This is a genomic window from Streptomyces sp. NPDC040589 (assembly GCF_055594445.1).
The window spans coordinates 57391-171168 of record NZ_JBVIWP010000007.1; the positions used below are offsets into that span (position 1 = coordinate 57391).

98 protein-coding genes and 4 pseudogenes (2 of these 102 cut by a window edge) are annotated in these 113778 nt (G+C 71.9%); 51 read left to right on the forward strand and 51 right to left on the reverse strand.

Going from position 1 to position 113778, the window contains the following annotated elements; all coding sequences use genetic code 11:
- Positions 1-466, reverse strand: partial view of a hypothetical protein gene (locus tag ACZ58V_RS28405; RefSeq protein ID WP_468199127.1) — the 5' end (the start) only. The gene continues 593 nt to the left of window position 1, outside the view; only the first 466 of its 1059 coding nucleotides appear in the window; it begins with the start codon at positions 464-466; its stop codon lies beyond the left edge, outside the window.
- Positions 467-573: 107 nt separating this feature from the next.
- Between ACZ58V_RS28405 and ACZ58V_RS28410 the strand changes: the two genes are divergently transcribed.
- Positions 574-2682 carry an autotransporter-associated beta strand repeat-containing protein gene (locus ACZ58V_RS28410; protein WP_471293383.1) on the forward strand — a complete coding sequence of 703 codons (2109 nt, stop codon included), beginning with the start codon at positions 574-576 and terminating at the stop codon, positions 2680-2682.
- A 3-nt stretch (positions 2683-2685) separates the two neighbouring features.
- Here ACZ58V_RS28410 and ACZ58V_RS28415 read toward each other — a convergent pair whose 3' ends face one another.
- From ACZ58V_RS28415 to ACZ58V_RS28425, 3 genes are read right to left on the reverse strand one after another with little or no spacing between them, the layout of a single operon-like run.
- Entirely contained in the window at positions 2686-3513 is an 828-nt protein-coding gene (locus ACZ58V_RS28415) for an MOSC domain-containing protein (protein WP_468199132.1), read from the reverse strand.
- A gap of 24 nt (positions 3514-3537) precedes the next feature.
- Positions 3538-4653 (reverse strand): aminoglycoside phosphotransferase, encoded by a 1116-nt coding sequence (locus ACZ58V_RS28420; RefSeq protein ID WP_468199134.1) that lies wholly within the window; start codon positions 4651-4653, stop codon positions 3538-3540.
- Positions 4654-4662: 9 nt separating this feature from the next.
- Positions 4663-6036, reverse strand: coding sequence for an amino acid permease (locus ACZ58V_RS28425; protein WP_468199136.1), 1374 nt, complete (start codon positions 6034-6036; stop codon positions 4663-4665).
- A 128-nt stretch (positions 6037-6164) separates the two neighbouring features.
- Here ACZ58V_RS28425 and mmuM point away from each other — a divergent pair, with 128 nt between their 5' ends.
- A complete protein-coding gene (gene mmuM / locus ACZ58V_RS28430; RefSeq protein ID WP_468199139.1) occupies positions 6165-7076 on the forward strand; it encodes a homocysteine S-methyltransferase in 912 nt (303 codons plus the stop codon).
- 170 nt (positions 7077-7246) lie between these two features.
- A complete protein-coding gene (locus ACZ58V_RS28435) occupies positions 7247-8305 on the forward strand; it encodes a LacI family DNA-binding transcriptional regulator (RefSeq protein ID WP_382825760.1) in 1059 nt (352 codons plus the stop codon).
- Positions 8306-8310: 5 nt separating this feature from the next.
- Here the strand turns inward: ACZ58V_RS28435 and ACZ58V_RS28440 are convergent, their stop codons facing one another.
- A complete protein-coding gene (locus ACZ58V_RS28440; protein WP_471293386.1) occupies positions 8311-9816 on the reverse strand; it encodes a hypothetical protein in 1506 nt (501 codons plus the stop codon).
- Positions 9817-10105: 289 nt separating this feature from the next.
- Here ACZ58V_RS28440 and ACZ58V_RS28445 point away from each other — a divergent pair, with 289 nt between their 5' ends.
- The 5 genes from ACZ58V_RS28445 to ACZ58V_RS28465 are packed head-to-tail and all read left to right on the forward strand — an operon-like array spanning position 10106 to position 18306.
- The gene (locus tag ACZ58V_RS28445) at positions 10106-13513 is read left to right on the forward strand and encodes a WD40 repeat domain-containing protein (protein ID WP_471293389.1); all 3408 of its coding nucleotides are present in this window, start codon (positions 10106-10108) and stop codon (positions 13511-13513) included.
- On the forward strand, positions 13510-15138 hold the full coding sequence (locus tag ACZ58V_RS28450) for a TolB-like translocation protein (protein WP_471293392.1): 1629 nt from the start codon (positions 13510-13512) through the stop codon (positions 15136-15138). Before ACZ58V_RS28445 ends, ACZ58V_RS28450 begins: the two co-directional genes overlap by 4 nt.
- On the forward strand, positions 15135-16349 hold the full coding sequence (locus tag ACZ58V_RS28455) for a nucleotidyltransferase family protein (RefSeq protein WP_468199147.1): 1215 nt from the start codon (positions 15135-15137) through the stop codon (positions 16347-16349). The genes ACZ58V_RS28450 and ACZ58V_RS28455 overlap by 4 nt, the downstream gene beginning before the upstream one ends.
- Entirely contained in the window at positions 16346-17698 is a 1353-nt protein-coding gene (locus tag ACZ58V_RS28460; protein WP_468199149.1) for a hypothetical protein, read from the forward strand. Before ACZ58V_RS28455 ends, ACZ58V_RS28460 begins: the two co-directional genes overlap by 4 nt.
- Before the next feature lie 20 nt (positions 17699-17718).
- On the forward strand, positions 17719-18306 hold the full coding sequence (locus ACZ58V_RS28465; protein WP_382825751.1) for an SLATT domain-containing protein: 588 nt from the start codon (positions 17719-17721) through the stop codon (positions 18304-18306).
- On the opposite strand, the gene ACZ58V_RS28470 is transcribed toward ACZ58V_RS28465, so the two are convergent.
- The 7 genes from ACZ58V_RS28470 to ACZ58V_RS28500 all read right to left on the reverse strand — a co-directional run bounded on the left by ACZ58V_RS28470 (position 18259) and on the right by ACZ58V_RS28500 (position 29341).
- Complete coding sequence (locus ACZ58V_RS28470; protein ID WP_471293395.1) at positions 18259-19863, reverse strand: carboxylesterase/lipase family protein; 1605 nt, start codon at positions 19861-19863, stop codon at positions 18259-18261. The genes ACZ58V_RS28465 and ACZ58V_RS28470 overlap by 48 nt on opposite strands.
- 92 nt (positions 19864-19955) lie before the next feature.
- Positions 19956-21203 carry an alginate lyase family protein gene (locus ACZ58V_RS28475; RefSeq protein ID WP_471293398.1) on the reverse strand — a complete coding sequence of 416 codons (1248 nt, stop codon included), beginning with the start codon at positions 21201-21203 and terminating at the stop codon, positions 19956-19958.
- A gap of 27 nt (positions 21204-21230) precedes the next feature.
- Positions 21231-24581 carry an alginate lyase family protein gene (locus tag ACZ58V_RS28480; protein WP_471293401.1) on the reverse strand — a complete coding sequence of 1117 codons (3351 nt, stop codon included), beginning with the start codon at positions 24579-24581 and terminating at the stop codon, positions 21231-21233.
- Positions 24578-26098: a glycosyl hydrolase family 28 protein gene (locus tag ACZ58V_RS28485; RefSeq protein WP_471293404.1), complete on the reverse strand. Its 1521-nt coding sequence runs from the start codon at positions 26096-26098 to the stop codon at positions 24578-24580. The genes ACZ58V_RS28480 and ACZ58V_RS28485 overlap by 4 nt, the downstream gene beginning before the upstream one ends.
- A gap of 41 nt (positions 26099-26139) precedes the next feature.
- The gene (locus tag ACZ58V_RS28490) at positions 26140-27003 is read right to left on the reverse strand and encodes a carbohydrate ABC transporter permease (protein ID WP_468199162.1); all 864 of its coding nucleotides are present in this window, start codon (positions 27001-27003) and stop codon (positions 26140-26142) included.
- Positions 27000-27995 carry a carbohydrate ABC transporter permease gene (locus tag ACZ58V_RS28495; protein WP_468199164.1) on the reverse strand — a complete coding sequence of 332 codons (996 nt, stop codon included), beginning with the start codon at positions 27993-27995 and terminating at the stop codon, positions 27000-27002. Before ACZ58V_RS28495 ends, ACZ58V_RS28490 begins: the two co-directional genes overlap by 4 nt.
- Positions 27992-29341, reverse strand: coding sequence for an extracellular solute-binding protein (locus ACZ58V_RS28500; protein WP_468199166.1), 1350 nt, complete (start codon positions 29339-29341; stop codon positions 27992-27994). The genes ACZ58V_RS28495 and ACZ58V_RS28500 overlap by 4 nt, the downstream gene beginning before the upstream one ends.
- Before the next feature lie 608 nt (positions 29342-29949).
- On the opposite strand from ACZ58V_RS28500, the gene ACZ58V_RS28505 reads away from it, so the two are divergent.
- From ACZ58V_RS28505 to ACZ58V_RS28545, 9 genes and pseudogenes are all read left to right on the forward strand, one after another.
- The gene (locus tag ACZ58V_RS28505) at positions 29950-30963 is read left to right on the forward strand and encodes a hydroxyacid dehydrogenase (protein ID WP_471293407.1); all 1014 of its coding nucleotides are present in this window, start codon (positions 29950-29952) and stop codon (positions 30961-30963) included.
- Positions 30964-31547: 584 nt separating this feature from the next.
- Positions 31548-32636, forward strand: coding sequence for a LacI family DNA-binding transcriptional regulator (locus ACZ58V_RS28510; protein WP_468199171.1), 1089 nt, complete (start codon positions 31548-31550; stop codon positions 32634-32636).
- 385 nt (positions 32637-33021) lie between these two features.
- Complete coding sequence (locus tag ACZ58V_RS28515) at positions 33022-34359, forward strand: ABC transporter substrate-binding protein (RefSeq protein WP_468199173.1); 1338 nt, start codon at positions 33022-33024, stop codon at positions 34357-34359.
- Between the two features lie 8 nt (positions 34360-34367).
- The gene (locus ACZ58V_RS28520) at positions 34368-35252 is read left to right on the forward strand and encodes a carbohydrate ABC transporter permease (protein WP_468199175.1); all 885 of its coding nucleotides are present in this window, start codon (positions 34368-34370) and stop codon (positions 35250-35252) included.
- Positions 35252-36169 (forward strand): carbohydrate ABC transporter permease, encoded by a 918-nt coding sequence (locus ACZ58V_RS28525; protein WP_468199177.1) that lies wholly within the window; start codon positions 35252-35254, stop codon positions 36167-36169. Before ACZ58V_RS28520 ends, ACZ58V_RS28525 begins: the two co-directional genes overlap by 1 nt.
- 95 nt (positions 36170-36264) lie before the next feature.
- Positions 36265-37854: a glycoside hydrolase family 43 protein gene (locus tag ACZ58V_RS28530; RefSeq protein WP_471293411.1), complete on the forward strand. Its 1590-nt coding sequence runs from the start codon at positions 36265-36267 to the stop codon at positions 37852-37854.
- A gap of 172 nt (positions 37855-38026) precedes the next feature.
- Positions 38027-39444, forward strand: a pseudogene (locus ACZ58V_RS28535) (Gfo/Idh/MocA family protein).
- 143 nt (positions 39445-39587) lie between these two features.
- On the forward strand, positions 39588-40631 hold the full coding sequence (locus ACZ58V_RS28540; protein ID WP_468199183.1) for a LacI family DNA-binding transcriptional regulator: 1044 nt from the start codon (positions 39588-39590) through the stop codon (positions 40629-40631).
- A gap of 183 nt (positions 40632-40814) precedes the next feature.
- Positions 40815-41237 (forward strand): helix-turn-helix domain-containing protein, encoded by a 423-nt coding sequence (locus ACZ58V_RS28545; RefSeq protein WP_468199184.1) that lies wholly within the window; start codon positions 40815-40817, stop codon positions 41235-41237.
- 28 nt (positions 41238-41265) lie between these two features.
- Here ACZ58V_RS28545 and ACZ58V_RS28550 read toward each other — a convergent pair whose 3' ends face one another.
- Complete coding sequence (locus tag ACZ58V_RS28550; RefSeq protein ID WP_471293414.1) at positions 41266-41802, reverse strand: peptidoglycan-binding domain-containing protein; 537 nt, start codon at positions 41800-41802, stop codon at positions 41266-41268.
- A 324-nt stretch (positions 41803-42126) separates the two neighbouring features.
- On the opposite strand from ACZ58V_RS28550, the gene ACZ58V_RS28555 reads away from it, so the two are divergent.
- Entirely contained in the window at positions 42127-43158 is a 1032-nt protein-coding gene (locus ACZ58V_RS28555) for a DUF5954 family protein (protein WP_468199189.1), read from the forward strand.
- Here the strand turns inward: ACZ58V_RS28555 and ACZ58V_RS28560 are convergent.
- Positions 43155-43562 (reverse strand): SRPBCC family protein, encoded by a 408-nt coding sequence (locus ACZ58V_RS28560; protein ID WP_471293417.1) that lies wholly within the window; start codon positions 43560-43562, stop codon positions 43155-43157. The genes ACZ58V_RS28555 and ACZ58V_RS28560 overlap by 4 nt on opposite strands.
- A 136-nt stretch (positions 43563-43698) precedes the next feature.
- Between ACZ58V_RS28560 and ACZ58V_RS28565 the strand changes: the two genes are divergently transcribed.
- Positions 43699-44097: a VOC family protein gene (locus ACZ58V_RS28565; RefSeq protein ID WP_471293420.1), complete on the forward strand. Its 399-nt coding sequence runs from the start codon at positions 43699-43701 to the stop codon at positions 44095-44097.
- Here the strand turns inward: ACZ58V_RS28565 and ACZ58V_RS28570 are convergent.
- Positions 44083-44766 (reverse strand): helix-turn-helix domain-containing protein, encoded by a 684-nt coding sequence (locus tag ACZ58V_RS28570; RefSeq protein ID WP_468199196.1) that lies wholly within the window; start codon positions 44764-44766, stop codon positions 44083-44085. The two genes, ACZ58V_RS28565 and ACZ58V_RS28570, sit on opposite strands and share 15 nt — an antisense overlap.
- Positions 44767-44795: 29 nt before the next feature.
- The gene (locus ACZ58V_RS28575) at positions 44796-45731 is read right to left on the reverse strand and encodes an AraC family transcriptional regulator (RefSeq protein WP_471293423.1); all 936 of its coding nucleotides are present in this window, start codon (positions 45729-45731) and stop codon (positions 44796-44798) included.
- An 81-nt stretch (positions 45732-45812) separates the two neighbouring features.
- On the opposite strand from ACZ58V_RS28575, the gene ACZ58V_RS28580 reads away from it, so the two are divergent.
- Positions 45813-46658 carry an NmrA family NAD(P)-binding protein gene (locus ACZ58V_RS28580; RefSeq protein WP_471293426.1) on the forward strand — a complete coding sequence of 282 codons (846 nt, stop codon included), beginning with the start codon at positions 45813-45815 and terminating at the stop codon, positions 46656-46658.
- Between the two features lie 33 nt (positions 46659-46691).
- Here ACZ58V_RS28580 and ACZ58V_RS28585 read toward each other — a convergent pair whose 3' ends face one another.
- Positions 46692-47873 carry a YihY/virulence factor BrkB family protein gene (locus ACZ58V_RS28585; RefSeq protein ID WP_468199202.1) on the reverse strand — a complete coding sequence of 394 codons (1182 nt, stop codon included), beginning with the start codon at positions 47871-47873 and terminating at the stop codon, positions 46692-46694.
- A gap of 52 nt (positions 47874-47925) precedes the next feature.
- Between ACZ58V_RS28585 and ACZ58V_RS28590 the strand changes: the two genes are divergently transcribed.
- The 15 genes from ACZ58V_RS28590 to ACZ58V_RS28660 all read left to right on the forward strand — a co-directional run bounded on the left by ACZ58V_RS28590 (position 47926) and on the right by ACZ58V_RS28660 (position 62799).
- Entirely contained in the window at positions 47926-49560 is a 1635-nt protein-coding gene (locus tag ACZ58V_RS28590; RefSeq protein ID WP_468199204.1) for an acyl-CoA dehydrogenase family protein, read from the forward strand.
- A 270-nt stretch (positions 49561-49830) separates the two neighbouring features.
- Complete coding sequence (locus tag ACZ58V_RS28595; protein ID WP_468199207.1) at positions 49831-51108, forward strand: GAF domain-containing protein; 1278 nt, start codon at positions 49831-49833, stop codon at positions 51106-51108.
- A 174-nt stretch (positions 51109-51282) separates the two neighbouring features.
- Complete coding sequence (locus tag ACZ58V_RS28600) at positions 51283-52593, forward strand: hypothetical protein (RefSeq protein WP_468199209.1); 1311 nt, start codon at positions 51283-51285, stop codon at positions 52591-52593.
- Between the two features lie 81 nt (positions 52594-52674).
- The gene (locus tag ACZ58V_RS28605) at positions 52675-53247 is read left to right on the forward strand and encodes a GNAT family N-acetyltransferase (protein ID WP_468199210.1); all 573 of its coding nucleotides are present in this window, start codon (positions 52675-52677) and stop codon (positions 53245-53247) included.
- Positions 53248-53373: 126 nt separating this feature from the next.
- A complete protein-coding gene (locus ACZ58V_RS28610; protein WP_310591794.1) occupies positions 53374-53457 on the forward strand; it encodes a putative leader peptide in 84 nt (27 codons plus the stop codon).
- 140 nt (positions 53458-53597) lie between these two features.
- The gene (locus tag ACZ58V_RS28615; protein WP_468191788.1) at positions 53598-55295 is read left to right on the forward strand and encodes a nitrite/sulfite reductase; all 1698 of its coding nucleotides are present in this window, start codon (positions 53598-53600) and stop codon (positions 55293-55295) included.
- Positions 55292-55471: a hypothetical protein gene (locus tag ACZ58V_RS28620; RefSeq protein ID WP_468191790.1), complete on the forward strand. Its 180-nt coding sequence runs from the start codon at positions 55292-55294 to the stop codon at positions 55469-55471. The genes ACZ58V_RS28615 and ACZ58V_RS28620 overlap by 4 nt, the downstream gene beginning before the upstream one ends.
- Positions 55468-56178, forward strand: coding sequence for a phosphoadenylyl-sulfate reductase (locus ACZ58V_RS28625; protein WP_468191792.1), 711 nt, complete (start codon positions 55468-55470; stop codon positions 56176-56178). Before ACZ58V_RS28620 ends, ACZ58V_RS28625 begins: the two co-directional genes overlap by 4 nt.
- 23 nt (positions 56179-56201) lie before the next feature.
- Positions 56202-56738: an adenylyl-sulfate kinase gene (gene cysC, locus ACZ58V_RS28630; RefSeq protein WP_189721908.1), complete on the forward strand. Its 537-nt coding sequence runs from the start codon at positions 56202-56204 to the stop codon at positions 56736-56738.
- Positions 56735-57670, forward strand: coding sequence for a sulfate adenylyltransferase subunit CysD (gene cysD / locus ACZ58V_RS28635; protein ID WP_468191794.1), 936 nt, complete (start codon positions 56735-56737; stop codon positions 57668-57670). The genes cysC and cysD overlap by 4 nt, the downstream gene beginning before the upstream one ends.
- A gap of 2 nt (positions 57671-57672) precedes the next feature.
- Positions 57673-59007, forward strand: coding sequence for a sulfate adenylyltransferase subunit 1 (locus ACZ58V_RS28640; RefSeq protein WP_468191797.1), 1335 nt, complete (start codon positions 57673-57675; stop codon positions 59005-59007).
- 222 nt (positions 59008-59229) lie between these two features.
- Complete coding sequence (locus ACZ58V_RS28645) at positions 59230-60333, forward strand: ABC transporter substrate-binding protein (protein WP_471293433.1); 1104 nt, start codon at positions 59230-59232, stop codon at positions 60331-60333.
- A 35-nt stretch (positions 60334-60368) separates the two neighbouring features.
- Positions 60369-61157 carry an ABC transporter ATP-binding protein gene (locus ACZ58V_RS28650; RefSeq protein WP_215117810.1) on the forward strand — a complete coding sequence of 263 codons (789 nt, stop codon included), beginning with the start codon at positions 60369-60371 and terminating at the stop codon, positions 61155-61157.
- Positions 61144-62040, forward strand: coding sequence for an ABC transporter permease (locus ACZ58V_RS28655; protein ID WP_468191803.1), 897 nt, complete (start codon positions 61144-61146; stop codon positions 62038-62040). Before ACZ58V_RS28650 ends, ACZ58V_RS28655 begins: the two co-directional genes overlap by 14 nt.
- 6 nt (positions 62041-62046) lie before the next feature.
- Positions 62047-62799 (forward strand): sirohydrochlorin chelatase, encoded by a 753-nt coding sequence (locus ACZ58V_RS28660; protein WP_471293437.1) that lies wholly within the window; start codon positions 62047-62049, stop codon positions 62797-62799.
- 13 nt (positions 62800-62812) lie between these two features.
- Here ACZ58V_RS28660 and ACZ58V_RS28665 read toward each other — a convergent pair whose 3' ends face one another.
- The 8 genes from ACZ58V_RS28665 to ACZ58V_RS28700 form a co-directional block, all read right to left on the reverse strand.
- Complete coding sequence (locus ACZ58V_RS28665) at positions 62813-63097, reverse strand: gas vesicle protein K (RefSeq protein ID WP_468191809.1); 285 nt, start codon at positions 63095-63097, stop codon at positions 62813-62815.
- Complete coding sequence (locus ACZ58V_RS28670; protein ID WP_468191812.1) at positions 63073-63288, reverse strand: gas vesicle protein; 216 nt, start codon at positions 63286-63288, stop codon at positions 63073-63075. Before ACZ58V_RS28670 ends, ACZ58V_RS28665 begins: the two co-directional genes overlap by 25 nt.
- Positions 63285-64106, reverse strand: a complete 822-nt coding sequence (locus tag ACZ58V_RS28675; protein WP_471293440.1) for a GvpL/GvpF family gas vesicle protein — start codon at positions 64104-64106, stop codon at positions 63285-63287. Before ACZ58V_RS28675 ends, ACZ58V_RS28670 begins: the two co-directional genes overlap by 4 nt.
- On the reverse strand, positions 64103-64465 hold the full coding sequence (locus ACZ58V_RS28680; RefSeq protein ID WP_471293443.1) for a gas vesicle protein: 363 nt from the start codon (positions 64463-64465) through the stop codon (positions 64103-64105). The genes ACZ58V_RS28675 and ACZ58V_RS28680 overlap by 4 nt, the downstream gene beginning before the upstream one ends.
- On the reverse strand, positions 64462-64713 hold the full coding sequence (locus ACZ58V_RS28685) for a gas vesicle protein GvpG (protein ID WP_193476680.1): 252 nt from the start codon (positions 64711-64713) through the stop codon (positions 64462-64464). The genes ACZ58V_RS28680 and ACZ58V_RS28685 overlap by 4 nt, the downstream gene beginning before the upstream one ends.
- 3 nt (positions 64714-64716) lie before the next feature.
- A complete protein-coding gene (locus ACZ58V_RS28690; RefSeq protein WP_471293446.1) occupies positions 64717-65436 on the reverse strand; it encodes a GvpL/GvpF family gas vesicle protein in 720 nt (239 codons plus the stop codon).
- Complete coding sequence (gvpJ, locus tag ACZ58V_RS28695) at positions 65433-65819, reverse strand: gas vesicle protein GvpJ (protein WP_468192441.1); 387 nt, start codon at positions 65817-65819, stop codon at positions 65433-65435. The genes ACZ58V_RS28690 and gvpJ overlap by 4 nt, the downstream gene beginning before the upstream one ends.
- A 135-nt stretch (positions 65820-65954) precedes the next feature.
- Entirely contained in the window at positions 65955-66251 is a 297-nt protein-coding gene (locus tag ACZ58V_RS28700) for a gas vesicle protein GvpO (protein WP_471293449.1), read from the reverse strand.
- A 98-nt stretch (positions 66252-66349) separates the two neighbouring features.
- Between ACZ58V_RS28700 and ACZ58V_RS28705 the strand changes: the two genes are divergently transcribed.
- On the forward strand, positions 66350-67204 hold the full coding sequence (locus ACZ58V_RS28705) for a transglutaminase-like domain-containing protein (RefSeq protein WP_471293452.1): 855 nt from the start codon (positions 66350-66352) through the stop codon (positions 67202-67204).
- Here ACZ58V_RS28705 and ACZ58V_RS28710 read toward each other — a convergent pair.
- Together ACZ58V_RS28710 and ACZ58V_RS28715 are read right to left on the reverse strand one after the other, a co-directional pair.
- Positions 67185-67559 carry a nuclear transport factor 2 family protein gene (locus tag ACZ58V_RS28710; RefSeq protein ID WP_468191826.1) on the reverse strand — a complete coding sequence of 125 codons (375 nt, stop codon included), beginning with the start codon at positions 67557-67559 and terminating at the stop codon, positions 67185-67187. The two genes, ACZ58V_RS28705 and ACZ58V_RS28710, sit on opposite strands and share 20 nt — an antisense overlap.
- Entirely contained in the window at positions 67552-68100 is a 549-nt protein-coding gene (locus ACZ58V_RS28715; RefSeq protein ID WP_468191829.1) for a DUF1697 domain-containing protein, read from the reverse strand. The genes ACZ58V_RS28710 and ACZ58V_RS28715 overlap by 8 nt, the downstream gene beginning before the upstream one ends.
- A gap of 316 nt (positions 68101-68416) precedes the next feature.
- Between ACZ58V_RS28715 and ACZ58V_RS28720 the strand changes: the two genes are divergently transcribed.
- On the forward strand, positions 68417-70669 hold the full coding sequence (locus ACZ58V_RS28720; protein WP_471293455.1) for an MMPL family transporter: 2253 nt from the start codon (positions 68417-68419) through the stop codon (positions 70667-70669).
- 54 nt (positions 70670-70723) lie between these two features.
- Here ACZ58V_RS28720 and ACZ58V_RS28725 read toward each other — a convergent pair whose 3' ends face one another.
- Complete coding sequence (locus tag ACZ58V_RS28725; protein ID WP_468191835.1) at positions 70724-71044, reverse strand: hypothetical protein; 321 nt, start codon at positions 71042-71044, stop codon at positions 70724-70726.
- A gap of 199 nt (positions 71045-71243) precedes the next feature.
- Between ACZ58V_RS28725 and ACZ58V_RS28730 the strand changes: the two genes are divergently transcribed.
- Positions 71244-72194 (forward strand): zinc metalloprotease, encoded by a 951-nt coding sequence (locus ACZ58V_RS28730; protein ID WP_468191838.1) that lies wholly within the window; start codon positions 71244-71246, stop codon positions 72192-72194.
- Between the two features lie 26 nt (positions 72195-72220).
- Here ACZ58V_RS28730 and mgt read toward each other — a convergent pair.
- From mgt to ACZ58V_RS28750, 4 genes and pseudogenes are all read right to left on the reverse strand, one after another.
- Positions 72221-73469: pseudogene (gene mgt, locus ACZ58V_RS28735) on the reverse strand (macrolide-inactivating glycosyltransferase).
- Positions 73470-73498: 29 nt separating this feature from the next.
- Positions 73499-74098 (reverse strand): hypothetical protein, encoded by a 600-nt coding sequence (locus ACZ58V_RS28740; RefSeq protein ID WP_471293459.1) that lies wholly within the window; start codon positions 74096-74098, stop codon positions 73499-73501.
- A complete protein-coding gene (locus ACZ58V_RS28745; RefSeq protein WP_471293805.1) occupies positions 74095-75519 on the reverse strand; it encodes a sensor histidine kinase in 1425 nt (474 codons plus the stop codon). The genes ACZ58V_RS28740 and ACZ58V_RS28745 overlap by 4 nt, the downstream gene beginning before the upstream one ends.
- A gap of 101 nt (positions 75520-75620) precedes the next feature.
- On the reverse strand, positions 75621-76316 hold the full coding sequence (locus ACZ58V_RS28750; RefSeq protein WP_382584846.1) for a response regulator transcription factor: 696 nt from the start codon (positions 76314-76316) through the stop codon (positions 75621-75623).
- A 139-nt stretch (positions 76317-76455) separates the two neighbouring features.
- On the opposite strand from ACZ58V_RS28750, the gene ACZ58V_RS28755 reads away from it, so the two are divergent.
- The gene (locus tag ACZ58V_RS28755) at positions 76456-77340 is read left to right on the forward strand and encodes a DUF3152 domain-containing protein (protein WP_471293462.1); all 885 of its coding nucleotides are present in this window, start codon (positions 76456-76458) and stop codon (positions 77338-77340) included.
- Between the two features lie 23 nt (positions 77341-77363).
- Here the strand turns inward: ACZ58V_RS28755 and ACZ58V_RS28760 are convergent, their stop codons facing one another.
- The 3 genes from ACZ58V_RS28760 to ACZ58V_RS28770 are packed head-to-tail and all read right to left on the reverse strand — an operon-like array spanning position 77364 to position 80403.
- Positions 77364-78638, reverse strand: coding sequence for an ABC transporter substrate-binding protein (locus tag ACZ58V_RS28760; protein ID WP_468191847.1), 1275 nt, complete (start codon positions 78636-78638; stop codon positions 77364-77366).
- The gene (locus tag ACZ58V_RS28765) at positions 78638-79471 is read right to left on the reverse strand and encodes a carbohydrate ABC transporter permease (RefSeq protein WP_468191850.1); all 834 of its coding nucleotides are present in this window, start codon (positions 79469-79471) and stop codon (positions 78638-78640) included. The genes ACZ58V_RS28760 and ACZ58V_RS28765 overlap by 1 nt, the downstream gene beginning before the upstream one ends.
- Positions 79468-80403, reverse strand: a complete 936-nt coding sequence (locus ACZ58V_RS28770) for a carbohydrate ABC transporter permease (RefSeq protein ID WP_471293465.1) — start codon at positions 80401-80403, stop codon at positions 79468-79470. Before ACZ58V_RS28770 ends, ACZ58V_RS28765 begins: the two co-directional genes overlap by 4 nt.
- A gap of 168 nt (positions 80404-80571) precedes the next feature.
- On the opposite strand from ACZ58V_RS28770, the gene ACZ58V_RS28775 reads away from it, so the two are divergent.
- A complete protein-coding gene (locus ACZ58V_RS28775; protein ID WP_471293467.1) occupies positions 80572-81435 on the forward strand; it encodes a phosphotransferase enzyme family protein in 864 nt (287 codons plus the stop codon).
- A 16-nt stretch (positions 81436-81451) separates the two neighbouring features.
- On the opposite strand, the gene ACZ58V_RS28780 is transcribed toward ACZ58V_RS28775, so the two are convergent.
- From ACZ58V_RS28780 to ACZ58V_RS28795, 4 genes are all read right to left on the reverse strand, one after another.
- Positions 81452-82174: an exonuclease domain-containing protein gene (locus ACZ58V_RS28780; protein ID WP_468191857.1), complete on the reverse strand. Its 723-nt coding sequence runs from the start codon at positions 82172-82174 to the stop codon at positions 81452-81454.
- A 106-nt stretch (positions 82175-82280) separates the two neighbouring features.
- Positions 82281-83522 (reverse strand): SAV2148 family HEPN domain-containing protein, encoded by a 1242-nt coding sequence (locus ACZ58V_RS28785; RefSeq protein ID WP_468191859.1) that lies wholly within the window; start codon positions 83520-83522, stop codon positions 82281-82283.
- Between the two features lie 114 nt (positions 83523-83636).
- Positions 83637-84959, reverse strand: a complete 1323-nt coding sequence (locus tag ACZ58V_RS28790; RefSeq protein ID WP_468191862.1) for a copper amine oxidase — start codon at positions 84957-84959, stop codon at positions 83637-83639.
- A gap of 46 nt (positions 84960-85005) precedes the next feature.
- Positions 85006-85827 (reverse strand): Tat pathway signal sequence domain protein, encoded by an 822-nt coding sequence (locus ACZ58V_RS28795; protein WP_471293470.1) that lies wholly within the window; start codon positions 85825-85827, stop codon positions 85006-85008.
- 182 nt (positions 85828-86009) lie between these two features.
- On the opposite strand from ACZ58V_RS28795, the gene glgX reads away from it, so the two are divergent.
- From glgX to ACZ58V_RS28815, 4 genes and pseudogenes are all read left to right on the forward strand, one after another.
- Positions 86010-88181 carry a glycogen debranching protein GlgX gene (gene glgX / locus ACZ58V_RS28800; RefSeq protein WP_471293473.1) on the forward strand — a complete coding sequence of 724 codons (2172 nt, stop codon included), beginning with the start codon at positions 86010-86012 and terminating at the stop codon, positions 88179-88181.
- Between the two features lie 135 nt (positions 88182-88316).
- Positions 88317-90686, forward strand: coding sequence for a malto-oligosyltrehalose synthase (treY, locus tag ACZ58V_RS28805; protein ID WP_471293475.1), 2370 nt, complete (start codon positions 88317-88319; stop codon positions 90684-90686).
- A 61-nt stretch (positions 90687-90747) separates the two neighbouring features.
- Positions 90748-91203, forward strand: a pseudogene (locus ACZ58V_RS28810) (dihydrolipoyl dehydrogenase); the annotation flags it as partial.
- A gap of 174 nt (positions 91204-91377) precedes the next feature.
- A complete protein-coding gene (locus tag ACZ58V_RS28815; protein ID WP_468191871.1) occupies positions 91378-92628 on the forward strand; it encodes a M14 family zinc carboxypeptidase in 1251 nt (416 codons plus the stop codon).
- A 13-nt stretch (positions 92629-92641) separates the two neighbouring features.
- Here the strand turns inward: ACZ58V_RS28815 and ACZ58V_RS28820 are convergent, their stop codons facing one another.
- Together ACZ58V_RS28820 and ACZ58V_RS28825 are read right to left on the reverse strand one after the other, a co-directional pair.
- A complete protein-coding gene (locus ACZ58V_RS28820; RefSeq protein WP_471293477.1) occupies positions 92642-93985 on the reverse strand; it encodes a M14 family zinc carboxypeptidase in 1344 nt (447 codons plus the stop codon).
- 161 nt (positions 93986-94146) lie between these two features.
- Positions 94147-94713, reverse strand: coding sequence for an FHA domain-containing protein (locus ACZ58V_RS28825; protein WP_471293480.1), 567 nt, complete (start codon positions 94711-94713; stop codon positions 94147-94149).
- A gap of 173 nt (positions 94714-94886) precedes the next feature.
- On the opposite strand from ACZ58V_RS28825, the gene treZ reads away from it, so the two are divergent.
- Positions 94887-96632 (forward strand): malto-oligosyltrehalose trehalohydrolase, encoded by a 1746-nt coding sequence (gene treZ, locus ACZ58V_RS28830; protein WP_471293483.1) that lies wholly within the window; start codon positions 94887-94889, stop codon positions 96630-96632.
- A 21-nt stretch (positions 96633-96653) separates the two neighbouring features.
- On the opposite strand, the gene ACZ58V_RS28835 is transcribed toward treZ, so the two are convergent.
- Both ACZ58V_RS28835 and ACZ58V_RS28840 read right to left on the reverse strand, forming a co-directional pair.
- On the reverse strand, positions 96654-97610 hold the full coding sequence (locus ACZ58V_RS28835) for an aminoglycoside phosphotransferase family protein (protein ID WP_471293808.1): 957 nt from the start codon (positions 97608-97610) through the stop codon (positions 96654-96656).
- A gap of 46 nt (positions 97611-97656) precedes the next feature.
- Positions 97657-98784 (reverse strand): aminopeptidase P family protein, encoded by a 1128-nt coding sequence (locus ACZ58V_RS28840; RefSeq protein WP_468191881.1) that lies wholly within the window; start codon positions 98782-98784, stop codon positions 97657-97659.
- A 199-nt stretch (positions 98785-98983) separates the two neighbouring features.
- Between ACZ58V_RS28840 and ACZ58V_RS28845 the strand changes: the two genes are divergently transcribed.
- Positions 98984-99739, forward strand: a complete 756-nt coding sequence (locus ACZ58V_RS28845) for a phosphodiesterase (RefSeq protein WP_471293486.1) — start codon at positions 98984-98986, stop codon at positions 99737-99739.
- On the opposite strand, the gene ACZ58V_RS28850 is transcribed toward ACZ58V_RS28845, so the two are convergent.
- The 5 genes from ACZ58V_RS28850 to ACZ58V_RS28870 form a co-directional block, all read right to left on the reverse strand.
- On the reverse strand, positions 99732-100292 hold the full coding sequence (locus ACZ58V_RS28850) for a PDZ domain-containing protein (protein ID WP_471293488.1): 561 nt from the start codon (positions 100290-100292) through the stop codon (positions 99732-99734). The genes ACZ58V_RS28845 and ACZ58V_RS28850 overlap by 8 nt on opposite strands.
- Positions 100293-100535: 243 nt before the next feature.
- Positions 100536-102701 (reverse strand): germacradienol/geosmin synthase Cyc2, encoded by a 2166-nt coding sequence (cyc2, locus tag ACZ58V_RS28855; protein WP_471293490.1) that lies wholly within the window; start codon positions 102699-102701, stop codon positions 100536-100538.
- A 105-nt stretch (positions 102702-102806) separates the two neighbouring features.
- On the reverse strand, positions 102807-103991 hold the full coding sequence (locus tag ACZ58V_RS28860; protein WP_468191892.1) for a damage-control phosphatase ARMT1 family protein: 1185 nt from the start codon (positions 103989-103991) through the stop codon (positions 102807-102809).
- 44 nt (positions 103992-104035) lie between these two features.
- A complete protein-coding gene (locus ACZ58V_RS28865) occupies positions 104036-104683 on the reverse strand; it encodes a ScbR family autoregulator-binding transcription factor (protein WP_468191894.1) in 648 nt (215 codons plus the stop codon).
- Positions 104684-104940: 257 nt separating this feature from the next.
- Complete coding sequence (locus tag ACZ58V_RS28870; protein WP_471293493.1) at positions 104941-106740, reverse strand: S8 family peptidase; 1800 nt, start codon at positions 106738-106740, stop codon at positions 104941-104943.
- A 364-nt stretch (positions 106741-107104) separates the two neighbouring features.
- Between ACZ58V_RS28870 and ACZ58V_RS28875 the strand changes: the two genes are divergently transcribed.
- The gene (locus tag ACZ58V_RS28875) at positions 107105-107998 is read left to right on the forward strand and encodes a lytic polysaccharide monooxygenase (RefSeq protein ID WP_471293495.1); all 894 of its coding nucleotides are present in this window, start codon (positions 107105-107107) and stop codon (positions 107996-107998) included.
- 18 nt (positions 107999-108016) lie between these two features.
- Here ACZ58V_RS28875 and ACZ58V_RS28880 read toward each other — a convergent pair whose 3' ends face one another.
- The gene (locus tag ACZ58V_RS28880) at positions 108017-108658 is read right to left on the reverse strand and encodes a Tat pathway signal sequence domain protein (RefSeq protein WP_468191900.1); all 642 of its coding nucleotides are present in this window, start codon (positions 108656-108658) and stop codon (positions 108017-108019) included.
- A 628-nt stretch (positions 108659-109286) separates the two neighbouring features.
- Here ACZ58V_RS28880 and ACZ58V_RS28885 point away from each other — a divergent pair.
- The 3 genes from ACZ58V_RS28885 (at position 109287) to ACZ58V_RS28895 (ending at position 111810) form a co-directional block, all read left to right on the forward strand.
- Complete coding sequence (locus ACZ58V_RS28885) at positions 109287-109958, forward strand: DUF6230 family protein (protein ID WP_468191903.1); 672 nt, start codon at positions 109287-109289, stop codon at positions 109956-109958.
- Positions 109958-110413, forward strand: a complete 456-nt coding sequence (locus ACZ58V_RS28890) for a DUF6114 domain-containing protein (protein WP_468191905.1) — start codon at positions 109958-109960, stop codon at positions 110411-110413. Before ACZ58V_RS28885 ends, ACZ58V_RS28890 begins: the two co-directional genes overlap by 1 nt.
- Positions 110414-110553: 140 nt before the next feature.
- Complete coding sequence (locus ACZ58V_RS28895) at positions 110554-111810, forward strand: cytochrome P450 family protein (protein WP_471293498.1); 1257 nt, start codon at positions 110554-110556, stop codon at positions 111808-111810.
- Here the strand turns inward: ACZ58V_RS28895 and tatA are convergent.
- On the reverse strand, positions 111767-112027 hold the full coding sequence (gene tatA, locus ACZ58V_RS28900) for a Sec-independent protein translocase subunit TatA (protein WP_423568546.1): 261 nt from the start codon (positions 112025-112027) through the stop codon (positions 111767-111769). The genes ACZ58V_RS28895 and tatA overlap by 44 nt on opposite strands.
- A gap of 77 nt (positions 112028-112104) precedes the next feature.
- On the opposite strand from tatA, the gene ACZ58V_RS28905 reads away from it, so the two are divergent.
- Entirely contained in the window at positions 112105-113649 is a 1545-nt protein-coding gene (locus tag ACZ58V_RS28905; protein ID WP_471293502.1) for an LCP family protein, read from the forward strand.
- On the opposite strand, the pseudogene mgtA reads toward ACZ58V_RS28905, so the two are convergent.
- Positions 113640-113778, reverse strand: a pseudogene (mgtA, locus tag ACZ58V_RS28910) (magnesium-translocating P-type ATPase) (it continues 2353 nt past the right edge of the window). The gene ACZ58V_RS28905 and the pseudogene mgtA overlap by 10 nt on opposite strands.

A 113778-nucleotide genomic window follows, 5' to 3' on the forward strand; every position in this document is an offset into this window, starting at 1 on the left:
CGGGTGCGTCGGCGGTGAGGGGGTGAACCGCGTCCGGGTCGAGCCACACCGCCTGCCAGAGCGTGCAGTCGTCGACGCGTGTCGCGACGGCCTGTCCGCACCGGGCGCAGGCCAGGTTGGGGCCACTGCTCCCGTCCAGCCCCAGGCAGTAGCCCTCGCATCGCTCAGGGATGAGAACGGTGCCGCGCACATCGCCGGGCGCGACGACGACCGCGCCCGGCGGCCCGAAGGACAGCGCGGGTAGGGGCGCGAACACGCCCCGGGCCACCGCCTCCTGTGTCCCGACCTCGCTCCACTGCCGCCAGGGCGGTCCGGAGGGTTCGGGTTCGACGGCGTAGGTGCCCGATTCCATCAGGGCGGGGAGCAGCTCATGGCCGAAGGTCTGACGGGCGTGGTCGGGAAGCGCCACACGCGACACGGGCGCGGTCAGCTCCACGCCGCACCGCGCGCACCCGAACACGGCCACGCGGCCTCCCCCTTGTTCTCCCCCTGATCAGGGGAGTATCGCGGCGCGGCAGCGGGTCGCCAACCCATTTTCTGTTATCGGCGCCCGCCACCCCCGTCTCCGATCACGTGCGCAGCCTCACCACCCACACCACAGCAGCGGCCGTCGGCGTCCTCGCGGCGGTCGCGTCACTCGTCACCGCTCCCCCGGCGGCGGCCGCCGGTCCCCGGGACGTCACGGCCGCCGTGCTCGCCGGCCGGGACGTGACGCTCACCGGCGACACGGCCGTCACCGTGCCGCCCGGGACGACGACGTACGACGGCGTGTTCCGGGGTGAGGGCACGCTCACGGTGCGCGGCGGCGGGACGCTGATCCTCACCAGGGACAGCGACTTCACGCTGCCCCGCTCCCGGCAGCGGCAGACGGTGCGGACACTCGGCGGCAACCACCCGTATGTGACCGTGACCCGCCCCGACCCGCCCGCGATCACCGTCGAGCGCGGGGCGACCCTCCAGTACGGCGACGGCGGCACGACCGGGCTCATCGGCCACTTCCCGTACGACACCCCGGCGTTCCGGCTCAACCAGGACAACATCCGGGTCGACGGCACCCTGCGGCTCGCCCTGAAGAGCGCCTACAACCTCGGCACGCTCAGCGGGTCCGGGCTGATCACCCAGCCGCGCTTCCTCTGGGGCACCTGGGACCTCTCGGGGACCCACTCCTTCTCCGGGGTGATCGACAACGGCACGCAGGCGAACGCCGGCCGGCCGGAGTACGCGACCTCGCTGCCGCGTGTGCGCAAGGTCCTCAACCAGGGCACCTGGACGGTCGACACCCCGCTGGGCAGGACCGTCACCATGGGCATGGACTTCTACCAGCGCGAGTACGGCAGCGACATCAACGTCCAGTCGCGGCCGGGCGGCACGGTCGTCCTGGCCGGGCAGTACAGCTGGTCGGACCAGGGCGGCGACACCGACCCCTCGCTCAGCGACCCCGCCCTGAACTGGACGCCGGCCCGCAAGAACGTCAACAAGCGCGGCACCAACATCAAGGGCGCGAACGTCCGGTGGGGCGACGGCACCACGCACAAGATCTTCATGCCGGGCACCGCGGAAACCGTGTACATCAACCTCCTCGCGGCCCGTGAGCGTTCGAAGCTCACCTTCGACTACAACGGCCCGGTGACGCTCGGCGCCCCCATCGGTGGCGGCCGGTTCCACGACACGCTCTCCGCCCCCGGCGCCGGCGACATCGTCATCGCCGGAACCCCCGGCAACGACGTGACCTTCGCGGCCGTCCAGTACTACGACGGCTCCACGACGGTCGAGAAGGGCGCGGTGCTCCGCCTGGGCAGCGGAAAGCGGGGCGGCGACGGCGGCCTGTACACGCGGGGCGCCCTCGCCAAGGTCGTCAACAACGGCTCGCTCGTCCTGCGCAACACGGACAGGCCCCTCACCCTGTCCCGCATCGGCGGCAGCGGCTCGCTCACACAGTCGGGCGCGGCCACGACGACACTGACGGGCGGCGCGGTGACGTACACCGGGACGACCACGGTCTCCAGGGGAACACTGGCCCTGCGCCGAGGCGCCACCCTCACACACAGCAAGGCGATCCGGCTCCCCTCGGCCGGTGCCCGGCTGGACACGGGCCGGGCGGGCCTGCACATGACGACCACCCTCACCGGCAAGGGCACGGTCACCGGCGCGGTCACCAACGAAGGCACCGTCACGAGCGGCCTCACCGTCAACGGCCCCTACACACAGGGCGCGAAAGGCTCCCTGCTCCTGCGGGACAAGCCGCTGAGGGTGACGGGCGCGGTACGCCTGTCCGGAGATCTCGACGTGTCGGCCACCGGGAGCCGGCCCGCCCGCGTCATCCCCGTGCTCGACAACAAGGGCCGCTCCAAGCCCTCGGGAACCTTCACCGGCCTGAAGGAGGGCGCCCGCCTGAGACTGGCCGGCACCACCTACCGCATCAGCTACCGCGCCGGCGACGGCAACGACATCGCCCTGACAGCGGCCGCCGCCACCCCGAGCCCGTCCCCCACCGCGTCCGGCTCGCCCGCATCCGGCACGGTGACGCCCCGCGGCGCCGGCGCGTCGGAGAACATCGGCTTCGGCTGGTGGCCCTACGCACTCGGCCTGGCCCTCGTGGTCAGCCTCGCCGTACCCATGGCGGCGCGACGGGGCCGGGGCCGCAGGGGCGGCGGGCGTCATGCGGGCCGCGCGCGGCAGTGAGGCTCACACCTCGGACTCGCCCCACGACGTGACGGCCGCTTCGTCGCCGACCGAGACCTTGCCCGGCCGGAGCACCGCGTACTTGGTGCCGAAGGCGATGCCGCCCTGGGACGCGCGTCGGTAGGCGGCGAGGGTGCGCAGGGGTTCCGGGCCCGCCCTGGTTCCGGAGTGCTGGTCGACCATGGTGACAGCGCAGCGGATGGCGAGTTTCGCGTAGCCCAGTTCGGTGTCGGCGATGCGGATGCGGTGGGCGCGGTCCTCGGTGTGGGGGGCGTCCCAGCCGTCGATGACGAGGTTGGGGCGGAAGCGGTCCATGGGCAGTGGGCGGGTGCCGCGCTCGGTCAGTTTCCGGTTGAGCAGGTCGAGGGTGGAGCGGGAGATGACGTGCAGGGCGCAGCTGTCGGCGTAGCCGGAGGTGCCCGGTGTCATGCCGTCGGTCATCCGGTCGTGCTCCGGCGGTACGCGCACGAGCCGGCTCCGGGCGCCGAGCACGTCCGAGAGCCAGGCGGCTGCCGCGTCGCCCTGGTCGATGCCCTGGAAGGCGTCCCCGAACAGGTCCACCTTCTGCCGGGTGCCGGAGGTGTCCACGCTCAGGTGCAGGGCTTCCCATCCCGGTGCCCGGAGTGTGAGTCGCCCGCCGCCGGCGGTGAGGGCGGGCCGGATGAGGGCAAGGCGGGGGTCCCGGCGCTGCGTTCGGTACACGCCCTCCTCGCTGACGACCATGAAGCTGCGGTCGTGTGCCAGTCCCGCGGGGGTCAGCAGCGCCTCGCGTGCCGATATCCCGGCGCATCCCTTGACGGGGTAGTACGACAACTCGACGACTCGGGCCATGGTCTTCCGTTTCCGTTCCGCGGTTCAGCGTCCGCTGGGCGCCTCGGGAAAGCCGAGCAGGGGAGCGAGCAGCCGTGCCTCGGCCGCCCAGTCGGCGAGGAAGGCGAGGGTCAGGCCGCGTTCGCGGTAGCGGAGTGCGGCGGGGACGGTGCCCGCACCGCCGTAGTCCGTCTGCTCGTCGTCGGCCCGGGCCAGCATCAGCGCGGTGAGCCAGTCGTACTTCACCGCTGAGGCGCACACGCCGAGCCGTACGAGGCGTTCGTCGCCGTGCCAGCCGCTCTCGCGCAGGCCGTGCACATAGGCGTCGTAGGCCGCCTTGGCCAGGCCGGGGAGGTCGGCGGCGGGGACGAACAGGTCGAAGACGGAGTCGGGGAGGTAGTTGCCGAGGTCCTCGCCGAGCGCGCCGTCGCCGGCGAACGCCCAGTCGAACAGGACGCTGTCGCGGCCGTCGGAGCGGACGTTGGCAGGCCACTGGTCGAGGTGGGAGAAGGCGCGGGGCAGAGACTCCATGACCGTGAGGAACCACTCGCGGTCGTGGTGGAGACGGACCATGTCCGCGCGCAGACCCGCCGGGAAGTGCTCCCGGACCAGGGGGTGTCGCCAGGCCTCGTCGTCGTCGAGCAGCTCCTGGCCCGTCGTCCGGTCGGCCGTGTAGTCGCGCAGGAAGTGCCGCGACAGCCACGGGTGGTCCTCCCCCGCTCCCACCGCACCCTGCCCGGCGCCGAGCCGGTGGGCGTGTTCGACGTGCCGGTCGAGCGGCCAGGCCGTCGCGGGTGCGCCGGGTACGTCCTCCAGCCACAGCGCCACATCGCCGTCGGGGCGTTCCACGCACGCCAGCGATCGGGGCGCGCGGATGCCGTGCCGCTGCCAGACCTGGGCGAGCCCGGACCGGTAGACGTACTCCTCGCGGCGCCAGAAGTTCCAGTGGCGCGGGTCGTTCGACGCCGCCCAGGCGACGCTGGTCTCCTTCGTCCGCGTCAGCACCTTCAGAACGGCCGAACGGTCGCCGCCGGTGACCCGCCACACTCCGGCCGTGACGCCGTTGTGCGGGTTGTGCGCGAGCGGTTCGAACACCGCCCTCCCGGCCGGGACTCCCAGGACCTCACGAACTTCGGCATCAGCGACAGCGACCTCGGGCATCCCCCGATGCTATGCCGACGCCTCCGCCGTGTCCTTGCGTCCGCGCAGCCACACGTACACCGGAATCCCGGCGAACAGGAACAGCACGCCCTGGTAGACGGCCGCGTACCCGGCGCCCGCGATCAGCCAGAAGGAGAAGCCGAAGGAGAGGGCCGCGACGATCAGGTCGCGGGTGAGGCCTGCGGGGCGGACGCGGTCCCGGGAGCCCTGGGCCAGCCAGTACAGCTGGGCCGCCGCCGAGAGCAGATACGGCACGCAGCCGGTGAACGTGGTGATCAGGACGAGGACACGGAAGGTGGTGTCCGGGCCGGCCGTGTAGTTGAGAGCGATGAGGAGCGTGCCGAGGACCGCGCAGGCCCACACCCCGAAGCCGGGGACGCCGCCCTTGCCGAGCTTCGCGAACGGCGCCGGGAAGAGACCGTCGCGGGCGGCGGCGTACGGCATCTGCGCGGCCATGAGGATCCAGCCGTTGAGGCAGCCGGTGATCGAGGCGACGGCGACCAGGGCGATGGCGGTGCCGCCCCAGGAGCTGCCGGTGATGGCGTTGACGGCGTCGGCGAACGGGGCGCCGGAGTCCACGAGCCGGTCGTGCGGGACCAGGCCGAAGACGGCGATCGTGCCGAGGATGTAGACCAGGGCCGAGGCCAGTGTGCCCAGGACGCTCGCCCGGCCGACCGTGCGCTCCGGGTCGCGGACCTCGCCCGCGCTGACGGCGGCCGACTCGACCCCGAGGAAGCTGTACAGCAGCAGCGCGGCGGATGCGGCCAGCGCCCCCGAGACGCTCTGGCCGGAGGCGTTGAACGGGCCGAAGTTGTCCGCGTCGACGAAGAACAGGCCGATCGTGGCGAGCAGGAGCAGCGGTACGAACTTCAGGATCGTCGAGACGACCTGCACCGTGCCGACCCACCGCGTGCCCGCGAAGTTCGCGGCGGCGGGCAGCCACAGGGCGGCCATGGCGACGGCGGCCTGCAGGGCGTGGTTGCCGTGCAGGGGTATGAGGACGTCGACGTAGCCGACGACCGCGACGGCCAGGGCGGCGATGCTGACCCAGCACATCGTCCAGTACGACCAGGCCGACAGGAACCCGGCGAACTCGCCGAACGCGTCGCGCGGATAGACGTAGAGACCGCCGGTGACCGGGCTGCGCCGGGCCAGCTTGCCGAAGAGCAGCGCGAGCAGCACGGCTCCGACCGAGAGCACGAGGAAGGCGAGCAGGCTGACCGTGCCGTAGGGGGCGACGGTGGCCGGCAGCGCGAAGATTCCGCCGCCGATGATGTTGCCCATGACGAGGGCCGTGGCGGCGGCGAGGCCGAAGGTGCGGCGGGGAGCGGGGGCCGCCGCGGCGGCCGGCTCGGCGGCCTCGGTGGGGCTGGGGACGGTCATGAGGGTTCCTGACAAGCGGAGGGGGAGGGTCCTGATCGTAACCGCCATCCCATATGGTGGTCGACCTGTTCATGTACTGGACACAATCGGCTGGGGTCCGCCGCCGGATCTCGACTACCGTCGTGCCTATGACGAGCACCATCACCCTCGCCGAAGCCCTCGCCGCCGGAACGGTCGTCCTCGACGGCGGCATGTCCAACCAACTCGAATCGGCCGGGCACGACCTGAGCGACGAGCTGTGGTCGGCGCGGCTGCTCGCCGAACAGCCGGAGGCGATCACCGAGGCGCACCTGGCCTACTTCCGGGCGGGCGCGGACGTGGCGATCACCTCCAGCTACCAGGCCACGTTCGAGGGCTTCGAGAAGCGCGGGATCGACCACGACCGGGCGGCCGAACTCATGACGCTCAGCGTGGAGCTGGCGCGGGAGGCGGCCCGCCGTGCACGCGCCTCCCGGCCCCTGTGGGTGGCGGCCTCGGCGGGCCCCTACGGGGCGATGCTCGCGGACGGCTCGGAGTACCGGGGCCGCTACGGGCTCACGGTCGACGAACTGGAGCGTTTCCACCGCCCGCGTCTGGAGGTGCTGGCGGCGGCCCGCCCGGACGTCCTCGCCCTGGAGACGGTCCCCGACGCCGACGAGGCCGCGGCGCTGCTGCGGGCGGTGCGCGGGCTCGGAGTGCCGGCCTGGCTGACCTATTCCGTCGCCGGTGGCCGCACGCATGCCGGGCAGTCGCTGGAGGAGGCCTTCGCCCTGGCCGCCGACGTGGACGAGGTCATCGCGGTCGGCGTGAACTGCTGCGCGCCCGAGGACGTGGACGCCGCCGCCTCGACCGCGGCACGGGTCACCGGCAAGCCGGTCGTCGTCTACCCCAACAGCGGTGAGACCTGGGACGCCGAGGCCCGCGCCTGGACCGGACGCTCCAGGTTCACCGCCGGCCAGGTGACGGGCTGGCAGCAGGCAGGGGCCCGGCTGATCGGCGGGTGCTGCCGGGTGGGGCCGGAGGCGATCTCGGGGATCGCGGGGACGCTCGGGGCGGCGTAGCGCACGACGGCACCGGGCTTGGGGCGAACACCCGCCGCCGGTCCGTGCACGACCCTCCTCCCCTCTCCCGGCCACTGCTAGCCTCCGTCCATGGGAACCGGTTGCCATGGCGTTGCCGCAGCTCCCGAGGGGGCGGGTGCGGGCCGGTGCCCGGGAGAGACGAGGCAGGCATGACGAGGAAGAGCGGGGACGCGAGCCGCAGCACCATCCGGGACGTGGCGCTGCGCGCGGGCGTCTCGGCGTCGACGGTGTCCCGGGTGCTGGGCGGCGTGTACCCGGTGAGCGCGGCGACGCGCGGAAGCGTGATGCGGGCGGTCCGTGACCTGGACTATGTGGCCGACGCGCGGGCGAAGGCGATCGCGGGTGTCGGCACGCCCACCCTCGCCTTCGTGCTGGAGGACATCACCGGCCCGTCGTTCGCGCACATGGCCCACGGCGTGGAACGCGAGGCGACCCGGCTCGGCCATCTCTGCCTGGTGTGCAGTACGGAGGGCGATGTCCGGCACGAGCTGGAGTTCGTCGAGATGATGCGCGCCCAGCGGGCCGCCGCGGTGATCCTGGTCGGCGGCAGCGCCGACACCCCCGAGTACCGCGAACGCACCCATCGCATGGCGGACTCCCTCGCCTCGGCCGGTTCCCGCCTGGTCCTGTGCGGCCGGCCACCGCTGGACCCCGGTGCCCCGGTGACGGTCATCGAGTACGACAACGAGGGCGGCGCCTACACCCTGGTCGCCCATGTGCTCGCCCAGGGGCACCGCCGGGTGCTGTTCCTCGGCGGCCGGGCGGACCACACCACGGCCCTGGGCCGCGAACGCGGCTACCTCGCCGCCCACCGGGCCCGCGGCCTCACCCCCGACGAGTCCCTCGTCCTGCACGGCGACTTCACGCGCGACGCGGGCCACCGCCTCATGCGGCAGGCGCTCGAGGACGACCTCGGCTTCACGGCCGTCGTGGCCGCCACCGACATGGTCGCGGCGGGCGCCCTCACCGCCCTGCACGAGGCGGGCCTGTCCGTCCCGGGCGATGTCTCCCTCGCCGGCTACGACGACATTCCCTTCGCCCGCGATCTGCACCCCGCCCTGACGACGGTCCACGTCCCCTACGAGGAACTGGGCCGTCTCGCCGTCCGCACGGCCCTCGAACACACCCCGGGCGCCGCGGACGAGCACCTGTTGCTGGGCACGCACGTGGTGGTACGGGACTCGGTGGGCCCGCCCCCGGCCCGGTGACTCCCTCAGCCGTGCACGTCGCGGCAGCGGTTGTCGTAGGAGCCGGGTGTGCAGAAGATGCCCACCACCGAGTCCGAGATGGTGAGGCCGACCGCGCCGTAGGGGACGCGGGTGACGGTGACCGCGTCGCCCGGGGTGTGGCCCCGCTCGCGCGTGTTGGAGCTGAGGACCTTGCCGCGCAGGGCTCCGCGGGATCCTTCCTTCAGGGTGCCGGTGACGACTCCGCCCCAGGTGGAGGTGGCCTGGTCGTCGCAGGGCGGGGCCTCGGTGGCACAGTCGCGCAGGAGCCGGTAGCGGTAGGTGAACCCGCCCTGCGCGGTGATCTTCAGCGAGCCCTGGGCCCAGGTCCAGGTGCCGGTGACGGCCTTCAGCCCTTCGCCCTTGGTGGGGATCGGCTTCGGGGTGCGGCCCGCCGGGGTGCCGATCCAGACCCGGGTGCGGGCGGGCGGGTGGCCGTCCGGTTCCGGGTCGGTGCCGAAGGCGAGGAGGGTGCCGTCGTACTCGGCGGCGGCGTCCACCCGTACCGACTGCCGGAACCCGTCCTTGCCGCCCGTCGACCTGGTCCAGTTCCGGCCGTCCGCCGAGGACCACAGGGCGCCGGTGCTGCTGGTGGACGTCTCGGCCGACCCAAGGGCCAGGAAGCCGCCGCGCACCGCGACGACGTGGCTGACCGTCCTGCCCTCGCCCCGGGCCCCGACCGACGGGCCGGCCGTGCCCGCGCGCAGGGCCAGGGACCGGGGCGGGTCGGCCTTTCTGCGCCACGTCGCGCCGTCGGAGCTGCGCAGGGTGAAGGAGGCCGAAGTGCCCCAGGGATCCGTGCACTTCGCCCACACCGTGAACCCTTCCTCGTCGGCGAGGGCGGCGACCTCGGGTGCCTGGTCGGGCCACTGGGGACAGCCGACGTCGTGCGGAGTGGCGAACGAGCCCGTGTCCGTGGCGGTCCAGACGCGCAGGCTGCGGCCCCGCTTCTGGCCGGTGTCCTCCTCGAACGGCCCGCCGTCGTGCCCGACCACGACGGTGCCGTGCGGTCCCCGGGCCGCGGCCAGCACGACGTCGGAAGAGTCCGCCTTCGGCAGTTGCTCGGCCTTTTCCCACCTGCCCTTTCCGCGGTGGCGCATGACCGCGGGGGAAGTCTCCCCGTCCCGGAAGAGCGGCCCGGCGGCGATGACCTCGCCCTCGTGCTCGGCCAGGACGCTCACCGACATCTGCTGGTCCGAGGGGCGGGATTGCCGCCATGCGATTCCGTCCGTGGAGCGGTATATCCGCGCGTTGCCGCCCTGGGGGCGGGCCGCGAGAAGGAATCCGTCCTTCGCCGCCACGAGCGCGGTGTCCGACAGCCCGAAGAAGGCGGGCGGCAGGTCGGCGAGGGGAATCTGACGCCATTGCGCGGTGGCCATGTCGGGGCCGGGCCGCTCGTCGCCGCGTCCGCCCTGACAGGACGAGAGCAGGAGCACGGCGCTGAACAGGCACAGAAGCTGCCGGGAACGCCGGGTCGGGGGCGTGGTGGCCACTGCTCTCCTTCGGTCGGGGTGCCGTTCCGGGAAAGGAAGGATGACAGAGCTTCGGAGTTCCTGCGCCGTCTCCGCATTCACGACAGGGAGTTCGATTCCTCTCGCACATGAGGGCGAATCAATACGCCCGTGAAACTCCTGTTTCTCGTGCTTCTGATGATGCGTTTGCGATCTCGCGCACGCGGCCGAGAATCCAACTTCCCTTCGAATTCAGGATTTCTGGCTGCTTTCCGCCCTTGTTTGCTGCCAAGATGACCTCCCACAAATCGTGCAGTCATGAAAGGCAGTCGTGGCCGAAGACCCCATGCACCCCTCCGCGGTCCGCGACCTGCTGCACCGCCTGCCGCCCGGGATCGACACCTGGGATCTCATCGACCCCCTCACCGGCAAGGGACAGCCGCTGTGGGGCTTCCTCACCGACTGTGTCGCCAGGGACGACGAGGCGACGCTGCGTCAGGTCCTGGCCGACCGGACGCCGTTGCACGACGTACTCGACGAGGCACCCGCCTACACCCGAATAGAAGAACCCGCCGAGGCTCCCCTCGTCATGGGCGAACCGGCCGCGGCACGCGCGTTACGTGCCTACGCCGCTCTCGGGCTCGCCCTGGTCGGGGACGCCGATGCCGCCGGGCACCATCTGCGCACCGGAACACCTTGGCTGGCACGCAGCTCCGCCGCCGCGCGGGCGCACGGGCCGGAGGCGGCGGGATGGACCGCGCCGGACGGCTCGCGCCACGGTGAGCGGCTGGCCGCGCTGCTCGCCTCCGACAGCGTGGACGACTCGGTCCGGGGTCATCTCGCCCTCGTGCTGCTCGCTCTCGACGGGGCGCTGCCCAAACCGCTGCGCGGGCCGCGCCTGACGGTGCTCGCCGAACGGGGCAGTGTCGGTGCGCGCTTCCATCTCCGGCTGGACCTGGTCCGCGGGCTGCCCTCCGGGCTTCTGCCGGATCCCCGCGTCATGTCGGGGTTCCTCGGCGACGAGGGGTTTCGCAGTGCGCTGGACGACGCCTGGCGGATCGCGCGCCCCGCGAAATTGAAGGGTGCCGTGCTCTGGTCGCTGCGGAGCGGGGACGGCCCCGTGGACCACGTCGGCGACTCCTCCTTCGGCGCGGCCTTCGCCGTCCTGCTGTCGGAACTCGGCAGGACCCGGGGCAACCCGCTCGGGCCGCTGCGGTTGAGCAGGGTCAATCCCCGTACGTCCGTCGTCGGCGCCATGTCCGGCGAGAACACCCGCGTCATCCAGTCCGTGACCGGGTACCGGGCCAAGCTCAGCGCGGTGAAGGACGGCGAACGCGTCGTCGTACCGGAACGGGACGTGCGGCAGGCCCGTGACCTCGGCGGCGGCGCGAGTGTCGTCGGCGTGGCCACCGTCGAGGAGGCCGCCAAGGCGGCCCGGCGTCTCGACGTGCGCGCCGCCTCGCGGCTCGTGGCCGGGGTACTGGCGACCGGCCTCGTCGCCTCCCTAGTGGCGTGGGGCTTCGCCAGCGGGGAGAGCGAGAGGAACAACCGCCGGGCGGTGGCGGCCGGACTCGCCGCGCAGGCGGTCCGCATGCGGAGCAGCGAACCGCGCACGGCCGGTCTGCTGGCCCTCGCGGGGTACCGGATCGACCCCGGGAACAAGGACGCCGAGAACGCGATCCAGGAGGTCCTGGAGACCAACCGCAACACCGTGCGCAGCTGGAAGGCCGACCGAACCGTCAGCGTCCTCGCCGTCGACGACACCGGGCACCGGGCCTACACCTCGGGCATCGCCGACGCGATCCAAGTGTGGGACATCGGGTCGGGGCGGAAACTGGGCGAGGTGAAGGGGCGGGCGGCCGGTCTCGTCCGAGGCGTGGAATCGGGCATCCTCGCGGCCCATGACGGCAGGGACCTGCGGCTGTTCGACGCCTCCGGCGACAAGCCCGAGGAGCTGGGGACGGTGAAGGCGCCGTCCTGTACCGGGCCCTTCAGCGAGATCGTGGGGATGGGCTTCACCGACAACGGGTCCGGTCTCACCACCGTCTATGACGACGGCGCCGTCACCGAGATCGAACCCTCCAGCCGCACCGTGACCGGCTGTGTGCGGCTCAGGGAGATCGCGGGAAAGAAGCTGCTCGGCCGGCTGCCGTCGTCGAACCGGCTGGCGATGAGCGCGGATGTCGTGCCCGCCTATGCCGGCCCCGGGGGCGGCGCGGACCAGGCCGTCCTGCTGCTCACCACGAACGAGGTGGTGTCGGTGAACCTCCGCACGAAGAAGGTGTCCCAGCTGCTCCCGGCCGAGGACGTCCCCGGCGGCGCCTCACTGGTCCAGGCGTCACAGGACGTGGTGACGGTGGCCACCAACGGCGGGGTCCTGGCCTGGGACCGCGCCCGCAAGCGCAGCACCTATCCGCTGGGCGGTCTGTCCACCCGGCCCACGGCGATGGAACAGGACGGCAACGACGTCGTGATCGCCGGGCCGGGAGGCACGGCCGTGATTCCCGTACAGTCCTCCCCCGACGGCGCCTCCGCGCCGCTGTCCGTGCCGAGCGGCGGGCGAACCGTCGCCGCCGTACGGGCCGGTGACGGAACCGTCGTGACGGCGGGAGAGGGCCGCGTCACCGTGCTCGGCAACACTCCGGTGCACCGGGCCCTGCCCCCGGCGCAGCCGTCCACGGGCTCCGTCTTCGGCCCCGGAAACACCCTGCTGCTCACCGACTTCATGACCAACACCTCCTACGGCGCCTACTCGATCGACCTCGACTCCGTGCCCGAGACGATCAGCGCCGCGGGAGCCTCCTACGAGCACGTGACCGAGTACCCCGCCTCGGGCTCGTACATCAACGCCCTCGCTCTGTCGGACCAGTTCGTGGCCGCCGTCGGCCAGAGCCGGGGCATCGGGACCATGACGGTGTGGAAGCGGGACGGCACCTATCTCCAGCAACTCGACATGTCCCCCGAGGAGGACCGCAAGCGCACGCTTCCCGAACGCATCGTCTCCCAGGTCGACTTCGTGCCGGAGCACCGTCTGCTGGTGGCGCGGCACGTCAGCGGAGACGTGGGGATCTGGCAGACCGGAACCTGGCGGCGCCTGGGCACGATCGACCTCGCGGCCGGGACCTCGGACATGGCGATCCACGGCAGGACCGGTGTCTTCACCGAGGGCGAGGGCGACGAGACCCGGCTCGTCATGGTGGACCTGGTCACCCGCCGGAAGCTGCGCACGGTCGCCGCTCCCGGCGTCACGCGGGTGTCGTACTCGCGGGACGGCTCGCGGCTCGTCACCCTTGACATGACCAGCGGCACCGTGCGGCTGCTGGACGGCGGGAAACTGACCGCGCTGGGCGACCCCCTTCGTATGCCCGAGGGTGAAGACACCGCCGACAGCGCGATCTCGCCGGACGGCCGGCTGGTGGCGACGGCGCTGGGAGACCGCGTCTTCGTCCACAACCTCGACTCCGGGCAGCAGTCGATGCCGCCGCTGCGTGACGTCAACGGCACCGACGTGGTGCAGGTGAAGTGGTCACCGGACGGTACGTATCTCGCCGGGGCCTCCCTGCCTCAGCAGCGCGAGCACAAGCAGCCGGGCGCGGTCAACATCTGGAAGATGACCGAGGGTTCCCTCGAAAAGCGCATGTGCGACTGGACCGACGGCGGTCTTTCGCGCGACGAGTGGGAGAAGCACGTGGACGAGTCCGTGTCGTACATCGAGCTGTGCGAGGACGTGAAGGGGTGAAGCGGCTCGGCGCGGGGGTGAGACGGGTGGCGGCCCTGGTGGTGGCGGCGGCGCTGCTGGTCGCGGGCTGTGACACCCCGGGCGGCGGGGACGACGCGTCGGACGGGAACAGGCCGAACGCCGCGCACGGTGCGCCGGTGCTCGCCTTCGTCCGGCCGGTGGCCCGGGAGATCGTCCTGGCGGACGCGGCCGGCCGGACCTGGCGCGGCGCGAAACTGAGCGCCCGGGCGGACGATGTCCGGTGGTCCCCCGACGGCTCGGCCCTGGCGTGGATCGACGACGAGAACGACAGCCCCGACGGACGGCGCCTGCACCGCCTCGACATCGCCTCGGGAGACGAGCGGACAACGCCCTGTGCCTGCCGGGGAGTCGGCTTTCTCGGTGACGCCGCGGCCACGGTGACCACCAGCGGCGACGCGCTGCTGCTGTACACCGCCGACGGGCAGGTCAGGCGCGCACAGCTCAGCACCCCGGTGTCGCCCTACGCCCGGGTCGCCGCCGGCGGACGGGACGCCGTGACGATCGCCGACCTGCTGCCCGAGGAGAAGGCGGGCCGCGGCCAGTTCCAGATGCTGGCGGTCGACCGGTCCGGAACGGTCCGCCCGTTCCGGCCGGCCGGGGCGCCCACGGCGTTCAGCGAGGGCGTGCAGTCCCCCGACGGGCGGCGCATCGGCTGGGCCTCCCACGACTCGGGCGGAGCCTGCTGGAACGTCGGGAACGTGCGGGTCGCGACCTACGGGCAGGAGGGCCGCCAGGCTCCGGAGCGTCCCGCCGACGCCGCGATGGCCCGCGCCCTGCTGGAGGACCGGCTGCACGTGACCGGTCTCGCCTGGGCGGGCGGGGGCCTCACCGCGACGTTCGGGCCGATGGAGGGATGCCAGGCCGTGCCGCCCGAGCGCTTCGTGTCGTACTACCTGCGCGACGGCGCGTGGCGCTACATCGGCTCGGGCATGCTCGCGGTCGGCTACGGCGCGAAGGGCCGTACCGCGCGGCTCCTGGCGTCCGAGCGGCCCCGGCCCGAGAATCCCGACGAGACGTATCATCCGCCCCTCGGCGATTTGGAGTTCACCGACGGGGACGGTGAGCGCCAGGTCATCGGCACCCGGGTGTCGTCGTTCGTCTTCACCCCGGCGGAGAGCGCCGGGGCGGCCGTACCCGCGGCGGCGCCCCAGCCCGCACGGACCGGTGTGGCGAGGACGACCGACCGCGGGGAGCGGGTTCCGGCCCATCTGCGGGCGCTCGCGCAGCGCATCAGGGACGCGGCCGAGGACGACGACGTCGAGGCGCTGCGGGCGCTGTGCGACCACTGCGACGACGAGACCCGGGCCGCCCTGCGGACCGCCGAGGGCCGCCGCGAACTGGTGCGGCTGCTGAGCAGCCACCCGGGCCTGAAGGAGGACGGCATCGTGTTCCCGGGGCTCGCGGCCCACCGCTGCGTCGACCACCCCGCGCAGGACATCACCTGCACCGCCGCGCAGATCCACGACATCGCGCTGCTGGACATTCCCGAGGCGGACGAGGACGACTACGAGGGCACCGTGTACGAGCCGGAGTTCGAGCAGCGGCTGCAACTGCGGACGGGTTCGGGCGGCAAGGCGCTGTGGGTGGGGAGGTGGGCGCCGTGACGTGCGCCGACGAGATCGAGGGCCCGGAGCCGGAAGGCGCGGATGCGGCAGCGGCGGAGGCGACGGTCTGCCTCTGCGGCCGCGGCTGTCCGCCGTACGCACCGGGCCCCGAGGCGGTGGAGTCACGCGCCTCGAACGGGCCGGTGATGGCGGGGGACGTGCTGCGCGGGGAACGCGTCGTCGGCTTCGCCTACACGCAGCCGCCCGACGGCCGCCTGCCCGAGGCGCGGGACGACCGGCTCCTGACCGAGGCCGACCACCAGCCGGACGCGCCTCCGCAACGGCCCGTGCCCACGGTCAGGCCACCGGGTCCGGCCGACGAACGGCTCCCCCACGACCGGCTGCCGGAGCGGGCCGTGGTGCCCGCCGCCCGGCGGTCCCGGTGTCTGCCGGCGGCGGTGGACGACCTGCTGGCCGACGCTCCCTGGGCGCGGGTCCTCGACCCCATCGCCAGGACGGTGCGGGAGGCCGGGCACGAACTCTGGCTGAGCGGCGGTGCGCCCCGGGAACTGCTGGCGGGCAACGGCCGTGAGGCGGTCCGGGATCTGGACCTGACGGGCACCGCGCCGGCGGGCCGCTTCGCGGAGCTGGCACGCCGGACCCTGGAGGAGGACGGCGAGACGTACGAGCTGAGGACCAAGGTGAGCCCCGACACCCTCGTCTGCACCGTTTACCGCGACGACCGGCCCACCCCGCTCATCGAGTACCGGGGCCTTGGGCTCGGCGGCTTCCGCTTCCCGGCCACCGGCACCGACCTCGTCGCCGACAGCCTGCAACGGGACTTCACCGTCAACAGCGTCCTCTACGACTTCGAGCGTCATCTCGTCCTCGACCCGAGCGAGCGCGGCCTGCCGCATCTGTCGGTACCGGGTCCCGATCCGTCGGTACCCGGGCGCGCCCTCGTTCCCGTCCACCCCTCCGGTGACCCGCTGGTGCAGGCCGCTCTGGCGCTGCGCGCGGTGAAGTTCCTCGTGCGCTGGCAGGCCGACGGGCCGGTGGACACAAGCGAACTGCGCGCGTGGACCGACGCGTTCCCCGAGGACCTGGCCGACCACGTCCGGGAGCGAGGAGACCAGGCATGGGACCAGTTGCTGGCCCTGCACCACGAATGCCTGGGCGGCGTCCCCGCACAGCGGCAGACGGCGGTGGCGAGCACACTGGGGCCGGGCGTGGAGCGGCTGCTGAAGACGCTGCTGGGGAGCCCTCGATGAACGGTCCCGCGACGAGCGACACCGCTCCCCTCCCGCACCGGCCCCTCTCCGGCTGGGTCGCACGCCTCGGCGCCCCCGGCTCCGCCGCGGGGTCGCACCGCGTCACCGGCCCGGTGAACGACGGAGCCGAACGGACCGACGCGCGCACGCTCCCCCTGTTCCAGGACCCGGCGTGGCGCAGGACGGGCCTGGTGGCGCGGCGGGACGGCGGCCCGGCCGTGCACGCCCTGGCGCTCAGCCACCCCGGCCGCGGCATCTCCTACGTGGAGCTGGACGATCTCGGCCGGCCCCTGCCCGCGAGCGCGGAGGGCACGGAACTGGTCGCCCGTATCGAGGAACGCTGGGAGGCCCCGCCCTCGGAGCCGGACGTCCTGCGGGTCCTCGCCGGGGAGAGCCTCGACCTCAGACATGCCCTGCTGTACCGGCTCGCCTCCGAGACCGCCCCGCCCCCGGTGCTCTTCCACGCGCTGCCCTGGAGCGACCTGGACACCGTCACGGGCAACGTGCTGGCCGTGCTCGACGGGGCCACGTCCGTCGAGCCGCCCGGGCTCGAACTCCGCCACTGGTTCACGCCCGCGGCGACCCGGCTGGCGGGGCCCCTGGCGGTCCTGGAACGCGGTATGCGGGAGGGGCGGGAGCGGGCCGCGCTGCGGCATGAGGCCGTCTCCCTGCTGACGGGACTGCTGTCCGCCCCTGCGGAGAGGATCCCCGGTCACACCTCCCAGCGGCTCGCCTTGCTGGCCGACCGGCTCGGCAGACAGGACCCGCTGCTCCGGCACACGGCCCGGGTGGTCTCCTCCCGGCTGCGCCGCGGGCCCCGGGCCGGGCGCCCGCCGTCCTTGTCCCTCCGCCTGGAGTCCGTGCTGCCCGCGGCGGCCAGGCGGACCGAGCGTGCCTACCGTACGGCCGCCGAGGACGAGCTGTTCGAGGCCTCCGCGGAACACACCCCCGGGGGCCGGGTCCGCGTGACGCTGACGCTGCCGAAACCCCTCCGCACGGCCGAGGAGAGCTGGATCGACGCCTCGGACGGCATCGTGGCGCCGTTCGTGCTCCGCCCGGCCGACACGGCACCCCAGCGGTACTGGGTCGCCCTGCGCGGCCGGGGGAGCGCCCTGCTCGGCGTCATCGAGCTGTTCGCCCCGCAGGACCGGTTCGAACTGGTCGCGGACGAGCCCCCCGTGCCGTTCGCCGCGCTGCGCACCGTGCCCGCGATCGAGCTGGTGCCCTCGCTGCACGCGTCCTCGAACGCCACCCTGCGCCTGTGGGAGGCGGCGGCGAGCGCCCTGCCGTCCGACCACGCCGTGCCCGTGGCCCTCCGGCTCCGCCGGGAGGACATCGCCCGCCGGTGACCGACGACGAGGAGGCACACGTGGCAGAGAACCCTGAGCCGGACACGCAGGCCCGGCGGGCGGCGATCGCGGACGAGCTGCGCAGGCTCGAGGAGAGCGCGATGTACAGCGCCCAGACGCAGTTCGAGACGGCGAAGCACTGGCGGGGCGTGCACCTGATGATGGGCATCCCCACCAGTCTGCTGGCCGCGGTGGCCGGCACGACCGCGCTGGTGGAGTCGACGGGGCGGATCGCCGCCGGCATTCTCGCGCTCGTGTCGGCCGGGATCAGCGCCGTCATGACCACGGTGAACGCGCCGCTGCGCATGTCCCACGCCACAGGCTGCGCCAACGCCTATCTCGAGGTGCAGACGGCCGCCCGGCAGGCCCGGACCGTGGACCTGCCCGTGATGCCGGTCGACGAAGCCCGGGTCGTGCTGGCGGAGTTGACGGCCCGCCGGGACGAACAGAACCGGGCCGCGGATCCCCCGGGCCGACGCGCCTACCGGCGCGCCCAGGCCAATATCGGGCGCGGTGGCCAGACGTACGCGGTGGACGACGAACGTCCGGTGGCGGGACGGTCAGTGCCGGCGGAGCGCCCCGGAGCGGCGGAGTCGTCGTACGGCTGAGCGCAGTTCCGTACCGCGTGTGGGCGAACCGTCGGCAGGGACCGATGCGAGTGCGGGTTCCTCGGGCGTGACGGCGTCGGTCGCCCAGAGGGCGAGTTCACGGTCCCGGGGGCCGTACGCCGTATAGGCCACACCGTCCTCGGCGTCCGGTGCGCGGTCTCCGAAGACGCGCACCGGATGGGCCGCGTCCCAGCGCTCCCAGCCCGGGTCGCCGTCCGTGGCGAAGCGCGCCCACGCGGAGTGCATCGCGTCGGCCAGGTCCTGTGGTCCGCCCTCACCGGCCAGTTTGCGGGACTCGGGTACCTCCCCGGTGTCGAAGACGAAACCGAGCTCCAGTGCGTGGCAGGCGCCGAGGTCGGGGAGGTTCGAGGGCCAGGCGAATTCGTAGACGTACGAGGGTTCCGTCCGGGTGTCGGCCAGGTGGTGCAGAGGGATGCGGAGGAGGTGGTCGGTGACGAGCTGGCCGACGAGGTCCGCCGTGCTCGCCTCGGGGTGCAGGGCGCGGTAGCCGCGCGGAACCTCGCTGCCGCAGTGGCAGCGGGCCATGGCACCTGCCAGGGCGACGGCTCCGAGGCGGTCGACGCGCTCCAGGAGGCCGCCCGGGACCAGCCACAGCCGGTACTCGTCGCGGGTCCAGCCCGTCAGCAGCTCGACCCCGGGGGCCGCGCCGCCCTCGGTGAGGGCCTCCAGGGGGTCGCGCGGGACGGTGTCGCCGTCGATGACGATGCCGAAGGCGGGGCCGCCGACGACCGGGCTGCTCAGCCTGCCCACCTCGGCCTGGGTACTCAGCAGCAGGTCGCGGTCGACGGCGGCGAAGGCCTCGGCGGTGGCGGGGATCTTCAGCCGGGTGGCCATACGGCGCACCATCCGCCGTACCTTGGCCCGCTCGGACGCCTCGGGCGGGCCGCTCTGCAGGACCGCCCGCCGGACCAGCCCCTGTGTCTGCGGGGCGGCGACGAGGGCTCCGATGCTGATCGCCCCGGCGGACTGGCCGGCGAGGGTGATGCGGCCGGGGTCGCCGCCGAAGGCCTCGATGGCCTCGTACACCCAGGTCAGGGCGGCTATCTGGTCGCGCAGGCCGGGGTTCGGGGGTGTGTCCGGGAACAGTCCGTAGCCCTCGACACCCAGCCGGTAGTTGACCGATACACAGACCACGCCGTCACGGGCGAAGGCATGGCCGTCGTAGACGGGTACGGCGGAGGAACCCCTGGTCAGGGCGCCGCCGTGCAGCCAGACGAGGACCGGGAGGCGGGCTCCGTGGGCCGGCTCAGGGGTCCAGACGTTGAGGTTGAGGCAGTCGTCGCCGGGCACGACCGGGTCGGACAGATAGTGCGCGAAGGCGCCGGAGTACGGGGGCTTCGGCGGGGTGGGGCCGAAGGCGCCGGCGTCCCGGACGCCGTCCCAGGGCGGGAGGGGGACGGGCGGGCGGAAGCGGCGGGGGCCGAAGGGGGGCGCCGCGTACGGGATGCCGCGGAAGACCGCGACTCCCCGCTCGTACCTGCCGCGTACGGCCCCGTACGGGCTCCTGACCACGGGATCCGTCTGGTCTGCCGTCATGCGCCCACCAGCCCTTCGCCGCGCTCGTGCACCGGTATCACCAGAGCACCACATCGCTCACCGGTATTCCGGTGCACGAGCCGGCTCGACGGCTATTTGGCGTACATCAGGGTGCCGAAGCCGAGCTGGTCGTAGCCGCCGCTGTCGCTGCCGTAGTCACCCCCTCCGCCTTCGGGGGCCACGGAGAAGCACATCTGGGAGATGTACTTGTCGTCGAGGAGCAGGCGCCGCCCGTAGTGGTAGTGGAGCATCGCCCACACGGGGCGGGCCTGGCCGCGCGACCCGGCGCCGGGCACGGTCTGCGACTGCGGGGAGCAGTTCTGGCCGCTGCCCCAGTTGTAGGTGGTGAAGGGCACGTCCATGTTGAGGTTGTACTTGGCGACGTACTGGGCGGCCTTCATGAAGCGGCGGCCGTCGTACGAGTAGAGGTCCTCGCCCTGGTTCCAGGCCATCTCGCAGATCGCGCCCATCTGGCCCATGCCCATGACGGTGTGGCCCTGGTCGCGGCCGGACTCCTGCCACTGGCCGAGGTCGTAGCCCTCGACGTTGCTGTACAGGAACGGGACGGCGTTCTTGATGGAGCCGTTTCCGGCGCCGTTCTTGAAGTAGGTGACGGCCTGGTCGTACTTGGCGCCGTCGTTGTTGAGGATGCCGATGGCCAGGACGGAGGCCATGTTGCACAGGTCCCAGTTGGCCCAGTAGTTGGTGATGCAGGCGTCGTTGTGGCCGGTCAGGAACTGGTTGTTGAGCGGATAGAAGACCCTGACCATCATCTCCTGGAAGGCGCCGAGGTCGAACGCGCTGTAGTCCCGCATGAGTTCGGCCGCGTTGGCGAACTGCCAGCCGTAGAGGCCGGCGGCGAGGAACCGGTCGGCGTTTCCGGTGACCGTCGTCAGGGTCGTCGCCCAGGCGTTGAGGATCCGCGTGGCGCACTGGGCGTTGGCCTCGGTGCCGCCGACCCTCCAGCGCAGCGCGTTCTGGTAGGCGGCCGCGATGTCGTTGTAGAGGAGGCCGTAGTTCTGTCCGGTGCCGCCGCGGATGATCGTCGCGGTGGCCCGGGGGCTCCAGGTGGACTGGGCGTGGGAGTTGGCGACGAGTTTGTTCCAGCCGGACAGCCAGGGGTCGGTGCCCGCGGCGACCCTGACCTTGGCGCGGTTGATGTCGCCGGCGTTGTGGAGCATGCCGGGGTGGGTGAAGGTGCCGGGGGCGGCGTCCGCCGTGGTGGCGGTGGCTCCGGCGCCCAGGGCGAGGGCCGCGGTGAGGCCGCCGGCGGTCTTGAGCAGACCGCGGCGGCTCACCTGGCCGCCCTCGTGGTGCGTGTGGGGGGAAGTGCGGCTCATGTGGGGGCTTCTCCGTTCGGTGGAGGCCTACAGGGGGGTGATGCTCACCTCGTCGAACTCGGTGGTGCTGCGGGTCAGGGGGTCGCGGGAGCAGACCACGAGGCCCACGTAGTAGGGGGCGTCACCGAAGCCGGGGAGGTCTCCCTCGGCGAGGGGGGTGAAGGTGGCGCCGCCGTCGGTCGAGGCGGATGCGGTGAAGTGCGTCCCGGTGCGCTTCAGCCGCAGCAGGCAGGGGGCGGCGACGGCCGCGTTGCCCGTGAAGGTGGACTTTCCGGCGACGGTCGGGCGCAGCATCAGCTGGGCGCTGGTGCCGCCGGTGACGATCGCCCCGGCAGCCTGGTCGAACGGCGACAGGGACTTGGTCATGAGCAGGCCGACCCGGTCGCCGCCGGCTCCGGAACGGGAGAGCAGCCGGACGGTGACCTCGCAGTCACCGCTGACGGGCCGTCGTACGAACTGGCCCGTCATGCCCTGGTTGTTGACCGTGAGGTCGGTCCCGGCGCCCCGCACCACGAAGGTCCCGTCCTCGTGGGCGGTGGAACCGGGGGTCTGGACGGCGACCACGCCGAGGGTGCCGTAGGCGCGGTCGTCGAGGATGACATCGCCCAGGTCGCCGTAGCTCCAGGGCTCGGGCGGCGGGGTGCCGACCGTGAGGGTGAGGGTGCCGGTGGTGTCTCCGGTGGCGTTGCCCGCGGTGGTGGTGACCGTGAACGCGCCGGTCCGGGTGGGGGTTCCGGAGATCAGGCCGGTGCGCTTGTCGACGCGCAGGCCGTCGGGGAGTCCCTTCGCCGTGAACCGGATCGGCTGGTGCGAGGCGCGCAGGAGGTGCTGGAAGGGGACGCCCTTGTTCGCGAATGCCGCTGTGGGTGAGGTGAGCCGGGGCGCGGACGGCGTCGGCATCACGGCCTTCGCCGCGTCCGACAGGGGGCCGCGCCCTGAGCTGTTCGTCTTCGCGACGGCGTAGTGGTACGTCGTGCCGGGCTTGCCCGTGGCGTCGGCGTATCGGACGCGGGTGCCGAAGCCGACGGGGCCGATGCCGGTCGCGATCGTCTCGAACGGGCCCTTGGCGGAGGTGGAGCGCAGCACCTTGTAGCGGGCCGAGAGGTCCGGGTCGGTCCAGGCCAGCTCGACCGCGTCGACGCCCGCGACGGCCCGGAGGTCACCGGCGGCCCTGGCCGGGCGTGGCACGGACCAGATGTCACCGCCCGTGCGGGAGGTGACGCTGACGTTGTCGAAGGCGCCGGTGCCGGTGCCGGTGTCGGCGTAGTCGGCGTCGACGCCGAGGCAGGAGGTGAGGGTCAGACCGACATGGGCCGTCTTCCCCAACTGGACCTCGCCGGCGCCGACTTCGGTCCAGTGGACGCCGTCCGGGGAGATGGCGCCGGTGCAGCGGTCGCCCCGGCGGGTCACGCGGACCCAGTACGGCATGCGCAGCCGGTAGCCGTCGCCCGCGCCCTCGACGTACGGGGCCTGAAGCGGGGTCGCCGACTCGGGCAGCTCGCCGAGGGAGGAGATCGGGAAGGCGGCGCCGGTCGTGATCGTCTGCTGCTGGGACGGCGGCACGGGCGTACTGCCGGTGCCCTTGGTCCCGGCCCCCGCCTTCGGCCGTACGCTCCACACGCCACTCCAGGTGTGCAGCGGCAGGCCCTGGATCAGCATGGCGGCGTGGGCCGCGTCCGCGTCCAGGCCGGCCCGTACGGTGACGCCGATCCTGGAGTACTGGGAGCTGAGCGGCCACACGATCCGCGCGGTGATCGTGCCGTCACCGCGCAGCGGCAGATGGGTCAGGCGGTGGGTGTCGGCGGTGCCGGAGGCCTCCAGCACGAACCGCTCGCCGTCGAAGACCGCCGAGCCGGCGATCCTGACGTCGCCGATGTCCCGGGTGGACCAGGGGGCGGGGAGGCCGGGGGACGCTGAGGCCCAGGCGGAACTTCCGCTCCTTCCTTGGGCGTTGGAGGCGACGACCGTGTAGTACGAGGTGCGCCCCGGGCGGGCGCGGCGGTCGGTGTACGTCGCCTGGTCGACCCCGGTGGCGATCTTCTCGTACGGTCCGTCGGCGCTGCTCGCCCGCAGGACGGTGTACGACTCGGCCCACGCCGCGGGCAGCCACGCCAGGGTGACGGACCGGTCGCCACCGATCGCCGTGACACCGGCCGGGGCGGTGGGCACGGACGGGGCCGGGGCCTTCGTACCCGCGAAGGTGAGGGTGCCCCAGCTGGGCAGGTCGTCATTGCCGCCCTCGACGACGCGGGCGCCATCGGTGCCCCGGAAGACGGCCGCCTTGGTGTACGGGGTGTCGAGGCCGCGGACGCCGGCATAGTGCGCGTACGCCATCTCGTAGATGGGGGGCAGGGTGCCGCGCCCGACGGCCGAGACCGACGTCTTGACGTACTTGCCGGTGCGGTCCAGGTCGGGGACGAACGGGACGTCGCCGCCGAGGTTGTAGCGGGCGGCGTACTCGACGTTCTTCAGCAGGCGGTTGTCGTCGAAGGCGTACAGGTCGACGCCCTGGTTCCAGGCGACCTGCGCGGCGTCGGCGTGCAGGCCGACGGCGAGTTGCTCGTGGCCCTGGTCGCGGCCGGACTCCTGGCCCTGTCCCGCGTCGGTGACGATGCGGTGCGGGACGCTGCCGTTGCCCGCGCCTGCGGCGGCGAAGCGCAGGGCGTCCTCGAAGAGGGTCGGCTCCTCGCAGAACACGCCGATGGCCAGGATCGACTGGACGGAGGTGAGGTCCCAGTTGCCGTTGGCGTAGAGCATGTAGCCGGAGATCGCCGGATACCAGACGCGCAGAAAGGACTCCTCGCAGCGCGCGATGTCCTCCTTCGCCCAGCCGTCGTAGCCGCTGTGCCGCAGCAGTTCGGCCGCGTTGACGAACTTGAAGACCTGGAGTCCCGCGCCGAGCGGCCCGTCGGCTCCGGTGACGGCGGTGAGGGACGCCGACCAGGCGTTGAGGATGTCCCGCGACTTGTCGGCGTAGGCGCGCTCGCCCGTGAGGCACCACATCAGCGCGGTCTGGTAGGCGGCGGCCGAGTCGGCGACGGCCTGGTTCTGGAAGTTGGTGGGGCCCCGGCCCCAGGAGGTGATCTGGCCGGTGTTCTGGACGGTGTACGTCGACTTGGAGCGCGCGTGTGCGGAAAAGGCGAGGTAACCGTCGTAGACCGGTGTTTCCTTCGCGGCGACCGCCGCCTTCATCCGGGCCAGGTCGTCGGCGCTGTGCAGCAGTCCGGGGTGTGTGAACGCCCGGAAGCCGGCCGTGGCGGCCCGGGCGGTGCCGGGGGCGAGCAGTCCGCTCGCGCCCGACACCAGCAGCAGGGCGGCCGCACCGCCGAGGAAGCCCCGGCGGCTCGGTGCGATCGGTCTCAGGGGACTGGTGCTCATGACGCGGCGGCCGCCTCGGCGGTGGTGAGGAACTTCAGGTTCAGCACGTGCTCGTTGGCGTGCATCGGGATGGTGTCGGTGGTGAGGTACCAGCCCGGCTTCTTCATCGAGTCGGCGATGACCGTGCCGTTGACGACGAGGTTCTCGAAGGTGACGTCCTTGATGGCGTGCTTGGCGTCGTAGCCGAGCAGCAGGCAGGTGGCGAGCGGCTTGCCCGTGTAGGAGAGGTCCTTGACGTACACGTTCTGGATGCCGCGGCCGACCGAGGTGTTGTACTTCGTGTTGTACATGACCCGCATGTGGATGAGCTGGCCCCAGCGGAAGTCCTCGACGCGTACGTTGTCGACCTTCACGTTCTTGATGAGGTTGCTGTCGCCGGGGTTGAGGGCGATGCAGCCCTGGTAGCCCATCTGGGGCTCGCGGTGGTCGCAGATGTCGAGGTTCTTGAAGGTGAGGTTCTTCAGCACCTCGGGGTTGTCGGAGTTGCCGTGCGTACCGACGTTGATGGGGTGGGCGACGTCCGCCCAGAGGGTGGAGTTGCGGACGGTGATGTTGCTCGTGTCGCCGTAGTACTCCCAGCGGTGGGTGTAGAGGGCGATGCAGTCGTCGGAGTTGCGCATGAAGACGCCGTCGACGACGACGTTGCTGCTGCAGAAGACGTCGATGCCGTCGCCCCAGCCCTTGGAGCTGAAGGAGCCGAGGCCCTTGATGGTGACGCCGGTGGCCTCGCCCATCTTGACGGCGTAGCCGTTCGGGTTGAGCGCCGTGACGGCCCCGACGGAGATGTTCCTCGAGTTCTCGATCAGGACACCGCCGTCCACCGTCCCGGCCAGCACACCACGGCCGGTGATCCCGGCGTGCTCCACGTTCCGGAAGACGACGGTCGCCTTGAGGACGGCGCCGCCGTCGAGGTACACGGTCTTGCCGGAGGGGACGTTCAGATAGCCGTCGGCGGTGGTGTGGACGCCGGGGCCGTAGTGGAGGACGTTCGGGTCGTCCGGCTTCGGGACCTTCTTCTCGATCGCGCGGGCGAACAGGTGGAGGACGTCGAAGATGTCGTCGTTGATCTGCACGACGATGTTGCGCGGCTGGTCGAGCGTGAAGCGCAGGGTGTCGCCGCCCACTTCGGGCCTGATGCCGTAGGAGTCCGGTCTCACCCGGACCTTGCTGGTGCCGCCCTTGAGGTAGGTGACCTCCACCTCGGCGGAGCCCTGGAAATCGAAGTACGCCAGCGACGAGTTGTAGACCTTGCTGGACCCGGTGGTCGCGTTGATCTCCGACAGCTGCGGGCGCCAGATGTCCAGCGTCTGCCACTCGCCGTCGGGGGCGGTACGGACCCGCACCTTGAAGCTGGTGTTGGTCGGCATGGCGGCCGGGCGGGGGTAGGTCACCAGCTTCGGCGCGGCGGCGGTGTCGTCGGCGAGGGCGGTCGTGGCCGTGAGGTGGGTGAGCCCGGCGGCGAGGACGGTGGCGCCGGCCGCCTGGAGGGCGCCTCGGCGGGACAGGGGCGGGGTCATGGTGAGCTCCTTGCGGATACGAAGACGGGAGACGGCCGAGGTCACTTCAGGCCGGTGGTGGACATGCCGGCGACGAAGCCGCGCTGGGCGATCAGGAAGATCAGCAGGATCGGCACGACGTACATCACGGAGGCAGCGGCCTGGAGGTTGGCGACGGGCGTTCCGGCCGAGGTGACGTAGGTGGTCATGACGGCGACGGCCAGCGTCGACCTGTCGGCGGACAGCAGCAGCTGCGGGGCGATGTAGTCACCCCAGGACCAGGTGAAGGCGATCACGAAGCTCGCGGACAGCACCGGCCAGGACTGCGGCAGGAAGATCCGCCAGAAGATGGTGCCGTAACCGCAGCCGTCGACGATCGCGGCCTCCTCCAGCTCACGGGGCAGCCCGGCGAAGAACTGCCGGAAGAGGAAGACCAGATAGGGGGCTGCGGCCAGTCCCCAGAACACCCACGGCCAGTACGTGTCGACCATGCCGAGCTTCGCGAAGATCAGATACGTCGGCAGCAGGGTGATCATCTGGGGCAGCATCATCGAGCCGATGAGGATGCCGAACAGCGTCTTCCTGCCGGGGGCGTCCAGGCGGGCGAACCCGAAGCCGACCCAGGCCGAGCTGAGCGTGACGAGCGTGGCGTAGATCAGGGCGATGACCAGGGAGTTGCGGGCGTAGCCGAGGAAGTCGATCAGGTTGAAGGCGTCCGCGAAGTTGTGCCACTGGACGTGGGTGGGCAGCCAGTGCACAGGCGAGGCGGCCAGTTCCGCCGGGGTCTTGAGGCCGGACAGGATCAGCCAGCCGAAGGGGCCGACGAACAGCCCGGTGAGGGCGACGAGGACCGTGTAGAGGACGAGGCGGTTGACGCGCACCCGCACCCGGGGCGCGGAGTTCGGGGGCAGACTGGTGGCGGTCACTTCTTCGCCTCCGGGTCGACGTTGTAGAACACCACGCCGGACGTGAACCTGAAGATGAGTCCGGTCACGATGAGGATCAGGACGAAGAGCACCCACAGCAGTGCGGAGGCGTAGCCGTAGCGGCCGAGCGCGAAGTACTGCGAGAACACGTGCATCATGTAGAGGTAGTTGGACTGCGGCAGCGCGGTGACGCCGGCGGTCGTGCCGTCCGGGGACAGCAGCAGCGGCATGATGGTCTGCACCGAGGCGATCACGCCGGTGACCGTCTGGAAGAGCAGGACCGGCGACAGCAGCGGCACGGTGATGCTGCGGAAGGTCCGCCAGGCGCTCGCCCCGTCGATGCGGGCGGCCTCGTGCAGTTCGCGGGGCACGTCCTGGAGCCCGGCCAGCGAGATGATCATGACGTTTCCGGCGGCCCACAGCACGCTCATCAGCAGCACGTAGCGGGCGTAGGGGTCGGCGAGCCAGCCGAGCGCGTCGAAGCCGAAGAGGGTGATGACGCCGTTGGCGGCACCGGAGTTCTGGTCGAAGAGCGCCTTGAAGGTGAGGCCCACGCCGACCGGGGGCACCACGGCCGGCAGATAGAGCAGGGTGCGGAACAGCCCGCGTGCCTTGATCGGCCGGTTGACCAGGACCGCGAGCCCGAGCCCGGCGATGATCGACAGCGGCACCGAGGTGAGGGCGAACAGGCCGGTGCGGCCGAGGGAGTTCCAGGTCTGCGGATCGGAGAACAGCTCGGTGTAGTTGCCGAGGCCGACATAGCTCCAGTGCGGCGAGATGCCGTCGTAGGTGGTGAAGCTCAGCCACAGCGCGTACGCCATCGGCACGATCGTCAGCAGCAGGAACCCGATGATCCAGGGCGCGGTGAACAGGTAGAAAGCGCGATGCCTGCGCGCGGTCATGGAGATCCGGGGCCGCCGGGCCGGTGTCGTGCGGTCGGCGAGCGCGGCCGGGCCGGGCCGCCCCGTGACGGGTATCTGGTCGACCGTCATCCCACCTGCTCCTTACCGCGCTTCAGCTGCTCGTTCATGACCGAGTTCAAACGGCCCGCCAGGGTGTCGACGGACATGCGGCCGTTCATCGCGGCCGGGGCCTCCTGGTTGAACAGGGCGTAGAGGGAGTCCGCCGTGGCGTAGGGGGTGTAGGCGATCACCGAGAAGTGCTTCAGCTCGGCGTTCTGCACCTTGAGCACGCGCTTCTGGTAGTCCTCCTGGGCCGGCATCAGCGGGCGCAGGGACTTCAGGGTGGGGATGCCCCAGCCACCGGCGGCGCGGGCCTTGGCCGGTCCCTCGCCGAAGAACCACTCGAAGACCCGCCAGGCGGCGTCCTTGTTCTTCGCCCTCTTCGGCATCCACAGGCCGGTGCCCGCCTGGCAGGGGCTGACCCTCGGGCCGCCCTCGAACACCGGCGCCGGTGCGAGCCGGGCGTGCGGCGCCAGCTTCTTGTCGGAGTTGATCAGGCCGCCCAGCCAGTAGCCGGAATTCGACATGGCCATGCGGTTCGCCTGGAACGTGGGCCCGTCCCAGGCGTTGGGGTCGGGCTGGACGATGCTGGGGCCGACCCTGGCCCTGCCGTACTCGATGTACCAGTTCAGCGCCTTGCGGGCCTCGGGCGTGGTGAAGTCGACCCGGGAGAAGTCGTCGGTGAAGAGACTGCCTCCGGCCGCCACTGTGAGGCTCGCCAGCATGTTGGGCGTGAGCACGCCGTTGTAGCTGCCGCCGAAGACGGTCGTCTGGCCGTTCTTGCGCCGCGTGAGCCGCTTGGCGTTCTCCAGCCACTCCTCGAAGGTGACCGGCTCGGTCTCCGGCGGGTGGTCGACGCCCGCCTGGTCGAAGAGCGCGGTGTTGTACCAGAACATGGAGTCCTGGGAGAAGTCCTTCGCCATGCCGTAGCGGGGGCCCTTGCCCTGGGTACGTCCGTCGAAGCGCCACAGGTCGTTGACGGGGTCCAGGTCGTCGACCTTGAGGACGCCGCTCCCGGCGAAGTAGGGGTCCAGGTCCTCCATGACGTCCCGCGCCGCGAAGTAGGGCGCGTCCGTGGCGCCGACACCGCGCACCAGGTCGGGCGGGGCGCCGTTGGTCATCATCCCGATGAGCTTGGTGATGTCGTACCGCACCGTGACGATCTTGACGCCGATGTCCTTCTGGGCCTGTCTGACCAGCTCCGGGGAGAGGTCGTCGGGCTTGGCCATCACCGTGACGGTCTCGCCGCCGCCGCTGACGCCGCTGGAGACCTGCATCGCGCAGCCGCTCAGCGTCGCCGCGCCGGTCGCGGCGCCCGCTGCCGAGAGGGCGAGGAATCGGCGGCGGCTCAGGGAAGCACCAGCACGTGGGTGCATGAACGCACACCTCCTTGCGTTTCCGGCGTGCTTAGCAACCGGTTGTTGTGCGTGGGGCAGAGCTTCTTCCGGTCGGCATGGCGCGTCAAGGGCCTTGACGAATTTTCGAAAAGACTGTGTAACCTCGGCGTCATCAGCTTGAGGGCGGGTCAGACCTGTTTTCGGTCGGCGTGATCAAGCCATCGAAGAGCGCCTCGACCGTCATGACCAGGGGATGTTCGCGAGGTCGAGTCGGCAACGGATCGGGAACCGGTTGCTGTAGGGACCGTCTGGGCCCTCGAGACGTCGGCGGCGGTGCGCACAGACCACGCCCACCCTCGCCGAAACCGCAGTAATCGATTTCCACGGCCAGCTCTCACACCGAGCCGCACGGACGGCACATCTCCCCGGCCCGATCCGCCCGACCGCACCCGCCCCACTCCCCCACCCCACCTACCTCACTCTCACCGGTCGCGCCACGACCTGGTCTCATCCCGGGCGTTGCGCCGATCCGGCACCTCCCACCGCCATCCCCGCCCTGCCGATTGACCGCCGCTTCCCGCCGGATCTACGGTAGAAGGCGCTTTCTGAAACTGTTTCCGTTCTTCGCCCTCTGCTCCAGGAGAGTCATGCCCAGCCCTCAGCTGCCGCGGACCGTGTTCGCGATGGACCCGGTGCACCTCCCGCTGCTCTTCCCTCCGCCGCTGATGGAGCGACTGAGGCGCACGGCCGACATCGACCCCGGGCTGGTGGTGCGGGACTTCGCCGATCCGGCCGCGGCCGGCACCCTGGCCTGCGCCGAGGTGCTGATCACCGGCTGGGGCTGCCCGCACCTGGACGCCGGTGTCCTCGCGGCGGCCCCGAAGCTCGACGCCGTGCTGCACGCGGCCGGCTCCGTCCGCTCCCTGGTGGGCGAGGCCCTGTGGGAACGCGGGGTGACCGTCTCCAGCGCGGTGACGGGCAACGCCCTGCCCGTCGCGGAGTACACGCTCGCGATGATCCTGCTGGTGGGCAAGGACACCTTCGACCACCGCGAGCACTTCCGCCGTACCCATGCCTACCCGGGCCCCGCCGAGACCGCCGCGACCGGCAACCTCGGGCGCCGCGTCGGGGTCATCGGCGCGTCCCGGGTGGGCCGCCGGCTGCTGGAGCTGCTGCGGCCGTTCGACCTCACCGTCCTGCTGCACGACCCGTATGTGAGCCCGGCCGAGGCCGCCGCGCTCGGTGCCGAGTCGCTTTCGCTGGAGGAACTGCTCGGACGCAGCGACGTCGTGAGCCTGCACGCCCCCGACATCCCCGAGACCCACCACATGCTCGACCGCGACCGGCTCGCCCTGGTGCGGGACGGGGGCGTGCTCATCAACACCGCCCGCGGTGCGCTGGTCGACCACGAGGCGCTCACCGGCGAGCTGGTCTCGGGCCGGCTCAGCGCGGTCCTCGACGTCACCGACCCGGAGCCGCTGCCCGCCGGCTCACCGCTGTACCACCTGCCCAACGTGTTCCTCACCCCGCACATCGCCGGCTCGCTGGGCAACGAACTGGAGCGGCTCGGCCGCATCGTGGTGGAGGAACTGGAGCGCCTGGTGGCGGGTGTGCCGCCGGTTCACGAGGTACGGCATGCGGATCTGGCGCGGGTGGCGTGATGCGGGCCCGGGGGCCTGGCCGGGTGATGTCACGCCGCCGGGCTGGCGATCCGGCCCAGGTGGAGACCTGTTGGGACAGGGGTCCGGCCCAAGTGGAGACCTGCTGGGACGAGGGTCCGGCCCAAGTGGAGACCTGCTGGGACGATGGTCCGGCCCAAGTGGAGACCTGCTGGGACGGGGGCCCGGCCCAAGCGGAGACCTGCTGGGACGGGGGTCCCACCCGGGCGGTGCCACGCCGTCACGGGGATCCGACCCAGGCAGTGTCACGCCGACACGGAAACCTGGCCCGAGTGGCGTGACGCCCCGGCGGGCAAGCCACCCGGCCCTGACCACACAGCGCCCCCGGGCCGCCCCGAGGGCACGCCCGGCAGGCCCCTTCGGCTCGCTGTCCACAGGCCCTCCAGCCTGGAGTAACGATGGGATACGGTTTCCGCACCGACGCGGGACGGGGGCCAGGACCGCGGGTGCGTCAGGGCCGCTGCGGACCGGGGCGCGACAGACCGGGTCACGACGGACCGGAGCGCACCGGCGACAGGCCACACATCGGGCCCCGCATCGGGCCACAACATGAAGGAGCCGCAAGGGTGAGTCAGCGCAAGGCGACGAGTGACGCCGGCCGGGCGACCATCCGCGACGTCGCGGAACGAGCGGGCGTCTCCGTGGCCAGCGTCTCGCGGGTGCTGTCCGGCAACTACCCGGTGTCGGAGGAGCTGCGCCGCCGGGTGATGAAGGTGGTCCGGGACCTGGACTACGTCACCAACGCCCACGCCCGCTCCCTCGCCGGCGGCGGCACACCGACGGTGGCGATCCTCATCAACAACATCACCGGCGCCGCGTTCGCGCACGTCGCGAAGGGCGTCGAGGGCGCCGCCACACTGCGCGGCTGGCTCTCCCTGGTCGGCACGACCGGCGACGACCCGGAGCGTGAGCTGGCTCTGGTGAACATGATGCGGCAGCAGGGCGTGGCCGCCGTGATCCTGCTCGGCGGCGCCTACGACTACGACGAGTACCAGCTGCGCATGGCCCGCTTCGCCCGTTCCCTGGACGCGGCCGGCTCGCACCTGGTCCTGGTGGGCAGGCCCCCGCTGGAGGGCGACGTCCCGGCGACGACGGTCGACTACGACAACGAGGGCGGCGCCTACGCGATGGCCAGCCACCTGCTGTCGGCCGGTCACCGTCGCGTCCTCGTCCTGCCCGGACATGCCGAACTGACCACTGCCCAGGGCAGGTTGAAGGGAGCCCAGCGGGCCTTCGAGGCGTACGGCGTGCCCTTCGACCCGGGCATGGTCCGGCACGGCCCGTACGACTACGAGCACGGCTACGAGGCGGTCGAGGCGGCTCTGCACGACACGCCGGACTTCACCGCGGTGCTCGCCGGCACGGACGTGGTCGCCGCGGGCGCCTCGCAGGCCCTGCGCGCGGCGGGCCTGCGGGTACCCGAGGACGTCTCGATCGTCGGCTACGACGACATCCCGCTCGCCTCCCAGCTCACGCCTCAACTGACCACCGTGCACGTGCCGTACGAGGAGATGGGCCGGGTCGCGCTGCGCGCGGTGGCCGACCGGCGCGAGGGCGGCGCGGGCCGCCGCAAGAGCGCCGACGGAGACCATCTGGTGCTGGGCACACATGTCGTGGTCCGCAATTCGGTGCGGCCGCCGACGACGCGCGTCTGACGCTGACGCGGAGTCGAGTCGTTACGTAACCGGTTTCCTCAGACTTTACAGCCCCTGGCGAGTGCCGTCGGCGTGCCCGCCGCGCTGCGGACCGGCGCCTCCGACACTGCTTTGACCTGTGCGTATACCGAACCGAAGGCGGGGGCTCACCGCACTCCCGGCGATAACCCGCCGGACAATCCGCCGTAACAAATTGACGCGCACCTCTTGCTCTGAGCGGATCCGTCCGCCTACCGTCCCAGCAACCGCTTACTACAGCTTCTGCTTGGCCGACCCCCCGCAACCGCGAGCCGACGGATTTCCGGCCGCCGTTCCCGGCCGGCACCACCGAGCCGCCGCCGTCCTCTCGTTCTGAGAACGTCCTATCCCGAAGGATCACGGTCAGATGAACTTCACCAGCCCCCGGAGAAGGTTCGCCACCGCCGCTGTCGCGGGCATCGCGCTGACAGGTCTGCTCTCCGCCTGCGGCGGATCCGGCTCGGGCGACGACGCCGCGTCGAAGTCCGGTCCGGTCACCCTCCCCTACTGGGGCTGGGCCAACGGCCAGGAGGCGGTCGTCAAGGCGTTCAACGCCTCGCACAAGGACATCCGGCTGAAGTACACGAAGGTCACCGACCAGCTGACCATGCAGAAGCAGCTGACCAACGCGGTGAAGGCCGGCAACGCCCCCTGCCTGGTGCAGAACACCGCCGAGTACGTGACCAGCTGGGTGTCGCAGGACGCGCTCGCCGACATCACGCGGTACGTCGAGGGCGAGCAGGACAAGTTCAACACCGGCGCCTGGGCGAGCGCACAGGTGCAGGGCAAGCTCTACGGCGTTCCCACCAGCTCGGCGCCCCAGTTCACGATCTACCGCACCGACATCTTCGAGAAGTACGGCCTGAAGCCCCCGGCCACCTGGGACGAGTTCATCGCCGCCGGCAAGGTGCTGAAGAAGCACGGCATCAAGATCACCAACTACGCCGGTGAGGACCCCAGCACCCTGGAGGTGCTCGCGATGCAGGCCGGGGCGCACTGGTACGCGATCGACGGCAACGCCTGGAAGGTGGACTTCCAGGACGAGGGCACCCTCAAGGCCGCGAAGGTGATCCAGGAGATCATCGACAACGACCTGAACGCCAAGCTGTCCTTCGCCGACTACGCGGCCGTGCAGCGCAGCTACGACACCGGCGCCACCGCGACCCGGCAGATCTCCACCTGGCAGATGGCCGGCATGGTGCAGAACTTCACCAAGTCCTTCGGCGACTGGGCCCTGGCACCCTGGCCGACGTACCAGGGCGAGGCGGCCAAGACGCCGGCCGGCACGAACCTCACCGGCAGCGTGACCCTGGTGACCAAGCAGTGCGAGAACCAGGAGCAGGCGGCCAAGGCGGCGCTGTGGATGTCGACGAACCAGGACGCCGTCAAGACGATGGCGAGCCCGGAGACCGGCAACGGCGTGATGCCGGCGCTGAAGGACAGCGGCTCCTACGTCGGTGAGTCGATCTCGCAGAAGCTGCTCGGCAAGAACTACGAGCCGGCGCAGAAGGTCGTCACGGACAGCCTGGGCACGGTCACCACCGACTGGACCTACGGTCCCAACTGGACCGCGATGTTCACCGAGCTCCAGGCGGGCTGGGCCAAGGTGGTCAACAAGCAGGAGAAGGTCACCGACCTGCTCGCGCACATGCAGGAGTGGACGGTCAAGGACCTGAAGTCCCGCGGTATCAGCGTCAAGGGCTGAGGCATTCGATGATTCGCTCCCTGCGCTGGAAGGGTGCCGCGTTCACGGTGCCCTTCCAGCTCGGCTTCGTCTTCCTGTATCTGCTCCCGATCGGCTACGCCGTCTACGAGTCGCTGTTCACGGAGAAGCAGTCCGGGCTCGGCCTCGGCGGCGCGACGACGGAGTTCGTCGGGCTCGACAACTACACCCAGGGCCTGACCGACTCGGCGTTCATGAACTCCATCCTGCGGGTGGTGCTCTTCGCCTGTGTCCAGATCCCGTTCATGCTGCTGATCAGCCTGCTGCTGGCGCTGTTCCTGGACGCGCTCACCTCCAGGGTGGCCAGCCGGTTCCGGATCCTGCTGCTGGTGCCGTACATGATCCCCGGCGTGGTCGCGGCGATCGTCTGGGTCAACCTCTACAGCCCGGACGTCGGTCCGCTCACCCCGATCGGCAAGGCCCTCGGCTTCGACTGGAACTTCTTCGCGCCGTCGATGGTGTGGCCGTCCATCGGCAACCTGCTGACCTGGCACGGCATCGGCTACAACATGGTGATCATCTACTCGGCGCTGCAGGGCGTGCCGCGCGAGCTGTTCGAGGCGGCGCGGCTGGACGGCGCCTCCGAGCTGCGGATCGCGCGCAGCATCAAGATCCCGTTCGTGCGCGGGGCGCTGGTCCTGACGGGGCTGCTGTCGATCATCCAGATGCTGCAGATCTTCAACGAGCCGGCGCTGTTCCGGAACATCACTCCGCAGACGGTCAGCGACAGCTTCACCCCGATCATGATCATCTACAACCAGGCGTTCAACGCGGGCAATTACAACTACGCGGCCGCGCTGTCCGTGCTGCTCGCCCTGATCCTGGGCGTCGCCTCCTTCCTCTTCTATCGGCTCACCTCGAAGGAGGCCGACTGATGGTGCTGACCGAGCGGACCGCCACCGAGCGGCCCGAAGTCCGCGGCGTGCGTCGCCTGTCCCGTCCGGATCCGGCCTCGCGCGGGCGGGGCGGCCAGCGCTTCCTTCTCGTCGGGCTGGCCCTGGCGAGCGTGTACAGCCTGTTCCCGGTGTGGTGGCTGATCGTCGCCGCGACCAAGGACCGCACGGCGCTGTACCAGAGCAACGGGCTGTGGTTCTCGGGCTGGCATCTGTGGGACAACCTGCACCAGGTGTTCACGTACCAGGACGGCATCTTCCTGCGGTGGACGGCCAACTCGTTCCTGTACGCCGGTGTCGGCTCGCTCGGCGGCACGCTGATCGCCCTCGCAACCGGTTACGGACTGGCCCGCTTCGACTTCCCGGGCCGTAACGCGATCTTCGCGTGTGTCGTGGGCTCGTTCCTGATCCCGATCGCGCTGCTCACGCTCCCGCTGTATCTGCTGTTCTCGGCGATCGGCATGGTGGACACCCCGTGGGCGATGCTGATCCCCTGTCTGATCAACCCGTTCAGCGTGTATCTGGCCAAGGTGTACACCGAGGCCACGATCCCCTACGAGCTGCTGGAGGCGGCGCGGATCGACGGCGCCGGCGAGCTGCGGATCTTCTTCAGCATCGTGCTGCGGATGATGACGACGGGCGGCGCGACGGTGTTCCTGCTGGCCTTCGTGAACACCTGGAACGCCTTCTTCCTGCCGCTGACCGTGCTGCGCGGCAAGGAGAACTGGACGCTCAACCTCGGCCTCTACAACTGGACCGGCACCCGGCTGGAGTCCGGCATCGACCTGACCGGGCTGGTGCTGACGGGCGCGCTGCTGTCCATCGTGCCGATGGCGATCATGATGGTCGCGATGCGCCGCTACTGGCGGTCGGGCGTGACGCTCGGCGCCCTCAAGTGAACCCGGCCGTCCCTCTTCCCTGACTCCCGGGGGCCGCGGGTGACCTGACTCCCCGCGGCCCCCGGGTGCCTCACTCCCCCCCCCGGAGTTTCCGCGTGACCGTCCTGCACAACCCCGTCCTCCGCGGCTTCGCGCCCGATCCCTCACTGCTCCGGGTCGGCGACTGGTACTACGTGGCGACCAGTTCCTTCGAGTGGTTCCCGACGATTCCGATCCACCGCTCCCGCGATCTGGCCCACTGGGAGTACGCGGGGCACGTCGAGGGGGCGGCACCCGGCGGCTCGCTGGCCGGGGTGCCCGACTCTGGCGGCATCTGGGCTCCGTCGCTGAGCTGGGACGGGGAGCGGTTCTGGGTGACGTACACCGTCGTGCGTTCGGTCGGCACGCCGTACTTCGATCTCGACACGTACGTCTCGACGGCCACCGAGGTGGGCGCCGAGTGGAGCGCCCCGCGCCGGGTCGCGAGCCACGGCTTCGATCCGGCCCTGTTCCACGAGGACGGCCGGCTGTGGCTGCTGAACCTGCAGAACGACCACCGGCCGGGGGGCCGCAGATTCGCGGGGATCGTCGCCACGGAGCTGGACCGGGACACGCTGACACCCGTCGGGGAGACGCGTCTGCTGCTCCAGCACGACCGGCTGATCGAGGGGCCGAAGCTGCTGCGGCGCGAGGGGTGGTACTACCTGGTGCTCGCCGAGGGCGGCACGGGCTGGGAGCACGGGGTGCGGGTGGCCCGCGGCCGGGAGCTGACCGGGCCGTACGCGCTCGACGACCGGCCGCTGCTGACAACGCGGGACGACGAGGGCGTGCCGTTGCAGAAGGCCGGGCACGGCGAGCTGGTCGAGACGCCGGACGGGCAGTGGCTGCTCGGTCATCTGACGGCCCGTCCGCTGCACACGCCGCACGGCCGCCGCTGCACGCTCGGCAGGGAGACCGCGATCCAGGCGGTGACCTGGGACGCGGAGGGCTGGCCCCGGCTGCGGCAGGGCGGTTGGCACCCGGCGGTGGACGTCGATGTGCCGACCCGGCCGCACCCGCTGCCGCCCGCCGCCCCGCCCGAGGACTTGTCCTGGCCGTGGAGTACCCCGCGCGAGGCGCCGGACCCGTCCTGGGCCGACACGACGGCACGCCCGGGCTGGATCCGGCTGCGCGGCCGGCACGGTCCGGAGTCACGCTGGGCGACCAGTCTGCTGGCCCAGCGCGTCACCGAGCACCACGCGGAGGCCGAAGTCACCGTCGAGGCACGGCCGGTGACCTTCACCCAGGCCGCGGGGCTGGTGCTCTGGTACAACCCGGAGGCGTATCTCAGCCTGGATCTGACCTGGTCGGAGCCGGAGGGCGAGCCGCAGTGCGGGCAGCAGTGGAGCGGGGGTGGTCGTACGGTGCTCAGCCTTGTGGAGCGGGATGAGGGTGGCGCCCGGCAGGTCGCGGTGGTGGACGTGCCGGTGGCGGAACCGGTGACGTTGGGTGTGACGGTCGAGGGGGCCGACGCCCGTTTCTGGTACGTACGGGACGGGGTGCGTACGGCGGTCGGAGCGGCCCTGGACTTCAGCCGGCTGTCCGACGACCACGGGTCACGGCTGCGCTTCACCGGTGCGATGGCGGGCATCCACGCCCGGGACCTCGTCGACGCGGCGTTCACGGCGGACTTCACGGGGTTCCGGCTGACCTGCACCCCCGGCTGAGCGCGGCGGCACGTTCGGGGTATCGAAAGCTGATGCTCGATTCTGCTCGGAACCGCTTCCCATCGAGCACGTATTGACATGTCACGGTCGAAGCCCGCAGAGTCATGCCCCGAAAGTCCCCGACAGTGCCCCGGCAGTGATGCGAGCCACCTCATCGAGGAGTGTTGCCGTCATGTCCGAAACACCCGCTGTCTCACGCCGACTGCTTCTGGGCGGAGCCGTCGCCACCGGTGCGCTCGCGGCCGGGATGACCGCCGCGGCCCCGGCCGCCGCGACCGGGCAGGCGCCCCGCCGTCGCCCCGGCAGAAGTCGATGATCGGCGTGCCGTTCGAGGCCCGCAGAACCGTCCGCGTCGGTGTCATCGGCCTGGGCAACCGCGGCGGAGGCATGGTCGAGGGCTGGGCGGCCGTGCCCGGCTGCACCGTGACCGCCGTCTGCGACATCCGCGCCGACCGCGCGCGACGCGTCGCCGACCGGCTGGTGAGCAAGGGCGAGCCCCGCCCCGCCGAGTACGGCGGATCAGCCGGCTCCTACACCCGGATGCTCCGGCGCGACGACATCGACCTGGTGTATGTCGCGACGCCCTGGGAGTTCCACTACGAGCACGGCAGAGCCGCGCTGCTCAGCGGCAGGCACGCCGTGGTGGAACTCCCCGTCGCGACCGAACTGCGCCAGCTGTGGGACCTGGTCGACACGTCCGAGCGCACCCGCAGGCACCTGCTCCTCGCCGAGAACTGCAGCTACGGCCGCAATGAACTGGCCATGCTGAGGATGGCGCACGCCGGTGTGTTCGGCGACATCACCAACGGCCATGGCGGCTACCTCCACGACCTGCGTGAACTCCTCTTCTCCGACACGTACTACACCGACTCCTGGCGACGGCTGTGGCACACCCGCAGCACCGCGTCCCTCTACCCCATGCACGGGCTGGCCCCGATCGCGGCGGCCATGGACATCAACCGCGGCGACCGCCTGGCCACCCTGTCCGCCACCGCGACCGCCCCGAAGGGACTGGCCGACTACCGCGAGCGCTTCGTCCCCCGGGACCATCCGTCCTGGAAGGAGACGTACATCAACGGCGACCTGGTCACCTGCATCGTCCAGACGGCGAAGGGCAGGGTCGTCCGGGCCGAGCACGACGTGAGTTCACCCCGGCCGTACAGCAGGATCAACACCCTCGCCGGCAGTCGGGGGATCGTCGAGGACTACGCCGGGCCCGCCCCTACCGGCGCGCGCGTCTACCTGGAACCGGACCACGGCGGCCACACCTGGCGCGACTTCGCCGACTACCGCAAGGAGTTCGACCACTGGCTGTGGCGGAAGGTCGGCGACGACGCCGCGAACAACGGCGGTCACGGCGGCATGGACTACGTACTGCAGTGGCGCACCGTCCAGCTGATGCGCGCCGGACTGGTGCCCGACATCGACGTGTACGACTCGGCCGCCTGGTGCGCGGCGGTGCCGCTGAGCGCCGCGTCCCTGGCGAGGCAGGGCCGCCCGGTCGAGATCCCGGACTTCACCCGTGGCGCCTGGGCCGGCAGGCGTCCGGGCCTCGACTCCGACCCGACGGAGATGCCGCCCGCCGGCTGAGGCCCTGCCCCGGATCGGCCGCCACCGCCGACGGCACCCTGACCGGACGTGATCGACCGGCATTCAGTCGCCTGTCTACCCGCCGTCCTGCGCCGCGCCTAGAGTAGGAAGCGCTTTCTGCCCGGTGGAGAGGTGGGTTCCCGATGGTCCGTACGGCGAGTGCGAGCGTGGCGGCAGGTCCGACGCTGGCGGTCGTGGCCCGTGAGGCGGGGGTGTCGGTGCCGACCGCGTCCAAGGTGGTCAACGGCCGGGAGGACGTGGCGCCCGAGACCCGCCGCCGGGTCACCGAGGCGCTCGACCGGCTCGGCTATGTGCGCAGACCCCGGTTCGACGCGGCGAAGGCGCCCCGGCTGGTCGACCTGGTCGTGCACTCGCTGGAGAGCTCCTGGTCGGGCGCGGTGCTGCACGGGGTGGAGGAGGCGGCGCACGACGCGGGCCTGGAGGTCGTGGTGTCGGCCGCCCTGACCCGCTCCCGGGTCGGCCGCCCGGAGCGCGGCTGGCTGGACAAGCTGGTCGCCCGTGGCTCCTCCGGGGTCCTGTTCAACCTGGCCGAGCTGAGCGACTCCCAGTACGCCTGGCTGGAGCAGCACCGCATCCCGTTCGTGATGATCGACCCGGTCCAGGAGCCGCCGGAGGGCGTGGTCTCGGTGGGGGCGGCGAACTGGCAGGGCGGTCTGACGGCCACCGAGCATCTGCTGTCCCTGGGTCATGAGCGCGTCGCCGTCATCGCGGGCGACCGGCGCACGCTGTGCAGCAGTGCCCGGGTCGCCGGTTACCGCTCGGCGCTCGCGTCGGCCGGGGTCGGGCACCGCGCCGAGTACCTCCGGCACGCCGGTTTCGACGAGAGCCTGGCCCGCCGCCGCACGCTGGAACTGCTCGACCTGCCCGAGCCGCCGACGGCCGTCTTCGTCTGCTCGGACCGGATGGCGCTGGGGGTGTACCAGGCCCTGGCCGAGCGGGGGTTGAAGGTCCCGCACGACGTCAGCGTGGTGGGCTTCGACGACCTCCCCGAGGCCCGCTGGGCCTCCCCCGCCCTGACCACGGTCCGCCAGCCCCTGTCGGAGATGGCCGCCACGGCCCTGCGCTCGCTGCTGCGCATGATGGACGGGCACCGCCCGGAGAGCACGCGGACGGAGTTGTCGACGCGGCTGGTGGAACGGGCGAGTACGGCGGCGCCGGGGGCGTAGGGCGTTCGTCACCCGCGTGCGCTACACCCACCGACGGTCGCTCGGTCGGCCGTCTCACACCCCTTCGCGCGCCGCGCGCCCGTCGCTGTGGGGAACTGGTCCGGACGGGCCGGCGTCGAACGTTGCGGTGGGGAGGGGCCGTTGCCCGGGGATGGGGTGGCGGCGGGCAGTTGGGGGACGACCATGACACGCTGGCAGCCGCTTCCGGACGCACTGCCGAGGGAGGCACGGCATCTGGTCGAGCAATTGCGGGCCCTGAAGGACCGCACGGGTCTGAGCCTGGCCGAGCTGGCGCGGCGGACGGCGTACAGCAAGTCGTCGTGGCAGCGGTATCTCAGCGGGGCCAAGCAGCCGCCGAGGGGCGCGGTGCAGGCGCTGTGCCGGGTGGCCGGGACGGATCAGGCGCGGCTGCTGGCGGTGTGGGAGCTGGCCGAGCCGACGTGGCCGCGCGGTGCGACGGTGCCGGCCGGGCAGGCGGTGGACCTCGCGACACCGCCGCCCGGTGCCGGGTACCGGCGGTGGCGGGCGGCGGCGCTGGTCTCCTTCGCGGTCATCGTCGTACTGCTGGCGGGGCTGCTGTGGGCGCTGCCGACGTGGAGCGGGTGACTCCGGGGTCACCCACCCGTCCGGGCACTCAGCCGACCGTGCGGTAGTGCGCGTTCTTCCAGGGCCCGACGTTCTTGAGCTTCACCTGGTACTTGCCGCCCACGCGCTTGAAGTTGACGTTCCGCGCGTCGCCCTTGTACTGGACGATGTTGCCCGGGAGGCCCTGCAGCCGGGTCTGGGCGAAGTCCCAGCTCTCGCTGACGACGGTGCCGTCGGTCTCGGGGAGGTTGTGCCGGCTCTGCCACCACTGCGTGGCCGACTCGGTCTCCGGCCCGAACGAGCCGTCGATCTGGCTCTTCTTGAACGGCCGCCACTCGCCCTCGTCGTCCTCCCACAGGGCGCCGTCCGCCCACAGGACGGTCTCCCACAGGGCGATGGCGTTGCCCCTGGCGTAGGCCTCGACGCCGAGGTTCTCCTCGTCCTCCCAGTCGTTGGTGACGGCACCGCCGCCGTCGATGCCGAAGTAGGGAGCGGCGTTCGCGGCCGGTGCCAGGGCGATCCCGGCGGCCCCGCCCCCCAGCAACACGGCCGTCACCATCGCCATGGCCCGATTGCGCATGCTCATGCGGTGTTCCTTTCCGAACCGCCGTCCCCCGCGGGTCACCCCTGGGGCGGCTCGTCTCGTTTGGCACGGCACAGCGTCGCGTCCGGCGCCCGGACGCGGCGAGCCTTCCCGGCGTCCACGGACCGCCCAGGGACGGCCCACGCGCGGGGCGGCGACGTCCCGGCGGAGCGTGGGACGCGCCGGGTCTCCTTGGGCCGGGCAGGGCCGGGCTGGGCTGGGCTGGGCCTGAAGGCGGTGCCCCGCGTCCGCGCCCGGTTCCCAACAACGGCATTTGTTGCATCGCCCGGCCTCCTGCGCGCTCCTCGCGGCCGGGACAATGCGTGCATGGATGATGACTGGCAGCAACAGATCGACGCTCTCCAGGAGGAGCTGGTCCGCCGCGACGACCCCGCCGCCTGGGTGCGGGAGGCCGACGCGATGGACGCCTCGCGACGCTATCCCGCGCTGTCGCTGCGCGGGCCGGTCTTCGGGGTCGCCGCGCAGGATCCCGCCGTGGGGCCGGAGTGGCGGCTGCTGAAGCCGGTGACGGACGGCATGCCGCAGGTGGCCCGGGACGGACTGCACTCACACCTGTGGTTCACGGCCAAGGACGACACCGACGATCCGGCCGTCCGGCGCGAACTGCTGGCGGCGGTCGCGGTGATGGAGCGCGAGCCGGTGAACGAGGTGGAGGTGCGCGGTGTGCGCTACCGGGTCGTGCGCGGCGACGAGTTCGCGCGCTGCGACGACGACGGTCTTGAGCCGCCGCGCCCCACCGACCTGGAGCCGGTGCGGCGGTCGTGGGACAAGCGGGCGAGGGACACCGCGTCCCCCGACCTCGGCTTCGTCCTCGACCCGGCCCGCCCGGACGGCCTGGCGGCGGGCGCGCTGCGGCTGGGCCTGAGCGACTTCGCTTACAAGGGAGCCCGCTTCCCCTCCGACGTCCGCGAGGACTCCGAGCGCGCGGTGGCCACGCATCCGGACCCCGTGCTGCTGCCCATCGGATTCGGCGTGGTCGAGCGCGGCCGCCACGGCTGGCAGCCCTGCGGCACGCTCATGGCCACACCCCACGACGCCCGGCGTCTGCTCTACAACGGCATGTCCGAGATCTGGGCCATGCTGTACCAGTACGACGAGGCCAAGAAGGCCAGGTACGCGCGCGCCGCCGAGGAGTACAAGGCACTCGACCGCGCCGACGAGTTCCGCTTCGACGACCGCCTCTTCCGGATCTGCCGCGTCGAGCGATTTCTGCGCATGGGGCCCGACGGACCGGAAGGCCCGCGGCCGTCGGACGTCGACGAGTACGGCCCCATGAAGATGCACCCGACGATGGACGAGGACGGCACCATCCACTACGAGTCGGAGTCGACGGGCTAGAAGCGTTCCATCAGCCGCTTGAGGGCGGTGAGGTCGGCGGTCACCGCCTCGGCGTCGCGGCGGAACTCCTCGTCGCTCATCCCGGGCCGCCTGCGCAGCGTGAACACCACCTCGCAGCCGGGGCCGTCGGCGATCACCCGCATCGGGTTGTGCACGGTCTGCCCCGAGGGCAGGGTGACGTCGTGGTCGAGCACGCCGTACTCGTTCCTGGGCGTGAACACGACCACGACCCGCCCCATGGGCGACTCCCCCACCCACTGGCCGTCCACCTTCTCGATGGAGCGGGCCAGCCCGGGAGCCCAGCCGGGGACGTTGACTGGGTCGGACACGTAGTCGTAGACCCCCTGGGCGGGGCGGTCGATCGGGATGGAGAGGTGCCGGGATCGCTGTGTCGTGGTCGTCATGGCGGCGACGTTACGGGGGCGGCCGGGGGTGGTCTTGAACGGATCGGACACGGGTGCGGGCGCGGCTGGGGGATCCGGTGTTCCGATGTCCGTTTCCTTCAAGACCGGCCGCCCCGGGCCTGCCTACGGTGGCCCCATGACCGCACGATTCGATGCCATCGGCCTGGTCGTCTCCGACATGGCCGCCTCCGTCGCCTTCTACCGCCGGCTCGGATTCGCCTTCCCGGAGGGCGCCGAGAACCAGCCGCACGCCGAGGCCGAACTGCCCGGCGGGCTCCGGCTGCTCTTCGACACCGAGGAGACGGTCCGCTCCTTCCTCCCCGCGTGGGAGCCGCCCGCCGGCGGGGGCCGCGCCTCCCTGGCCCTGCGGTGCGACGGGCCGGCGGAAGTGGACGCGGTGTACGAGGAACTGGTGGGCTCCGGGTACCACGGCGAACTCAAGCCCTGGGACGCCTTCTGGGGCCAGCGGTACGCCGTCGTGCACGACCCGGACGGCAACGGGGTGGACCTGTTCGCGGCCCTAGGAGCTGAGTAGCTCCCCCAGCGGCAGCCCCGCCAACTCCCTGACGTCGCGGGCCAGATGGGCCTGGTCGGCGTATCCGGCCCGGGCGGCCGTGTCCGCGAAGGGCACACCGTGCCGGGCCAGCGCGAGGGCGCGGCGCAGCCGCAGGATGCGGGCCAGGGTCTTGGGACCGTAGCCGAAGGCGGCCAGGGAGCGGCGGTGCAACTGGCGGGCGCCCAGGCCGAGTTCGTCGGCGGTGGCGGCGACCGGGCGGCCCGCGTCGAGGGCCGTGACGACCTGCCGCAGCACGGGGTCGGGGGGTTCGGTACCGGCCGCCTGCCGCAGCGCCACCTCCTCCAGGCCGCTCGCCGGGTCGGGGGCCGCGTTCACGCGGTCGGCCAGGCAGCGTACCTCCGAGGCCGGCCACAGATCCGCCAGCTCGACGCGGCGGTCCCGCAGCTCGTGCGCCGGTACGCCCAGGAGCGCGGGCGCCGTCCCCGGGTAGAAGCGGACCCCGGCCCACGCACCGGCATCGCCGCCGGTGAGGTACGCGTGGGTGTCGGGCCCGGCGACCAGCAGCCGCCCTTCGTGCCACAGCAGGTCCATGCACCCGTCGGGCAGCACCCGCCCCACCCCGTCCCGGTCCGGGGTGTTGGTCCACACGACCGCTCCCGCCAGCCGCGACGCCCACTCCACGTACACGTGTGCCAGGCTACGCCGCCGGTGCCCGGTCACGCCGCCCGTGCCCGGTACTCCACCGGGCTCACCCCGTACACCCTCTTGAACGCGGTCGACAGGGCGAACGCGCTGCCGTAGCCGACACGGCGGGCCACCGCGTCGAGCGTGTCGTCGGAGTCGCGCAGACGGTCAGCGGCGAGGGCGAGGCGCCAGCCGGTGAGGTACGTCATCGGGGGCTCGCCCACCAGGCCGGTGAAGCGCCGGGCGAGCGCGGCGCGGGACACCCCCGCCTTGGCGGCGAGGGAGGCGACGGTCCACGGGTGGGCGGGGTCGTCCTGGAGCAGGCGCAGCACGCCCCCGACGACGGGGTCGGCGAGGGCCCGGTACCAGGCGGGGGCCTCCGCCTCCGGGCGGGCGAACCAGGCCCGCAGCGCGGCGATGACCAGCAGGTCGAGCAGCCGGTCCAGGACGACCTCCTGGCCCGGCTCGTCCCGGACGATCTCCTCGGCGACGTACGGCGTGAGCGGGCAGGCCCACACGTCGGCCGGGAGGGTGAGCAGCGGCGGCAGCGCGTCCAGCAGCCGGCCGCTGACCTCGCCCCGCATCGGGTACGTGCCGATCAGCAGCACCGTTTCCCCGTCGAGCCGGTCGCCCCAGGTGCGGACGCCCAGGTCCATGGAGCCGTTGAGGGGCCGTCCGTCGGGGTAGCGGCACTCCTGGTCGGGCAGGATCAGCGCCTGCGGGGCCGTACCGGGGTCGTCGCCGCAGGTGTACGGGTCCGGGCCGCGCGCGATGGCGAGGTCCCCGGCCCGCAGCAGGGCCCGCTCGCCCCGGTCGGGCAGGACCCAGGCCTCGCCGCGCACGGCGAGCATCACGGTGAGCGGGGCCCGGTCCTCCACCCGGACCGCCCACGGCGGGTCGAAACACGCCCTGATCATGAACGCGCCCCGCGCGCGGGGGCCGTCCAGCAACCCTGCGAGTGCGTCCATGGGGTCAGCGTAGACGCGGGCGTATGGGAATGAGCCGTTCAGCGATGGTTCGGTGCCGCGTACGGCAGTTGACTCGACGGCATGACGAACACGACACGGAACACGCGGAGCATGACGGTTGTGGTGACGGGCGCCTCGGGCCGTACGGGGAGCCGGGTGGCGCGGGCCGCGGAGGCCGCTGGGCTCACGGTACGGGCCGCGTCCCGGGCGAGCGGCTTCGACTGGTGGGACCGCTCGACCTGGGCGGCGACCCTGCGCGGCGCCGACGCGGCCTACCTCGTCCACCCCTCGGACGTGGGCGCGCCGGGCGCCGCCGAAGCGGTCGGGGCGTTGGCGCGCGAGGCGGTGGGGCTCGGGGTGCGGCGGCTGGTGCTGCTGTCCGCGCGGGGCGAGGACCAGGCCCTGCCGACCGAGGAGGCGCTGCACGCCTCGGGGGCGGACTGGACGGTCGTACGGGCCGCGTGGTTCGCGCAGAACTTCAGCGAGGGCCCGCTGGTGGCGGAGCTGCGGGAGCGCGGTGAGCTGGTGTTCCCGGCCGACGAGGTGCGGGAGCCGTTCCTCGACGTGCGGGACATCGCGGACGTGGTGGTGACCGCGCTGACGGCCGGCGACCGGTACGTGGGCCGGACGCTCACCCTGTCCGGGGCGCGGCTGCTGACCTTCGGGGAGGCGGTCGCGGAGATCGCCGAGGCGACGGGGCGGCCGCTGACGTACCGGGCCGTCCCGACCCGGGACTACGGCGAGGCGATGGTCGGCTTCGGTCTGCCACCGGAGGAGGTCGCGGCCATGACCGCCATTTTCGACACCCTCCTCGACGGCCGCAACGCGCACCTCGAGGACGGCGTACGGGAGGTCCTGGGCCGGGCGCCGCGTGCCTTCGCTGACTTCGTCCGGGAGGAGGCGGCGGCCGGAACCTGGAAGCCGTGACGAGGACCGGAAGGCGAGACGAGGACCGGTCCCTCACTGCTCGGGGGGTGGCGGAGCCTCCCCGTTGGCCTCGCTGTTCTTCGCATGGGTGCTCTTCACGTGGGTGCTCTTCACATGCGTGCTCTTCACATGCGTGCGCAGGCGGGACGTGACGTCCTCCGGGGGGAGGAAGCGGGACCAGCGTTCCGGGAACTCGGAGGGCATGTCGGGGTCGGCCTCCCCCGCGGCGGCGGCGCGGGCCACGTACTCGGCGACCTGCGCCTGCCGCAGCCGCTCGTTGGCCTCGCGGGCCGCGGCCGTGGCGGCGGCCGGCCAGACCCGGTCGATGGCGGCGTTGACCGCGGCCCCGACCAGCACAGCGAACGCGGACACACCGATCCACAGCAGCACGGCCACGGGCGCGGCCAGGGAGCCGTAGATCGTGGGGCCCTCGACCGTGCTGGTCAGGTAGATCCGCAGCAGGAAGCTGCCGAGCACCCACATGCCGAGGGCGACGAGCGCGCCGGGCACGTCCTCGATCCACGGGGAGCGGACGGGGACGGACACGTGGTACAGGGTCGTGAGGAAGGCGATCGACAGCAGGATCACCACGGGCCAGTAAAGGACCTGCACGACCGTCGTCGACCACGGCACGATCCGCACCACCGCGTCCGGCCCGGCCACCATCAGCGGCAGCGCGACGGAGCCGATCAGCAGGGCCACGATGAACAGCGCGAAGGCCATCAGACGGGTCTTGACGATGCCCCGGACGCCGTCGAGGCCGTACATGACGGTGATGGTGTCTATGAAGACGTTCACGGCACGGGAGCCGGACCACAGGGCGAACAGGAAGCCGATGGAGATGATGTCGGGCCGGCCGCCCTTCATCACGTCGTGCAGGATCGGCTCGGCGATCTGCCGCACGCCCCGGTCGGACAGCACCGTGCGGGCGGCCTCGAGGATGTTGGTCTCGAGGCTCTCGATGGTGTCGGCGCCGGTCCAGGCGTCGACGTAGCCGAGCAGTCCGATCATGCTGAGCAGCAGCGGCGGCACCGACAGCAGCGTGAAGAACGCGGCCTCGGCGGCCAGGCCCAGGATGCGGTACTCGACGCAGGAGTTGACGGTGTCCTTGACCAGCAGCCAGGCGGTCCTGCGCTTGGAGACGTTCCGGTAGAGGGCACGCGCCCGGTGGAGGCGCCCGGAGGGTGTGTCGGGGGTTTCACTCGCTGGCTGCACCCCCTAACGGTATCCGTCGCGCCCGACCGCACTCACCCGGTAGGTTCGCAGCATGGCTGGCAGCACCCACTCCGTGAGCAACCAGGTCCCGCCGCTGGTCGGGTACGACGTCTTCACGGCCGACCGGGCCCTCACGGCCGGGGTCGAACGGCATCTGGATCCGGATCTGCGCGACGAGGTGTTCGGCGAGCTGTCGGCGCTCGGGCGGGCCTCCGGCTCGGCCCAGGTGCAGGAGTGGGGGGTGCGGGCCAACGAGAATCCGCCGCGGCTGCGCACGCACGACCGGTACGGCGAGCGGATCGACGAGGTCGAGTTCCATCCGTCCTGGCACCGGCTGCTCGGCAAGGGCGTCTCGGCCGGCCTGACGGCGGCCTGGGTGCGGCCGGGTGGGCACCTCCGGCGGGCGGCCGCCTTCCTCGTGTGGACGCAGGTCGAGGCCGGCAACGGCTGCCCCCTGTCGATGACGCACGCGGCGGTGCCCGCCCTGCGCACGGACCCGGAGCTGGCCGCCGAGTGGGAGCCGCGGCTGACGTCCATGGTCTACGACCGTGAGCTGCGGCCCGCGCACCTGAAGGCCGGCGCGCTGTTCGGGATGGGCATGACGGAGAAGCAGGGCGGCAGCGACGTCCGGGCGAACACGACGTCCGCGCGGCCGCTCGCCGAGGACGGGACGTACGAACTGACCGGGCACAAGTGGTTCTGCTCGGCGCCGATGTCCGACGGCTTCCTGGTGCTGGCGCAGGCTCCGGACGGGCTGACCTGCTTCCTGGTGCCGCGGGTGCTGCGCGACGGGACGCGCAATGTGTTCCTGGTCCAGCGGCTCAAGGACAAGCTCGGCAACCGGTCGAACGCCTCGGCGGAGGTCGAGTTCGACGGGACCTGGGCGCGCCGGGTCGGCGAGGAGGGGCGCGGGGTGCGCACCATCATCGAGATGGTCGCGGCGACCCGGCTCGACTGTGTACTGGGCTCGGCGGGGCTGATGCGGCAGGCCGTGGCGCAGGCGGTGCACCACTGCACCCACCGCGAGGCGTTCGGCGGGAAGCTCGTCGACAAGCCGCTGATGCGCAACGTCCTCGCCGATCTCGCCCTGGAGTCGGAGGCGGCGACGACCCTCGCGCTGCGGCTCGCGGCCGCCTACGACGACGGCGGCGAGCAGGAGCGGGCGCTGCTGCGGATCGCGGTGCCGGCCGCCAAGTACTGGGTGACCAAGCGGTGCCCGCCGGTGGCGGTGGAGGCGGCGGAGTGCCTGGGCGGCAACGGGTACGTCGAGGAGTCCGGAATGCCCCGGCTGGTGCGGGAGTCGCCGCTCAACTCGGTCTGGGAGGGCGCGGGCAATGTCCAGGCCCTCGATGTCCTGCGGGCGTTGCAGCGGGAGCCGGGCGCGCTGGACGCGTATCTGCGGGAGGTCGGGCAGGCGCGCGGCGCCGATCACCGCCTCGACGGCGCCATCAAGAACCTGCTGACCGAACTGGCCGATCTGGAGGGCGTGGAGGGGCGGGCGCGACGGCTGGCCGAGCGGCTCGCGCTGGTGCTCCAGGGGTCGCTGCTCGTCCGGTTCGCGCCGCCGCAGGTGGCCGACGCGTTTTGCGCCGCCCGGCTGGGCGGCGACGGGGGATCGGCCTTCGGGACACTGCCGCACACGCTGGACCTGGCGGCGGTGGTTGAGCGGGCCCGTCCGGTGTCCTGACCTGGCGTTCTGACCTGGTGTGGTGATCCGCTCGCGTGGGAGCGGGGGTGGTGCTGCGCCGACACGGCACCACCCCCGCCGCACTGGCCCGTTCGAGCCATCGAACGCCGCTCGGGACGGCGCTGCTCAATTTTCAGCCACGTCCGGGCCGTTCACCAGGGTTGCGAGGGGTTGCAACTTGATGCCGATTGTGTGGACTGTCCGCGTCCGTCAGGGGCGGACGGCACTATTGAGACGGACAGTCGGAAACGGCTCCGGGGGGACACGCCGATGGACGTCACGCAGCTCGCCGCCGTGAACGCCACGCGGGCGGCCCGGGTCCTCGACGAGGTCCGTTCCGCCCGGCTCGCCGGGCAGCCCGCCCCCGTGGCGCCGCGGCCGGTGATCGAGCAGTCCTGGGAGCGCATGCTGCGCGGCGGCGTCGACCCGGACCACGACTTCCGGGCGGGGCTGCTGCCCCCCGAGGAAGTGCGGCGGCGGCGCGAGACATCGGCGCTGCGCCATGTGCTGCCGGTGCTGCGGGAGGGGCTGCTGGCGGTCGCGGACATCGCCCACCACATCATGGTGGTCGCCGACGAGGAGGGCCGGGTGCTGTGGCGCGAGGGCAGCGCGCCGGTACTGCGCAAGGCGGACGGGCTCGGGTTCGAACTCGGCGCGGACTGGCGCGAGGACGTCGTCGGCACGAACGGTCTGGGCACTCCGGCGGTGGTGCGCCGGCCCGTGCAGGTCTTCGCCTCCGAGCACTTCGTGCGCTCCCAGGCCGGCTGGACCTGTGCCGGCGCTCCGCTGACGGATCCGCGGGACGGCCGGCTGCTGGGCGTGGTGGACGTGAGCGGGCCGCTGGAGACGATGCACCCGGCCACGCTCGCCTGGGTCGACTCGGTGGCCAAGCTCGCCGAGGCGCGGCTGCGGGAGATGCACGGGGAGTCGCTGGAGCGGCTGCGCGCGGTGGCGGCGCCGGTGCTGGCCCGGCTCGGCGGGCGTGCCCTGGTGGTCGACGCGGACGGCTGGACCGCCGCGGTGAGCGGGATGCCGTACACGCGGCGGGTCGCCCTGCCGAAGTCGCTGTCGGCGGGCCCGCGGTGGCTGCCGGCACTCGGGCGGTGCTCGGTGGAGCCGCTGGCCGGGGGCTGGCTGGTGCGGGCGGGCGCCGACGAGCCGGTTCCGCGCGGGGCGACCAGGATCGTGCTGGACCTCAGACAGGCGCGCAGATGGTCCGTGGAGGTCTCCGGGGGTGCCGGGTCCTGGGCTCGCGAACTGAGTCCCCGGCATGCCGAGTTGCTGTACCTCCTCGCCGTCCACCGCACCGGCCGCAGCGCCTCGGGCCTGGCCGGGGACGTGTTCGGCGACCCGGCCCGCACGGTGACGGTGCGCGCCGAGATGTCGCGGGTACGGCGGTACCTGGGGGCGTTACTGGAGCACCGGCCGTACCGGTTCGCCGAGGACGCCGAGGTCGAGATGCTGCTCCCGGACGACCCGCGCGATCTGCTGCCGTACTCGACGGCACCGGCGGTGTGCGGGCTCCGCACGTCCGCACCGGCCCCCTGAGGTTCACCGGACGTGTCGTCCGACTGGCCCCAGGGGTACATCTTTCGCATATTTGCGGGGTCTTCGTCCGCCACCCCGCTCACCTGCCGTAGCATCCCTCTACGGGTCACCCCACCTGCTCCTCCGTCAACGTACGGATCATCAGGCGCAGTTGGCCCGCCTCGGGAGGACGTTATGAAGCATCGCGGCAGACACCGGCGGCGCAGGCGGGGCAGGGCGGTACGGGCGACGCTGGCCGGGACTGCCCTCGCGCTCACCGCCGCCGCCACCCTGATCAGCGCTTCGCAGGCCACGGTCACCGACGCCCCGGGGACTCTGAAGCCGCTCAGCGCGTCGGCAGAGGCCGGGCGGCTGCCGCTGGCCGAGCACCGGGTGCCGGAGCAGTGGCTCGACCGGCTCTCCTCCGAGATGGGCCGCCCCGTCGGCGTCGGCACGGTACTGGAGAGCGCCGACCGCCCGCTGCGGGACGCGGCCGACTGCTCGACCGCCGAGAAGCAGGCCCTGCCGGTCGAACCGGCGGCCACGCGCGCGTACTGCTTCGGCGGCGCCGACACCCGGGGCTGGCGGCCGGGCGCGGTCACCACCTCGGGGGACGCGGACGACGACGGCCGCTGGGGCGGGAACCGTGTGATCCTCTCCGGCTGGACCAACGGCGCCGAGGGCGGCTCCATGGACGGCCCGGCGCCCGAGCGGGGCCTGGCCAAGGTCGCCTTCGTCGACGCGAACGACCCGGACCGGCTCCGCTACACCTGGGCCCTGCTGGCCGTCCCGGTGGACGGCGGGCACGACTACCGGGGGCTGGTCTCGCCGCTGTCCGGCATGGTCTGGTACCAGGACAAGCTGCTGGTGACGACCCGCGAGGGCGACCGGGACGCGCTGTACGTGTACGACATGGACCGCATCCAGCGCGCCACCGTCGAGTCCGACGCGGTCGGCCGGGTGCGCGGCGGCTGGGCGGCGCACGGCTACCGGTACGTGCTGCCCGCCGTCGGCTCGTACACCCTGCCCGGCGGCGACGACGTGCCGCGCCCGGCCACCGTCTCCCTGGACCGCAGCACCTCCCCCGACAGTCTGGTCGCGAGCGAGTGGGTGCCCGCGGACGGCGACCGGCGCACCCGGCTGTGGCGCTACCCGCTGAGCCGGGACCCCGCGCGGCCCGGCCTGCTCACCACCGACTCCTCCGGGCACGCGGACCCGGTCGAGGCGTACGAGTCGAAGACGACCGACGTGCGGGGCGTGCTGGCGTACGGCTCGGGCTGGTACCTCGACCGGGCGGCGGGCTCACCGGGCGGGCACGGGACGCTGTGGCGCCAGGACACGGACAGCGCCCGGGCGACGGAGTGCGGGACGGACGAGACCCGCCACTGCTGGAGCGGCCGGTCGGGTTCCCTGTCCTACTGGGAGGAGACCGGCGAGCTCTGGTCCCAGTCCGGCCGCATGCTGTTCGCACTGCCCCTGGCCTCGGTCGACCGGGCCCTCGACTAGGTCTCGTCCGGCGGGGTGCCGACCATGGTCACGACGCCGGGCGTTCGACAGGTCGTCATACCTGATGATTTCCTGACCCTCATGCCGACCATCGCCGTGACCACCTGGTCCCTGGAGCAGACCGCCCCGACCGACCTGCTGCCGGCCGTCGCGCCGGAGGGGGACGTCCGGGTCGTCCGTTCCGAGGTGCCCTCGCCCGAGTTCAGCCGGTTCCTGTACGCGTCGGTGGGCGGCGACATTCGCTGGACCGACCGGCTGAGCTGGTCGTACGCCCGCTGGCAGGAGCACCTGGAGCGGCCCGGCGTGGAGACATGGGTGGCCTGGGACCGGGGCACGCCCGCCGGGTACGTGGAGTTGGAGGCGCAGGACGACGCGGTCGTGGAGATCGTCTACTTCGGACTGCTGCCCGGCTTCCGGGGCCGGCGCATCGGCGGGCACCTGCTGTCGTACGGCACGGCCCGGGCCTGGGACCTCGCGGACCGCTGGGCCGGACTGACGCCGACGAAGCGAGTCTGGCTGCACACGTGCAGCAAGGACGGCGAGCACGCGATGGACAACTACCGGCGCCGCGGGTTCCAGCTGTTCGACACCAAGGTCGAGGAGGAGGCGGACGTCGCCGCTCCGGGACCGTGGCCTGGGGCGTTCCCCGTCTGACCTGGTCGGACACCCCGGGGCGACCCAATGTGACCAAGGACACGCATGTCTTGGATTTCGAGACACGAGTGTCCGCATCTTGGACGAAGCTGGACTGTGTCCAGATCGCCGTGACACGCTTCCGTCATGTCTGGAACTGGAATTGCCTTGGTGAGTCGGCGGCACGTCGACCTCGGCCGCATGTCCAGCGCCATCTGTCCGGCGCGCTGAGAGCATCTGAGAGCACTCACGCAGCGCCCGACATCCCCTTCTCGACTCCTTTCCCCGCGCAATGACGCGCACGTATGCCCATGCGCCCGCGCGCGCAGGTCAGAGCCGCTTTCCCGCCTGTCCCGAAGGACGTATCAACCATGGCCGCCACCCCGCAGAAGCCTGCCGCCGCGACTCCCCGCCGCAAGGTGAGCCGTCACCGTGGTGAGGGTCAGTGGGCCGCGGGACACTTCACCCCGCTCAACGGCAACGAACAGTTCAAGAAGGACGACGACGGTCTCAATGTGCGGACACGCATTGAGACGATCTACTCCAAGCGGGGCTTCGACTCGATCGACCCGAACGATCTGCGCGGCCGGATGCGCTGGTGGGGTCTGTACACCCAGCGCCGCCCCGGGATCGACGGCGGCAAGACCGCGATCCTGGAGCCGGAGGAGCTGGACGACGAGTACTTCATGCTGCGCGTCCGCATCGACGGCGGCCGGCTCACCACCCGGCAGCTGCGGGTGATCGGCGAGATCTCGCAGGAGTTCGCGCGCGGGACCGCCGACATCACGGACCGGCAGAACGTGCAGTACCACTGGATCCGGATCGAGGACGTGCCCGAGATCTGGGACCGGCTGGAGGCGGTCGGCCTGTCCACGACCGAGGCCTGCGGTGACACGCCGCGTGTGGTCATCGGCTCGCCGGTCGCCGGTATCGCGCAGGACGAGATCATCGACGGCAGCTCCGCCATCGACGAGATCAACCGCCGGTTCATCGGCAGCAAGGAATTCTCCAACCTGCCCCGCAAGTTCAAGACGGCGATCTCCGGCTCGCCGCTGCTCGACGTGGCCCACGAGATCAACGACGTGGCGTTCGTCGGCGTCGACCACCCCGAGCACGGCCCCGGCTTCGACCTGTGGGTCGGCGGCGGCCTGTCCACCAACCCGAAGATCGGCGTCCGGCTCGGCGCCTGGGTGCCGCTGGACGAGGTCCCGGACGTGTGGGCCGGCGTCATCGGCATCTTCCGCGACTACGGCTACCGGCGGCTGCGCACCCGCGCCCGGCTGAAGTTCCTGGTCGCCGACTGGGGCCCGGAGAAGTTCCGCCAGGTGCTGCAGGACGAGTACCTCAAGCGCGAGCTCGTCGACGGGCCCGCGCCCGCCGAGCCCGTGGAGCGCTGGCGCGACCACATCGGCGTGCACCGGCAGCAGGACGGCCGCTTCTACGTCGGCTTCGCCCCGCGCGTGGGACGCGTCGACGGCGCGACCATCACGAAGATCGCCGACCTCGCCGAGGCACACGGCTCGGGCCGGGTGCGCACCACCGTCGAGCAGAAGATGATCGTCCTCGACGTCGAGGAGGACCAGGTCGAGTCGCTGGTCGAGGGCCTTCAGGCGCTCGACCTGACCGCCCGGCCGTCCTCGTTCCGGCGCGGCACCATGGCCTGCACCGGCATCGAGTTCTGCAAGCTCGCCATCGTCGAGACCAAGCAGCGCGGCTCGCAGCTGATCGACGAGCTGGAGCGCCGCCTGCCGGACTTCGACGAGCCGCTCACCATCAACCTCAACGGCTGCCCGAACGCCTGCGCCCGTATCCAGGTCGCGGACATCGGTCTCAAGGGCCAGCTGGTCGTCAACAGCGAGGGCGAGCAGGTCGAGGGCTACCAGGTGCACCTCGGCGGCGCGCTGGGCCTGGAGGCGGGCTTCGGCCGCAAGGTGCGCGGTCTGAAGGTCACCTCCGAGGAGCTGCCCGACTACATCGAGCGCGTCCTGAAGCGGTTCGAGGCAGAGCGCGAGGACGGCGAGCGGTTCGCCGCCTGGGCGGCCCGGGCCGGCGAGGAGTCCCTGACATGAGCGAGCGCGCCGCCCCGTTCTACTGCCCCTACTGCGGTGACGAGGACCTGCGTCCCAGCGAGGAGGGGCACGGGGCGTGGGAATGCGCGGCGTGCAGCCGGGCCTTTCAGCTGAAGTTCCTCGGGCTGCTGTCCCAGGGACTGAAGCGATCCGACTCCGGAGGGGCAGAGATATGACGACCGCTCAGGAAGAGCGCAGCACCGACGATCTGAAGGCGCTCGCCGAGCAGGCGGGCCGCGACCTGGAGGACGCCTCCGCGCTGGAGATCCTCCAGTGGGCGGCCGAGACGTTCGGCAAGCGCTTCTGCGTGACCTCCTCGATGGAGGACGCGGTGGTGGCCCACCTGGCCTCCCGGGCGATGCCCGGCGTCGACGTCGTCTTCCTCGACACCGGCTACCACTTCGAGGAGACCATCGGCACCCGCGACGCGGTCGACGCCGTGATGGACGTCAACGTCATCACGCTCACGCCGCGTCTGACGGTCGCCGAGCAGGACGCCGAGTACGGCCCGAAGCTGCACGACCGCAACCCCGACCTCTGCTGCGCGATGCGCAAGGTGCAGCCGCTGGAGGAGGGCCTGAAGGACTACCGGGCCTGGGCGACCGGTCTGCGCCGCGACGAGTCCCCGACCCGGGCGAACACCCCGGTGGTCGGCTGGGACGAGAAGCGGCAGAAGGTGAAGATCTCCCCGATCGCCCGCTGGACCCAGGACGACGTGGACGCCTACGTCACCGAACACGGCGTCCTGACGAACCCGCTGCTGATGGACGGCTACCCCTCCGTCGGCTGCGCCCCCTGCACCCGCCGGGTGCTGGAGGGCGAGGACGCCCGTGCCGGCCGCTGGGCGGGGCGCAGCAAGACCGAGTGCGGGCTGCACGGATGACGACGACGATTCAGGAGACCGACGTGACGACCGGAGCCACCGTCTGGCTCACGGGTCTGCCGAGTGCCGGCAAGACCACCATCGCCCACGAGCTGGCCGGCCGGCTGCGCGCCGAGGGCCACCGCGTCGAGGTGCTCGACGGCGACGAGATCCGCGAGTTCCTCTCGGCGGGCCTCGGCTTCAGCCGCGAGGACCGGCACACCAACGTGCAGCGGATCGGCTTCGTCGCCGAACTGCTCGCCCGCAACGGCGTGCTCGCCCTCGTCCCGGTCATCGCGCCCTACCAGGACAGCCGCGAGGCGGTGCGCAAGCGGCACCAGGCGAACGGGACGGCGTACGTGGAGATCCACGTGGCGACGCCGGTCGAGGTCTGCAGCGAGCGCGATGTGAAGGGCCTGTACGCCAAGCAGGCGGCGGGCGAGCTCACGGGACTCACCGGGGTCGACGACCCCTACGAGGCGCCCGAGTCGCCCGATCTGCGCATCGAGTCGCAGAACCAGACCGTGCAGGAGTCCGCGGTGTCCGTGTACGCCCTGCTCAGCGAAAGGGGACTGGCATGACGACCGCCGCCACCGTTTCCGAGGAGACCGACAGCCCCTACGCGCTGTCCCACCTCGACGCCCTCGAGTCCGAGGCCGTGCACATCTTCCGCGAGGTGGCGGGCGAGTTCGAGCGGCCGGTGATCCTCTTCTCCGGCGGCAAGGACTCCATCGTCATGCTGCACCTGGCGCTGAAGGCCTTCCGGCCGGCGGCGGTGCCGTTCTCCCTGCTGCACGTGGACACCGGGCACAACTTCCCCGAGGTCCTCGACTACCGGGACCGCACGGTCGAGAAGCACGGGCTGCGGCTGCACGTCGCCTCCGTGCAGGACTACATCGACCGGGGGGTGCTCAAGGAGCGCCCGGACGGCACCCGCAACCCGCTGCAGACGCTGCCGCTGACCGAGAAGATCCAGGCGGAGAAGTTCGACGCCGTCTTCGGCGGCGGACGCCGCGACGAGGAGAAGGCCCGGGCCAAGGAGCGGGTGTTCTCCCTGCGGGACGAGTTCTCCCAGTGGGACCCGCGCCGGCAGCGCCCGGAGCTGTGGAACCTGTACAACGGCCGGCACGCCCCCGGCGAGCACGTGCGCGTGTTCCCGCTGTCCAACTGGACCGAGCTGGACGTGTGGCAGTACATCGCCCGCGAGGGCATCGAGCTGCCGCAGATCTACTACGCCCACGAGCGCGAGGTGTTCCAGCGCAGCGGCATGTGGCTGACCGCCGGTGAGTGGGGCGGGCCGAAGGACGGCGAGTCCGTGGAGAAGCGCCTGGTGCGCTACCGCACGGTCGGTGACATGTCCTGCACCGGAGCCGTCGACTCCGAGGCCGACACCATCGAGAAGGTGATCGTCGAGATCGCCGCCTCCCGGCTCACCGAGCGCGGCGCCACCCGCGCCGACGACAAGATGTCCGAAGCCGCGATGGAAGACCGCAAGCGCGAGGGGTACTTCTAGAGATGAGCACCATCACGACCGAGGAACTCTCGGAGACCACCCTGCTGCGGTTCGCCACCGCCGGCTCCGTCGACGACGGCAAGTCCACCCTGGTGGGGCGGCTGCTGCACGACTCCAAGTCGGTCCTCACCGACCAGCTGGAGGCCGTGGAGCGCGCTTCGGCGAGCCGGGGCCAGGAGGCGCCGGACCTCGCGCTGCTGACGGACGGCCTGCGGGCCGAGCGGGAGCAGGGCATCACCATCGACGTGGCGTACCGCTACTTCGCCACGCCCCTGCGGCGGTTCATCCTCGCCGACACCCCCGGCCATGTGCAGTACACGCGGAACATGGTCACCGGCGCCTCCACCGCCGAGCTGACGGTCATCCTGGTCGACGCCCGCAACGGCGTCGTCGAGCAGACCCGCCGGCACGCCGCCCTCGCCGCCCTGCTGCGCGTCCCGCACGTGGTCCTCGCGGTCAACAAGATGGACCTCGTCGCGTACGAGGAGAAGGTGTTCGCCGCCATCGCCGAGGAGTTCACGGCCTACGCGACCGAGCTGGGCGTCCCCGAGGTCACCGCGATCCCGATCTCGGCGCTCGTCGGCGACAACGTGGTGGAGCCTTCCGCGAACATGGACTGGTACGGCGGCCCGACGGTGCTGGAGCACCTGGAGACGGTGCCGGTCAGCCACGACCTGAGCCACTGCCACGCCCGGCTGCCCGTGCAGTACGTGATCCGGCCGCAGAACTCCGACCACCCGGACTACCGGGGGTACGCGGGCCAGATCGCGGCCGGTTCCTTCCACGTCGGCGAGCAGGTCACCGTGCTGCCCTCGGGCCGCACCTCGAAGGTCGCCGGCATCGACCTGCTGGGCGAGCCGGTCGACGTCGCGTGGACCACGCAGTCGGTGACCCTCCTGCTGGAGGACGACATCGACATCTCGCGCGGCGACCTGATCGTGCCCACCAAGGACGCGCCCGCGACCACGCAGGACATCGAGGCGACCGTCTGCCATGTCGCGGACGCCGCGCTGACCGTCGGTCACCGGGTGCTGCTCAAGCACGGCACCCGCACGGTCAAGGCGATCGTCAAGGACATCCCGTCCCGTCTCACGCTCGACGACCTGTCCCTGCACCCGCACCCGGGACAGCTCGTCGCGAACGACATCGGCCGGGTGAAGATCCGTACCGCCGAGCCGCTGCCGGTCGACTCCTACTCCGACTCGCGCCGCACCGGCTCGTTCATCCTGATCGACCCGAACGACGGCCAGACCCTCACCGCCGGCATGGTCGGCGAGTCCTTCGCCTCCCCGGAGCCGGTGAAGGACGAGGCCGACGACGACGGGTGGGACTTCTGACATGAACTCCCCCGACTTCTACTCCACGTTCGCGAAGGAGGGCGGCCGCGTCGGCAGCGGTGCTCTCGGCAGCGGGCAGGGCGGAGTGGCGCGATGTGTGCGCTGACGTACGCGCACTGCCTGCGCGCCCTCACCCCCCACCGCCGTAGACGAAAACCTGCCGACCTCCCGGCCACGACCTGAGAGACCGTGACCGCCGGGCCTCCGAGAGGAACACCTCCCGTGCCTGCATCATCCGCTGTGCGCCGATCCCTCGCGGTCATGGCCGCGCTTCCCCTGCTCACTCTGGCCGCCTGCGGCTACGGCTCCAAGGCCGAGGACGACGGGGCCTCCAAGGTCGCCGCCGGGGCGAAGAAGATCGACGGTCTCGACAGCGTCAAGATCGGTTACTTCGGCAATCTGACCCATGGAACCGCGCTGGTTGGCGTGCAGAAGGGCATCTTCCAGAAGGCGCTGGGAGCCACCAAGGTCGAGCCCGCGATCTTCAACGCCGGTCCGTCCGAGATCGAGGCGCTGAACTCCAAGTCCATCGACATCGGCTGGATCGGCCCCTCCCCGGCGATCAACGGCTACACCAAGTCCGCCGGCAAGAACCTGCGCATCATCGGCGGTTCGGCGTCCGGCGGCGTGAAGCTGGTCGTCAACCCGGACAAGATCAAGTCCCTGAAGGACGTCAAGGGCAAGCGGATCGCGACCCCGCAGCTCGGCAACACGCAGGACGTGGCGTTCCTCAACTGGGCCGCCGAGCAGGGCTGGAAGGTCGACCCGCAGAGCGGCAAGGGTGACGTCACGGTCGTCCGCAGCGACAACAAGGTCACCCCGGACGCCTACAAGTCCGGATCCGTCGACGGTGCCTGGGTGCCGGAGCCGACCGCGTCGAAGCTGGTCGCCGAGGGCGGCAAGGTGCTGCTCGACGAGGCGTCGCTGTGGCCCGACAAGAAGTTCGTGATCACGAACATCATCGTGCGCCAGGACTTCCTCAAGGAGCACCCGAAGGTCGTCGAGGCCGTGCTGAAGGGCTCGGTCGACACCAACAAGTGGATCAACGCCAACCCGGACGCGGCGAAGGCGGCGGCGAACAAGCAGCTGGAGGCCGACTCCGGCAAGGCGCTGCCGGCCGATGTGCTGGACCCGGCGTGGAAGTCCATCCAGTTCACCGACGACCCGCTGGCCTCCACCCTCAACACCGAGGCCCAGCACGCCGTGAAGGCGGGGCTGCTGCAGAAGCCGAACCTGAACGGCATCTACGACCTCGCGCCGCTGAACAAGGTCCTCAAGGCCGAGGGCGCGCCCACGGTCGACGACGCCGGTCTCGGCGCCAAGTAGCCCGCATCCCGAAGAGTTCCCAGGAGGTGACGACCATGGCCACCACCCTCGCCAAGGCCGCCGACGGCACTGAGTCGGCCACGCACGCCGCCCGGATCGAACACGTCTCGAAGTCGTTCGCGGGCCCCGCCGGGCAGCAGCTCGTCCTGGACGACATCACCCTCGATGTCGCGCCCGGCGAGTTCGTCACCCTCCTGGGGGCCTCGGGCTGCGGCAAGTCCACGCTGCTCAACCTGGTGGCGGGCCTTGACCGGCCCAGCGCCGGCGAGATCACCACGGACGGCCGCCCGGCGCTGATGTTCCAGGAGCACGCGCTGTTCCCGTGGCTGACCGCGGGCAAGAACATCGAACTCGCCCTGAAACTGCGGGGCATCGCGAAGGCCGAGCGCCGCGAGCGGGCCGAGGAACTGCTCGAACTGGTCCGGCTGAAGGGCGCGTACGGCAAGCGGGTGCACGAGCTGTCGGGCGGTATGCGCCAGCGGGTCGCGCTGGCACGCGCGCTCGCCCAGGAGAGCAAGCTGCTGCTGATGGACGAGCCGTTCGCGGCGCTGGACGCGATCACGCGGGACGTGCTGCACGACGAGCTGACCCGCATCTGGCGCGAGACACAGCTGTCCGTCCTGTTCGTCACGCACAACGTGCGCGAGGCGGTCCGGCTCGCGCAGCGCGTGGTGCTGCTGTCCTCCCGTCCGGGCAAGATCGCCCGTGAGTGGACGGTGGACATCCCGCACCCGCGCCGCATCGAGGACACCCAGGTGGCGGAGCTGTCCGTCGAGATCACCGAAGAACTGCGTGGGGAGATCCGCCGTCATGGCCAGCACTGAATCGACGACCGTCGCCAAGGACGGCAGCGATCTCGCCGGTCTGGAGGCGGGCCTCGACGCGCTGGAGTCGAGGCAGACGCACCGCACTCCGTTCCGGCAGACCTTCGTCCAGAAGATCCTTCCGCCCGTCCTCGCCGTCGCGCTGGTGCTGGCGGTCTGGCAGGCCCTCGTCTCGTTCAAGGTCGTCGACGACCCGACCAAGCTGCCCGCGCCGTCCGCCGTGTGGGACGTCGTCCACACGGCTTGGCTCGAGGGCGAACTGCTCGGCTACATCTGGACCAGCGTCTCGCGCGGTCTGCTCGGCTTCTGCTTCGCCCTGCTGATCGGCACGCCGCTGGGCCTGCTGGTGGCCCGGGTGAAGTTCGTCCGCGCGGCCCTCGGCCCGATCCTGTCGGGCCTGCAGTCCCTGCCGTCGGTCGCCTGGGTTCCGCCGGCGGTGATCTGGCTGGGCCTGAACAACTCGATGATGTACGCGGTGATCCTGCTCGGCGCGGTCCCGTCGATCGCCAACGGTCTCGTCTCCGGCGTCGACCAGGTGCCCCCGCTGTTCCTGCGCGCGGGCCGCACGCTCGGCGCCACGGGCCTGAAGGGCACCTGGCACATCGTCCTGCCGGCCGCGCTGCCCGGCTATGTGGCCGGTCTGAAGCAGGGCTGGGCGTTCTCCTGGCGCTCCCTGATGGCCGCGGAGATCATCGCGTCCTTCCCCGACCTCGGCGTGGGCCTCGGCCAGCTGCTGGAGAACGGCCGCAACGCCAGCGACATGGCCATGGTGTTCGAGGCCATCCTGCTCATCCTGATCGTCGGCATCGCCATCGACCTGCTCATCTTCAGCCCGCTGGAGCGGTGGGTGCTGCGCAACCGCGGCCTGCTGGTGAAGAACTGAAGTCCCATGAACAACAAGCCTGTTCTCCTCGTCATCGCCCACGGCAGCCGCGACCCGCGGCACGCCGCGACCGTGCACGCCCTGGTACGCCGGGTACGCGCCCTGCGTCCCGACGTACGCGTGGAGACAGGCTTCCTGGACTTCAACGTCCCCTCGGTGCAGGGGGTACTGGAGTCCCTGGCGGTCCAGGGCGTCCGTGACGTCGTGGCCCTCCCCCTCCTGCTGACCCGGGCGTTCCACGCGAAAGCGGACATCCCAGCAGTCCTCGCGGACGCGCCCCCGCAGCTCCGCATCCACCAGGCGGAGGTCCTGGGCCCGTCCCCGCTGCTGCTGGCGACCCTGGAACGGCGCCTGTACGAGGCGGGCCTGTCGCCCGCCGACAAGTCCTCGACCGGGGTCGTCCTGGCCTCGGCGGGGTCCACCGACCCGGAGGCGATCGCAGTGATCGCAGAAATCGCGCGGGAGTGGCGGCACACCGGCTGGTGCGCCGTGCGGCCTGCGTTCGCCTCCGCCGGCTCTCCCGCGGGGTTCCCCCGCACCGAGGACGCCGTCCGCGAACTCCGCGCCCTCGGCTGCTCCCGGGTGGCCGTCGCCCCCTACGTCCTCGCCCCCGGCCGCCTCCCGGACCGCATCGCCCGGGGCGCGGCGGAGGCGGACGTCCTGGCCGACGTACTGGGACCGGCGCCGGAGGTGGCGAGGGTGGTGCTGGAGCGCTACGAGGCGGCGCGGGCTCCGATGCCGGCGGCCGTGAGCGCCTGACGGCACGAAGCCGTCACCGGGGTGGCAGCAGGGTGCCCAGCGGGCCCAGGTCCAGGTTGAGGTCCTCCGGGCGAAGGTCGTAGCGCGCGCAGAGTTCCCGCATGCGGTCGTCGAGGAGCATCAGGGTCAGGCCGACGCGTTCCTCCTGTTCCTCGGTCAGGTCTCCGACGTCGACGCGGTGCAGGGCCTGGCGTTCCATGAGCTGGCGGAGGAGTTCGACGACCGTCAGGACCAGTTTGACCAGGTCGCGTTCGACCGTGTCCGGGTCGGCGGTCAGACGGCGGGGGGCCGGGGACATGGAGCCTCACTGATCTGGGAGAGTGCCGACGCGGCCACGGGGGCGATGACCGCGCGCAGGTCGATGCGGACCAGGTCGACGTCCGCGATGGACAGGACGAGGTCGCCGGTGACGACGACACCGCCCTGGAGGAGCCGGTCGAGGAGGTCGATGAGGGCGACCGGGCGGTCGGCGTAGGGGGTGACGGTCACGCGGCGGGCTCCGGCTCCGGCTGGAGGGCGAAGGAGTAGGGGGCCCAGGGGCCGGTGACCTCCACGCGGAGGCCGGGGACGCCTTCGGCGGCCGCGAGTACGCCGGTGCGGAAGGCGTCGACGCGGTCGGCGCGGACGAGGTAGGCGTCGTTGCCGACGTTGGTGCCCGGGCCGGGGCCGGCGAGACTGCCGCGTTGCGGACTGTGTGCCACACGGTCGTCGGCGAGGGCGCGGGCCGTCTCGGTGAGGTGCGCGGCGGCCTGGGCGACCGTGCGCCAGGCCTCCTCGTTCCTGCGTTGCCTGCGGCGGCGGATCGACAGGTAGGCGCGGCCGGCACCGAGGCCGGTGGGCTGCTCCTGTCCGGCGCCGGTGTCCGCTTCGGGCGGGGTGATGTCGGGCGTGGCGTAGATCTTGACGCCGAGTTCCAGGTGGCCCGTGAGGCGGTGCAGCAGGGACAGGAAGTAGTCGCGTCTGATGTCGAGGGCCTGCCGGGCGCTGTCCTCGTCGTGGTAGACGGTGGCCAGGCGCAGGGGCAGTACGGCGGCGCCGCAGCCGACGAGTGCGGCCACCACGGCGTGGTGGGAACGGACCGTGGACTCCAGCCAGTCCAGGTCGTCGAGGTGGGCCTTGAGGGGCGTCTCGTCGTAGTCGGCGGCCGGGACGTGCCCGACGGCGAAGGCGAGGGGGTGCGTGCCGGCCGCCGGGTCGACCAGGTGGATCGGTTCTCCGGCGACTCCGCGCAGGTGCGTCACCGCCGCGGTGGCCTCGGGGGTGCGGCGCAGGACGGCGTAGGTGTACACGAGGTTCGGGTCGGTCATGGCTCCGGGCTCCTCTCGGCCGCTTTGAGTGCGGCGATCTCGGCACGCAGTCGTTCGTTCTCGTCGGCGAGGGACCGCTCGGGGCGGGCGGCCCTGGAGGAGAGGGAGGGGTCGTGTTCCCACCAGTCGATGCCCATCTCCTTCGCCTTGTCGACGGAGGCGACGAGCAGGCGCAGCTTGATGGTGAGCAGTTCGATGTCGAGCAGGTTGATCCGGATGTCGCCGGCGATGACCACGCCCTTGTCGAGGACCCGTTCGAGGATGTCGGCGAGGTTGGCGGTCTGGGCGCCGGGCCCCTGGTCGTAGGGGGAGGGAAAGCGGGACGGTCCGGCGCGTCCGCCTGCTGCCGGGTGGGTCATGGTCGGGGGCCTCGTCTCCGGGCGTTGATCTCGTCGAGCCGGTCCAGCAGTTCGTCCTCGCGGCGGTCGTACTCGGCCTCGTCGATCCGTCCCTCCAGCAGGGCGCGTTCCAGGTCGACGAGGGCCTGCCGGACGGGGGCGGGGTCGTAGTACTGCGCCTCGGCGGCGGCCTGGAGCTGCTCGGCGGCCCAGAGGGTGGTGCGCAGGGGCGCGAGCGGGAGGGTGAGGATGCCGGTGAGCAGGCCCATGGGTCAGGCGGCGAAGCTGTAGGGGGGCAGCGGACCGCGCAGGCGGAAGTCGTAGGCGTCGCCGTAGTCGTGGGCCAGGCCCCGGCCGGCCGCGGTGAACTCGTCGGCGCGAGCGCGTTCGACGAGGAAGGAGACGTTGAGGAAGTCGTCCTTGGACGGGTCGGCCACGACGCTGGCCCGGGCCAGCCCGGACAGTCGCCCGACGATCTCTTCGGCCTGCCGCCGCTGCCGGGCCTCGACCTGCCGGGCCACGAGTTCACCGAGGGCGAGGCGGTCCTCGTAGGCGCCGCTGCCGTCGCGGGTGTGCCGGTTGAGCCGGCGGGCCTCCTCGGACTCGTCGAGCACCTCGCGCAGCAGGTCGTCCTGGGAGCGGGCGGCCTTGAGGTTGAACTCGGCGGTGCCGTGCAGTTCGCCGAGCCTTCGGGCGTACTCCTCGCCCTTGTGCTCCAGGGCGGTCCTGACGGCGGTGTCGTCGGGGGCGAGCAGACCGAACCGCATGGGGAGGACCGATCCGTCGGCCATCAGGCGTTCTTGCAGTTCCTGGTGGGCGGCGAGGTCACGGCGTTTGGGCCGCAGGCCGGGGGGCGCGGCGCTGACCACGGCGGCGAGCGGCCCGTGGACGAGCACCCGCGGGGGCTCCTCGGTCCCGCCGACGGTACGCAGGCCGTCGAGCCGAAGGGGGTGGTCGGAGCGGGTGACGGCGTAGACGTAGACGCCGCTCACCGCTCCTCCTCGCGGCGGTCCTTGTCGTCGCGGTCGAAGATGTCCCCGATCGCGTCGATGGCCCCGCCGATCGCGCCGCTGGTCTTGCCCCGGGCGCCGCTCTCGACGAGGTTGCCGACGATGTCGGTGAGTTTGTCGGGGGCCTTGCGGCCGGCCTCCAGGTCGAGGCGGTTGCAGGCCTCGGCGAAGCGGAGGTAGGTGTCGACGCTGGCGATGACGATCCGTATGTCGATCTTCAGGATCTCGATGCCGACCAGTGAGACCCGGACGAACACGTCGATGACGAGTCCGCGGTCCAGGATCAGTTCGAGGATGTCGAAGAGTCCGGCCGAACCCGAACCGCTGGAGGTGGCGGCGGGTTGCATCCCGCCGGACTGCGTCATGACGGTCACGTGGGCGATTCCTCTCGCGAGAGTCCGTTCTCGTGCCGCCCGTAGGTACGGGGGTGGTGGCGGGCGTGTTCACGTGAACACCAAAAGACTTGCCGCGAGAGGAAGTTGAGAGGCGACGGGCCGGTCCTAGCGCTGCCGGTCGAGCTGGCCGCGGGCGTAACGGCGCACCCGCTCGTAGCCGAGCAGCAGGCCCTGCGGGTCGAGGGTGACCCGGTAGGTCGCCATGATGGTCATGGTGTCGGGAACCCGCTCCAGCTCCACGACCTCCACGTCCGCGCTCCAGCCGTCCGGGGTCGGGCGGACCGCGGTGACGGAGTCGGGCGTCGTGCCGAGCAGCTCGGCGAGCTGGGCCGCCGCGCCGCGCATGGCCTGGACGGCCGTCGTACGACCGGAGGGAGTCGTCTGATCATGGGTGCTCGTCATGGCCCTACGGTGCCAAGGCCGCGCGGCGCGTGGGGGCGATTCGGCCAAACGTCCGAGGCCGTTGACCTTGCCCCTGGGGCAGGGCCGAGGGTCCCGGCATGGACGAATACCACCTGAGGCAGACGCCGTACAGCGACCCCGGCGACCTGGACGCCGGCGGACTGCCCCGCGATCCGCGCCGGCTCGCCGCATCGGTGCGGGACCTGCTCATCCATCGTGGCGAGGGCCGGCTCTTCGGATACGAGGTCCCCGAGAAGCGGCTGCACCACGACGCCGAGTCCCGCTACGTCACCAAGATCCTGCGGATCCTGGCGGAACGCGGGGACACCCCGCTCACCGAACGGCGCTCGCCCGACGGACGGTTCGTGGGCACGTGCCGGGACTTCTCGCTCCTGCTGTGCTCCCTGCTGCGCGCGACGGGGACGCCCGCGCGGCTGCGCTGCGGGTTCGCCACCTACTTCGTCGACGACTGGTACGAGGACCACTGGGTCACCGAGTACCGCGCGCCGGACGGCCGGTGGCGGCTTGCCGACGCGCAGGTTCACCACGAGTACGACGTGCCGTTCGATCCGATGGACGTGCCGCGGGACCGCTTCCTCGTGGCCGGGGACGTATGGCGGGCCTGCCGTGAAGGGCGGGTGGACCCGCAGACGTGCGGGTTCAGCCCCGTCGAGGGGCTCCGGGGCCTGTGGTTCGTACGCGGCAACGTGCTGCGCGACCTGGCCGCGCTGAACGGCGTCGAGCTGCTCCCCTGGGACGGCTGGGAACCGCATCTCCTCGCCCATGCGCCCCTCACCGAGGACGACCTCGCCGCAGCCGACGCGGTCGCCGCGGCCCGCTCCGAGGACGACTGGCGCCGGCTCTACGCGGACCCGCGGATGACCGTGCCGGCCGAGATCACGTCGCACGCGCCCTACCTCGGCGACCGCCAGGTCACGTTGCCCCCTCGCTGAACGGTGTCGCCTGGTGGAAGTAGAGCAGCCACCCGTTGTCCGTCCGCCGCCACAGCGAGCTGCGGTGCGCGGAGCTGCCGTCGTACTCCGTGTCGTAGACGAGGTGGACCAGGTCGGGGGCCAGCTGTACGCCCCGCATCCCGGAGGCGACGACGGGCCGGGAGTCCGAGTCGGTGGTCTCGGCCAGGGAGGCGATGATCGCGGCCCGGTCCCAGTGCCGCCCGGAGGCGCCGAACTCGTGGAAGTCGGGGTGCAGCAGCGCCCCGACCCGCTCGGGCGAGCGGCGGACCTCCGGGGTGAGCAGGGCCAGTTCGCCCTCGACGGCGGCCTTGACGTCCGGGGTGTGTTCAGGCATCGGTCATCTCCACCAGCTTCACGACGGTGTTCCAGTTGCGGGTCGTGGCGATCACGCCCTTGTTGATCCGCGGCTTGGACAGGTGTTCGGCCAGCTTGGAGCGGCCGAGGCCGTTCGGGGCGTACAGGTACAGGGCGCGGTCGCCCAGGCGGAACTCCTCGGGGAGGTAGGCGGCCTGGTCGATCTCCGCGAAGCGGTCGGGGGCCACGGGCGTGGAGAAGTAGGTGACGTGGAGCTGCTTGGCCTCCAGCTCGGCGGCCGGGAAGGGGCACGCGTCGGCGATCGCCTTCAGATAGGCGTGGTCGCGCACGATCACATCGACGCCGAAGCCGAAGTGCTTCTCGATGGCCCGCGTGATCTCGGCCGCCAGCGACCGCTCGTCACCGTGACCGGAAGTGAACACCGCCTGGCCGCTCTGCAGATACGTGCGCACGCCCTCGTGGCCGAGGCCTTCCAGGAGCGTGCGCAGGTCCGCCATCGGGACCCTTCGGCTGCCGCCCACGTTGATGCCGCGCAGCAGTGCCGCGTACGTCGTCGTCATCCGCACACCTTAGGACGGCCGTCGTGCCCCGTGGGGGTGGGCACGAGGGCCGTCGGCGGGCGGCTGCCCGGCCCCGTAAATTACTCATCGGTCACCGCGGGGCACAACCATCTGCTCAGGATCCACACAGTGTGTGTAAGGGGCCACGGTCCCTCGCGGTCCTCCCCAGTGGGGAGAAAGCCAGGTCCATGGGGATGAGTTCCGGCCCCGCCACCTCACCGGGCAGCACGACGAGATGGTTTTATCCGGCCCATACCTTCGAGACGGAAGGGGGCGGCAGGGGGCCGCCACCGCTGCACGAGGGGGCGAGCCCGTCATGGGGAACGGAGAAGCGCGGGTGCGGGGCTTTGCGGCCCGGGCCGGCGGCTGGAGCGCCCGGCACCGATGGGCCGCCGTCGGCATCTGGGTGCTGTTCGTCGTCCTGGCGATGGGGCTCGGTTCGGCGGCGGGCCGGGTCGACGTCAAGGACAGCGACCAGCTGAAGGGGGAGACGCACACCGCCGCGCGGATCATCGAGGACGCCGGGATCGACGAGCCGGCCGGTGAGAGTGTCCTGATCCAGGCCAGGGGTGGTGGTCTCAAGGCCACGGACGCCGAGTTCAGGAGCGCCGTGACCGCCGTGGTCGAGGCCGTCGAGGGGACCGGCGAGGTCACCGACGTGACCTCGCCGTACGACACGAAGACGATCTCGAAGGACGGGCGCAGCGCGCTCGTGCAGTTCGACATGCGCGGCGCGGCGGACACCGCCGGCGAGCGGGTCGAGCCGGTGCTGAAGGCCGTCGAGGGCGTCCAGAAGGACCACGCGTCGCTGCGGATCGAGGAGATCGGCGGCGCCAGCATGATGAAGACGTTCGACGACGCGTTCGGGGACGACTTCAAGAAGGCCGAGTACTCCGCGGTGCCGGTGGCCCTCGGCATTCTGCTCATCGCCTTCGGCGCGCTGGTGGCGGCGCTGCTGCCGGTGGCGCTGGCGGTCACCGCGATCATGGCGACGATGGGCCTGATGGGAATCGTCAGCCACCTCCAGCCGATGAGCGACACCGCCAACTCCGTGATGCTGCTGGTCGGCATGGCGGTCGGCGTCGACTACTGCCTGTTCTATCTGCGCCGGGAGCGCGAGGAGCGCGAGGCCGGCCATGACGCGCGAACGGCCCTCAGGATCGCCGCCGCGACCAGTGGCCGCGCGATCGTCGTCTCCGGTGTCACGGTCTGCGTGGCCATGGCGGGCATGCTGTTCACCGGGCTCGCCGAGTTCGAGGCGATGGGCCTGGCCTCCCTGATGGTGGTGGCCGTGGCCATGGTGGGCTCCGTGACGGTGCTGCCCGCGCTGCTGTCGCTGCTGGGCGAGCGCGTGGAGAAGGGCCGCATTCCCTTCCTGCGCCGGCGCAAGCCGGGCGGCAGCCAGGACAGCCGGTTCTGGACGGCCGTACTGCGGCGCGTCCTCGCCCGGCCCGTGATCGCCGTGGCGGTGGCGGCCGGTGCGCTGCTGGCCATCGCCGCTCCCGCGCTCGGCATGAAGACCCAGCAGCTCACGCTGGACCAGGAGTTCGGCGACTCGCTGCCGATCGTGCAGACGTACAACCGGCTCAACGATGCCTTCCCGGGCGGTTCGGAGCCGGCCGAGGTGGTCGTCAGGGCGGACGACATCAACGCGCCGGAGGTGAAGTCCGCACTCGCCGACTTCCGTGACCGGGCGATCAGTTCGGGCGCCTCGCGCGGCCCGGTGGAGATCAAGCTGCACGACACGCGGAACGTCGCGTTCGTCTACGTCCCGCTGGTCGGCGGCTCCGACCTGGACCGGGCGGGCGCGAGCCTGGACAAGCTGCGTGACGAGGTGCGTCCGGCCACGCTCGGCAGGGTCGAGGGGGTCGAGGCGCCGATCACCGGGCAGGTCGCGGGGTCGAAGGACTTCAACGACCAGCTGGCCGGAGCCGTCGTGCCGGTCTTCGCGTTCGTCGTGGTCTTCGCCTTCCTGCTGATGCTGCTGTCGTTCCGCTCGCTGACGATCGCGCTCACGTCGATCGTGCTGAACCTGCTGTCGGTGGGCGCGGCGTACGGCGTCCTCGTCGCGATCTTCCAGCACGGCTGGGGCGCGTCCCTGGTGGGCGCGGAGGGCGTCGGCGCCATCATCACCTGGCTGCCGCTCTTCCTGTTCGTGATCCTGTTCGGCCTGTCGATGGACTACCACGTGTTCGTGGTCTCCCGGATACGGGAGGCGCGGCTGCGGGGTCTGGCGACGAAGGACGCGATCCGGCACGGCGTGGTCACCACGGCCGGGGTCGTCACCAGTGCCGCGGTCATCATGGTCGCCGTGTTCGCGATCTTCGGGACGCTGTCCATGCAGTCCATGAAGCAGATGGGCGTCGGCCTCGCGGCCGCGGTGCTCATCGACGCGACGATCATCCGGGGTGTGCTGCTGCCGGCGGTGATGGCGCTGCTCGGGGAGCGCAACTGGTATCTGCCGCAGTGGCTGCACCGGCTGCCGGACCTCACGCACGACGAGGCGCCGCGGGCGGTCGTCGCCGGACCGGTGGCGCGGGACGACGAGGGCGAGCCCCTCAAGGTCTGATCCCCGCCGCCGCTCGAAGGGCCTGTTGGTTGCCTGGGCAACCAACAGGCCCTCTCAGTTCGTGAGTCGGCGCACGTGCAGCACGCTCGCGTCGCAGCGGACGATCTCCAGCTCCCGGTCCGGACGGGCACCGCCGAAGGTGAGCGCGATATGACGGTCCGCCACGAGCCGCCAGCGGCCGGGCACGGCCGCGGGAGCGTCACCGCGTCCCAGCGGGTGGTCGACGAAGGTGCCGTCGGGCGCGAACTCCATGCCGCGGCGCCCGCGCGCGGGCGGGAAGGGGTAGTCGTCGGGCCGGTACACCCGCACGTCCTCGTGGTCCTCCTCGTAGGAATGGATCCAGGAACGGAACAGGTCCGACGAGGGCTCTCGCATGACCCGGCCACCTCACTCGCCCAAAGCCGTTCACATTGCCGGTCTTATACCTGAGTGACTAGGATTGTCATTGTATGGGTTTGGAGGGAACGGGCAACCGACCGCTCCGCCCGGCGTCGCCCGGCCCTCGCGGCGCGTGTCAGACGCGCACTTCCGCAGCCGCGTGCGCGGCACACCCTCAGCTTCCCGAGGGGCAGTCATGTCCGACGCCCAGTCCTATCTCCGCGTCACCTCCGCCGACTACAGCCACTGGTGCGGTGCCATGGAGGTGCACCGCAGACTCCTCGACCTGAACCCGGAGTACGCCGAGAACCGGGCCCTGATCGAGAACACCGCGTTCACCTACGAGCAGCTGGAACAAGTCACCGGCCGGCAGAGCCTCGTCGACATCCCCGTCGTCGTGCACGTCGTGCACAGCACGCCCGAGCAGAACGTGAGCGACGCCCAGATCCAGAGTCAGATCGAGGTGCTCAACCAGGACTTCCGGGCCGGCAACCCGGATGTCAACAAGGTTCCGGCGGCCTGGCAGGACCTCGTGGCCGATGTGCGCCTGCAGTTCCACCTCGCCCGGACCGACCCGCTGGGCCGCCCCACCAACGGCATCACCCGCACCCCGTCCTCGACCCGGGACTGGGGCACGGACGACCTGGTCAAGTTCAGTCTGAGCGGGGGGCGGGACGCCTGGCCCGCGGACATCTACCTGAACCTCTGGGTCAGCCCGCTGCGCCGCGGACTGCTGGGCTATGCCCAGTTCCCGGGCGGCGCCGCCTCCACGGACGGGGTGGTCGTCACCACCTCCGCCTTCGGGACCACCGGCACCGCCAAGGCGCCGTTCGACGGCGGCCGTACGGCCGTGCACGAGATCGGGCACTGGCTGAACCTGCGGCACATCTGGGGCGACGACGACGAGGGGTGCAGCGGCGGCGACTTCGTGTCGGACACCCCCAACCAGGCGGGGCCGAACCTCGGTTCACCCGACTTCCCCCATGTGACGTGCGGCAACGGGCCGAACGGCGACATGTTCATGAACTACATGGACTACACCGACGACGCCGCGATGTTCATGTTCACCAAGGGGCAGGCGGCGCGCATGGACGCCACGCTGGACCAGGCCCGGCAGACCCTCACCCGCCAGGCCGTCGCGGTGTGACGGCCCCGGCACTTGCATGAAACCGACTAGCCCTGACGAGCGGGCAGTTCGGCCTCGATGAGGTCGGCCGCGCGGGATGTGCCGCCCTCCTGGGCCAGCTCGGCCTGGAGATCCTTCAGGCGGCGGGCGACCTCCGGGTCGCCGAGCAGGGCGAGGGCCGTCTCGCGCAGGGGGCCGGCGGTCGCCTCCTCGGTGGGGACGCACTTGGCGACGCCGAGGCCCTGGAGGACCTCCGCGTTGCCGAACTGGTCAGCCGCCTGCGGTACGGCGATCATCGGCGTGGCGGTGGCGAGGCCCTCCTGGCTGCCGCCCGCGCCGGCGTGCGTCACGAACAGGTCGGCCTGCCTCAGGATCGCCGGCTGCGGAACCCAGGAGTGCACCTCGACGTTGGCGGGGACGTCCCCCAGTTCGGCCGGGTCGACGTGCTTGCCGATCGACAGCACCAGATGCCAGCCGGGCAGGTCGCCGAACGCCTTGACGCACTCCCGGTAGAAGCCGGGCTGCTTGGTGAAGGCGGACCCGAGGGAGACGAGGACGACCTTCTCGGCAGCGGCCGGCCGCTGCCAGTCGCCCTCGGTGGTGCGCCGGCCCTGGCATGCTCCGACAAAGGTGTACACGCTCTGGTCAACACGGTCCGCGCTCCACTGGAACGCCTTGGGAATCAGGACGAGCGAGCGGTCGGGCCGGCCCACGAACGGGTCGGGGTGCCGGGTGATCCCGTTCTCCTCCAGCCAGGCGCTGAACCGGGCGTAGTAGGCGCGCCCGCGCTCGGTCTTCCTCGGCTCCGCCCACATCGGCTCGGCGACCTCCTCCTCGTACCCCTCCCAGGCGACCATGGCCGGTGACAGGGAGATCGCGGGAACGCCCCAGCGGTGGGCGAGGACGCGGGCCGGATAGGCGGCGATGTCGTGCAGCACGAGGTCCGGCTCGTCGCCCTCGTAGGCCTCGATCAGCTGCGGGAGGGCATGGATCGCGTCGTCGAGGAACGGCTCCATGATCTCCAGCAGCTCGCTCCCCCAGGCGTCCGGGTCGTCGTCGGGCGAGGGCAGCGTGGAGTTCCAGGGCTTCACCTCGGCACCGGTCTGCGCGATCTTCTCCGCGAAGACCGGCGGGATCGCGTAGGTCACCCGGTGGCCGCGCGCCACGAGCTCGCGGATCACCTCGAGGCTCGGGTTCACGTGGCCATGGGCGGCGATGGAGAACATGGCGATGTGCGCGCGGTTGGTCATGGAACCGACCGTACGCGAGACGAGACGTCTCGTGCAACTTTTTCAGACGGCCGGTGCCGTTCACGCCGGTGCCGCTCACGTGGTGGGGCAGCGCGCCGCCGTGCCCTCGACGCGGCGGCCGTCCCGGCCCTCGACCGTGACCGTCACCGGGTCGTCCCCGGGGCTGGAGACACGCGCTGCGACGGCGGCGGTGCAGATCAGCTGGGTCAGCGCGAGATCGGGCAGTTCACCGGTGGAGGGCAGGGACAGTTCGATGGACACGCGATCGCCCCGGGTGGTGACCTTCGCGAAGTCCGTGGCTTCGGCCGCTTGCGGGACCTGTGTGCCAGGCTCCCGCGACGCCTCCGTCGCCGGTGGCCGGTCAGGCTCGGCCGGGACCGCCGTCGGCAGGTCGGTCCCGGTCACCGGCAGCGACGACTGCAGCCCAGAGGCCTGTTCCTCCGCCGTGGGCCCTTGCAGCAGCACCTCCACGGCCGAGGCGGCGCCGATCGGGGTGACGCCCCGGCGCGGGACGGGCACGGGCTTGCCGTCCGCCACGAAGTAGACCCGTACCGTCGGCACGACCCCGCCGGCGGGACCGCCCGCCTCCACCACGCCGGTGGCCGGGATGCCGCAGGAGGCGAGCCCGCACAGCGCCGGCACGGCCAGCAGGGCGGCTCGGCGCCGGGCGGTCACAGGTGCTCCCCGTGGGCCGGTTCGTCCCGGCGCAGCGGGAGTTCGACGGTGAACACCGCGCCGCCCTCCGGACGGTTGGCCGCCCGGACGCTGCCGCCGTGCACCCGGACGTTCTCGGCGGTGATGGCGAGACCCAGACCACTGCCCTCGGTTCGGATGCGGGCGGTGTCCGACTTGTAGAAGCGCTCGAAGACATGCGGCAGGACGTCCTCGGGGATTCCGGGGCCGCTGTCCAGCACCTCGATGACCGCCGACCGCTCGCCGTGCGCGCGCAGACGCAGACGGACCGGCCGGGCGCCGTGCCGGAGCGCGTTGCCGACCAGGTTCGCCACCACGACGTCCAGCCGGCGCGGGTCGACCCGGCCGCGTACGGCGTCCGGCGGCGGCAGGTCCGTGTCCACCAGGTCCGCCCAGGCACGGTCGGCGAGGGTGCGGCGCAGCGACTCGGCGAGGTCGATCTCGTCCAGGTGCAGCACCGCGGCGCCCGCGTCGAAACGGGAGATCTCCATCAGGTCGTCCACGAGACGGGCCAGTTTCACGGTCTCCTCGCTGATCAGCCGGACCGCGGTGGCGGTGTCCGGGTCGAGACGGGCTGCGTCCTCGTCGAGGACGTCGGTCACCGCCGCCATGGCGGCCAGCGGGGTGCGCAGTTCGTGCGAGACGTCCGCGGCGAACCGGCGGGCCCGGGCCTCCATGCCGCGCAGTTCGGCCACCGACTCCTCCAGGGCGGCGGCCGTCTCGTTGAACGTGTGGGACAGATCGGCGAGTTCGTCGGAGCCGTTGACGGCGAGCCGGGTGTCCAGCCGCCCTTCGGCGATGCTGCGGGTGGCGCGGCGCAGTGCGCGCACCGGCCGCAGCACCCCGCGCGCGGCGAGCAGCGCGAGCAGGACGGCGACGCCCAGCGCGGGCACGGTGGCCCGTTCCACGGCGGTGACCAGGGCGTCCACGTACCGCTGTTCGGTGGCCTGCGGCACCGTGAGGAAGACCTGGATCCCCGAGGCGATCCCGCGGTTCTCCTCGCCGGCGAACATGACCGACATACCGACGACCAGTGAGGTGTGGTCGCCGGTGTTCACGCGCTGGAAGACGGTGGCCGGGCTGGAGTCCACGGCCTCGCGCAAGTCGGGGGTCAGCTCGCCGAACGGGTCGCCGGGAAGGGACGTGGCACTCAGATCCTCGTAGACGGCCAGCACCCGCCAGTTCCCGGACGGCTCCGCGCGGGCCACATCACCGGCGAAGCGGCGCAGTTCGGCCGCGACCGGGGGGAAGGACAACTGCGGGGCGAGCCGGTCGACCTGGGTGCGCAGCAGCTTGATCACGGTGTCCTGGCTCTGCTGGAGCACACCCGTGCGCGCCTCCCGGAAGCTCAGGGCGCCGGTGGTCGCCGCGGTGAGCGCGGCGACGAGCGCGAACGCCACCACGAGGCGCGTACGCAGCCCGCGCAGACGGGGGAACAGGCCGCGCAGGCGAAAGAACAGCCCGCGCCGGCGGGGGCCCCGTGCGTTCCTCGCGGAGGGGTTCCTCACGGGGACACGAACCGGTAGCCGAAGCCACGCACCGTCTGGATGTATCGCGGCTCCCGCGAGGGCTCGCCCATCTTGGCCCGCAGCCGTCTGACGCAGGCGTCCACCAGGCGCGCGTCGCCGTGGTAGCTGTGTTCCCAGACCGCTTCCAGGAGTTGCTGCCGGCTGAACACCTGGCCGGGTGCGGCGGACAGCGTCAGCAGCAGCCGCAGTTCGGACGGGGCGAGCGGGACCGGGGCGCCCTGCCAGGTGACCGCGTGCCCGGCGCGGTCGATGGCCAGCTCGCCGTAGGTGTCGATCTTCGGTATGCCACCGTCGGCCGCCGCCACCGCCGTCGCCCGGCGCAGGACGGCCCGGATGCGCGCCTCCAGAACCCGGGCCTGCACGGGCTTGACGACGTAGTCGTCGGCTCCGGCCTCCAGTCCCACGACGATGTCCACGTCGTCGCCGCGCGCGGTCGCCATGAGGATCGGCAGCGTCTGGTCCAGGGCACGCATGGCGCGGCACACATCCAGACCCGGCATGCCGGGCAGCATCAGGTCGAGCACCACGACGTCCGGCCGGAAGGACCGCAGCCGCTCCAGCCCCTCCTCTCCGGTCTCGGCGGCGGCGACGTCGTGCCCCTGGCGGCGCAGGGCGAGGGCGACTCCTTCACGTACGGCGCGGTCGTCTTCGATCAGCAGAACTCGTGGCATGGGCTCAGTATCCGCAGGCCCGCACGCGGACGGGCTCCTGTTACCGGATGATCACACAGGCATCCTGGCAGATCTTCGTAATCCTTCCGTTATCATTCGGGCCATGTTCGATCACATGACCCTCGCAATCTGAACGACCATGACCGCGCACTCCACACCTCCGTCCCGCAGCCGCCGCAGGGACGGCCGCCCCGCACACTCCGCCGGGCGGCGCGGCCGGAAGGGCCCGCTGTTAGCGGGCCTGTCCGCGCTGGCGCTGCTCGGGGTGGCGGGACTCGCCGCGGTGGAATGGACGTCGGCGAAGCGCGGAGGTGCGGCGGCCGAGGCCGGCTCCGGCCCGGCGACCGAGCCCGCGCCGGACTCCCACGCCACCACCGCCCCGGCCAGGCCCCTCACCCCGTCGGACCCGTCCTCCCCGACCGCCTCGCCCTCGCCCTCTGCCTCCGCCCGGCAGGAGATCCCGGCCACGGGCCCCGGCACCTTCACCGTCGCCCCCGGCTCGGGCCCCAAGGTGGGACAAGGCCGGACCCTGCGCTACCGGGTCGATGTCGAGGACGGCATCGACCTGTCCGCTCCGGACGTCGCCGAGCAGGTGGAGAACGTGCTGGCCGACCGGCGCGGCTGGACGGCGGACGGCCGCTCCGCGTTCCGGCGGGTGTCGAGCGGGCCCACCGACTTCGTCGTGAAGGTCGCCACCGCCGGGACCGTGGACAAGATCTGCGGCCAGTACGGCCTGGACACCGGCGGCGAGGTCAACTGCAACGTCGCCAAGAACGTCATGGTCAACCTCAAACGCTGGCTCCTGGCAACTCCCGTCTACGCCAAGGACGTCAAGGCCTACCGGGCCCTCATCATCAACCACGAGGTCGGCCACTTCCTCGGCCACGGCCACGTCGGCTGCCCCGGCCCCGGCAAGCCGGCCCCCGCAATGATGCAGCAGATCAAGGGCATGCGCGGCTGCGCGCCCAATGTCTGGCCGTACGACGAGGAGGGCCGTTACCTCACGGGTCCCGCCGTGCCTTGAACGGAACCGGACCGGCGACGCCGTCAGCGCTGATAGCGCGCCAGCACCAGGTTGCCGTCCTCCTCCAGCCGTTCGCGCAGTTCGCCCGGTCCGATGGCTCCGCTGTAGTACTCCTGGAGGGCCGGGGTCGCCACCTTGTCCTTCCACTCGGGGTAGCCCCGCACCGTCTGCGCGGGCGCCGGGCGCAGGTGCTCGGCGAGGGCGGTGCCGGTGGCCCAGCCGTGTTCGGCCGTGCGCAGGGCGGGGTCGGCCAGCGCCCGGGTACCGGTGGGCAGCATCCAGTCGCCGAGGGCGAGGCGGACCATGTTCGGCGGTCTGAGGAGGAAGTCGACGAAGGCGGCGGCCTCCTTCTTGTGCGGGCAGTCCTCGGCGACGGAGAGGGTCTGCGGGCTGACGCCCTGGGTGAGCCCTCCGGCACCGGCGGGGGCGGGCAGCACCTGCCAGTCGAAGCCCTTCGGCGCCTGCTGCACGATCTGCTGACGGTAGGAGAAGCCGAGCGGGACCATCGCGTATCTGCCGCCGAAGAACCCGGGCAGGGTGTCGGAACCGCCGCTGCCCAGGGTCGTGGGCGAGGCGCTGCGGTCGGTGCCGACCTGCTCGTGGATGGTGCGCGGCACCACCTGGTCGGCCGCCTGGAACCGGACCGTCACCTTGCCGTCCGCCCCGCGGTGGAAGAGCTGTCCGCCCGCCGACAGGGAGAGGTTGAGCGTGGCGGAGACGGGCTCCTTCAGGGGCCAGGCGATGCCGTACTTCCCCTGGCCGCTGAGGCGCTCGGTGACCCGGCGGAACTCGGCCCAGCTCCACGGCTTCTCCGGGGTCGGGATCCGCACCCCGGACTGCCGGAGCCACTTCGCGTTGGCGATCAGCACGCGTGGTTCCTGGAGGAACGGCACGCCGTAGACACCGTCCCCGAAGGTGGTCGTCGCCCAACTGCGCCGCGGGATGTCCGACTTCAGCCGTGCGGGCAGCAGGTCGGTGAGATCGGCCAGGTAGCCGCCGTAGGCGAAGTCCGCCAGGTCGTCGGAGGCGTCGTGGATGATGTCGGGTGCCTCGCCGCCCTCGAAGGCGGTGAGGAGCTGGTCGTGGACGCTGTCCCAGGTACCCTGGACGTACTCGACCCGGACGTCCGGGTGGGTGGCGTTCCACTCCTTCACCAGCGCCTTGTTGGCCTCGACGGACTCCTCCTGCCAGGCCAGGGACTGGAAGCGCAGGGTGATCCGGCCGTCGTCGCGGGTGCCGCCGGAGGAGCAGCCGGCCAGGAGCAGCAGGAGGACCAGGGCGAGTAGTCGTGCGCGCATCAGCTCTTCACCGCCCCGGTGAGCATGCCGCCCGTGATCCGCCGCTGGATGATCGCGAAGACGACCAGCGAGGGCAGGGTCGCGAGGAACGCGGCCGCCGCGAGCGGGCCGAGGTCGGCGACGCCCTCGGCCCCGATGAAGTGGGTGAGCACCACCGGCAGGGTCTGCTTCTCCGGCGTCTTGAGCAGCACCAGCGCGAAGAAGAACTCGTTCCACGCGGTGATGAACGCGAACAGGCCCGTCGCCACGATGCCCGGCGCGAGCAGCGGCGCCGTCACCGACACCAGCGTCCGCACCCGGCCGGCCCCGTCGACCGCGGCGGCCTCCTCCAGCTCGGGCGGCACGGCCCGCACATACCCGGCGAGCATCCACAGCGCGAAGGGCAGCGCCCACACCACGTACACCAGCACCAGCCCGGGCACGGAGTTGATCATTCGGAGGTTCTTCAGCACGAGGAACAGCGGGATGATCAGCAGCACGAACGGGAACGCCTGGCTGACCACCACCCAGCCCGTCACCGCCTTCGCCAGCCGGGTGCGCCGCCTGGCGACGACATAGGCCATCGGCGTCGCGATCAGCACGGCGATGACCGCCGCCGTGAGCGCGGCGACGAGGGAGTTGAAGGCGGCGTGCAGCAGCGGCTGTTCGTCGAAGGCCTGGCGGAAGTTGGCGAGGGTGGGGTCCTTCGGGATCCACGTCGGGTGCAGACTGCCCAGCTCGCGCGGCGGTTTGAACGCCGTGGAGACCAGCCAGAGGAACGGGAAGGCGAGGAAGACGAGATACGCGAGCAGCGCGGTGTACTGGCCGACGCGGGCCGGTGCGGAGGTCCTCACGCGTCGTCACCTCCCCTGAGGCGGCCGGCGAGGAACACGGCCAGGGCGACCGAGATCACCGCCACCATCACGCACCCCATCGCCGCCGCGTAGCCGAACTGCCCGTAGCGGAAGGCCTCTTCGTAGGCGAAGAGCATGGGCAGCCGGGTCCGGCCACCGGGGCCGCCGCTGGTCAGCACGTAGACCAGGGCGAAGGAGTTGAAGTTCCAGATCAGGTTGAGCGCGGTGATGGCGAGGGCGATGGGTCTGAGGGCGGGCCAGGTCACCGTGCGGAAACGGCGCCAGGCACCTGCCCCGTCGACCGCCGCCGCCTCGTGCAGTTCGCGCGGGGTGTTCTGCAGCCCGGCGAGCAGCGCCACCGTCGTCTGAGGCATGCCCGCCCAGACGCCCACGAGGATCACGGCGGGCAGCGCGGTCGCCAGCCCGCTCAGCCAGTCGCGGCCGCCGCCCAGGCCGACATCGCGCAGGGTCTCGTTGAGGATGCCCGCGTCCGGGTTGTAGACAAGCCGCCACATGATGCCGACGACGACCTCGGGCATGGCCCACGGGACGATGGCCAGGGCACGAGCCAGCCAGCGCAGCCGCAGCTCCTGGTTGAGCAGCAGGGCGAGGCCCAGCGCCAGCAGGAACTGCGGCACGGTCACCCCGACCGCCCACACCAGCCCGATCCGGAACGACTCCCAGAACAGCGTGTCGTGCAGCAGGTCCCGGAAGTTGAGGCCGCCGATCCACTGCGTGGGTTCGGTGCGGCCCGACTGGGCGTCGGTGAAGGCCAGCAGGATCCCGTACAGCAGCGGGCCGACGCTGAGGACGAGGATGGGGATCAGGGCGGGCAGCACCAGGAACCAGGCGCCGTGGTCCACGGCCCGGCGGGGCCGGGCCCGGCCCGGTGCCGGATCGGCCGGTCTCCGCACCTCGGTCACCGACGTCACGGCATCAGCCCCTTTGCACAGCTCGGACGGGCCAGGTCATGGTCGTGAAGGCGGCCTGCCCCGTCAAGGCACCGCGCACACGGTCCGACCTGTGCGAATGCGACACTGACGGACGGATGGCCAGAAGCCGACGGTGACACACGAGGACCGGGACCACGGAGGCGGACGATGGACGAGGCACGGGCGCGGGACGTACTGGCCGCGGCGGGCGCGGTGGGCGGCGCGGCCCGTGAGGCGCGGCTGCTGGCGCTGGGCGAGAACGCGGTGTTCGCCGCCGGTGACCTGGTCGTCAAGGTCGGCCGTGACGCCGAGCTCCTCGACCGGGCGCGCCGCGAACTGGACGTCGCGGTGTGGCTGGCCGAGGCGGGCGTGCCCGCGGTGCGCGCGGCCGAGCCGAAGGCGCTGCTGGTCGAGGGGCACCCGGTGACGGTGTGGCACCGGCTGCCCGATGCCGTACGGTCCGCCGAGCCGCGGGATCTGGCCGAACTGCTCCGGGTCGTGCACGCCACGCCTCTTCCTCCTTTCGAACTGCCGGCCCGCGATCTGCTGGGCGGGGTGGAACGCTGGCTGCGGCTCGCGGGCGACGCGGTCGACCCGGCGGACGCGGCGTATCTGCGCGAGCGGCGGGACGGTTTCGCCGCGGCGGCCGCCGCGCTGACGCCGCATCTGCCGCCCGGGCCGATCCACGGCGACGCACTGCCCCGCAATGTGCATGTCGGCCCCGACGGGCCGGTTCTGGTCGACCTGGAGACGGTCTCCGCCGATCTGCGCGAGCACGATCTGGTGGTGATGGCGCTGTCCCATGACCGGTACGGGCTCGCGGACGAGGCGTACGCGTCCTTCACCGGGACGTACGGGTGGGATGTCCGGGAGTGGGACGGGTGCTCGGTGTTGCGCGGCGCCCGGGAGACGGCCAGCTGTGCGTGGGTGGCTCAGCACGCACCGAGCAACCCTAGGGCGCTGGCCGAGTTCGAGCGGCGGGTGGCGTCGTTGCGGGAGGGCGACGAGACGGTGCGGTGGTATCCGTTCTGATGGCCCGGGGGCCCGCTCAGACCCGCTCGCCGGCCAACTCCCGCAGGGGCCATGCCCCGTCCACCACAGCGGTCGCGTCACCCTTGCGGCGCAGGAAACTCTGGAAGTCCGCCGCCCACTCCGCGTACCACTCGATCTGGCGGTGGTGCAGGTCCGCCGGGCCCAGGCTCGCGATCTTGGGGTGGCGGTCGGCTATCGCACCGGCCAGCCGGGCCGCCGCCAGGGCGTCGGCCGTGGCGTCGTGGGCGGAGTCGAGAACCACGCCGTACTCCGAGCAGACCGCTTGCAGGTTGCGTTTGCCGCGGCGGTAGCGGTCGACCCAGCGGTCGATGGTGTACGGGTCGATGACCGGGGCGGGGTCCACGCCGCCCAGGCGGTCGCGCAGGGACGGCAGTCCGTACCGCCGCAACTCGGCGGAGAGCAGGGTCAGGTCGAAGGCCGCGTTGTAGGCGACGACCGGCACGCCCGACTTCCAGTAGGAGGTGAGGACGTCGGCGAGGGCGTCCGCCACCTGGTCGGCCGGTCGGCCCTCGGCCGCCGCGCGTTCGTTGCTGATGCCGTGCACCGCCACCGCGTCCTCGGGGATCGGCACCCCCGGGTCGGCCAGCCACTCCCGGCGCCCCAGCGGCTCCCCGCCCCTGACCTCGATCACGGCCCCCGTGACGATGCGCGCCTCGCGCGGATCGGTGCCCGTCGTCTCCAGGTCGAAGCCGGTCAGCAGCTCCCGGTGCCAGCCCATGGGCGGTCCCCCTTCTTGTGGTGCGTCCCCCGGTGGTGTCCCCCAGTGGTCTCCACCTTCGCACGCACCACTGACAATCCGAGGAGCGCGGTCCGCGGGGCACCGTTCACGACACCGGCCGCGAATCCGCCCACATCACCTCGAACTCCTCGCGATACGTGGGAAAGAGACCGCTTTCGTCGATCTCGCCCGACTTGACCACCTTGCTGCCGTTGCGCAGCACGAACACCGGCGCCTCCATGCCGCGTGTCCGGCGCAGATAGTTCTGCACGACCGCGATGCCGTCCGCCCCGTCGCCGTCGACCAGATACGCCGTGAAACGGGGCGTCTCGTCGAAGACCTGGATCTCGAAGGCACCCGGGTCGCGCAGCCGGGCGCGCACCCGGCGCATGTGCAGGATGTTCATCTCGACGGCCCGGCTGAGCTCGCCGCGCTTGATGCCCAGTTCGCGCTCGCGCCGCTTGACCGCGCTGGAGGCCGGGTTGAGGAACAGCAGCCGCACCCGGCAGCCCGACTCGGCCAGCCGCACCAGCCGGCGGCCGGAGAAGTTCTGCACGAGCAGGTTGAGGCCTATGCCGATGGCGTCGAGGCGGCGGGCGCCGCCGAAGATGTCCTCGGCCGGGAACTGCCGCATCAGCCGCACCCGGTCCGGGTGGACGGCGACCACGTCCGCGTACCGGTCGCCGACCAGGTCCTCGACGGCGTCGACGGGCAGCCGGCGTGCCGACGGCACGTCACCGTCGGCGCCGAGCATCTCCAGCAGCCGGGCCGAGGCGCGCTCGGCCTGGTTCAGGACGGCCTCGGACAGGGCCCGGTTGCGGGAGACGACGTTCCGGGTGACCTCCAGCTCGTCCAGGGCGAGCTCGACGTCGCGGCGGTCGTCGAAGTAGGGCTCGAAGCAGGGCCAGTGCTGCACCATCAGCTCGCGCAGCTGCGGCAGGGTGAGGAAGGACAGGACGTTGTCGTCGGCCGGGTCGAGCAGATAGCCCTTGCGGCGGCTGACCTCGCGTACGGCGACGGCGCGCTGCACCCACTCCTGCCCGGCGGGTCCGGCGGCGGCCACCACCCAGTCGTCGCCGTGGACGGGTTCGTAGATGGGCCGCAGTACGGCGGCGACGACCGAGCGCAGCCGCTGTTCGACGAGGTTCAGCCAGATGTAGGCGCGGCCGGCCCGCTGGGCGCGGGTGCGTACCTCGCGCCAGGCGTCGGTGTCCCAGTCCAGTTCCGGGCCGATCGAGCCCGTCGCGTCCATCGGCCGCGCCAGGGACACGGCACCGGCCGGGACGTCTGTGGAGTTCCCCTCGTGACCCTCGTCACCAGGGGGCAGCTCCAGCCCTCCCGAGCCCACCCGCGCACCGCCTTCCGCTCCCCCGAGCCTCCCGAGGGGCCTGGCCCCACCCAACGATCAAGGAAGGGTACTCCGGGAGCGGTCGGCGGTGCAGCCGGATGGGCAGGGTCATTCTCAACTGCGCGGCCGCCAGTGCCCGTTCTGCCAGCCGAGCTCGGCCGGAGTGAGCGGATTCATGGCCGTGACGTCGCGCGGGGCGATGGAGAATCCCTGCCAGTGGACGGGCATGGGCTGCTGGTCCTCGTCCCGGGCTATGTGGTGGAAGCCGATGTTCGTCCAGACCACCGGGTGCTTGAGGGCCTGGCCGTTCACCCACTTGTCGACGGAGTTGCCCGCTCCGGCTCCGCAGGCTCCGGGGTTGTGGCTGGCGAACAGCTCGCACTTGTTGTACTCGGTGAAGTACACGTCGTGCTTGGTGTAGCTGCGGCCCGGGTACTTGGTCGTCGGGCCGGGGACGATCTCGTAGGAGCGCGGGTGCCCGTCCTTGTTCTTGCCGGTCGCGCTGACCACACGCCACCAGCGGTAGTTCTTGCTGTCCCCGGCGAGTTCCTTGGTGACCTTGGTGCGGGTCGTCTTGGTGCTCGGGGCGCGCTGGCCGGCGGCCGGGGCGGTGACGGTCGAGTCGTACTGCTCGATCTTGTTGGCGGTGGAGCCGTCGAGGGCGAAGTCGAGCCGCCAGAAGGCGTTGTGGCTGTGGCTGGTGGCCTTGGCGGCGCTCGCGCCCTTGCCGATCGGCCAGCCGCGGCCGTCCCCGGCGTCGTAGTCGTCCCACGACAGGCTGCCGGTGGCACCGACGTTCATGGTGATCGTGCCGTCGTCCTGGAAGCGCCACTCGGTCATGTACTCGTACCAGCCGACCTGGTTCACGGTGTAGACGAGCAGGTCCTTGCCCTGGGCCTGGTAGACCTTGTTCGCGGTGTCGCCCTGCATGCGGTAGGCGTGGCCGCGGGAGCGGGTGGTGGTGCACAGGCCCTTGACGTTCGGGTCCTCGTTCCAGGAGTCCGGGACCTTGACCGTCTTGATGGTGCCGCCGGGGCACTCACCAGGCGCCAGGTTCATCAGGCCCTGGGCGAAGTCGAACCCGGTCAGGTCGTCGTACTCGACGTTCCCGTCGTCGTACGGGACGTGGATCTGGCCGAGCCTCGCGCTGTTGAGGACCTTGATCGGCTTGGGCTCGCCCTTGGGCTGGTACGAGATGTTCTCCAGGACGAGGCCGGCCTTGCCGTCGTAGCGCCAGCACATCCGCCAGGTCGTGCCGGTGGAGAGCTTCTGCTCGACGCGGTAGGCGGCGCTGCACTCGGCGGCCGGCGCCGCGGGGGCGGCCTTCGGCCGGGCGGCGGCAGGTCCCGCGCCGGTCGTGACGCCGGCGGCGAGCGCGGCCACGCTCAGGCCCACGGCCGCCCGGGTGCGGACCTTGCTGTATCTGTTCACGCGCATGGCGAGATGACTCCCTGACAGTGAGAGGAGGAGCGAGGAGAGCGGGTCAGCGGTCGAGCCGGGCGGCCTTGCGGGCGCTCAGGTCGATCACGATCGACCTCGCGTCCACCCACGGCCCGTTCTTGATCTTCGGGAACAGCCGGACGCAGCGGTGCTCGCCACAGCGGTCGAGCACGGCGGGCTGGGCGCCCGGCGCGGCCCGGTAGACGGCGCCGCTGAGCTGCAGCTGGTCCGGGGAGGTGAGTTCCTTGCCGGTGGCGTCCCGGTAGTCGGCCTTCAGGCCCGCGCCCAGCGGGTCGGCGATCAGCAGCTTGGCCGCCTCGGCCTTCTCGTCGCGGCTCAGGGGCGGCTGGACGCCGCGCTGGGTGCCGGTCCGCACCACCTTGCCGGTGCCGAGGTCGACGGTCCGGGTGACGAGGGTGTCGTCCCGGTAGTCGTAGAACGTCACGTCGGCGCGCCGTGGCGCGTCCGGATCGCCGACCTCGTCGGCCTCCGGTTCGGCGAGGTCGACGCCGAGACGCTGCGGGCCGCGTTCCCCGTCGACGCCCTCGCTGCTCTGGAGCAGCTGCCGGTTGAGGGCGGCCTTCGCGACCCGCTCCATCTCGTCGTCGGTCAGCGGATCGCGGCCCGTGCCCTTCTCCCCTTCGGCGGGTGCCTCCTCCACCACCCCCGGCGTAACGGCCCGGTCCGGTCCGGACTCCTGCTGGACGGACTGTCCCGTCCGCCCCGCCTGGCCTGCCCTGGTACCCGTGTCGTCCGCCCCCGCCGTGCCCGGCAGGGTGATCCCCACCATCACGGCTGTCCCGGCCACGGCTATGGCCGTGCCGGCCACCACCTTGCCCAAATGGCGGTGCACTGTCTTGCGCACATCTTCCCCCTACTCCCCCATCAGCCCCGGGAGTACGTTCTTGCCCCATGTGATTTGGCATACCGCGTATGCACTGGTCTCCCGGTAAGAGGGACATAAGTCATAGGAGGTTCCCTCACTTTCGGGGAGACTCGGGGCCAAGGCGTCCCCACCGGCGCCGCACACCTGAAAGAGTCGTATCCATGCAGGTCTGGCCTGGAGAGGCGTATCCACTCGGTGCCACGTACGACGGCGCCGGTACCAACTTCGCGGTCTTCTCGGAGGCCGCGGACCGAGTAGAGCTGTGTCTGCTGCACGACGACGGCTCGGAGACGGCGATCGAGCTCCGGGAGAGCGACGCGTTCGTACGTCACGCGTACGTGCCGGGGATCATGCCGGGACAGCGGTACGGGTTCCGGGTGCACGGCCCGTACGCCCCGGAGCGCGGGCTGCGCTGCAACTCCGCGAAGCTGCTGCTCGACCCGTACGCGCGTGCGATCAGCGGTTCGATCGGCTGGGGCGAGGAGGTGTACGGCTACCACTTCGACGAGCCGGACCGGCGCAACGACCTGGACTCGGCGCCGCACACGATGACGTCGGTCGTGGTCAACCCGTACTTCGACTGGGGCGACGACCGGCTCCCGCGCACCGAGTACCACCACACGGTGATCTACGAGGCCCATGTCAAGGGCCTCACCATGCGGCACCCGGCGCTGCCGGAGGAGCTGCGCGGCACCTACGCGGCCCTGGCCCACCCGGCGGTCATCGAGCACCTCACCGAGCTCGGGGTCACGGCCCTGGAGCTGATGCCCGTACACCAGTTCGTGAACGATCACCGCCTGGTCGACATGGGCCTGAACAACTACTGGGGCTACAACACGATCGGCTTCTTCGCCCCGCACAACGCCTACGCGTCCTGGGGCGACCGGGGCCAGCAGGTCCTGGAGTTCAAGTCGGCGGTGAAGGCGCTGCACGAGGCCGGGATCGAGGTGATCCTCGACGTGGTCTACAACCACACCGCCGAGGGCAACCACATGGGCCCGACGCTGTCCTTCAAGGGCCTGGACAACTCGCGCTACTACCGGCTCACCGACGACCCCCGCTACTACATGGACACGACAGGGACAGGGAACTCCCTGCTCATGCGGTCCCCGCACGTTCTCCAGCTGATCATGGACTCGCTGCGGTACTGGGTCACGGAGATGCATGTCGACGGGTTCCGCTTCGACCTCGCCGCGACGCTGGCCCGGCAGTTCCACGAGGTGGACCGGCTGTCGTCGTTCTTCGACCTGGTGCAGCAGGACCCGGTGGTCTCGCAGGTGAAGCTGATCGCCGAGCCGTGGGACGTGGGCGAGGGCGGCTACCAGGTGGGGAACTTCCCGCCGCTGTGGACCGAGTGGAACGGCAAGTACCGGGACACCGTGCGCGACCTGTGGCGGGGCGAGCAGCGCACGCTCGCGGAGTTCGCCTCACGGCTGACCGGCTCGTCCGACCTGTACCAGGACGACGGGCGGCGCCCGCTGGCCTCCATCAACTTCGTGACCTGCCACGACGGCTTCACCCTGCACGACCTGGTGGCGTACAACGACAAGCACAACGAGGCCAACGGCGAGGACAACCGGGACGGCGAGAGCCACAACCGGTCCTGGAACTGCGGGGCCGAGGGCGAGACCGACGAGCCGGACGTACGGCGGCTGCGGGCCCGGCAGATGCGGAACTTCATCGCGACGCTGATGCTGTCCCAGGGCGTGCCCATGATCAGCCACGGCGACGAGTTCGCCCGCACCCAGCGCGGCAACAACAACGCGTACTGCCAGGACAACGAGCTGGCCTGGGTCGAGTGGCCGGACGAAGTCGAGGACGGCGGGGACGACGAGGACGGCGGCGGGGACGGCGAGGGGTCCGAGGGGAGCCTGAGCCGGCAGCTGCTGGCCTTCACGCGCGCGATGGTGTGGCTGCGCCGGGACCACCCGGTCTTCCGCAGGCGGCGCTTCTTCCACGGCCGGCCCGTGGAGGGCACGCACGACGACCTGTCCGACATCGCCTGGTTCACTCCGGAGGGCCGGGAGATGACCCAGCGGGACTGGGACTCGGCGCGGGCGTCGGCGCTGACGGTGTTCCTCAACGGCAACGCGATCTCGGAGCCGGGCGCGCGCGGGGAGCGCATCTCCGACGACTCGTTCCTGCTGATGTTCAACGCCTCGCCGAAGACGCTGGAGTTCGTGGTGCCGGTCGACCACGGGCGGCAGTGGCAGGTCGTGGTCGACACGGCCCGCGCCGACGGCGTGCCGCCGGACACCGGCGAGAAGGTGCAGGCCGGGGACCGGCTGACCCTGACGGACCGGAGCCTCACGGTGCTCCAGCGGCCCGTGTAGCCGCCCTGCCGACTCGCCTCGGAACGCCTGGGAACGCCGCCGCGTCGTCCGGAAAGAGCCACTCGTCCGGGCGACGCGCGGCGCACCTGGCGCGGGGGATGACACGAACGGCGGCGGGGCGGGTACGTACGGTTCATGACACCTGAGCGACCTGACCCGGTGGTGCCCACGGCCACGTACCGGCTGCAGCTGCAGCCCGAGTTCCCCTTCGGGGCCGCGGCGGCCGTGGTGCCGTACCTGGCCTCGCTCGGCGTCTCGCATCTGCACCTGTCCCCCGTCCTGGAGGCCGTGCCGGGTTCGACGCACGGCTACGACGTCGTCGACCACGCGCGCGTGCGGGAGGAGCTGGGCGGCGAGGAGGGGCTGCGGGCACTGGCCCGCACGGCGCGTGAGCACGGGCTCGGCCTGGTGGCGGACATCGTCCCGAACCACATGGCCATGGCCCCGCGCCACAACCGCGCCCTGTGGGAGGTGCTGCGCGAGGGCCCCCAGTCGCCGTACGCGCGCTGGTTCGACATCGACTGGGAGGCGCAGGACGGCCAGGTGCTGCTCCCGGTGCTCGGCGGGCCGCTGGGCGAGGTGCTCGGGGAACTGCGCGTAGACGGCGACGTCCTGCGCTACTACGACCATGTGTTCCCGCTGCGCGAGGGCACCCAGGACCTGCCGCTGCCGCATCTGCTGGACGCGCAGTGGTACCGCCCGGTGTGGTGGCGGCTGGCCCGGACCGAGCTCAACTACCGGCGGTTCTTCAGCATCTCGGAGCTGATCGGGGTGCGGGTGGAGGACCCCGAGGTGTTCGAGGCCACCCACGGCAAGATCCTCCAGTTGCTGCACGAGGGCGTGGTCGACGGGCTGCGGATCGACCATCCCGACGGGCTCGCCGACCCCGACGGCTACCTCGAGCGGCTGCACGAGGCGACGGGCGGCCGCTGGACGGTCGTGGAGAAGATCCTGGCCGACGGTGAGCAGCTGCCGGCGTCCTGGCCCGTCGCGGGGACCACCGGCTACGACGCCCTGCGGCACGTGGACGGGCTCTTCATGGACCCGGCCGGGTTCGGGGACCTCCTGGGGCAGTACCGGCGCTTCGCGGCCCCGCAGACGGACCGGGGCGGGCAGTGGGAGGCGACGGTGCGGCGGGCGGCGTACAAGGTCCTCACGCACGAGCTGGCCACGGAGATGGACCGGCTGACCCGGGTGGCGGGCCGGCTGTGCGCGACCGCGCCCGAGCCCGCCCTGCGCGACCGCGCGCCCTGGGCGCTGCGCACGGCGCTCCAGGAACTCCTGGTGCGCATGGACGTCTACCGGCCCTACGAGTCGGCCGACGCCGCGTCGGTCGTCACGGAGGAGGCCGCGGCCGAGGCCCGGCAGGCCTTCGCCGTGCCCGAGGAGGCGGGTGCGGTGGACGTCGTACGGGACCTGGTGCTGGGGCGGTACGGCGACGGGCCCGCGCAGGTGGAGTTCCGGACCCGGTTCGCGCAGACCGCGTCGGCGCTGCGGGCGAAGTCGGTGGAGGACACGGCGTTCTACCGGTACGTGCCGCTGCTGTCGGCGACCGAGGTGGGCGGGAATCCGGGTTCTCCCGCGCTGTCGCCGGAGGAGTTCCACGCGTACTGCGCGCGCGTGCAGCGCGACTGGCCGGTGAGCGGGACGGTCGCCTCGACGCACGACACCAAGCGCAGCGGCGATGTCCGGGCGGCGCTGAACGTGCTCACCGAGTGCCCGGACCGCTGGGCGGACGTCCTCGCCGAGGTGACGCGCACCGGCGAGGGCGTGCCGGACGCGCAACTGGCGTGGGCGGCCTGGCAGACGGTGTTCGGGCTGGGCCCGGAGCCGGGGTCGCCGGAGCGGGTGCAGGGTGCGTTGCTGAAGCATGTGCGCGAGGCGGGCATGTACACGAGCTGGACCGAGCAGGAGCCGCCGTACGAGGAGGCGGTGGCGCGGTTCGTGGCGGCCGGGCCGTGCGGGGCGCCCGCCGAGCGGGTGGCGGCCTTCCGGGACGCGCTGGAGCCGCACATCCGGGCGAACGTGCTGGGCACGGCCCTGGTCCAGCTCACGATGCCGGGTGTTCCGGACGTCTACCAGGGCACGGAGGCCGAGTACCGGGCCCTGGTCGACCCCGACAACCGGCGGGCGGTGGGCTTCCCGCCCGAGGAGTCCGGCGGGGCCTCCGGGCAGAAGGCCGCGGTGACCCGCGCGGCCCTGGGGCTGCGGGGACGGCGGCCCGACGCCTTCGGCGACACGGCGACGTACACGCCGCTGACCGCCGAGGGCCCCGCTGCGGCGTACTGCGCGGCCTTCGTCCGCTCCGGCGAGGTCCTCACGGCCGTGACGCGGCTGTCCCTGCGGCTGGCGGAGGCGGGCGGCTGGCGGGACACACGGCTGCCACTGCCGCCCGGGCGCTGGGCGGATGTGCTGGAGCCGGGGCGCGAGTTCACGGGGCACGCACGCGTGGAGGAGCTTTTCGCGGGGCTGCCGGTGGCTCTGCTGGAGCGGGTGGGCGATTGAGGGCGGGCGGATCGCGGCGGGGCACGGCGAGCGAACGCGTCGGACACGGCAAGCGGGCGCGTCGCTCGGACTGGCCCACCCGTCCTTCGCGGAAGGGCTGCTGGTGGCCGAGACGCCGGCCGGTGTGCCGTCCCCGCCCGTGGACTACGCGGCCGTGCCCCGCGTCACGTACTCGTCGCCGCAGACCGCGGCCGTGGGGCTGAGCGAGGCCGAGGCACGCGCGCGTGGACACGACGTGGTGGCCGGCAGCATGCCGCTGACCGCCGTCGCGAAGGGCACGGTGCACGGGCGGGGCGGCATCGTGAAGGTCGTCACCGAGGCGCGCGGCGGGCGCGTGCTGGGCGTGCACCTGGTGGGCCCGCACGTGTCGGAGATGATCGCCGAGAGCCAGCTGATCGTCGGCTGGGACGCCGAGCCGTCCGACGTGGCCCGGCACATCCACCCGCACCCGACCCTGTCGGAGGCGGTCGGCGAGGTGTTCCTGACCCTGGCCGGACGCGGGCTCCACCAGCAGTGACACCGCGCCGCTGACGTCACGCCACCCGCAGGGACCACACACCGTTCATGGCGCCTGCCGCACACCCGCCGTCAGTGCTTCCGGGCGCCCCCTGGAGGCTCCCCGGCCGTGCTCTTGACACCGCACCATGGCCGTGGGGTACTGCGACTGCGAACTCGGGCGGATGTGACGGGGGTGAGTGTCCTGCCGGAGCTGCGCTACCCGACGGTGACCGAACTGGTCTCTGCTGCCCGGGCCTTGACTGCTCACCGCCCCGGAGTGTGCACCCTGAGGCAGGTGGGTGCCTCACGAGCCGGCAGACCTCTGCACCTGCTGTCCGTGGGCCGCGCCCGCCGAGCCGTACTGGTGGTCGCCGGCGCCCACGCCAACGAGCCGACCGGCTCCTGCACCCTGCTCGCGCTCGCCCGGCGGGTGCTGGCCGAGCGGGAGTTACGGGACGGCATGTCCTGGCACTTCCTGCTGTGCGCGGATCCCGACGGGGCGAGCCTGCATGTGACGCCGGCGCCGCGCAGTCTGTTCGACTACCACCTCGGTTTCTTCCGTCCCGCGGGCCCGGAGCAGCCGGAGTGGGCGCCGTCCGTGCTGCCGCCCGACCGGCTGCCGCCCGAGACCCTGGCCCTGACCGGCGTCATCGACGAGCTGCGGCCCTACCTCCAGGTGACCCTGCACGGCACGGATCTGGGCGGCAGCTGGGTGCAGCTGACGAAGGACGTGCCCGGGCTGGCCGAGCCGTTCGCCAAGTCCGCGGCGGAGCTGCACATCCCGGTGGAGACCGGCGCCTCGGACGCCGCGGGCTGGCCGGCCTCCGGACCTGGGGTGCACGTGATGCCCGCGCCCGGGATCGGTCCGGCGTACCCGAGCCTGCCGGACGACGCGCGGCACAGCACCTGGTTCCACGCCCATCGGTACGGCGGTCTGACCGCGGTGGTCGAGGTGCCGATGTGGGCGAGCGACCTGGTGGACGACCCGGCTCCGCATCCGGCTCCGGCGGCGGCGATCGGCCGGCTCGCGCGCCGGCTGCAGCGCGACGCGCTGGAGGTGACGCGCGTGCTCGACGGCGCGCTGCCCCGGCTGGCGGACCTGGACGGGCCGTTGCTGCGGGCCGCCAAGTGGGGCCTGGAGCTGGTGCCGGGACTGGCCTCCGACCTGGTCCACACCCCGCCCGCCGACCGCACCATGGCGTACGTCGGCAGCGTGGACGCGTTCGTGCGGCGGGTGCCGCTGCGGGCGGCGGCCATGCTGCTGCGGGTGCTGCGCGGGACCGACGACGGAGCGGCGAAGCAGCTCGAGGAACTCGTCGCGACCTGGAGCGACGCTTTCGCGGAACGTTTCCGCGCCCGCTGGGTGCCTTTGGAGAACCAGGTGGAGCACCAGTCCCGCACGGTGGTCGCGGCGGCGCTGCACGCGCGCGAGGGGGCGTCGTAGGCCCCCGCGGCGTTCAGTCGCGCCGCATCGGCACCGCCGCCCCGTCCTCCCGAGCGCCTGGGTGCCGCGCGGCCAGCTCGAAGGCGGAGAGCACCACGCGTGTCTGGTACTCCGCCTGGCGTGCCACCGGGATCCAGCGCGCCCCGCGGCCGTCGCGGTAGTCGGCGCACCACTCGTCGATCAGCCGGTCCAGCTCCGGCAGGGCCCCGGCCGGGTCGCGGCCCGCCGCCCGCACGAGCTGGTGCAGCAGCCCCGCGGTGCGCAGCACCAGCCGTCGCCCGGAGATGCGCAGGGCGGCCAGGTGGGCGGTGGTCAGGGGCGGGAGGGGGTGGGCCGCGCCGTCGCCGGTCTCGGGGTCCCAGGCGTCGGCGAGGCCGGGGCAGACCAGTAGATAGTCGTCGACCGGGGCGAGCAGGCGCGCCGCGTCGGGCACGACGGCGAGGTGCGGGCGGATCCGGGCCAGCAGGTGCCGCAGGAGCCCCGTGTCGTGGCGCAGGGTGCGGCTGACGGCCCGTAGCACCGCGTCCCGGTCGGCGGGCGGGGAGCCGTCCGACACGGCGGCCACGCCCCACATGGGCGCCTCGACGACCGCGGTGACGGTGCCGTGCCGGTGCGGGTGGAACCACGTCGACTCGACGGCCGCCTCCGTGATGGCCGCGGCGAGACCGGCCCGGCGCGGCGGCGGGATCCGGTAGACGGCGGGTCCGAGGCCCGGCCAGTACAGAGCGTCGTACGCGCCGAGTTCGCGGGGGATGCCGAGCCGGACGGCGATGTGGGCGACGCGCGGGGCGAGGCCGGGCAGGTCGCGGGTGAGCTCGACGAAGCCGCCGCCGATGTCCACGCCGTGCAGGGAGCACTGGAGGAACGGCCGCAGCTCGTCCTGGACATCGAGCAGCGCACGGGTCTCGGGCAGGGTGGCGCCGGCCGCGCCGTCGGGCAGCCATTCGGGCTGTTCCAGGAAGCCGGGCCGGAAGAAGTTCCGGAAGTACTGGCCGAGGGTGTACGGGCCGGTGAGCCAGCCCTCGTTGCGGCGCAGCCCGTCCGGGTCCAGGCACAGCAGCAGGTTCCAGGTGGCGTCGGCGCCCTCGGTGATCCGCGCGTCGGCCAGGGCACGCTCGGCCAGGCGCAGCACGGTGGCGCCGCCCACGGGTTCGTTGGCGTGCGGGCCGGCGACGACGAGGGCCTGGCGGCTGCCGTGGCCGACGGAGAGCAGCAGCATGGGGGTGCCCGCGCGGGACGTGCCGATCCGGCGCAGCCGGGCGTCACGGGGGTGGCGGGCGACGAGGGCGGCGGCCCGTGCGCCCAGTTCGTCGACGGTCGGGTAGCGCGGGAGGGGCGGCAGGGCACACCTCCCCAATGCGGTGCCGTCGGTTCACCAGGTGTAGATGGCGTACGCACAGTGAGTCACGACTTCAGGGGTACGTCAACACCACGGACGGCAACGGGATTTGAGCCACTCCTGACGGGCCGACAGCCGACAACTCCCAGGCCGGCGCCGAGGCGTGCCTCGGTTTCAGGTCAGCCGGACGCCGGCCTGACTCCGGTCAGCCGGAACGTCATCTGCCCGAAGCCGACCTGGTCGCCCTCGCGGACGAGGGCCGCGCCGACGACCCGCCGTCCGTTCACGGTCGTGCCGTTGGTGGAGCCGAGGTCGCGCAGCACCCACATGCCGCCCTGGTGGCGGAGTTCGGCGTGCACGCGGGAGACGGTCTCGTGGTTGAGGCGCAGCCCGCTGGCGGGGTCGCGGCCTATGCGCAGCGGATGGCCCTGCTCCGGGTGGGGCAGCAGCAGCTTGGGCAGTCGCTCGGCCTGCCAGGCCCGGCGCAGCCGCACGGTGAATCCGGAGACCGCCTCGACGGTGCCGAACACCATCCGGGAGAGCCGGCTCTCCGTGGGCAGATCGGCGGTGAGCACGGCGAGCTCGTCCGGGCTGCGGGCGGTCAGTGCCAGCTCCATGCGCCGGACGAACGTGTCGTGGGACAGACGGCCCATGGCGACGCCGTCACGGAGCACCTTCAGCGCCCTGTCGCGCTCCACGTCGGAGAGCCGCGCGGGGTACGTGTTGAACTCGAAGGACGACGTCACGCTGGTGATTGTCGGGCAGCGCGGCCGGGCTGTCCAGAAAACGGGAAAACGGCCGCCACGCGCGCGTACCCGGCGACACCTGCCGCAAAAGGGAGGATGCGCCAGCGGATTGATCTCGTTTGACGCACCATGGACGGGCTACATCACGGTGAGCAGACGAAGGGGAACCGTCCGTGCAGTTCGAGGTGTGGGCACCGCAGGCCGGCCGGGTGACGCTCCGGTGCGACGACGTCACGCGCGCGTTGGAACGCGATCCGGAACGGCCGGGGTGGTGGCGGGGCGAGGCGGAGGCGCGCGACGGCTCCCGGTACGGCTTCGCGCTGGACGACGGGCCCGTGCTGCCCGATCCGCGCTCGCGGCGGCAGCCGGACGGCCCGGACGGGCTGAGCGCGGTCGTCGACCACGAGCGGTACGCGTGGCGCGCGCGGTGGACCGGGCGGCCGCTGCCCGGCGCGGTGCTGTACGAGCTGCACGTGGGGACGTACACACGCGAGGGCACCCTGGACGCGGCCGCGGAGCGGCTCGGCCATCTCGCCGAACTGGGCGTCACGCATGTGCAGCTGATGCCGCTGTGCCCCTTCCCGGGCACACACGGCTGGGGGTACGAGGGCGTGTCGCTGTGGGCGGTGCACGAGCCGTACGGCGGGCCCGAGGCGCTGAAACGCTTCGTCGACCGGGCCCACGAACTCGGCCTGGGCGTGGTCCTCGACGTGGTGCACAACCACTTCGGTCCGTCCGGGAACTACCTGCCGGTCTTCGGGCCGTACCTCACGGACACGCACCACACGCCCTGGGGCGCCGCGGTCAACCTGGACGCGCCCGGGTCGGACGAGGTGCGCGCGTTCCTCGTCGGCAGCGCGCTGGCGTGGCTGCGCGACTACCGGATCGACGGGCTGCGCCTGGACGCGGTGCACGCGCTGGTGGACACGCGCGCGCGCCATTTCCTGGAGGAACTGTCGTCGGCCGTGGACGCTTTGGCCGCCGAGGTGGACCGGCCACTGTTCCTGGTCGCCGAGTCGGATCTGAACGACCCGCGGCTCATCACCTCCCGCGCCGGGGGCGGACTCGGGCTGCACGCGCAGTGGAACGACGACTTCCACCACGCCCTGCACACCACGCTGACCGGCGAGTCGCAGGGCTACTACGCCGACTTCGCGCGCACTCCCCTCGGCGGGCTCGCCAAGACCCTCGGCGGCGGCTGGTTCCACGACGGGACGTACTCGAGCTTCCGCGAGCGGCACCACGGGCGTCCCCTGGACCGCAACCGCGTGGCCGGGCACCGGCTCCTCGGCTACAGCCAGACCCACGACCAGATCGGCAACCGCGCCCAGGGGGAACGGCTTTCGGCCCTGCTCTCCCCCGGGCTGCTGGCCTGTGCGGCGGCGCTGACGCTGACTGCGCCGTTCACGCCGATGCTCTTCATGGGCGAGGAGTGGGCGGCCGGCACGCCCTGGCAGTTCTTCACCGATCACACCGACCCGGAGCTCGCGGACGCCGTACGGCGGGGCAGGCGGCGGGAGTTCGCGGCGCACGGCTGGAAGGAGGAGGACGTGCCCGACCCGCAGGATCCGGCGACCCGGGACCGCTCCTGCCTCGACTGGTCCGAACCGGAACGCGAGCCGCACGCGCGCGTGCTGGCCTGGTACCGACGGCTTATCGCCCTGCGCCACGAGCAGCCCGACCTGACCGACCCCGACCTCGCCGACACCAAGGTGGCCTACGACGAACAGCGCCGCTGGATCGCCTTCCGGCGCGGGGACGTCCTCGTGGCGGTGAACCTGGCGCCGGAACCGGCGGAGCTGCCGCTCGGCGTGCCGCACGCGCGCGTGCTGGCCGCGTGGGAGCCGGTCGAGACGCCCGGGGCCGACGGGGTGGTGCGGCTGCCCGGGGAGTCGGGCGTGGTGCTGTTGCAGGAGTGACGCGCCCGCGACGGCGCTCGGCTACGGGGCGTCGTCGTCCGTCTCGCGCAGGTCCGTCACCCGTTCCAGCAGGATCGGCTCCCAGGCGTGGCGCAGCCGCGTCCGCGACACGGCGAGCCGGTCCGCGTCGCCGCCCGTGAGGGCCTCGGCGAGGTGGACGACGCTGTCGCAGCGGGCGAGCCACAGGCCGCGCAGACAGGGCCGGGCGCCGTAGCCGGCGAGGGTGGCGGCGCGTACGGCGGCGGGTGAGCCGACGGCGAGCGCGAGGCCCGCGATGTCCTCGGCCGGGTCGCCGACGACGGCGCCGGCCCAGCCGAGGACGCCGCGCACCCGGCCGTCGGCGCTGACCACGAGGTGGCCGCCGGTGAGGGCGTGGTGGGTGAGGACGGCCGAGCCGGACTGGGCGGCGAGCTGGGTCGCGGCGGCCTGCGTGAGCTGGTGCAGGCGCGCGGCGTCGAACTCGTCGGCTTCGGCGCAGTGTTCGGCGGCGCGTACGGCGGCCCGGCGCAGCGCCTCCAGGGAGCGCGGCGCGGCGCGCGGCACACCGAGGGTCTCGGCCTGCCGGACCGGCACCTCGCGCAGCCCGGTGAGCAGTGCCGCGAGGTCGGCCTCGCCGACGGCGGACACGTCGTGCTCCTGCCCCGAGCCGCCCGGCACCTTGGTGTCCAGTGTGTAGGTCAGCCCGGCCGCCCACTCGCCGTGCGCCACGCTGGCCGGCACCGCCACCGGGATGTGCGGGCGGACGAGGTCGCGCAGGCGCAGTTCGCGGCGCTGGCGCACGGTGGCCTCGCGGTCGGGGGCCAGGCGCAGCACATGGCGGGTGCCGACCCACCAGGTGGCGGGTTCGGCGCCCTGGGTGGCGGGCCGGACGTCGGGGCCGGTGCCTTCCTTTCCCTGCCTGGGCTCCTTTCCGTCCTTGAGGAGGGAAAGGACCAGCCGGCGGACGGTGTCCGCGGTGGGTGTCGGTGCCTGGGTCATGGTCGCGCCGTTGCCGTTCGGGAGGCGTGGTGGGGACATGGTGGCGTCACTCCACTATGACCAGCTCGCGGGAAGTGGTGTTCAGGCGCCGCCCGCCGTCCTCGGTGACGGTCACGATGTCCTCGATGCGTACGCCGAACCGGCCCGGCAGATAGACGCCGGGTTCCACGGAGAAGCACATGCCGGGCACCAGGGGCTGCAGCTCGCCCTCGATCATGTAGGGCGGTTCGTGGGTGGTGACGCCGATGCCGTGTCCGGTGCGGTGGATGAAGTACTCGCCGTATCCGGCGTCGGCGATGACCGCGCGGGCGGCCCGGTCGACGTCCTGGCAGCGGGCCCCCGGCCGCACGGCGCGGAAACCGGCCTCCTGGGCCGCGCGCACGAGGTCGTGCACGGAGCGTTCCTCGTCGGTGGGTTCGCCGACATGGACCGTGCGGGAGGTGTCGGAGCCGTAGCCGTCCCGCAGACCGCCGAAGTCGAGGACGACCATGTCGCCGCGTTCGATGACGCGGTCCCCGGCCTCGTGGTGCGGGTTGGCGCCGTTCGGGCCGGAGGCCACGATGGTGAAGTCGACCTGCTCGTGTCCGTGCCGGCGCAGATGCCGGTCGAGGTCCGCGGCCACCTCGGATTCCCGCCGGCCGGCGAACGGGACGTTCCGGATCTCCTCGAACGTCGCGTCGGCGGCGGCTCCCGCGGCCGCCATGAGTTCCAGTTCGGCCGTGTCCTTGACGGCGCGCAGCATCGGCAGGGCCTCGGTGAGCGAGCTGTAGGAGCTGCCGGGCATGGCCTGCCGCAAGGCCAGCAGGTGCAGCGCCCAGGCGTTGTCGCTGATGCCGAACCGGCCCGAGGCGTCGAGCAGGGCGGCGGTGGCGGCGTAGGGATCCTTGCCGTCGGTCCAGTCGCGCAGGGCCAGGGCGGGCGCGCCGGCCGCCTTGTGCGCGTCCGGGGCCTCCAGGGCGGGGACGACGAGGACGGGGTCCTGTCCGGCGGCGAGGACCAGCAGGGTGAGCCGTTCGGTGACCGCCGGGGGCGTGTAGCCGGTGAGCCACACCAGATCCGGTCCGGGGGCCACCAGCAGGCCCGCGAGACCGGCCTCGGCGGCATCACGCGCGGCACGCTCCATGCGGGCCCTGTAGTCGTCGGCGGTGAAGGACGCGGCCGTGCTTCCGGTCATCCGGGCCTCCCAGGACGGGCGAAGGGGCTACGGGCAGACATCCTGCCCGGCCGGAGGGGGCGGCGCGAGCCGTCTGCGGACTTCGTCTGAGCATCACCGCTAACGGCAGGGGATTTCCCAACCGTTAGATCTAATGCTTAGATTCGCTGCACCCATTAAGGGGCATCCATCAGTCGTTCGAACGAGGGGGCGTGCGGCCGTGCTCGTACTGGCACACATCAGCGATCTGCACCTGGACGGGAGCGCGCGGGCGACGGAGCGCGCCGAGCGCGTCCGCGACCGGCTGCGGGAACTGCCGGGTCATGTCGACGCGCTGCTGGTGACCGGCGACATCGCGGACCACGGCACGGAGCCCGAGTACGAGGAGGCGGCCCGCCTGCTGGGGCTGCGCGACGGCGACGCCCCGTTCCCCGTGCTGACCTGCCCGGGCAACCACGACAGCCGCGCGCCCTATCGCAAGGCGCTGCTGGGCCTGCCCGGGGCCGAGGGGCCGGTCAACAGCGTGCAGGTCTTCGACGACGGCGCCGTGCTGATGTGCGACTCCAGCGTCCCGGGGAGCGACGACGGGGAGCTGGACGAGGAGACGTACGACTGGATCGAGGCGACCCTGGACGAACTCGACGGCGGCCTTCCGGCCCTGCTCGCCTTCCACCACCCGCCGGTGGCGCTGCACCACCGGCTGCCCGACTCCTGCCGGCTGCGTCACCCCGACCGGCTGGCCGGCCTGCTGGCCCGCAGGCCCCAGATCGCCGGCCTGATCACCGGCCACGCCCACACCCCTGCGGCCACCTCGTTCGCGGGGCGGCCGCTGATCGTCGGCCCCGGTGTGACGTGGACGCTGCGGCTGCCCTGGGAGGGCGACCAGGTCGCGGACCGGGACGCGCCACCCGGACTCGCCTTCCATGTCCTGGACGACACGGGGCGGCTCACGAGCCACTTCCGGGTGGTCACGTGACGACGGCCGGTACGACCGTCAGCTGCTGGTAGCCACCGCCGCGGTGCCGCACCGTCAGCCGGACCTCCGAGCCGGGCCGGGCACGGGCGACGGCTCGGGCCAGGTCGGCGGCCGTGTCAATGCGGGTCCTCCCGAAGACGAGGAGCAGGTCGCCGCGCTCCAGGCCCGCCGCGTGTCCCGGGCCCGGGACATGGATCCCGACGACCACGGCTCCCGGCTTCCCGGCGTCCATGACCTGCACGCCGAGGGTCACGACCGGCGGCACGGATGCGACGGCGGACGGCGAGGGGCCGGGGGACGACGGCTTGCGCCACCCTCGCGGGTCGAGGACTCCGCCCGCGTCGGCCACCGTGGCGCCCACCGTCCCGAGGCCGATCCCGGAGAGGACGAGCACCACGCCCAGGAAGACGGCGAACAGCGCGTTGACGAGCCGCCGGCCCCGCCGCCGGGCGGCGCGCGGGCGCGGCCGGGCCGGACCGGCCTCGGGGGCCGGCACCGCCGCACCCGGTTCCTGACCGGGCATCGGCTTGGGTCGCAGCGCGGTCTGTTCCATGGCTCGCCTCCGGATGGTGCCGAACGGATCGCCTCCGGCGGATGCGGAACGATCACGGCTGGTGCTCTACCCGGCACCTCGGCACGCGACGAGCCACGAACGAGTGAGACTGACCGGCGCCGGCAGGGGCCATACGCCCCGTCGCGGTGCCCGGAAGCACGGCGCGGCTCGCACCGCACCCGGCAGACGGGTGCGGTGCGAGCCGCAGGTCACGAGGAGCGGAAGGCCGGCCAGGGCGCCGTCTCAGCCGAGAGCGGGCACGGGCACGGCGGGGGCACGGCCCGGGAGGAAGCCGTGGGCGCGGCGGGCCAGCCAGGCGGCCTTGTAGCGGTCCACCTCCTGGTGCCAGTGCAGGATGCCCGCCAGCCAGTTCCGCAGGTCCGTGACGTACTCCGCCATGATGGCGCGCGCCTCGTCCGAGAGCTGGAAGTCCTCGTACAGGACGGGCAGTTCGTGCTCGACCACGTGCTCGAACTGCCGCATGCGCTGGCTCATCAGGTCGTGCACGATGCCGAGCGCGGCCGGGTAGTCGCAGCCGAAGAAGGACTGCACGACGAGGATCGCGTTGTGGATCTCGCCCTCGTACTCGATCTCCTTCTGGTACGAGAAGACGTCGTTGATCAGACACGCGAAGTCGATCGCCGCGTTCTCCAGGGAGCGGACCGGGCCGCTGCGGTAGACCTCGGGCGGGACGGCCGGGCCGTGCCCCATCCGGCACAGGCTGAGGGTCAGGTCGGAGCCGAAGGTCGCGCGGCGCATCTCCAGGTAGTCGACCGGGTCGGGGACGCGGTTCTGCAGCTGGTTGGACAGCTCCCAGACCCAGCTCTCGGTCATGACGTTCACCGCGTCCTTCAGCGTGCGCCGCGCCTCGGGCGTCATCTCCGCGGTGGTGCGCAGCCACAGGTCGACCAGGCCCCGCTCCATGGCGTTGACCGGAATCGGCGGCTCCTCACCGGCGACCGGCATGCAGTCGGACAGGCGGGCGGTGGTCAGCCGGGCGGCGGCCAGGTCGCGGCGGTGGCCGTAGACCAGCGGGTAGTAGTCGTCGCCGTAGGTGCCCCAGGCGAGCCACTGCGCGCTGAGGTCGAGGGCCTCCGGTGTGGCGTCGGGGTCGATGCCCGCCGAGCAGAGCGCGAGATCGTAGGCCCTGAGTTTGTCCTCGTCCCAGACGCCCTCGGCGAGGATGCCCATGCGGTCCACCCAGTGGCCCAGATTTTGGCGGGCGTTGTCGAGGTGCGGGCTGAGTCCCAGCGGGAACGGCATGCGGATGTCGGGGATCCGGGACGGCCCGACCTTCTGGTACGGCACGTGCGTGTAGGAGCGCAGGCGACGCTCCGCGCCGGCGGAGGCGAGCAGGGCGCGCACGTCGGCGGCGGAGGTGCCCATGCCGCTGCAGCCCGGCCAGGGGTTGCCGCCGCGCGCGTTCTCGTTCATGTAGCGGCTGGAGCGCATGTGCCACTCGTGGCCGCCGGACTGCCAGTCCTGCAGCCCCTTGGTGTACGCCGCGACGGCCGCGACCCCGTCCGGGGTGAGGCCCTTGTCCAGGGCCACCGCGGGCACTTCGGTGAACGCCGTGTGCTCGAACTGGTGGAGGCGGGAGGTGAGGACGTCGTTGACGGTGTCGGCGGCCTCCTGGGTGGTGCAGCCGAAGAAGGTCTCCAGGACGAGCACGCCATTGCTGAGCTCGCCCTCGTCCTCGACCTCCCGCTGGTAGGAGAACAGGTCGTTGCGCAGATGCACGGCGTCGGAGAACGTCTCCATCAGCACCCTCAGCGGCCTCGACCCGGCGACGACGGCGGGCACTTCGGCGGTCGCGTACTCCACGAGCCCCGCCGACCAGGGGGCGCCGCCCACCTTGCGGCGCATCTCGATGTACTCGACGGGGTTGGAGATCCGCCCCTCGTTGATGTTGGACAGCTCCCACATGGACTCGTTCAGAAGGTGCTCGGTGGCCACGGCGAAGCGGCGCCGCCAGTCCTGCGACATCTTCGGCACCGTGCGCGCCCACAGATCGGCGAGGCCCGCCTCGACGGGGTTCTCCGGTTCGGGTACGGGAGTCGAGAGGTCCAGCGGCATGAACAGCGGCAGCCGGTCCAGATGGGCCTTGCCGGCGAGGCGGTCCTGGCTGCGCTTGTACATCTCGAGGAAGTGGTCGTCGAAGAAGAAGACCCACACGTACCAGTCGGTGATGAGGGAGAGGGCCGGGCCGTCGCAGTCGGGGTGGGTGTAGGCGCAGAGCAGGCCGTAGTCGTGCGCGTCGAGGTCGGCCTGCTCCCAGACGCCGGATCCCTCCAGCATGCCCATCTCGCGCGCCCACTCCGTCGAGTGCGCGCGGGCCTCCTCGAGATGGGGGTTCAGCCGCGCGGGGTGCGGCATGTAGAAGTGCGGGAGTTCGAACGGCTGCGTCATGGCCGGGCCCTACCCGGCACCCCGCGGCGGCATCCGCGGGGCGGGACATGATCACACCATCGCGTGAATCCAACGTGAAAGCAGGCGCTTTGGAGGTGACCTGACCTAGCCGGAAACCCTCACCTGGATCAGCGCGTGTGTGCCGCTGGTGCGCCAGCGCTGGTCCTCCGCCGCGACCAGTTCGGCCTCCGTACGGCGGTCGAGGCCGGTGATCACGTCGGACTTCAGGGTGCGCAGGGCGGCGACCGGGCCGGGGAAGTACGCGGTGACGTCCGTGAAGGGTGTCGTCGGTGACCAGAGCCGGTCGCCCACCAGGCGGCGGTAGTTGAGGTCGCCCTTGACGAGGGTCAGCGTGGCCGAGGCGAACTCGGCGCGCAGGTCGCCGGGCATCTCCTCGTACGGCAGCGGGGCGCTGGAGAAGGGGTGGGCGCGCAGGATGAGGCGGCCGTCGGCCAGGGCCGACCACAGGTGCCGTCCGTGGTCGGCGGCCGCTCCCCCGGCACCGGTCAGCCGGCGCAGTGCGTCGACGACGTCGGCGGTGGTGGCGTCGGAGACGTAGTAGGGGTAGGGCTTGACGTGCAGGACCGCCCGTCCGATCCGGCCGTGGGCCAGGAGGTGGGCGATGAGCAGCAGGTCGGGCACGAGTTCGCGGCCCGCGTTGTCGGCGACCAGGCACAGGGTGCCCGTGCCGGTGCCGTCGAGCAGGGACCACAGCCGGTCGCTGTCGTCGGCCACCAGACCGGGGGCGGCGTCCGCGTCCCGTGCGCCCTCGGCGGAGAGGCGGAAGCCGAGGTCGGCCCGGTTGCCCCAGAGGGAGCCGTGCAGCAGGGCCTGTGCCTGTTCGCCGGCGGGCCGGTTCGCGAGGTCGTCGAGCGCGGCCAGTTCCTCGTCGGTCTCGGCGGAGTCGAGTTCGGCCAGCTTGAACGGGCGGAAGGGGTCGATGCCCTGCCAGGGGCCCGGGCCGAAGTAGCCGACGGCCTGGAGCAGTCGCCGGTAGAACCAGCTCTCGGACCACAGCCACGGGATGTCGAACCAGGAGCGGCCGGTGTACTCGCCGAGCCCCCAGGTCTCCCAGAGGTCCCGGTCGTGCGCGTCGGCGGGGAGCGGTTCGATCTCGCCCTTGGTGCAGTTCGCCAGCAGGTCGTCGAGCGCGCGGTGCTGCCCGGGTTCGTAGGGGAAGGCCTCGCGGACCTGCCGGATGATCGCGGGGTGCCGCTCGGCCAGCACACTGTGGGGGAACGAGCCCGGCTGGTTGCCGAGGAGCACGGGTGGGGTGGGGGTGTCGGGCATGCGGCTCACCGTAGCGCGCGGCCCTCATGCCCGGGTCGGACCGGTCAGACCGGCGCGATCTCCCGCTCCAGTCGGGCCGCCAGGCTCAGATAGCGGGCGCGGCGGGTCACCGGGACCAGGCTGCGGATGAGTATGTTCCACATCTCGGCCGTCCTGCGGGGCTGCCGCGCGACGGGCTCGCGGGAGCGGCCCACGACCCGGGTGCCGACGAAGAAGCAGACCAGGGAGTGGGCCACGACATCGACATCGATGTCCGGGTGGACGTCGGATTCCTTGACCGCGCCGACGAGCCGGTTCGTGACGATGTCCAGCCACTCCGTGAAGGGGTGGCTCAGCGGCGGCCGCGGCTGGATGCCGCCCGTGGCGAGCCGCAGGCCGGCCCGCAGGACCGGGTCCTCGACGGACATGCGGGTGATGCCGAACGTGAGGCGCATCAGCGCCTCCAGGGCGGTGTGGCCGCGGCTGTCGGTCTCCGTCGCCAGCCTGCGGGCGGTGTGCGACTGGAGTTCGAGGATCGCGTGGGCGAGATCCTCCTTCGCCGCGAAGTGGAAGTACAGGGCACCCTTGGTGACCTGAGCGTGCTCCACGATGTCGCTGAGACTGGTCGATTCGTAGCCGCGACGGTCGAACAGGTCAGCGGCGGCCGTGATGATCGTCGAGCGGGTCTGCTCGGCTCGCAACTGCCTCGCCATCGGCTGAACTCTCCCGGGACGGAAATGAACGGGTCATGCCGTTTGTTTTTACCCCGCGTACACGATAACTCACCCTCAGACGGCGTTCATCACACCAGTGTGCCGGAGTGCGGGTGCACATCCGGCAAAACAATCGCGACTGGTGAAAGAAAACAGCGCGTTCGGTATCTAACTGTGGGGGTTGTGCGGGCAGACGTAAAGGCGGGCCGGCCGGTGCCCCATCCGCACCGGTCGACCCGCCCACTGGTGAACGCGAATCAGAAGGTCAGCTTCCAGCTGTTCAGCGTGCCCGTGTCCTGCGCCGAGGTGTCCTGGACGCGCAGCTTCCAGGTGCCGTTGGCGGTCTCGCTCGACGCGTTCACCGTGTAGGTGGTGTTCACGTTGTCGGCGGAGTCCGACGCGGCGGACTTCAGGCGGTACGTCGAACCGTCCGGCGCGACGAGGTCGATGACGAGGTCGCCGCGGTAGGTGTGGGTGATGTCGACGCCGACCTGGAGGGCCGAGGGAGCGTTGCCGCTGCGGCCGGTGACGCTGATCGGCGACTCGATCGCCGCGCCGTTGTCCGGAACGGCGACCGCGGTGGTGCTGGAGAAGATCGTGCCGGTGGACGTACCGCCCTTGACGGCCTGGACCGTCTTGGCGGCGTCCGCGAGACCGGCGCCGCAGCCGCCGGAGCAGGTGCCGGGCAGGGCACGGGCGTTGGCCTTGATGGCCGACTCGATCTGCGCCGGGGTGAGGGCGGAGTTCGCCGACTTCAGCAGCGCGGCGAGGCCCGCGACGTGCGGGGTGGCCATGCTGGTGCCCTGGTAGTAGGCGTAGTTCTCGCTGGACGGCGTCTTCGTGCCGGAGTTCAGCGTCGACAGGATGCCGTTGGCGGAGGAGGTGCGGGTCTCGCCGCCGGGGGCGGAGATGTCTACGAGCGAGCCGTAGTTGGAGTACGAGGCACGACTGCCCGCGCGGTTGGTCGCGGCGACCGAGATGACGTTGTTGCAGTTCGCCGGGGAGGAGTTGGAGACGTTCTGGTTCTCGTTGCCGGCCGCGACGACGACCGAGGTGCCGCGGTTCACGGCGCCGGTGATGGCGCTCTGGGTGGCGGTGGAGCAGGCGCCGCCCCCGCCGAGGCTCATGTTGATGACCTTGGCGACGTTGGTGTTGGCGGGAACGCCGGAGACCGTGCCGCCGGAGGCCCAGGTGATCGCGTCGATGATGTCCGAGTCGTAGCCGCCGCACTTGCCGAGGACGCGGACCGGGGAGATCTTCGCGCCGTAGGCGATGCCGGCGACGCCCTTGCCGTTGTGGGTGGCGGCGGCGATGGTGCCGGCCACGTGGGTGCCGTGCCAGGAGGAAGTGGAGGCCGGGATACCCGTGCCGCACTCGTCGGCGTTGTACCAGTCGCCCGGGTCGGCCGGGTTGCTGTCACGGCCGTTGCCGTCGACGGAGACGGCGGTGTCGGAGATGAAGTCGTAGCCGCCGACGATGTTCGCGGCGAGGTCGGAGTGGGTGACGTAGCCCGTGTCGATGACGGCGACGGTGACGCCGCTGCCGGTGGTGGTGTCCCAGGCGGCCGGGACGTTCATGCCCGCGGTGGACTCGAACAGGTCCCACTGCTTGCCGTAGTCGGTGTCGTTCGGGGTGACGGCCGTCGGCTTGTTCAGACGGTCCGGAACGACGTAGGCGACCTGCGGGTCGGCCTCGTACTGGGCGACGACGTCGGCGACGGACGTCCGGGTGGGGTTCGTGCCCAGCTCGACGAGGGCCGCGCCGGTGCCGAGGCGGCGCTGGAAGTCGACATCCTCGCCCGTCTTCTCGGCCTTGGTCTCGGCGTCGGCGGCGGCGGCCTTGTTCGACTCGGCCTCGGCCGCGCCGGACTTGTAGCCGACGATGAGCCGCTCGGCCGGGGCGCCGGGGGCGGCCTCGGTGAGGGTGGCCGGGACGGCGGCGGCGCGGGGTGCGGACTCCTGGGCGACGGCGACCGAGGCGGGGGCGGCGGTCAGCAGCGCGGCGGAGACGACGGCGACGGATATCAGCTTCCGTCTGAGCTCTGGGGAGGTACGCACGGTCGTTGCCTTTCGTGGCCTGACTCCGGGCTGGGCGGAGCGGCGGTGGAGTCGCTTCGTCGTCGAAGCGGAGGGGGGTGGTTCGAAAAGCGACGCGATGGCCGGCCAGGCGCGAGAAGACGAGCGGACCAGTTCGGGGTTACCTGTAGGTCGGCTGTGCTCGGCTGTGGTCGAACGATAGGCAAAGGGAAGGTCATCGGGATACGGGGGAAACCCTCGATCGGGCCGGAAACCCACCCTCTATGGCGGGCAGTTGGGCGCGAACGGTCCCTTTTCGAACGCGTCCGTGCGCGGTGAACGCGCCGGGACGGATTCCCGTACTGCACTACCGACGTTGCCGCCCCGGCCGAGGAGACGCAGAGGGATGCCTCGTACGACCGCACACCGCACCGCACTCGCGGCCGCCCTCGTGACCCCGCTGCTGCTGCCGCTGTGGGCCGCCGGACCGGCGGGGGCGCACGGCGCGCCGACGGATCCGGTGAGCCGCGTGGTGGCCTGCTCCCCCGAGGGCGGCGATCGCGCCGGCTCGGCGGCGTGCCGCGCGGCCGTCGCCGCGAACGGCGCGCCCTTCACGGCCTGGGACAACCTGCGGCTGGCGAACGTGAACGGCCGGGACCGGCAGGTCGTCCCCGACGGGAAGCTGTGCAGCGGGGGCCTGCCCGCCTACCGGGGCCTCGACCTCGCCCGCGCCGACTGGCCCTCGACCCGGATGACGCCCGGCGCGACGCTGACCATGCGGTACGTCTCGACGATCCCGCACACCGGCACGTTCCGGATGTACCTGACGAAGCCCGGCTACGACCCGGCCGGGCCGCTGTCCTGGTCCGACCTGCCCGAGAAGCCGTTCGCGGAGGTGACGGACCCGGCCCTGACGGACGGCGCCTACCGCCTCCAGGCGACCCTGCCCTCCGACCGGACCGGGCGGCACGTGCTGTACACGGTGTGGCAGAACAGCAGTACGCCGGACACCTATTACTCGTGCTCGGACGTGGTGTTCCCGCAGAAGGAGGCGGCGTCGCCGCAGAAGGAGGCGGCGCCTACGGAGGAGAGCGAGAAGACGGAGGAGACGGAGGAGAAGGAGGAGGAGAAGCCGGGAGAGAACGCCGCCGACCCTCAGCCGCAGGCTGACCACAGCCCGGTGGCCGCCGCCTCCGGCCCCGACTCGGGCCCGTCCACGCCCATGCTGGCGGGCGGCGCCGCGGCGGTGCTGTTGCTCACCGGCGGCGCCGCCCTGGCCGTACGCCTACGGCGACGCTGAACCAACCTTGCTGGACGCTCAGTTGACGTTGATCGCCACGCCGCCCTTCGTCACCGGGGCGTACTTGGCGGTGAAGAAGGCGTTGCTGAAGCAGAGCGACGAACCGGAGACCTTCGTGAACTGCTGGTTGGTGAAGGAGATGCTGTGGTCGGCGTTGCTCGCCGTGCCGGTCAGGCTCGGTGCCTGGTAGACGCAGGTGATGCTGCCCAGCAGGGTGCGCAGCTTGACCGTGGACTGGATGGCGGAACTGGCGCCCGGGGTCACGGAGACGGTGCCGTCGGAGGACACGCTGGTGGTGTAGGGCAGGTTGTCGACGGTGATGCCGCTGACGCCGAGCGAACCGACGACGTTGGTGGTACAGCCGCTGGTGTCGAAGGTGTGCGAGGCGAGGGACTCGGTGGCGGTGCCAGGGGCGGCCGGATTGGCGGTGACCTTGGCGGAGAACGCCGACGAGGTGCACGAGATGCCGCTGGTGCCGGTCGCGCTGGAGTAGAAGGTGGCGGCGGTGCCGCTCGCCAGAGACGCGTCGAGGACGTCGCCGACCGCGACGGCCGCGCCGTCGGTGGTGGTCAGGACCGGGGTGTCGGCCGCCGAGGCGGGGGCGGCGAGGCCCAGGGCGGCGACGGCGGCGGTGAGGGCGAGCAGGGTGCGAGTACGCATGCGGGTGTACCTCTTTCGGAAGCGAGGGTGAGGGGGTGCGTCCGCGTCCGCCGTTGCCGGTCCGTCACGCCTTCTCCGTACGTGACGGACCGGCAACGGCGGTCCGGTCACCGGCCGGAGGCACGCAGGACGCGGCTCCGGCCGGGCCGGGCGGGGGGTGGCTGGTGGCGCGGCTCCAGGGGAAGCGGCCGTGCCGTGGAGGGTCGGACTCGGGCGAGGGAAAGCCCGTGCGGACGCACCGGGCGGTGAGATGCCCGTCCGGGACGGGCGGTCCGGGGCGCGCGGACGGTGCCGCGCGGCGGATCCGGCGCCACGGATCCGGTGAGACGAGGAGAGTTGTAGACCTACCGGTCAGTCAACGTCAAGGCATTGCAGGGGAGTTGTGCGTTGACTGAGAGTTTCCGAACGCCGTTGACTCACATGCGGCGCACATTCAACACTCTTTGTTCACACTTCCCTTGACCCTTCATGTAACCCCCGGTAACTTCCGAGTCGGCTACTGCGGCGTAACGAGAAAGCCCTTGCAATCGCCGGGAGTTGCGAGGAGACGTACGTACGCGGTCGGTGTCCGCGCCAGGGCAACGTGCCACCGAAGTCCGATCCGCACCGACACGCACCTGGAGCAGACATGACCTCCTCCGCCGAGCACACCCCCGAAAGACCGGACGGCCCCGCCGCCGCGGACGTCGCTGACGTTCCCGCGCGCCGCGGGCGGGTCCGGGCACGCCGGGCCGCGGTGATGGCGGTGCCGGCCACCCTGGTCGCCGCGAGCCTCGCGGTCCTCACCGCCGAGGGGGCGCTGGGCGTGCAGTTCGCCATCTCCGGCATGCCCTTCACGGTCACCGCCACCGAGCTGAAGGGCAACGGCTTCGCGCAGTTCGGAGGCCTGGACAAGATGGCCAAGGACAGCCCCAACGCAGGTGAAACCGGCGGCGAGGTGCTGGTCGTCACCTCCGTGATCAAGGACGCGACGCTCACCAAGCTGTGCCAGAGCGTGGACCTGGGCGGTACGAACCTGATCATCAGGGCGGGTGAAGGCGCGAAGAAGGTCCGGGCCACCGACCTGACCACCGACTCCACCCAGCTCTCGGGCGACGCGGCCTTCACCAACATCGAGATAGGCAACGACGCCAGCGAACTCAACAAGGCCGGCCCTCTGGGCAAGGGGCCGATCGGCGTGTTCAGCCAGCAGTCCGACACCGTGCGCATCGCCAACCTGCGGCAGACCAACTACGCCACGACGGCCGGTGTGTTCAAGCTGCCGGGGCTGAAGCTGGGCTTCAGCGAATCGGGCTGCTGATGCCCGGCGGCTCACGCGGGACGTTCCGGTCCGCCTTCCGCCGGTGGCGGGCGGGCCGTCCCTTCTGGGGCGGGCTGCTGCTCGCCCTGGGCGGGGCGGAGATCCTGCTCACCCTGAAGGCGTCGCTGGACGTCATCCTGCACGTCGGCATGCAGGGCCTGGCCGGCTATCTGCTCCCGGCCGTGATGCTGCTGTGCGGCGTGCTGATCCTCTTCAACCCCTCGCAGCGCCTGTTCTACTCGGTCATCGGGGTACTGGTCTCCCTGGGGGCATGGATGACCTCGAACCTGGGCGGCTTCTTCGTGGGCATGCTGTTGGGCATCGTCGGCAGCTGTCTCACCTTCGGCTGGCTCCCGGACCAGGAGCCGCGCGTCAGCCGGCGGCAGCGCAGGAAGGCGGCCAAGGCCGCGGCCGTGGCGGGGCCCCTGGAGCGGGAGGCCGGCCAGGCCGTCTGAATCAGGCCAGTGATGCCCTTCAGGCCAGTGATCCTCGACCCCCTGGCGTCGCCCGGCCGTGGCGACTTGGCTGGACGTGTCGCGCTCCGCCCACGAGGTGTGCGCGCCGTACGGACAGCCGTCAGCCCAGGGAGAGTCCGATGGATCAGACCCACCCGATTGTGATCGACCCGACCGGCCGCGACATCCACGGCGAGGCGACCCGGATCCGCGAGCGCGGACCCGTCACCCCCGTCGAACTCCCCCACGGTGTCCCGGCCTGGGCGGTCAGCGACACCTCGCTTCTGAAACGGCTGCTCACCGACCCACGGGTGTCGAAGGACCCGCGCCGGCACTGGCAGCGCTGGATCGACGGCGAGGTCTCGCCGGACTGGCCGCTGTTCACCTGGGTCGCGGTGCAGAGCATGTTCACGGCCTACGGCACCGACCACAAACGGCTGCGCACCCTCGTCTCCAAGGCGTTCACCGCCCGCCGCACCAACGCGCTGCGGCCACGGATCGAGGAGATCACCGCGACGCTGCTCGACCGGGTCGCCAAGGTGGGGGCCGGCGGCGGCGCGGACGGCCAGGCGGTCGATCTGCGGGAGGAGTTCTGCTACCCGCTGCCCATCCAGGTCATCGGCGAACTGCTCGGGCTCCCCGAGGAGTTGGGGGACGAGCTGCGGGTCGTGGTGGACGGTGTCTTCCACACCTCGGCCGACGCGGCCGAGGTCGCCGACATCTACGCCCGGTTCTACGCCGTCCTCGGTGAACTCGTCGCCGCGAAACGGGCGGCGCCCGGCGACGACCTCACCTCCGCGCTGATCGCCACCCACGAGGAGGAGAGCGGCACGCGGCTCAGCGAGCAGGAACTGCTCGACACGCTGATGCTGATGATCAGCGCCGGTCACGAGACGACGGTCAACCTGCTCGACAACGCCGTCCACGCGCTGCTCACCCACCCCGACCAGCTCGCGCACGTCCGCGGCGGGCGCGCCTCCTGGGACGATGTGATCGAGGAGACCCTGCGGGCCGAGGCGCCGGTGGCCAGCCTGCCGCTGCGGTACGCCGTCGAGGATCTGCCCCTCGGTGAACTGGGCGGCCCGGACGGCGCGGTGATCCGCAAGGGCGAGGCGATCCTCGCCGCGTACGCCGCCGCCGGACGCGACCCGGAGCATCACGGCACGGACGCCGCCGTCTTCGACGTCACCCGCGCCGCCAAGGATCATCTGGCCTTCGGGTACGGCGTCCACCACTGCCTGGGCGCCCCGCTCGGCCGGCTGGAGGCGCGTGTGGCCCTGCCTGCCCTGTTCGAACGGTTCCCCGGCCTCACCCTCGCCGTACCGGCCGAGGAGCTGCGGCCGGTGGACTCGTTCATCTCGCACGGCCATCGGACGCTGCCGGTCCTGACGGGCTGACGGGCTCCGCGGAGGGCGCCGGATCCCGGAGGTCCGGCTCTCCGGAGGCCGGCTCCCCGGCGCCCTCCTCCTTCAGTGCCTTCGCCTCGCTCTTGAGGATCCGCATCGAGCGGCCGAGTGAACGCGCCGTGTCCGGCAGTTTCTTCGAGCCGAACAGGACGATCACGACGATCGCCACGATCAGCAGATGCCAGGGCTCCAGTCCGTTGCGCAGCACGGCATGCCCTCCCTCTCTTCAACAGTTGCTACATTGCGCAACTGTACAACCCCCGGGCGAGAGGCAAGCGAACGCCGATGACGGTCAGCAGTATTCGGAGGACAGAGCCACCGCGGCACCGGGCCGCGCCCCGGAACCAGAGGCGGCGGCGCGGTCGCCGCCTCGGCCGACGCGCCGCCCTCCTGGTCTGCCTGGCCCTGGTCGTGTTCGCCGCGGGGGGTGCCGGCTGGCTGTATCTGAAGCTGGACGGCGACATCAGCACCTTCGACTCCGGCGGCCTCTCCGACAACCGCCCCGGGGCCGGCTCGTCGAAGGGCGAGAACATCCTGGTCATCGGGTCCGACACCCGTACCGGCGGCAACAGCGCGCTGGGCGGCGGCGACAAGGACGACGTGGGCCGCTCCGACACCGCGTTCCTGCTGCACGTCTACGCCGACCACCGGCACGCGCTCGCCGTCTCCATCCCCCGCGACACCCTGGTCACCGTCCCGTCCTGCGAACTGCCCGACGGCAGCTGGACGAAGGCACGGCCGGACACGATGTTCAACGCCGCGTACTCGGTCGGCCAGACCGCCGAGGGCAACCCCGCCTGCACCCAGAACACGGTCGAACAGCTCACCGGGCTGCGCGTCGACCACACCGTCGTCGTCGACTTCAAGGGCTTCGCACGGCTGACGGAGGTGGTGGGCGGGGTGCGGGTGTGCCTGCCGCAGGACGTGTACGAGAACGACCTCGACCCGCACCTCACCGCCCCCGGCAAACTGCTGTTCCACAAGGGCGAGCAGAGCGTGTCGGGACAGCGGGCGCTGGACTACGTCCGGATCCGGCACGGCATAGGCGACGGCAGCGACATCGGCCGGATCAAGCGGCAGCAGGCGTTCGTGGCCAGTCTGCTGAAGGAGGTGAAGAGCAAGGGCCTCACCCCGACGCGGCTGTTGCCGCTGGCCGACGCCGCCACCGAGTCGCTGACCGTCGACCCCGGCCTCGGCTCCGCCGGCAAGCTGATCTCCTTCGCGATGTCCCTGAAGGACATCGACCTGCACAACACGAAGTTCATCACCCTGCCCTGGCGCTACGAGGGTTCCCGGGTGGCGATCGTGCAGCCGGACACCGACGCCCTGTGGGCCGCGCTCAAGGCCGACCGCACGATCGACGGCCAGGACGCCGGCGGAAAGCAGACCGGAGCGTCGGGTTCCCCCGCCCCGGCCGCGTCTCCCTCCGCCTCCTCGTCCCCCGCGCCGGTCTCCGGTGACGGCATCGACGTCGCCGTCTACAACGGCACCGCCGTCCCCGGTCTGGCCGCCCGCGCCGCCGAAGCCCTCACCGCGGACGGCTTCACCGTCACGGGTACGGCGACGGCGTCCGCCCAGGACCACACGACCACACTGGTCGAGTACGGCCCGGGGCTCGAGGACCGGGCCCGGACCGTCGCGGCGGCCTTCCCCGGCGCCGAGCTCCGGTCGGTGACCGGCAGCGGGATCAACGTCGTGCTGGGCCAGTCGTATGCCGACGACCCAGCGGCGGCGTCCGCCGCCCCGGCTCCGACCGCCGTACCGTCCGAGGTCGCCGACGGAGCTCGTTCGGCGGACGACAATCCCTGCTCGAACCTCAGCTACGGCTGACGCCGTCGGAGCCTGGCCCTGGCCGCCGTCAGGGCCAGGGCGTACAGGCCGAGCACCACGGCCGGCAGCAGGTAGTACGCGGCGGGCAGGGCCGTCATACCGAGGGCGCCTCCTAGGGGACTCGGCGGC

Bases quoted from the DNA above. Each gene is read 5' to 3' on its own strand.
- ACZ58V_RS28890 (WP_468191905.1), top strand. From the start codon at position 109,958: ATGCCCGGCGGCTCACGCGGGACGTTCCGGTCCGCCTTCCGCCGGTGG.
- ACZ58V_RS28500 (WP_468199166.1), bottom strand. From the start codon at position 29,341: ATGCACCCACGTGCTGGTGCTTCCCTGAGCCGCCGCCGATTCCTCGCC.
- treY (WP_471293475.1), top strand. From the start codon at position 88,317: ATGACACCTGAGCGACCTGACCCGGTGGTGCCCACGGCCACGTACCGG.
- ACZ58V_RS28780 (WP_468191857.1), bottom strand. From the start codon at position 82,174: ATGGGCTGGCACCGGGAGCTGCTGACCGGCTTCGACCTGGAGACGACG.
- ACZ58V_RS28790 (WP_468191862.1), bottom strand. From the start codon at position 84,959: ATGCGCGTGAACAGATACAGCAAGGTCCGCACCCGGGCGGCCGTGGGC.
- ACZ58V_RS28605 (WP_468199210.1), top strand. From the start codon at position 52,675: ATGCCGACCATCGCCGTGACCACCTGGTCCCTGGAGCAGACCGCCCCG.
- ACZ58V_RS28520 (WP_468199175.1), top strand. From the start codon at position 34,368: ATGATTCGCTCCCTGCGCTGGAAGGGTGCCGCGTTCACGGTGCCCTTC.
- ACZ58V_RS28675 (WP_471293440.1), bottom strand. From the start codon at position 64,106: ATGACCGACCCGAACCTCGTGTACACCTACGCCGTCCTGCGCCGCACC.
- ACZ58V_RS28555 (WP_468199189.1), top strand. From the start codon at position 42,127: ATGGATGATGACTGGCAGCAACAGATCGACGCTCTCCAGGAGGAGCTG.
- ACZ58V_RS28525 (WP_468199177.1), top strand. From the start codon at position 35,252: ATGGTGCTGACCGAGCGGACCGCCACCGAGCGGCCCGAAGTCCGCGGC.
- ACZ58V_RS28725 (WP_468191835.1), bottom strand. From the start codon at position 71,044: ATGCGAGAGCCCTCGTCGGACCTGTTCCGTTCCTGGATCCATTCCTAC.
- gvpJ (WP_468192441.1), bottom strand. From the start codon at position 65,819: ATGACGCAGTCCGGCGGGATGCAACCCGCCGCCACCTCCAGCGGTTCG.
- ACZ58V_RS28750 (WP_382584846.1), bottom strand. From the start codon at position 76,316: ATGCCACGAGTTCTGCTGATCGAAGACGACCGCGCCGTACGTGAAGGA.
- ACZ58V_RS28620 (WP_468191790.1), top strand. From the start codon at position 55,292: ATGAGCGAGCGCGCCGCCCCGTTCTACTGCCCCTACTGCGGTGACGAG.
- ACZ58V_RS28700 (WP_471293449.1), bottom strand. From the start codon at position 66,251: ATGACGAGCACCCATGATCAGACGACTCCCTCCGGTCGTACGACGGCC.
- ACZ58V_RS28425 (WP_468199136.1), bottom strand. From the start codon at position 6,036: ATGACCGTCCCCAGCCCCACCGAGGCCGCCGAGCCGGCCGCCGCGGCG.
- ACZ58V_RS28775 (WP_471293467.1), top strand. From the start codon at position 80,572: ATGGACGAGGCACGGGCGCGGGACGTACTGGCCGCGGCGGGCGCGGTG.
- ACZ58V_RS28495 (WP_468199164.1), bottom strand. From the start codon at position 27,995: ATGACGGTCGACCAGATACCCGTCACGGGGCGGCCCGGCCCGGCCGCG.
- ACZ58V_RS28895 (WP_471293498.1), top strand. From the start codon at position 110,554: ATGGATCAGACCCACCCGATTGTGATCGACCCGACCGGCCGCGACATC.
- ACZ58V_RS28480 (WP_471293401.1), bottom strand. From the start codon at position 24,581: ATGAGCACCAGTCCCCTGAGACCGATCGCACCGAGCCGCCGGGGCTTC.
- ACZ58V_RS28655 (WP_468191803.1), top strand. From the start codon at position 61,144: ATGGCCAGCACTGAATCGACGACCGTCGCCAAGGACGGCAGCGATCTC.
- cyc2 (WP_471293490.1), bottom strand. From the start codon at position 102,701: ATGACGCAGCCGTTCGAACTCCCGCACTTCTACATGCCGCACCCCGCG.
- ACZ58V_RS28560 (WP_471293417.1), bottom strand. From the start codon at position 43,562: ATGACGACCACGACACAGCGATCCCGGCACCTCTCCATCCCGATCGAC.
- ACZ58V_RS28590 (WP_468199204.1), top strand. From the start codon at position 47,926: ATGGCTGGCAGCACCCACTCCGTGAGCAACCAGGTCCCGCCGCTGGTC.
- ACZ58V_RS28840 (WP_468191881.1), bottom strand. From the start codon at position 98,784: ATGACCGGAAGCACGGCCGCGTCCTTCACCGCCGACGACTACAGGGCC.
- ACZ58V_RS28470 (WP_471293395.1), bottom strand. From the start codon at position 19,863: ATGACGGCAGACCAGACGGATCCCGTGGTCAGGAGCCCGTACGGGGCC.
- ACZ58V_RS28680 (WP_471293443.1), bottom strand. From the start codon at position 64,465: ATGACCCACCCGGCAGCAGGCGGACGCGCCGGACCGTCCCGCTTTCCC.
- ACZ58V_RS28660 (WP_471293437.1), top strand. From the start codon at position 62,047: ATGAACAACAAGCCTGTTCTCCTCGTCATCGCCCACGGCAGCCGCGAC.
- ACZ58V_RS28580 (WP_471293426.1), top strand. From the start codon at position 45,813: ATGACGAACACGACACGGAACACGCGGAGCATGACGGTTGTGGTGACG.
- ACZ58V_RS28600 (WP_468199209.1), top strand. From the start codon at position 51,283: ATGAAGCATCGCGGCAGACACCGGCGGCGCAGGCGGGGCAGGGCGGTA.
- ACZ58V_RS28565 (WP_471293420.1), top strand. From the start codon at position 43,699: ATGACCGCACGATTCGATGCCATCGGCCTGGTCGTCTCCGACATGGCC.
- ACZ58V_RS28665 (WP_468191809.1), bottom strand. From the start codon at position 63,097: ATGTCCCCGGCCCCCCGCCGTCTGACCGCCGACCCGGACACGGTCGAA.
- ACZ58V_RS28435 (WP_382825760.1), top strand. From the start codon at position 7,247: ATGACGAGGAAGAGCGGGGACGCGAGCCGCAGCACCATCCGGGACGTG.
- ACZ58V_RS28865 (WP_468191894.1), bottom strand. From the start codon at position 104,683: ATGGCGAGGCAGTTGCGAGCCGAGCAGACCCGCTCGACGATCATCACG.
- ACZ58V_RS28860 (WP_468191892.1), bottom strand. From the start codon at position 103,991: ATGCCCGACACCCCCACCCCACCCGTGCTCCTCGGCAACCAGCCGGGC.
- ACZ58V_RS28850 (WP_471293488.1), bottom strand. From the start codon at position 100,292: ATGGAACAGACCGCGCTGCGACCCAAGCCGATGCCCGGTCAGGAACCG.
- mmuM (WP_468199139.1), top strand. From the start codon at position 6,165: ATGACGAGCACCATCACCCTCGCCGAAGCCCTCGCCGCCGGAACGGTC.
- ACZ58V_RS28875 (WP_471293495.1), top strand. From the start codon at position 107,105: ATGCCTCGTACGACCGCACACCGCACCGCACTCGCGGCCGCCCTCGTG.
- ACZ58V_RS28595 (WP_468199207.1), top strand. From the start codon at position 49,831: ATGGACGTCACGCAGCTCGCCGCCGTGAACGCCACGCGGGCGGCCCGG.
- glgX (WP_471293473.1), top strand. From the start codon at position 86,010: ATGCAGGTCTGGCCTGGAGAGGCGTATCCACTCGGTGCCACGTACGAC.
- ACZ58V_RS28720 (WP_471293455.1), top strand. From the start codon at position 68,417: ATGGGGAACGGAGAAGCGCGGGTGCGGGGCTTTGCGGCCCGGGCCGGC.
- ACZ58V_RS28705 (WP_471293452.1), top strand. From the start codon at position 66,350: ATGGACGAATACCACCTGAGGCAGACGCCGTACAGCGACCCCGGCGAC.
- ACZ58V_RS28760 (WP_468191847.1), bottom strand. From the start codon at position 78,638: ATGCGCGCACGACTACTCGCCCTGGTCCTCCTGCTGCTCCTGGCCGGC.
- ACZ58V_RS28610 (WP_310591794.1), top strand. From the start codon at position 53,374: ATGTCTGGAACTGGAATTGCCTTGGTGAGTCGGCGGCACGTCGACCTC.
- ACZ58V_RS28515 (WP_468199173.1), top strand. From the start codon at position 33,022: ATGAACTTCACCAGCCCCCGGAGAAGGTTCGCCACCGCCGCTGTCGCG.
- ACZ58V_RS28650 (WP_215117810.1), top strand. From the start codon at position 60,369: ATGGCCACCACCCTCGCCAAGGCCGCCGACGGCACTGAGTCGGCCACG.
- cysD (WP_468191794.1), top strand. From the start codon at position 56,735: ATGACGACCGCCGCCACCGTTTCCGAGGAGACCGACAGCCCCTACGCG.
- ACZ58V_RS28460 (WP_468199149.1), top strand. From the start codon at position 16,346: ATGAACGGTCCCGCGACGAGCGACACCGCTCCCCTCCCGCACCGGCCC.
- ACZ58V_RS28685 (WP_193476680.1), bottom strand. From the start codon at position 64,713: ATGGGCCTGCTCACCGGCATCCTCACCCTCCCGCTCGCGCCCCTGCGC.
- ACZ58V_RS28640 (WP_468191797.1), top strand. From the start codon at position 57,673: ATGAGCACCATCACGACCGAGGAACTCTCGGAGACCACCCTGCTGCGG.
- ACZ58V_RS28415 (WP_468199132.1), bottom strand. From the start codon at position 3,513: ATGGCCCGAGTCGTCGAGTTGTCGTACTACCCCGTCAAGGGATGCGCC.
- ACZ58V_RS28485 (WP_471293404.1), bottom strand. From the start codon at position 26,098: ATGACCCCGCCCCTGTCCCGCCGAGGCGCCCTCCAGGCGGCCGGCGCC.
- ACZ58V_RS28475 (WP_471293398.1), bottom strand. From the start codon at position 21,203: ATGAGCCGCACTTCCCCCCACACGCACCACGAGGGCGGCCAGGTGAGC.
- ACZ58V_RS28905 (WP_471293502.1), top strand. From the start codon at position 112,105: ATGACGGTCAGCAGTATTCGGAGGACAGAGCCACCGCGGCACCGGGCC.
- ACZ58V_RS28715 (WP_468191829.1), bottom strand. From the start codon at position 68,100: ATGACGACGACGTACGCGGCACTGCTGCGCGGCATCAACGTGGGCGGC.
- ACZ58V_RS28505 (WP_471293407.1), top strand. From the start codon at position 29,950: ATGCCCAGCCCTCAGCTGCCGCGGACCGTGTTCGCGATGGACCCGGTG.
- ACZ58V_RS28880 (WP_468191900.1), bottom strand. From the start codon at position 108,658: ATGCGTACTCGCACCCTGCTCGCCCTCACCGCCGCCGTCGCCGCCCTG.
- ACZ58V_RS28550 (WP_471293414.1), bottom strand. From the start codon at position 41,802: ATGAGCATGCGCAATCGGGCCATGGCGATGGTGACGGCCGTGTTGCTG.
- ACZ58V_RS28615 (WP_468191788.1), top strand. From the start codon at position 53,598: ATGGCCGCCACCCCGCAGAAGCCTGCCGCCGCGACTCCCCGCCGCAAG.
- ACZ58V_RS28625 (WP_468191792.1), top strand. From the start codon at position 55,468: ATGACGACCGCTCAGGAAGAGCGCAGCACCGACGATCTGAAGGCGCTC.
- ACZ58V_RS28710 (WP_468191826.1), bottom strand. From the start codon at position 67,559: ATGCCTGAACACACCCCGGACGTCAAGGCCGCCGTCGAGGGCGAACTG.
- ACZ58V_RS28545 (WP_468199184.1), top strand. From the start codon at position 40,815: ATGACACGCTGGCAGCCGCTTCCGGACGCACTGCCGAGGGAGGCACGG.
- ACZ58V_RS28420 (WP_468199134.1), bottom strand. From the start codon at position 4,653: ATGCCCGAGGTCGCTGTCGCTGATGCCGAAGTTCGTGAGGTCCTGGGA.
- ACZ58V_RS28835 (WP_471293808.1), bottom strand. From the start codon at position 97,610: ATGACCCAGGCACCGACACCCACCGCGGACACCGTCCGCCGGCTGGTC.
- ACZ58V_RS28885 (WP_468191903.1), top strand. From the start codon at position 109,287: ATGACCTCCTCCGCCGAGCACACCCCCGAAAGACCGGACGGCCCCGCC.
- ACZ58V_RS28575 (WP_471293423.1), bottom strand. From the start codon at position 45,731: ATGGACGCACTCGCAGGGTTGCTGGACGGCCCCCGCGCGCGGGGCGCG.
- ACZ58V_RS28540 (WP_468199183.1), top strand. From the start codon at position 39,588: ATGGTCCGTACGGCGAGTGCGAGCGTGGCGGCAGGTCCGACGCTGGCG.
- ACZ58V_RS28755 (WP_471293462.1), top strand. From the start codon at position 76,456: ATGACCGCGCACTCCACACCTCCGTCCCGCAGCCGCCGCAGGGACGGC.
- ACZ58V_RS28730 (WP_468191838.1), top strand. From the start codon at position 71,244: ATGTCCGACGCCCAGTCCTATCTCCGCGTCACCTCCGCCGACTACAGC.